The sequence below is a fragment of the Bacillus sp. FSL P2-0069 genome, assembly GCF_038593315.1.
GTDB classification, from domain to species: domain Bacteria; phylum Bacillota; class Bacilli; order Bacillales; family Bacillaceae; genus Bacillus; species Bacillus safensis.
Genome location: NZ_CP151984.1, coordinates 3,220,396 through 3,335,301, shown reverse-complemented (window position 1 = coordinate 3,335,301; position 114,906 = coordinate 3,220,396). Strand labels below are relative to the sequence as shown.

123 protein-coding genes and 1 pseudogene (2 of these 124 cut by a window edge) are annotated in these 114,906 nt (G+C 42.1%); 90 read left to right on the top strand and 34 right to left on the bottom strand.

What is annotated here, in order from left to right:
• From NSQ34_RS17120 to NSQ34_RS17050, 15 genes and pseudogenes are all read left to right on the top strand, one after another.
• Positions 1 to 322: the 3' portion of a prephenate dehydrogenase/arogenate dehydrogenase family protein gene (locus NSQ34_RS17120; protein ID WP_217008679.1), read on the top strand. Its footprint begins 557 nt before the window's first position; only the last 322 of its 879 coding nucleotides appear in the window; the start codon falls outside the window, past its left edge; the stop codon is at positions 320 to 322.
• Positions 323 to 365: 43 nt separating this feature from the next.
• A complete protein-coding gene (locus NSQ34_RS17115; RefSeq protein ID WP_048237701.1) occupies positions 366 to 1,700 on the top strand; it encodes a TRAP transporter large permease subunit in 1,335 nt (444 codons plus the stop codon).
• 13 nt (positions 1,701 to 1,713) lie between these two features.
• Positions 1,714 to 1,980, top strand: coding sequence for a hypothetical protein (locus tag NSQ34_RS17110; RefSeq protein ID WP_041115477.1), 267 nt, complete (start codon positions 1,714 to 1,716; stop codon positions 1,978 to 1,980).
• A 175-nt stretch (positions 1,981 to 2,155) separates the two neighbouring features.
• Positions 2,156 to 2,554, top strand: a complete 399-nt coding sequence (locus tag NSQ34_RS17105) for a DUF5082 family protein (RefSeq protein WP_217008756.1) — start codon at positions 2,156 to 2,158, stop codon at positions 2,552 to 2,554.
• 4 nt (positions 2,555 to 2,558) lie between these two features.
• The gene (locus NSQ34_RS17100; protein ID WP_061110210.1) at positions 2,559 to 2,837 is read left to right on the top strand and encodes a YwqI/YxiC family protein; all 279 of its coding nucleotides are present in this window, start codon (positions 2,559 to 2,561) and stop codon (positions 2,835 to 2,837) included.
• Between the two features lie 11 nt (positions 2,838 to 2,848).
• Complete coding sequence (locus NSQ34_RS17095; RefSeq protein ID WP_217008680.1) at positions 2,849 to 4,384, top strand: T7SS effector LXG polymorphic toxin; 1,536 nt, start codon at positions 2,849 to 2,851, stop codon at positions 4,382 to 4,384.
• 11 nt (positions 4,385 to 4,395) lie between these two features.
• Entirely contained in the window at positions 4,396 to 4,791 is a 396-nt protein-coding gene (locus tag NSQ34_RS17090; RefSeq protein WP_046312890.1) for a hypothetical protein, read from the top strand.
• A 346-nt stretch (positions 4,792 to 5,137) separates the two neighbouring features.
• On the top strand, positions 5,138 to 5,500 hold the full coding sequence (locus NSQ34_RS17085; protein ID WP_046313469.1) for a hypothetical protein: 363 nt from the start codon (positions 5,138 to 5,140) through the stop codon (positions 5,498 to 5,500).
• Positions 5,501 to 5,529: 29 nt separating this feature from the next.
• On the top strand, positions 5,530 to 5,802 hold the full coding sequence (locus NSQ34_RS17080) for a hypothetical protein (protein WP_024426384.1): 273 nt from the start codon (positions 5,530 to 5,532) through the stop codon (positions 5,800 to 5,802).
• 69 nt (positions 5,803 to 5,871) lie between these two features.
• Positions 5,872 to 6,135 carry a hypothetical protein gene (locus NSQ34_RS17075; RefSeq protein WP_139142191.1) on the top strand — a complete coding sequence of 88 codons (264 nt, stop codon included), beginning with the start codon at positions 5,872 to 5,874 and terminating at the stop codon, positions 6,133 to 6,135.
• 20 nt (positions 6,136 to 6,155) lie between these two features.
• A complete protein-coding gene (locus tag NSQ34_RS17070; RefSeq protein ID WP_070326134.1) occupies positions 6,156 to 6,551 on the top strand; it encodes an SMI1/KNR4 family protein in 396 nt (131 codons plus the stop codon).
• A gap of 126 nt (positions 6,552 to 6,677) precedes the next feature.
• Positions 6,678 to 7,523, top strand: a complete 846-nt coding sequence (locus NSQ34_RS17065) for a biotin/lipoate A/B protein ligase family protein (RefSeq protein WP_034281256.1) — start codon at positions 6,678 to 6,680, stop codon at positions 7,521 to 7,523.
• 37 nt (positions 7,524 to 7,560) lie between these two features.
• Positions 7,561 to 8,044: pseudogene (locus NSQ34_RS17060) on the top strand (tetratricopeptide repeat protein).
• A 119-nt stretch (positions 8,045 to 8,163) separates the two neighbouring features.
• Positions 8,164 to 10,440, top strand: a complete 2,277-nt coding sequence (locus NSQ34_RS17055) for a glycosyltransferase (protein ID WP_217008681.1) — start codon at positions 8,164 to 8,166, stop codon at positions 10,438 to 10,440.
• The gene (locus NSQ34_RS17050; protein ID WP_024426379.1) at positions 10,437 to 10,670 is read left to right on the top strand and encodes a DUF5970 family protein; all 234 of its coding nucleotides are present in this window, start codon (positions 10,437 to 10,439) and stop codon (positions 10,668 to 10,670) included. The genes NSQ34_RS17055 and NSQ34_RS17050 overlap by 4 nt, the downstream gene beginning before the upstream one ends.
• A gap of 33 nt (positions 10,671 to 10,703) precedes the next feature.
• Here the strand turns inward: NSQ34_RS17050 and NSQ34_RS17045 are convergent, their stop codons facing one another.
• Entirely contained in the window at positions 10,704 to 11,519 is an 816-nt protein-coding gene (locus tag NSQ34_RS17045; RefSeq protein WP_217008682.1) for an RsfA family transcriptional regulator, read from the bottom strand.
• Between the two features lie 242 nt (positions 11,520 to 11,761).
• On the opposite strand from NSQ34_RS17045, the gene NSQ34_RS17040 reads away from it, so the two are divergent.
• The 4 genes from NSQ34_RS17040 to NSQ34_RS17025 all read left to right on the top strand — a co-directional run bounded on the left by NSQ34_RS17040 (position 11,762) and on the right by NSQ34_RS17025 (position 15,023).
• A complete protein-coding gene (locus NSQ34_RS17040; RefSeq protein ID WP_003215259.1) occupies positions 11,762 to 11,983 on the top strand; it encodes a DUF1450 domain-containing protein in 222 nt (73 codons plus the stop codon).
• Positions 11,984 to 12,153: 170 nt separating this feature from the next.
• Entirely contained in the window at positions 12,154 to 13,455 is a 1,302-nt protein-coding gene (locus tag NSQ34_RS17035) for an HD domain-containing protein (protein WP_007497716.1), read from the top strand.
• A 30-nt stretch (positions 13,456 to 13,485) separates the two neighbouring features.
• On the top strand, positions 13,486 to 13,986 hold the full coding sequence (locus NSQ34_RS17030) for a YwgA family protein (protein WP_034281252.1): 501 nt from the start codon (positions 13,486 to 13,488) through the stop codon (positions 13,984 to 13,986).
• A 224-nt stretch (positions 13,987 to 14,210) separates the two neighbouring features.
• On the top strand, positions 14,211 to 15,023 hold the full coding sequence (locus tag NSQ34_RS17025; protein ID WP_025093861.1) for a zinc-dependent metalloprotease: 813 nt from the start codon (positions 14,211 to 14,213) through the stop codon (positions 15,021 to 15,023).
• Between the two features lie 50 nt (positions 15,024 to 15,073).
• Here NSQ34_RS17025 and NSQ34_RS17020 read toward each other — a convergent pair whose 3' ends face one another.
• Positions 15,074 to 15,259, bottom strand: a complete 186-nt coding sequence (locus NSQ34_RS17020; protein ID WP_003214939.1) for a 2-hydroxymuconate tautomerase — start codon at positions 15,257 to 15,259, stop codon at positions 15,074 to 15,076.
• 113 nt (positions 15,260 to 15,372) lie between these two features.
• Between NSQ34_RS17020 and NSQ34_RS17015 the strand changes: the two genes are divergently transcribed.
• Both NSQ34_RS17015 and NSQ34_RS17010 read left to right on the top strand, forming a co-directional pair.
• Positions 15,373 to 16,029: a site-2 protease family protein gene (locus NSQ34_RS17015; RefSeq protein WP_242025979.1), complete on the top strand. Its 657-nt coding sequence runs from the start codon at positions 15,373 to 15,375 to the stop codon at positions 16,027 to 16,029.
• A 12-nt stretch (positions 16,030 to 16,041) separates the two neighbouring features.
• On the top strand, positions 16,042 to 16,560 hold the full coding sequence (locus tag NSQ34_RS17010; RefSeq protein ID WP_024423769.1) for a YwhD family protein: 519 nt from the start codon (positions 16,042 to 16,044) through the stop codon (positions 16,558 to 16,560).
• A gap of 124 nt (positions 16,561 to 16,684) precedes the next feature.
• Here NSQ34_RS17010 and NSQ34_RS17005 read toward each other — a convergent pair whose 3' ends face one another.
• Positions 16,685 to 18,754, bottom strand: a complete 2,070-nt coding sequence (locus NSQ34_RS17005; RefSeq protein WP_176967142.1) for a transglycosylase domain-containing protein — start codon at positions 18,752 to 18,754, stop codon at positions 16,685 to 16,687.
• Positions 18,755 to 18,978: 224 nt separating this feature from the next.
• Between NSQ34_RS17005 and speE the strand changes: the two genes are divergently transcribed.
• From speE to argS, 5 genes are all read left to right on the top strand, one after another.
• Positions 18,979 to 19,809, top strand: coding sequence for a spermidine synthase (gene speE / locus NSQ34_RS17000; protein ID WP_025093862.1), 831 nt, complete (start codon positions 18,979 to 18,981; stop codon positions 19,807 to 19,809).
• Positions 19,810 to 19,878: 69 nt separating this feature from the next.
• Entirely contained in the window at positions 19,879 to 20,751 is an 873-nt protein-coding gene (speB, locus tag NSQ34_RS16995; RefSeq protein ID WP_025093863.1) for an agmatinase, read from the top strand.
• Between the two features lie 79 nt (positions 20,752 to 20,830).
• On the top strand, positions 20,831 to 21,175 hold the full coding sequence (locus NSQ34_RS16990) for a hypothetical protein (RefSeq protein ID WP_025093864.1): 345 nt from the start codon (positions 20,831 to 20,833) through the stop codon (positions 21,173 to 21,175).
• A 124-nt stretch (positions 21,176 to 21,299) separates the two neighbouring features.
• On the top strand, positions 21,300 to 21,722 hold the full coding sequence (locus NSQ34_RS16985; protein WP_003215400.1) for a DUF1934 family protein: 423 nt from the start codon (positions 21,300 to 21,302) through the stop codon (positions 21,720 to 21,722).
• Complete coding sequence (gene argS / locus NSQ34_RS16980; protein WP_034281247.1) at positions 21,719 to 23,392, top strand: arginine--tRNA ligase; 1,674 nt, start codon at positions 21,719 to 21,721, stop codon at positions 23,390 to 23,392. Before NSQ34_RS16985 ends, argS begins: the two co-directional genes overlap by 4 nt.
• Before the next feature lie 254 nt (positions 23,393 to 23,646).
• Here argS and NSQ34_RS16975 read toward each other — a convergent pair whose 3' ends face one another.
• A complete protein-coding gene (locus tag NSQ34_RS16975; RefSeq protein ID WP_061110201.1) occupies positions 23,647 to 24,618 on the bottom strand; it encodes a S66 peptidase family protein in 972 nt (323 codons plus the stop codon).
• A gap of 152 nt (positions 24,619 to 24,770) precedes the next feature.
• Between NSQ34_RS16975 and cls (NSQ34_RS16970) the strand changes: the two genes are divergently transcribed.
• From cls (NSQ34_RS16970) to NSQ34_RS16960, 3 genes are all read left to right on the top strand, one after another.
• A complete protein-coding gene (gene cls / locus NSQ34_RS16970; RefSeq protein WP_041115905.1) occupies positions 24,771 to 26,273 on the top strand; it encodes a cardiolipin synthase in 1,503 nt (500 codons plus the stop codon).
• Positions 26,274 to 26,378: 105 nt separating this feature from the next.
• The gene (locus NSQ34_RS16965; protein WP_041088614.1) at positions 26,379 to 28,094 is read left to right on the top strand and encodes an ABC transporter ATP-binding protein; all 1,716 of its coding nucleotides are present in this window, start codon (positions 26,379 to 26,381) and stop codon (positions 28,092 to 28,094) included.
• A 72-nt stretch (positions 28,095 to 28,166) separates the two neighbouring features.
• Positions 28,167 to 29,165, top strand: a complete 999-nt coding sequence (locus NSQ34_RS16960; protein WP_061110200.1) for a S66 peptidase family protein — start codon at positions 28,167 to 28,169, stop codon at positions 29,163 to 29,165.
• A 28-nt stretch (positions 29,166 to 29,193) separates the two neighbouring features.
• On the opposite strand, the gene NSQ34_RS16955 is transcribed toward NSQ34_RS16960, so the two are convergent.
• From NSQ34_RS16955 to cls (NSQ34_RS16945), 3 genes are all read right to left on the bottom strand, one after another.
• Positions 29,194 to 29,448: a hypothetical protein gene (locus NSQ34_RS16955; protein ID WP_034281244.1), complete on the bottom strand. Its 255-nt coding sequence runs from the start codon at positions 29,446 to 29,448 to the stop codon at positions 29,194 to 29,196.
• Between the two features lie 73 nt (positions 29,449 to 29,521).
• On the bottom strand, positions 29,522 to 30,484 hold the full coding sequence (gene uvsE / locus NSQ34_RS16950) for a UV DNA damage repair endonuclease UvsE (protein ID WP_176967143.1): 963 nt from the start codon (positions 30,482 to 30,484) through the stop codon (positions 29,522 to 29,524).
• A 12-nt stretch (positions 30,485 to 30,496) separates the two neighbouring features.
• The gene (gene cls / locus NSQ34_RS16945; protein ID WP_342500972.1) at positions 30,497 to 31,693 is read right to left on the bottom strand and encodes a cardiolipin synthase; all 1,197 of its coding nucleotides are present in this window, start codon (positions 31,691 to 31,693) and stop codon (positions 30,497 to 30,499) included.
• A 143-nt stretch (positions 31,694 to 31,836) separates the two neighbouring features.
• Between cls (NSQ34_RS16945) and NSQ34_RS16940 the strand changes: the two genes are divergently transcribed.
• The 8 genes from NSQ34_RS16940 (at position 31,837) to pyrG (ending at position 41,335) form a co-directional block, all read left to right on the top strand.
• Positions 31,837 to 33,948, top strand: coding sequence for a heterodisulfide reductase-related iron-sulfur binding cluster (locus tag NSQ34_RS16940; protein WP_024426357.1), 2,112 nt, complete (start codon positions 31,837 to 31,839; stop codon positions 33,946 to 33,948).
• 103 nt (positions 33,949 to 34,051) lie between these two features.
• Positions 34,052 to 35,245, top strand: a complete 1,194-nt coding sequence (locus tag NSQ34_RS16935; RefSeq protein ID WP_342500971.1) for an acetyl-CoA C-acetyltransferase — start codon at positions 34,052 to 34,054, stop codon at positions 35,243 to 35,245.
• Complete coding sequence (locus NSQ34_RS16930) at positions 35,245 to 36,108, top strand: 3-hydroxybutyryl-CoA dehydrogenase (RefSeq protein ID WP_024423755.1); 864 nt, start codon at positions 35,245 to 35,247, stop codon at positions 36,106 to 36,108. Before NSQ34_RS16935 ends, NSQ34_RS16930 begins: the two co-directional genes overlap by 1 nt.
• Positions 36,109 to 36,119: 11 nt before the next feature.
• Positions 36,120 to 37,232 carry an acyl-CoA dehydrogenase family protein gene (locus NSQ34_RS16925; RefSeq protein ID WP_342500970.1) on the top strand — a complete coding sequence of 371 codons (1,113 nt, stop codon included), beginning with the start codon at positions 36,120 to 36,122 and terminating at the stop codon, positions 37,230 to 37,232.
• Positions 37,233 to 37,248: 16 nt separating this feature from the next.
• On the top strand, positions 37,249 to 38,391 hold the full coding sequence (locus NSQ34_RS16920) for an acyl-CoA dehydrogenase (RefSeq protein WP_176967147.1): 1,143 nt from the start codon (positions 37,249 to 37,251) through the stop codon (positions 38,389 to 38,391).
• Between the two features lie 143 nt (positions 38,392 to 38,534).
• On the top strand, positions 38,535 to 38,732 hold the full coding sequence (locus NSQ34_RS16915; RefSeq protein ID WP_034281233.1) for a hypothetical protein: 198 nt from the start codon (positions 38,535 to 38,537) through the stop codon (positions 38,730 to 38,732).
• A 216-nt stretch (positions 38,733 to 38,948) separates the two neighbouring features.
• Positions 38,949 to 39,488: a DNA-directed RNA polymerase subunit delta gene (gene rpoE, locus NSQ34_RS16910; RefSeq protein WP_034281231.1), complete on the top strand. Its 540-nt coding sequence runs from the start codon at positions 38,949 to 38,951 to the stop codon at positions 39,486 to 39,488.
• A gap of 239 nt (positions 39,489 to 39,727) precedes the next feature.
• Positions 39,728 to 41,335 carry a CTP synthase (glutamine hydrolyzing) gene (gene pyrG / locus NSQ34_RS16905; protein ID WP_034281230.1) on the top strand — a complete coding sequence of 536 codons (1,608 nt, stop codon included), beginning with the start codon at positions 39,728 to 39,730 and terminating at the stop codon, positions 41,333 to 41,335.
• A gap of 40 nt (positions 41,336 to 41,375) precedes the next feature.
• On the opposite strand, the gene NSQ34_RS16900 is transcribed toward pyrG, so the two are convergent.
• The gene (locus NSQ34_RS16900) at positions 41,376 to 41,906 is read right to left on the bottom strand and encodes a DUF2529 domain-containing protein (protein ID WP_046312941.1); all 531 of its coding nucleotides are present in this window, start codon (positions 41,904 to 41,906) and stop codon (positions 41,376 to 41,378) included.
• A 180-nt stretch (positions 41,907 to 42,086) separates the two neighbouring features.
• Here NSQ34_RS16900 and NSQ34_RS16895 point away from each other — a divergent pair, with 180 nt between their 5' ends.
• From NSQ34_RS16895 to NSQ34_RS16850, 10 genes are all read left to right on the top strand, one after another.
• A complete protein-coding gene (locus NSQ34_RS16895; protein ID WP_003214681.1) occupies positions 42,087 to 42,461 on the top strand; it encodes a response regulator in 375 nt (124 codons plus the stop codon).
• 178 nt (positions 42,462 to 42,639) lie between these two features.
• Positions 42,640 to 43,497: a class II fructose-bisphosphate aldolase gene (locus tag NSQ34_RS16890; protein WP_024423748.1), complete on the top strand. Its 858-nt coding sequence runs from the start codon at positions 42,640 to 42,642 to the stop codon at positions 43,495 to 43,497.
• Between the two features lie 111 nt (positions 43,498 to 43,608).
• Positions 43,609 to 44,247, top strand: a complete 639-nt coding sequence (gene fsa / locus NSQ34_RS16885; protein WP_342500969.1) for a fructose-6-phosphate aldolase — start codon at positions 43,609 to 43,611, stop codon at positions 44,245 to 44,247.
• Between the two features lie 247 nt (positions 44,248 to 44,494).
• A complete protein-coding gene (locus tag NSQ34_RS16880) occupies positions 44,495 to 45,784 on the top strand; it encodes a UDP-N-acetylglucosamine 1-carboxyvinyltransferase (protein WP_024423746.1) in 1,290 nt (429 codons plus the stop codon).
• 32 nt (positions 45,785 to 45,816) lie between these two features.
• Positions 45,817 to 46,782, top strand: coding sequence for a class II fructose-bisphosphatase (gene glpX, locus NSQ34_RS16875; protein ID WP_012011567.1), 966 nt, complete (start codon positions 45,817 to 45,819; stop codon positions 46,780 to 46,782).
• A gap of 365 nt (positions 46,783 to 47,147) precedes the next feature.
• Positions 47,148 to 48,431 carry a transcription termination factor Rho gene (gene rho / locus NSQ34_RS16870; RefSeq protein WP_008354975.1) on the top strand — a complete coding sequence of 428 codons (1,284 nt, stop codon included), beginning with the start codon at positions 47,148 to 47,150 and terminating at the stop codon, positions 48,429 to 48,431.
• A gap of 132 nt (positions 48,432 to 48,563) precedes the next feature.
• Complete coding sequence (gene rpmE / locus NSQ34_RS16865; protein WP_003215407.1) at positions 48,564 to 48,764, top strand: 50S ribosomal protein L31; 201 nt, start codon at positions 48,564 to 48,566, stop codon at positions 48,762 to 48,764.
• 87 nt (positions 48,765 to 48,851) lie between these two features.
• Positions 48,852 to 49,454 carry a thymidine kinase gene (locus NSQ34_RS16860; RefSeq protein WP_024423745.1) on the top strand — a complete coding sequence of 201 codons (603 nt, stop codon included), beginning with the start codon at positions 48,852 to 48,854 and terminating at the stop codon, positions 49,452 to 49,454.
• A 278-nt stretch (positions 49,455 to 49,732) separates the two neighbouring features.
• A complete protein-coding gene (gene malS / locus NSQ34_RS16855) occupies positions 49,733 to 51,433 on the top strand; it encodes an oxaloacetate-decarboxylating malate dehydrogenase (protein WP_034281228.1) in 1,701 nt (566 codons plus the stop codon).
• 91 nt (positions 51,434 to 51,524) lie between these two features.
• On the top strand, positions 51,525 to 52,481 hold the full coding sequence (locus tag NSQ34_RS16850) for an AEC family transporter (protein ID WP_024423743.1): 957 nt from the start codon (positions 51,525 to 51,527) through the stop codon (positions 52,479 to 52,481).
• Between the two features lie 35 nt (positions 52,482 to 52,516).
• Here NSQ34_RS16850 and racA read toward each other — a convergent pair whose 3' ends face one another.
• On the bottom strand, positions 52,517 to 53,065 hold the full coding sequence (racA, locus tag NSQ34_RS16845) for a chromosome-anchoring protein RacA (protein ID WP_176967148.1): 549 nt from the start codon (positions 53,063 to 53,065) through the stop codon (positions 52,517 to 52,519).
• Positions 53,066 to 53,275: 210 nt separating this feature from the next.
• Between racA and prfA the strand changes: the two genes are divergently transcribed.
• The 21 genes from prfA to NSQ34_RS16740 all read left to right on the top strand — a co-directional run bounded on the left by prfA (position 53,276) and on the right by NSQ34_RS16740 (position 70,225).
• Complete coding sequence (prfA, locus tag NSQ34_RS16840; RefSeq protein WP_034281226.1) at positions 53,276 to 54,343, top strand: peptide chain release factor 1; 1,068 nt, start codon at positions 53,276 to 53,278, stop codon at positions 54,341 to 54,343.
• Complete coding sequence (prmC, locus tag NSQ34_RS16835; protein WP_176967149.1) at positions 54,333 to 55,217, top strand: peptide chain release factor N(5)-glutamine methyltransferase; 885 nt, start codon at positions 54,333 to 54,335, stop codon at positions 55,215 to 55,217. The genes prfA and prmC overlap by 11 nt, the downstream gene beginning before the upstream one ends.
• A gap of 141 nt (positions 55,218 to 55,358) precedes the next feature.
• On the top strand, positions 55,359 to 55,838 hold the full coding sequence (locus NSQ34_RS16830; RefSeq protein WP_024423739.1) for a hypothetical protein: 480 nt from the start codon (positions 55,359 to 55,361) through the stop codon (positions 55,836 to 55,838).
• 123 nt (positions 55,839 to 55,961) lie between these two features.
• A complete protein-coding gene (gene spoIIR / locus NSQ34_RS16825) occupies positions 55,962 to 56,615 on the top strand; it encodes a stage II sporulation protein R (RefSeq protein WP_240491059.1) in 654 nt (217 codons plus the stop codon).
• 63 nt (positions 56,616 to 56,678) lie between these two features.
• Entirely contained in the window at positions 56,679 to 57,122 is a 444-nt protein-coding gene (locus NSQ34_RS16820) for a general stress acyl- n-acyltransferase (protein ID WP_034281223.1), read from the top strand.
• A gap of 162 nt (positions 57,123 to 57,284) precedes the next feature.
• A complete protein-coding gene (locus NSQ34_RS16815) occupies positions 57,285 to 58,337 on the top strand; it encodes an L-threonylcarbamoyladenylate synthase (RefSeq protein WP_081279482.1) in 1,053 nt (350 codons plus the stop codon).
• Positions 58,338 to 58,397: 60 nt separating this feature from the next.
• Positions 58,398 to 58,952: a manganese efflux pump gene (locus NSQ34_RS16810; protein ID WP_065214880.1), complete on the top strand. Its 555-nt coding sequence runs from the start codon at positions 58,398 to 58,400 to the stop codon at positions 58,950 to 58,952.
• A 63-nt stretch (positions 58,953 to 59,015) separates the two neighbouring features.
• The gene (locus NSQ34_RS16805; RefSeq protein ID WP_024423734.1) at positions 59,016 to 59,474 is read left to right on the top strand and encodes a low molecular weight protein arginine phosphatase; all 459 of its coding nucleotides are present in this window, start codon (positions 59,016 to 59,018) and stop codon (positions 59,472 to 59,474) included.
• Between the two features lie 133 nt (positions 59,475 to 59,607).
• The gene (gene rpiB / locus NSQ34_RS16800; RefSeq protein ID WP_003214714.1) at positions 59,608 to 60,057 is read left to right on the top strand and encodes a ribose 5-phosphate isomerase B; all 450 of its coding nucleotides are present in this window, start codon (positions 59,608 to 59,610) and stop codon (positions 60,055 to 60,057) included.
• A gap of 12 nt (positions 60,058 to 60,069) precedes the next feature.
• A complete protein-coding gene (locus tag NSQ34_RS16795; RefSeq protein ID WP_065214879.1) occupies positions 60,070 to 60,609 on the top strand; it encodes a TIGR01440 family protein in 540 nt (179 codons plus the stop codon).
• Positions 60,610 to 60,786: 177 nt separating this feature from the next.
• Positions 60,787 to 62,034: a serine hydroxymethyltransferase gene (glyA, locus tag NSQ34_RS16790; protein ID WP_034281450.1), complete on the top strand. Its 1,248-nt coding sequence runs from the start codon at positions 60,787 to 60,789 to the stop codon at positions 62,032 to 62,034.
• A gap of 147 nt (positions 62,035 to 62,181) precedes the next feature.
• Complete coding sequence (gene upp / locus NSQ34_RS16785; RefSeq protein ID WP_003214553.1) at positions 62,182 to 62,811, top strand: uracil phosphoribosyltransferase; 630 nt, start codon at positions 62,182 to 62,184, stop codon at positions 62,809 to 62,811.
• Between the two features lie 497 nt (positions 62,812 to 63,308).
• On the top strand, positions 63,309 to 63,692 hold the full coding sequence (locus NSQ34_RS16780) for an ATP synthase subunit I (RefSeq protein WP_024423731.1): 384 nt from the start codon (positions 63,309 to 63,311) through the stop codon (positions 63,690 to 63,692).
• Positions 63,693 to 63,699: 7 nt separating this feature from the next.
• Positions 63,700 to 64,434: a F0F1 ATP synthase subunit A gene (atpB, locus tag NSQ34_RS16775; RefSeq protein WP_024423730.1), complete on the top strand. Its 735-nt coding sequence runs from the start codon at positions 63,700 to 63,702 to the stop codon at positions 64,432 to 64,434.
• Between the two features lie 48 nt (positions 64,435 to 64,482).
• Positions 64,483 to 64,695, top strand: coding sequence for a F0F1 ATP synthase subunit C (gene atpE / locus NSQ34_RS16770; RefSeq protein ID WP_003214968.1), 213 nt, complete (start codon positions 64,483 to 64,485; stop codon positions 64,693 to 64,695).
• A 120-nt stretch (positions 64,696 to 64,815) separates the two neighbouring features.
• Complete coding sequence (atpF, locus tag NSQ34_RS16765; protein WP_034281220.1) at positions 64,816 to 65,337, top strand: F0F1 ATP synthase subunit B; 522 nt, start codon at positions 64,816 to 64,818, stop codon at positions 65,335 to 65,337.
• On the top strand, positions 65,334 to 65,879 hold the full coding sequence (locus NSQ34_RS16760; RefSeq protein WP_024426340.1) for a F0F1 ATP synthase subunit delta: 546 nt from the start codon (positions 65,334 to 65,336) through the stop codon (positions 65,877 to 65,879). The genes atpF and NSQ34_RS16760 overlap by 4 nt, the downstream gene beginning before the upstream one ends.
• 16 nt (positions 65,880 to 65,895) lie before the next feature.
• Entirely contained in the window at positions 65,896 to 67,404 is a 1,509-nt protein-coding gene (atpA, locus tag NSQ34_RS16755) for a F0F1 ATP synthase subunit alpha (protein WP_024423728.1), read from the top strand.
• Positions 67,405 to 67,492: 88 nt separating this feature from the next.
• Entirely contained in the window at positions 67,493 to 68,359 is an 867-nt protein-coding gene (locus NSQ34_RS16750) for a F0F1 ATP synthase subunit gamma (protein ID WP_024423727.1), read from the top strand.
• Positions 68,360 to 68,383: 24 nt separating this feature from the next.
• Positions 68,384 to 69,805 (top strand): F0F1 ATP synthase subunit beta, encoded by a 1,422-nt coding sequence (atpD, locus tag NSQ34_RS16745; protein WP_008354929.1) that lies wholly within the window; start codon positions 68,384 to 68,386, stop codon positions 69,803 to 69,805.
• A 24-nt stretch (positions 69,806 to 69,829) separates the two neighbouring features.
• Complete coding sequence (locus NSQ34_RS16740; RefSeq protein ID WP_003214592.1) at positions 69,830 to 70,225, top strand: F0F1 ATP synthase subunit epsilon; 396 nt, start codon at positions 69,830 to 69,832, stop codon at positions 70,223 to 70,225.
• A gap of 42 nt (positions 70,226 to 70,267) precedes the next feature.
• Here NSQ34_RS16740 and NSQ34_RS16735 read toward each other — a convergent pair whose 3' ends face one another.
• On the bottom strand, positions 70,268 to 70,744 hold the full coding sequence (locus tag NSQ34_RS16735; protein WP_024426339.1) for a hypothetical protein: 477 nt from the start codon (positions 70,742 to 70,744) through the stop codon (positions 70,268 to 70,270).
• Between the two features lie 170 nt (positions 70,745 to 70,914).
• On the opposite strand from NSQ34_RS16735, the gene NSQ34_RS16730 reads away from it, so the two are divergent.
• The 6 genes from NSQ34_RS16730 to NSQ34_RS16705 all read left to right on the top strand — a co-directional run bounded on the left by NSQ34_RS16730 (position 70,915) and on the right by NSQ34_RS16705 (position 76,416).
• Positions 70,915 to 71,145, top strand: a complete 231-nt coding sequence (locus NSQ34_RS16730; protein ID WP_098677171.1) for a DUF1146 family protein — start codon at positions 70,915 to 70,917, stop codon at positions 71,143 to 71,145.
• A 129-nt stretch (positions 71,146 to 71,274) separates the two neighbouring features.
• Positions 71,275 to 72,009 carry a YwmB family TATA-box binding protein gene (locus NSQ34_RS16725; protein ID WP_024423723.1) on the top strand — a complete coding sequence of 245 codons (735 nt, stop codon included), beginning with the start codon at positions 71,275 to 71,277 and terminating at the stop codon, positions 72,007 to 72,009.
• A gap of 32 nt (positions 72,010 to 72,041) precedes the next feature.
• Positions 72,042 to 73,349: a UDP-N-acetylglucosamine 1-carboxyvinyltransferase gene (murA, locus tag NSQ34_RS16720; RefSeq protein ID WP_024423722.1), complete on the top strand. Its 1,308-nt coding sequence runs from the start codon at positions 72,042 to 72,044 to the stop codon at positions 73,347 to 73,349.
• A 259-nt stretch (positions 73,350 to 73,608) separates the two neighbouring features.
• Entirely contained in the window at positions 73,609 to 74,634 is a 1,026-nt protein-coding gene (gene spoIID / locus NSQ34_RS16715; protein WP_081124961.1) for a stage II sporulation protein D, read from the top strand.
• Positions 74,635 to 74,956: 322 nt separating this feature from the next.
• Positions 74,957 to 75,655, top strand: a complete 699-nt coding sequence (locus NSQ34_RS16710) for a VWA domain-containing protein (RefSeq protein WP_080769523.1) — start codon at positions 74,957 to 74,959, stop codon at positions 75,653 to 75,655.
• A gap of 83 nt (positions 75,656 to 75,738) precedes the next feature.
• On the top strand, positions 75,739 to 76,416 hold the full coding sequence (locus NSQ34_RS16705) for a VWA domain-containing protein (RefSeq protein ID WP_098677172.1): 678 nt from the start codon (positions 75,739 to 75,741) through the stop codon (positions 76,414 to 76,416).
• A 51-nt stretch (positions 76,417 to 76,467) separates the two neighbouring features.
• Here NSQ34_RS16705 and NSQ34_RS16700 read toward each other — a convergent pair whose 3' ends face one another.
• Complete coding sequence (locus NSQ34_RS16700) at positions 76,468 to 78,816, bottom strand: FdhF/YdeP family oxidoreductase (RefSeq protein WP_087976055.1); 2,349 nt, start codon at positions 78,814 to 78,816, stop codon at positions 76,468 to 76,470.
• Between the two features lie 82 nt (positions 78,817 to 78,898).
• The gene (locus NSQ34_RS16695; protein WP_046312982.1) at positions 78,899 to 80,164 is read right to left on the bottom strand and encodes an OFA family MFS transporter; all 1,266 of its coding nucleotides are present in this window, start codon (positions 80,162 to 80,164) and stop codon (positions 78,899 to 78,901) included.
• A 134-nt stretch (positions 80,165 to 80,298) separates the two neighbouring features.
• Between NSQ34_RS16695 and fdhD the strand changes: the two genes are divergently transcribed.
• Together fdhD and moaA are read left to right on the top strand one after the other, a co-directional pair.
• Complete coding sequence (fdhD, locus tag NSQ34_RS16690; protein ID WP_034281213.1) at positions 80,299 to 81,087, top strand: formate dehydrogenase accessory sulfurtransferase FdhD; 789 nt, start codon at positions 80,299 to 80,301, stop codon at positions 81,085 to 81,087.
• Positions 81,088 to 81,097: 10 nt separating this feature from the next.
• Positions 81,098 to 82,105, top strand: coding sequence for a GTP 3',8-cyclase MoaA (gene moaA, locus NSQ34_RS16685; RefSeq protein WP_029707486.1), 1,008 nt, complete (start codon positions 81,098 to 81,100; stop codon positions 82,103 to 82,105).
• A gap of 254 nt (positions 82,106 to 82,359) precedes the next feature.
• Here moaA and rpsN read toward each other — a convergent pair whose 3' ends face one another.
• From rpsN to NSQ34_RS16660, 5 genes are all read right to left on the bottom strand, one after another.
• Complete coding sequence (gene rpsN, locus NSQ34_RS16680; protein ID WP_025093900.1) at positions 82,360 to 82,629, bottom strand: 30S ribosomal protein S14; 270 nt, start codon at positions 82,627 to 82,629, stop codon at positions 82,360 to 82,362.
• 16 nt (positions 82,630 to 82,645) lie between these two features.
• Positions 82,646 to 83,842 carry a GTP-binding protein gene (locus NSQ34_RS16675; RefSeq protein ID WP_065214874.1) on the bottom strand — a complete coding sequence of 399 codons (1,197 nt, stop codon included), beginning with the start codon at positions 83,840 to 83,842 and terminating at the stop codon, positions 82,646 to 82,648.
• Between the two features lie 82 nt (positions 83,843 to 83,924).
• Positions 83,925 to 84,074, bottom strand: a complete 150-nt coding sequence (gene rpmG, locus NSQ34_RS16670) for a 50S ribosomal protein L33 (RefSeq protein ID WP_024423713.1) — start codon at positions 84,072 to 84,074, stop codon at positions 83,925 to 83,927.
• Positions 84,075 to 84,218: 144 nt separating this feature from the next.
• Positions 84,219 to 84,641 carry a DUF5362 family protein gene (locus tag NSQ34_RS16665; RefSeq protein WP_024426331.1) on the bottom strand — a complete coding sequence of 141 codons (423 nt, stop codon included), beginning with the start codon at positions 84,639 to 84,641 and terminating at the stop codon, positions 84,219 to 84,221.
• A gap of 164 nt (positions 84,642 to 84,805) precedes the next feature.
• Positions 84,806 to 85,315 (bottom strand): GNAT family N-acetyltransferase, encoded by a 510-nt coding sequence (locus NSQ34_RS16660; protein WP_029706351.1) that lies wholly within the window; start codon positions 85,313 to 85,315, stop codon positions 84,806 to 84,808.
• A gap of 117 nt (positions 85,316 to 85,432) precedes the next feature.
• Between NSQ34_RS16660 and NSQ34_RS16655 the strand changes: the two genes are divergently transcribed.
• Entirely contained in the window at positions 85,433 to 86,329 is an 897-nt protein-coding gene (locus NSQ34_RS16655; RefSeq protein WP_034281210.1) for a peptidoglycan DD-metalloendopeptidase family protein, read from the top strand.
• Positions 86,330 to 86,413: 84 nt separating this feature from the next.
• Here NSQ34_RS16655 and NSQ34_RS16650 read toward each other — a convergent pair whose 3' ends face one another.
• From NSQ34_RS16650 to NSQ34_RS16630, 5 genes are all read right to left on the bottom strand, one after another.
• Positions 86,414 to 86,761, bottom strand: a complete 348-nt coding sequence (locus NSQ34_RS16650; protein WP_034281209.1) for a P-II family nitrogen regulator — start codon at positions 86,759 to 86,761, stop codon at positions 86,414 to 86,416.
• 18 nt (positions 86,762 to 86,779) lie between these two features.
• Entirely contained in the window at positions 86,780 to 87,988 is a 1,209-nt protein-coding gene (locus tag NSQ34_RS16645) for an ammonium transporter (RefSeq protein WP_034281208.1), read from the bottom strand.
• 191 nt (positions 87,989 to 88,179) lie between these two features.
• The gene (locus NSQ34_RS16640; protein ID WP_041115526.1) at positions 88,180 to 88,920 is read right to left on the bottom strand and encodes an amino acid ABC transporter ATP-binding protein; all 741 of its coding nucleotides are present in this window, start codon (positions 88,918 to 88,920) and stop codon (positions 88,180 to 88,182) included.
• A gap of 10 nt (positions 88,921 to 88,930) precedes the next feature.
• On the bottom strand, positions 88,931 to 89,608 hold the full coding sequence (locus tag NSQ34_RS16635; protein WP_098677173.1) for an amino acid ABC transporter permease: 678 nt from the start codon (positions 89,606 to 89,608) through the stop codon (positions 88,931 to 88,933).
• Between the two features lie 42 nt (positions 89,609 to 89,650).
• Complete coding sequence (locus tag NSQ34_RS16630) at positions 89,651 to 90,496, bottom strand: transporter substrate-binding domain-containing protein (RefSeq protein WP_254001749.1); 846 nt, start codon at positions 90,494 to 90,496, stop codon at positions 89,651 to 89,653.
• A 198-nt stretch (positions 90,497 to 90,694) separates the two neighbouring features.
• Between NSQ34_RS16630 and NSQ34_RS16625 the strand changes: the two genes are divergently transcribed.
• Positions 90,695 to 92,083: an MFS transporter gene (locus NSQ34_RS16625; protein ID WP_176967150.1), complete on the top strand. Its 1,389-nt coding sequence runs from the start codon at positions 90,695 to 90,697 to the stop codon at positions 92,081 to 92,083.
• Between the two features lie 38 nt (positions 92,084 to 92,121).
• Here NSQ34_RS16625 and NSQ34_RS16620 read toward each other — a convergent pair whose 3' ends face one another.
• From NSQ34_RS16620 to NSQ34_RS16610, 3 genes are all read right to left on the bottom strand, one after another.
• Complete coding sequence (locus tag NSQ34_RS16620) at positions 92,122 to 92,721, bottom strand: undecaprenyl-diphosphatase (RefSeq protein ID WP_041115529.1); 600 nt, start codon at positions 92,719 to 92,721, stop codon at positions 92,122 to 92,124.
• Positions 92,722 to 92,835: 114 nt separating this feature from the next.
• Entirely contained in the window at positions 92,836 to 94,023 is a 1,188-nt protein-coding gene (locus tag NSQ34_RS16615) for an MFS transporter (RefSeq protein WP_254001466.1), read from the bottom strand.
• 15 nt (positions 94,024 to 94,038) lie between these two features.
• Positions 94,039 to 94,452: a MarR family transcriptional regulator gene (locus tag NSQ34_RS16610; RefSeq protein WP_065214869.1), complete on the bottom strand. Its 414-nt coding sequence runs from the start codon at positions 94,450 to 94,452 to the stop codon at positions 94,039 to 94,041.
• A gap of 347 nt (positions 94,453 to 94,799) precedes the next feature.
• Between NSQ34_RS16610 and spoIIID the strand changes: the two genes are divergently transcribed.
• The 4 genes from spoIIID to NSQ34_RS16590 all read left to right on the top strand — a co-directional run bounded on the left by spoIIID (position 94,800) and on the right by NSQ34_RS16590 (position 98,077).
• The gene (gene spoIIID, locus NSQ34_RS16605; RefSeq protein WP_008343327.1) at positions 94,800 to 95,078 is read left to right on the top strand and encodes a sporulation transcriptional regulator SpoIIID; all 279 of its coding nucleotides are present in this window, start codon (positions 94,800 to 94,802) and stop codon (positions 95,076 to 95,078) included.
• 184 nt (positions 95,079 to 95,262) lie between these two features.
• Positions 95,263 to 96,264: a cell shape-determining protein Mbl gene (gene mbl / locus NSQ34_RS16600; protein ID WP_007497573.1), complete on the top strand. Its 1,002-nt coding sequence runs from the start codon at positions 95,263 to 95,265 to the stop codon at positions 96,262 to 96,264.
• A 124-nt stretch (positions 96,265 to 96,388) separates the two neighbouring features.
• Entirely contained in the window at positions 96,389 to 97,228 is an 840-nt protein-coding gene (locus NSQ34_RS16595) for a flagellar hook-basal body protein (protein WP_024426320.1), read from the top strand.
• Between the two features lie 30 nt (positions 97,229 to 97,258).
• The gene (locus tag NSQ34_RS16590) at positions 97,259 to 98,077 is read left to right on the top strand and encodes a flagellar hook-basal body protein (protein ID WP_034281197.1); all 819 of its coding nucleotides are present in this window, start codon (positions 97,259 to 97,261) and stop codon (positions 98,075 to 98,077) included.
• 14 nt (positions 98,078 to 98,091) lie between these two features.
• Here the strand turns inward: NSQ34_RS16590 and NSQ34_RS16585 are convergent, their stop codons facing one another.
• The gene (locus NSQ34_RS16585; RefSeq protein WP_034281195.1) at positions 98,092 to 99,147 is read right to left on the bottom strand and encodes a tetratricopeptide repeat protein; all 1,056 of its coding nucleotides are present in this window, start codon (positions 99,145 to 99,147) and stop codon (positions 98,092 to 98,094) included.
• A 219-nt stretch (positions 99,148 to 99,366) separates the two neighbouring features.
• On the opposite strand from NSQ34_RS16585, the gene fabZ reads away from it, so the two are divergent.
• Both fabZ and mscL read left to right on the top strand, forming a co-directional pair.
• Positions 99,367 to 99,801: a 3-hydroxyacyl-ACP dehydratase FabZ gene (gene fabZ / locus NSQ34_RS16580; protein WP_012011512.1), complete on the top strand. Its 435-nt coding sequence runs from the start codon at positions 99,367 to 99,369 to the stop codon at positions 99,799 to 99,801.
• 127 nt (positions 99,802 to 99,928) lie between these two features.
• Positions 99,929 to 100,324 carry a large conductance mechanosensitive channel protein MscL gene (gene mscL, locus NSQ34_RS16575; protein WP_111926852.1) on the top strand — a complete coding sequence of 132 codons (396 nt, stop codon included), beginning with the start codon at positions 99,929 to 99,931 and terminating at the stop codon, positions 100,322 to 100,324.
• Between the two features lie 27 nt (positions 100,325 to 100,351).
• On the opposite strand, the gene NSQ34_RS16570 is transcribed toward mscL, so the two are convergent.
• The gene (locus NSQ34_RS16570; RefSeq protein WP_024423692.1) at positions 100,352 to 100,762 is read right to left on the bottom strand and encodes a YwpF-like family protein; all 411 of its coding nucleotides are present in this window, start codon (positions 100,760 to 100,762) and stop codon (positions 100,352 to 100,354) included.
• Positions 100,763 to 100,879: 117 nt separating this feature from the next.
• Between NSQ34_RS16570 and NSQ34_RS16565 the strand changes: the two genes are divergently transcribed.
• The 3 genes from NSQ34_RS16565 (at position 100,880) to NSQ34_RS16555 (ending at position 103,445) form a co-directional block, all read left to right on the top strand.
• Positions 100,880 to 101,236, top strand: coding sequence for a hypothetical protein (locus NSQ34_RS16565; protein ID WP_034281192.1), 357 nt, complete (start codon positions 100,880 to 100,882; stop codon positions 101,234 to 101,236).
• 406 nt (positions 101,237 to 101,642) lie between these two features.
• Positions 101,643 to 102,503, top strand: a complete 861-nt coding sequence (locus NSQ34_RS16560; protein WP_220092503.1) for a Cof-type HAD-IIB family hydrolase — start codon at positions 101,643 to 101,645, stop codon at positions 102,501 to 102,503.
• Positions 102,504 to 102,656: 153 nt separating this feature from the next.
• Complete coding sequence (locus NSQ34_RS16555) at positions 102,657 to 103,445, top strand: STAS domain-containing protein (RefSeq protein ID WP_034281190.1); 789 nt, start codon at positions 102,657 to 102,659, stop codon at positions 103,443 to 103,445.
• A gap of 68 nt (positions 103,446 to 103,513) precedes the next feature.
• On the opposite strand, the gene NSQ34_RS16550 is transcribed toward NSQ34_RS16555, so the two are convergent.
• Together NSQ34_RS16550 and NSQ34_RS16545 are read right to left on the bottom strand one after the other, a co-directional pair.
• On the bottom strand, positions 103,514 to 106,291 hold the full coding sequence (locus NSQ34_RS16550) for a DEAD/DEAH box helicase (protein ID WP_111926848.1): 2,778 nt from the start codon (positions 106,289 to 106,291) through the stop codon (positions 103,514 to 103,516).
• Positions 106,278 to 107,885: an SWIM zinc finger family protein gene (locus NSQ34_RS16545; protein ID WP_342500968.1), complete on the bottom strand. Its 1,608-nt coding sequence runs from the start codon at positions 107,883 to 107,885 to the stop codon at positions 106,278 to 106,280. The genes NSQ34_RS16550 and NSQ34_RS16545 overlap by 14 nt, the downstream gene beginning before the upstream one ends.
• Before the next feature lie 186 nt (positions 107,886 to 108,071).
• Here NSQ34_RS16545 and NSQ34_RS16540 point away from each other — a divergent pair, with 186 nt between their 5' ends.
• On the top strand, positions 108,072 to 108,215 hold the full coding sequence (locus NSQ34_RS16540) for a hypothetical protein (RefSeq protein ID WP_003214884.1): 144 nt from the start codon (positions 108,072 to 108,074) through the stop codon (positions 108,213 to 108,215).
• 116 nt (positions 108,216 to 108,331) lie between these two features.
• On the top strand, positions 108,332 to 109,651 hold the full coding sequence (locus NSQ34_RS16535; protein WP_342500967.1) for a UDP-glucose/GDP-mannose dehydrogenase family protein: 1,320 nt from the start codon (positions 108,332 to 108,334) through the stop codon (positions 109,649 to 109,651).
• Positions 109,652 to 109,684: 33 nt separating this feature from the next.
• Here NSQ34_RS16535 and NSQ34_RS16530 read toward each other — a convergent pair whose 3' ends face one another.
• The 5 genes from NSQ34_RS16530 to alsS all read right to left on the bottom strand — a co-directional run bounded on the left by NSQ34_RS16530 (position 109,685) and on the right by alsS (position 113,954).
• On the bottom strand, positions 109,685 to 110,221 hold the full coding sequence (locus NSQ34_RS16530; protein WP_070326273.1) for a chromate transporter: 537 nt from the start codon (positions 110,219 to 110,221) through the stop codon (positions 109,685 to 109,687).
• Entirely contained in the window at positions 110,221 to 110,802 is a 582-nt protein-coding gene (locus NSQ34_RS16525) for a chromate transporter (RefSeq protein ID WP_342495816.1), read from the bottom strand. The genes NSQ34_RS16530 and NSQ34_RS16525 overlap by 1 nt, the downstream gene beginning before the upstream one ends.
• A gap of 16 nt (positions 110,803 to 110,818) precedes the next feature.
• Positions 110,819 to 111,295: an Lrp/AsnC family transcriptional regulator gene (locus NSQ34_RS16520; protein WP_024426311.1), complete on the bottom strand. Its 477-nt coding sequence runs from the start codon at positions 111,293 to 111,295 to the stop codon at positions 110,819 to 110,821.
• A 152-nt stretch (positions 111,296 to 111,447) separates the two neighbouring features.
• The gene (gene budA / locus NSQ34_RS16515) at positions 111,448 to 112,218 is read right to left on the bottom strand and encodes an acetolactate decarboxylase (protein WP_034281185.1); all 771 of its coding nucleotides are present in this window, start codon (positions 112,216 to 112,218) and stop codon (positions 111,448 to 111,450) included.
• Positions 112,219 to 112,253: 35 nt separating this feature from the next.
• On the bottom strand, positions 112,254 to 113,954 hold the full coding sequence (gene alsS, locus NSQ34_RS16510; protein ID WP_081124939.1) for an acetolactate synthase AlsS: 1,701 nt from the start codon (positions 113,952 to 113,954) through the stop codon (positions 112,254 to 112,256).
• Positions 113,955 to 114,104: 150 nt separating this feature from the next.
• On the opposite strand from alsS, the gene alsR reads away from it, so the two are divergent.
• Positions 114,105 to 114,906: the 5' portion of an acetoin biosynthesis transcriptional regulator AlsR gene (gene alsR, locus NSQ34_RS16505; protein WP_065214863.1), read on the top strand. Its footprint extends 86 nt past the window's final position; the window shows 802 of its 888 coding nt (coding positions 1–802); the start codon lies at positions 114,105 to 114,107; its stop codon lies off the right edge, out of view.

The window sequence follows — 114,906 nt, the reverse complement described above, 5'->3', positions numbered from 1 at the left end:
GATTGAATTTTTGGAAATTTCAAAAAAATATAACGTGGAACATCAAGTGATTTCTTCACTAAGCGATACAATGGATAGCAAAAGTTTTGAAGAGACCATGAATCGTCTTGTGACAGGGAGTGCACTTCATGCGAAAAGACGAGCGATCGAGCTTCTTGGCTCTATTGACATGCTAGATGAAGCAGAGGTTGATGCCAGTATGTCTCGGGCAGCACAACAAAAGCTTGAGAGATTAGCAGACTTTCAATTCGTTGAACGGTTTAATGGGAAAAAGCCGGCCAGCTGGGAAGAAGTCATTGACGTGATGCAGCAGGGGAAATAAATTGTAAGCGTTTTATTGAACGAAGGGGAGGCGAAAAAACGATATGGGTTTTATTGCGTTGATTGTATTCATAGCTGTCATCATTATATGGAATGTCGTCGTGAAGCGGAATATGGGGGAAGCCATGCTATTAGGCTTTATTGCAACCACATTATTTGGCGGATTGGATGCATTAAGACTTTTCTGGGATGGATTAAAATTTGCATCCACATATGAGGTGCTCTATGCAGCTGTTGCATTTGTATTCATGGCCTATTTAATCGAAAAGCTGGAATTAATTCATGCACTCTTGCGAATCTTAAATTCGGTTGTAGGGAAACTTCCTGGTGGAGCGGCTTATATGAGTACGTTAGGTTCAGCAGTCTTAGGTGCTCTTTCAGGTTCAAATTCTGCAAACACAGCGGCCACTGGCTCTATCACAGCCTCTTGGATGATTAAATCAGGCTGGAGCCGAACCCATACAGCGACCATTTTAGCAGGGAATGGCGGACTTGGGGCGGCACTGCCTCCGAACTCTTCAATGTTTATCATGCTGGGGTTTGCACCAATTGCAGCCCTTGTATCTGAGGGGGATTTATATATTGCGCTTTTAATAGGAGGACTGTATCAAGTCGTATACCGATTTATTTTGGTGTATATCCTGGTGAAAAAGAATAAAATTCAGGCCATGCCGCCAGATGATATTCTTCCTTTTAGGGAAGCAGTGAAACAAGGGTGGAAGTCGATCTTTATTTTTTTCGGTGCCTTGATTCCTATCATTATCACAATTGGTCCGCTGGCAAACTACTTAAAAAGTAATCCAAACATCGGACCAGAGGCAATGGATCAAATTTCTTTAATTACGTGGATTCCGATTCTCATGATGTTGATTAGTTTAACAATTGGAAGAAAAAAGGCGTCTGCACTAGATTGGTCTCAGTTTTTCAAGTCGGCCATTCCTAAGTTTACAACGATCGGTGCCTTGATGCTGTTTGCTGTTGCTGCTAGTCAGGTGCTTGCTGAATTAGGATTGGCAGAAGATTTGACGCAAATCACATCAGTACTTACCATTCCGAAATGGCTCATGGTGCTCATTGTGGGAATTCTTGTCACGCTAGTGGCTGGGCCATTATCTTCTACAGCCACATTAACAGCTGTTGGACTTGTCTCATTTTCAGCTTTAGTCTCAGTCGGAGTGGATCCAGTTGTGGCTGTTGTTGCCATTCTTGCTTTTTCATCAACAGAAGGCGCTTCCCCGCCGGCATCAGGATCGATTTTCATTGCTTCTGGTCTTGCAGGAGCCAGACCGGAGAAAACGTTTATACCGCTGATTCTCTACTATATGCTGCCGATCGTAGGAATTGGCTGGCTCATCGGAATGGGAATACTTCCAGTATAGAAAGGAGAAACACATGAGAGCATTGATGGAATTTTTATTTAAAGTGCTGCTTGTCCTGTTCTTAACGTCAGGAGCCCTGTTGGTATTCGGTCAAATACTAGGGATTCTTTTGCAAAAGGGAGACATGATCATTGCAAGTACGAACCTATTCAAAAACCCAACATTGGTGTTAAGTGCCTTTTTCAGTCTTGTTGGTTTCTCTCTCCATTATATTCCTGAAAAGAAAGACACCTCATTTAGCGATCATCCATCTGCATCAGCAGGTGAATCGCTCAAATAAGCAATAAGAAGCTGGATTCAGTAAATGAATCCAGCTTTTTTGCGCGCGAGAAATAGGTATTAAAACCCAATACGTACGATTCATTTTTTGGTAAATTCACTTTCAATCATATGCCTCTTGTGCTAGTAAATGGTAACATAACGGAGGACTATTTAAGGAATAGAGGTGTTTAACCATATCTGGAGCAATCATCGGTTATAAAGCAGCCTTGTATTCGTTAAAGGCAGATATATCTATCAAAAAAGAACAAATCATCGAACTCCACATGTGCCGCAAAGAAATCAAAGAGGCAAAATCGGCTCTGGTAGATGCTAACAAGAAAATGACTCATCCAGATCTGACATCACATACATGGTTTGGCCATCTTGCAGATACGTTTAATGACATTCGAGACGAAATGGCTTCCGCCAGTCAGGAAATAAAAGGTGTACAGCTAACCAATCTATTAAATCGAATCAATGAGAAAATCAGTGATTTAACATCGGAGATCCATTCGTTAGAACATGAAATTCATTCGGTTGAAAGAAAAATAGAGAAAGAAAAGCAGAAACAACTGGAAGAAAAAAGAGGGTAGTCACATGATGAGAGAAATTAAAATAGATGCCAGTCAGGTCAAACAAGTATTACAGCATGCAAAGCAATCAGGCGCTCAAATGAATGCAGCCCTTCCAACCACCATCAAAGGGAGAAATCATCTCCTGACGGCAGACACATTAGAAAAGATCAATCAGCAGCTGAACGAATTAAGTACATCCTATATAGGCATTCTTCAGAAACAGCTTGTACAAACAGAACAAGCGGTGAACACCATGATTGAAACGGACAAGGCGCTTGCTTCCAGCAGTAAAAGAAAATAAAGGAGAACGCAATGAAAACCCTTGACGCCTTTGCGCTAATAAACGGAATAGATCAAACGCTGAATGCGTTAAAGCAGCAGTCACAGCAAATCAGCTCCCTAGAAAAACAAATCAATCACATCATCTCACTCGATGGCGCACTAAAGGGAGAGGCGGGACAAGCCATCCGCGCCTTTTATACAGAATGCCATATTCCCTTCCTGCAATTCTTTCAGGTCGTCATTGAGGAATATAGTGCTGCATTAAAAAACACAAAGCAGGCTCTTCACGCACTAGAATCAAACGAGCACGGCTTTATCTCACAAGCGTTTATCGAAGATGATCTTGATCAAGGCTTAAAAAAAGCTGAACGTACGATTTCTGAAATCGTATCAGAGGTAAACCACGCCATCGGCAGAGTGGGTCATATTGTTCACTTGCCAAGTGTAAACGAATCAGCGTTTCAGCAAAACTATCAAAAAGCATGGCTCGAAACCTCAAGAACCATTGGTCTGCTTCATGCATTTGACAGGGAGCAGACAAGTGCTTTACATGAAACCAAAAGCTCCCTTCAAACAATGAAGCAATACATCGATACCTTAAGTCCCATGTTCACCGGCCCAAAAATCGACATCACGAGCTATCAAAAGGGATCTATTTTCAAAGATGAAAAAGAAGAAAAAGTAAGCAGCACCATCAGTGGATTGAAGGATAAAATAGACAACCCAAAAGACAATCCAATGATGATCATGCTGAAGAAATTGAAAGAGAAACAACAGACGAATGTAGAGACGGTTGTTCGGGAAACGCCGTCTAGTAAAATTAATCAAACCACCTTGACCTTAAATGGAAAAGTATACAACATAAATGAGTACAAAAAGATCAACTTCGAACATGCCAAAACGGTTGATGTCATGCGAGACGGAATGCTGTATCAGTTACGAATATCAGAAAAAAACAAAGTAACGATTGAGAGCGTTAAACCGATGTCTGATGTAAAAACAGGCGATCCACCCCAAAATATCTTAAATACAGCGGTTGAATTTACAGGAATAAACGACGCGATTCGGGTTATTACAGGAAGAGATCCGATAACAGGTGATAAAGTCGCGGATATGGATCGTTTGGTATCAGGAGTGTACATGGTTCCAAGCACCAACATTGTTAAAGTGGGGAAATATGTTTTTAAGATTATTAAAGGGGAGAAAGTAGCTAAGAAAGTTGAGAAGAAAGTAAAGGGTATTGGAAGAGGAGAACAATTATTAGATAAAGTTAAAACATATGAGCAAGCTAGAAATAAGACAGTAGACATAGTTGGAGACCTAGGACCCAATTCACAACCATATACAGGTACGCTTAAGTCGAGTGCTGGATATGGTAAAGTCGTTGGTAGACAGTCCGCTGACGGAAAAGTAAGATGGAGATTAGATTATGACCCTAAAAAGGGACCACATATAAATATTGAAGATTTTCGTAATGGTAAAGGGGCGAATGCTCGAAAGATTGCTATTCCATTTGAGGGTAATGAAAGCACTTTTAAATCTTTATTAAAACATTTGAATAGATAAGGAGATTTTAGATGAGTTTATTAGATGAGTGTATTGAGGCACTAGGTGAGGATGTACATATTTTATATGAAGATAATAGAGAGCAAATATTAAATGATTTTGAAAATTCTTTTCCATTTACTGATTGGGGGCAAATTGAATGGAAGAAGATATCTTCTTATAAGCAAGTGGATACATTCGATGAAATACGATCCTTTTTGAATCAAAAACTGAATGAGTACAGTGATATTGTTTATGTAATTTGGGATGAAGGGACGTTACCAATTATTCAATCTACTTTAGATAAAGTATTTGAAGCTATAGATGATGTTACAGCTGTCAGTTTTGATACGTGGATTTTTTCACCATCTTCTGGATATGCGATTGAAGTTTTTCATGATGGTGAAGTAAAAATAGGGTTGAAATAGAATAGATGAACCCTCAAAGAGAATTAATTTGAGTCTCTTTGAGGGTTTTTAAATGTTTATTATTGTTAATAAAAAAGATATTCTTTCTTTTTCTACTTTATTTGATGCAATGTTAAATAATCTTTGAATGTAAGCTTGTGCTTTTTTGAAATGTTTCTGTGAAGGTCATTCTAAGTTTGATTGCTATATCTGGTTTTACTTTTCTCTTTGCTAATCAATCCGGCCCACAGACAATCATCACTATTTGACTTACTACAAGCATTTTAACTTACTCTGTGCTGAAGAACTTTCTGAAAAGTACCAAGTTTAGGGGTAAAGACAGAGAAGTAAAAAAAGGATGATCGTATTGAAAATAAAAAAAATAAACTGGATTTCACAAGAAGCTTCAGAAGCTGAAGTGATTGTAACAGATGGCGAACTGGAATTAATGTGTTTTGCTCAACCATTAAATTACCTTGAAGAAAGTGAACTATTGGAACCTATTTTTTGTTTAGATGTGTCAGACTTAGTGAAGGCAGAGTTGTCAGAGTTTAGAATTGAAAAATTAGATGATAATTTTAGTTATAGTTTCTTAGGAAAATTAATTGATAAGCGTGATGAAAAAGTGAGAGTGGGCGGATTTTTATTAGAATTGGATTACAATATACCAGGAGATATAAATGAAGGCGATTTTATAAGTTTTAATTGTCAACGATTAGATATTTATTAGTAGGAGATTGAAGTCTTAAGGAGCATTAAATGAACAAAAAACAACAACTAACGAAACAAATCCAAACCGTCATCAACATCCTAGAAAAAGAATATCCACAAGAAATCAATCAAGGTGTTCTCCAATTAATATACAAAAGATATAAAAATGCACAAAGGATCATTCAGAACAATGAAGATCTCCAAAAGATTTTGATTATTGGCGGGGTGAGAGCTTATTTGGATAGTTATAATGACTATCTAAACCCCTTTCTAGATGAATTACATAAAGCAGAGAGTTTGCTTAAAGAAATGCTGTCATAGATAGGACGGTTGTCTGTATTACTGGAATCAAGTCTTGTATCGGGCAGCAAAACAGAGAAAGGAATGCCTATGGAACATAAACAAAACAAAAAAACATCCAACTGGCTATTAAGTATCAGTATTCTGATTGTTATAGGAACAGCTTTGCTGAGAGGAGTTTCTTACTCAGATGCTGATTATCGCGGTTTCCCTATTGATTGGCTAGTTCTGCACGGACATCATACTTTTGAATTTCTATTGTGGGGTTTTATACTCGATGTGGTCATTTTCTATTTTCTTTTAAAAATGCTCCTTCGTTTGTATAAAAGGGTGATGAAAAAATCAGCAACTTAAAATAGAGGAGGCTCTTAAAAATGATCAATTTACCTGAAATCCCACATCTGCACGTGAACAAACCAGCAAGTGACATACAGATCAAAGAGGCAGAATGCCAGCTAAACATGCTGCTGCCCCATGTTTATAAGGAACTGCTGAAACAGACAAATGGATGTTCCGTTGGCGGTGAGGTGCTTCTATACGGCACTGAGGACATTGCGGAACGCAATGCAACATGGGAGGTTCGACAATATGCAAGCGGCTATGTGGCGATTGGCGACGATGGCGGCGGGCAAGTATTTCTCATGCGGCTGGCTGAAGAGGAGAAAAAGGTATGGATCGTGGATGCTGGTGTAATGGACCCTCAGCATGCAGAGCTCCTGACCGGCAACTTTCTGAAATGGGTGAGTGAGGGCTGTAACATAGAAGCGTAACCGAAAACCAAATCATCCAACTGAAACGCTCTGTGACGCCAAATGTTATGGAGCTTTTTTGCATTCTCCCCCCATTCATCCCATGGTATAATAAACACAGTTTATGAACGAGAGGATATGCAGGAGATGAAAAATGAACCTATTGAGTTACTGACACAGCCGAAATGGCGGATCATCGATCAGTCGAGTCTTGGTCTCTATGTGGACCCGAAGCAATCTTTTGCGATGGATGATACGCTTTGCGCGTCGGTGGGGAAGGGCCTCTCACCAGCGACAGCCCGTTCTTGGGTGCATCACAATACGATTGTGCTTGGGATTCAGGATACAAGACTTCCATTTCTCCAAGATGGCGTAAAGCTGCTTGAGGAAGAGGGATATCGTGTGATTGTGCGCAACTCAGGGGGTCTTGCTGTGGTGCTGGATGAAGGTGTACTGAATGTGTCTTTAATTTTTGCGGAACAAAAGAAGGGCATTGATATTGACCGCGGGTATGATGCGATGGTGGAATTGATCCGCCGGATGCTGTCGATGTATGATGTGGACATTGAAGCCTATGAAATAGTCGGCTCTTATTGTCCAGGCAGCTACGATTTAAGTATCAATGGAAAGAAATTTGCAGGCATTTCTCAGCGTAGATTACGCGGTGGGGTCGCTGTGCAAATTTATTTGTGTGCAGATGGAAGCGGGCGTGAACGTGCCGACTTGATCCGCCGTTTTTATGACGCCGCCTTAAAGGATAAACGTCAAGAAGTGAAGGCAGTATTTCCTGATATACAGCCGGATACGATGGCATCCTTATCAGAATTAATCGGTGAATCGATTGATTGTACACTTCTTATGCGTTTATTACTAGAGGAGCTTCAAAAGCTTAGTGATCAGCTGACAGCCTCGGGCCTGAACGCAGAAGAACAGCTGGAATTTGAGAAAAATATGACGCGGATGATTGAGCGGAATGAAAAGGTGTTTTCGTAAACTCACTTTTCATCTTGAAAAGAGTAGAGGTGAAGTGATGGAAACAAAGCTTGAAAAAGCCATTGAACTTCGAAAAAGTGGACATCTTCAAGAATCAAATGAAATGCTGTCTCATCTTGCAGAGGAGTATCCAAACGATGCCTCTAATCATTATCAATGTGCCTGAAGTTATGACTTGTTAGGAGAGGAAAGGCAGGCTGTCTTTGTTATGAAAGGGCCATTGAGTTAGGATTGTCTTCAGAAGAACTAGAAGACGCTTTACTAGGGTTAGGAAGTACATACAGAACTTTAGGAGAATATGAAAAGTCAAAACAGATATTCTTAAAAGGGATGGAAACTTATCCGGACAACAAAGCCATTCAAACGTTCTATGCCATACTTTGTATAATTTAAAGGAACATAGCAAAGCAATGGAAATATTACTGAACTGTTTAACTGAAACGACAAAAGATCCTGCTATTTTAAGTTATCGAAAAGTGATTGATTTTTATTCAAATCAGTTAGATACATTGTGGAAATAATATATTGATTTGGTTACTTGAATAGATTTGGAGGGGCAATGTGATGAAAAAATCCCCTCCTTTGTTATGGAATTTTATATGTGATAGTCATTTATGGCGTAAGAAAGAAGGTAAATTTGTTGTCAATATTCACCACGTATTACCCGCTGTTTATGCTTTGTGTTTTGTCTGTGTTGTATGTGATGTATCGTATTCAGCCGCTTGCCTCTACTGTTAAAAAAATCATCATTGTGCTCTGTGTGTTAACAAATGCCGCATATATTTGCTGGCGTCTCTTTTTTACACTGCCGCATGAAGGTACATTTAATATAATAATGGGCATCTTGCTTGTAGCCTGTGAATGTATTGGATTTTTACAGCTGCTTGTGTTTTATACACTTGTTTGGAAGCCTTCAAATCGAAAACAAGTCATGATCAGTGATTTGGACAGGCTGCCAACAGTTGATATTTTCATAGCTACATATAATGAACCGATTGAAGTGCTGAAACGCACGGTTGCAGGCTGTTTGAATCTGTCTTATCCAAAAGGCAGCGTCCACATTTATTTATGTGATGATGGCAAGAGGGAGTCTGTGGAGCAGCTTGCATCTGAGTTTGGCGTTCATTATCTGACAAGAACAGATAACAAGTTTGCTAAGGCGGGTAATTTAAACCATGCGATGTCTCAAACGAATGGGGAACTGATTCTCACACTTGATGCTGATATGGTCCCCCTTCCTGCCTTTTTAGAAAAGACAGTGCCTTACTTTCATGATGGAGCGACTGCGTTTGTTCAAGTTCCACAGGCGTTTTATAACGAAGACCCTTTCCAATATAATATGTTCTCGAAGGATCGAATTCCAAATGAACAGGACTTCTTCATGCAAACCCTCCAGGCTGGTAAGGATCGGTTCAATGCGGTGATGTATGTCGGGAGTAATACTGTATTTAGAAGAACGGCCTTAGAGGAAATTGGCGGATTTGCTACTGGAGTGATTACAGAAGACATGGCGACCGGAATGCTTCTCCAAGGGAAGTTCAAATCAGTGTCTGTCGGAGAAGTATTAGCCGTCGGTCTGGCACCTGAAAGCTGGCTTGATTTGTTAAAGCAGAGAGACCGGTGGTCGAGAGGGAACATTCAGTGCGCCCGTAAGTTTAATCCATTGAAGGTTCGCGGCTTAACGCTTATGCAGCGAGTTCTTTATTTAGATGGCATTGTGTATTGGTTTAACGGTTTGTTTAAAATGATTTACATTCTTACACCGATTTTGTTTTTATTGTTTGGTATTCAAAGTTTCTGGGCAGATTTCCAGTCCATTTTTATGTTTTGGCTGCCGGCGTTCTTTAGTTCGTATTTAGCGTTTAAACTGGTGTCGAATCAAAAAAGAAGTATGTTTTGGAGTCATATTTACGAAAGCTCTATGGCATTCCACTTGGCTGGTGTAGCTTTAAGTGAGCTGTTTTTGAAGAAGAGGGTTGAATTCCTCGTCACACCGAAGGGAATTCAAACGGACAAGAGACATTTCCATTTAAAAACGATGATTCCTCATTTGATCTTCTTGCTGCTCTCATTGCTTGTCCTTGTGAAAATAGGATACGATATGAAGGTAAATGGGACGATGAATGCTGATCTCACGTTGATTAATATTTTTTGGGTGCTTTATAACGGTGCAGGTCTACTCATGGCACTGATTGTGGCGTTTGATCGTCCGCGTTATCGAAAATCAGAGCGGTTTGTCATAGAAAAAGAGGGGCAGATTTGTTCTGATCATCAAGATGAGTCGATTGCTTGTTTTCTACTAGACATGAGTGATTCAGGTGCGCGTCTATCCATTCCATTGGATCAAGCTTCTTCTTTAAATCAAGGACAAATGCAATTGTTCTTTTCAGAGGATCAAAGTGTGGCGTGTGATGTGGTTTGGAGCCATCCAGAGGGAGACAAGCTGATGGTTGGTGTTGCTTTTACTGACACAGAAAAATCAGAGTACCTATCATTGATCCGTTTCTTATTCACACGAGAGCATGTATCGATAACGGATCGTGAGAAAAAATCCTATGCTGTTCGGACATTTTTCCGCTTTATAAGAGAAACGGAAAAAGTACCAAGGGCCTTGCGGCGCAAATGGATGAGAAGACCGTTGCAAGGTGTGGCAGGCACGCTGTCCTATGAGGGCCGGTTAGAAGAGAAGGTGCCGGTCAACATACATGATATTAGTTTATCTGGGTGCAAAATCGAGTCTGAAGCTTCAATTGAATTACATGAGAAAGTGCTGATCACCATTGACACAGAATCTCTCACAGATCAGCCGGCGATTGCAGTCTGGACATCACAAAAACGCGGCCGCACAATGGCCGGGCTCAAGTTTGTTCAGCCTGAAATCAAGCAGATAGAAGAAAGAGAGGGAGTGGTTTCTTGAAATCCAAAAACGGCGGTTACCTCTATTTACTATGGCTTCCTGTCATCATGGGAGCCGGCTACGGCATTTCGCTTTTAGTGCCATTTCTTCAGCCTGTCCTGACACTTGGCATTGCAGGTCTTTATATTTTTATGTTTGGTGATTTTCAGGTAAGGCAGGTCAGGTATATTTTTATGTTCGTGTTTTTGATCAATGTCCTTTTTAGTGTGATGCTATTTTTGGGCATTTAAAAAAGTGCTTCCCGAGGCGGGGAGCACTTTTTGTTATTCTGCCATTTTTTCGAGGTTGCCGTTCCGGTCCATTTTAAAGGTTGGTGCGGCACTATCGTCCTCTTCAAACAAAACTAGTTTTCTTGCACGGTTCATGATTTTGACGAGTGTTTCATAATCTTCTTGAATCGTGAGCTGATCCTTTTCAAGCTTTTTCACTTCAGCTTCTAGCTGCGAAACTTTATGAGAAAGCTCATTGTTTTCTCGTTTTAAGCGGCTGTTTTCCATACGTAAGGCAGTGGATTGCTGACCATCGCCTTCATAACGGCGTAAGAAATCAATGATATCGTCGATGGTTAATTCTTGATGCTGCCTAAATGGATTTGCTTCCGGTTTTTTCTCTGCGGTATGTGGGGCAGGAGAAGCCTGTGACAATAAATGTGATAAACTAGCTAACTCTTCATTGTAGCTTTGATCCACAAACTGAAGCTGTTCAGCAGTTTCAGCAGCTGGTGCAAATGTTTCTTCCTGTGGTTGTGCTGGCTCCAATTCCTGTGAGAATTCCTCTTGAGTAACCGTTTCTTCTACTTGCGGCTGATAAAGTAATCGTTTTTTCGCTGGCTGGCCATTGCCAAGAGCGCGCATCCGTTGTTTTCGCTGTTTTTTGGCAAGTGCCAGCGCTTTTTCATATTGATGCCTGACGACAGCATTCCATCTAAAACCGCATGCCGCTGAGGTGCGGTTCAGCTTGTCTCCAACTTCTTCAAACGCATTTAGCTGCGTGCTGCCCTCTCTGACGTGACGTAAGACGGTTTCTGCCAGGAGGAGATCATTTTCCTCTGACCAAGCATCTTGTCTTTGTTTTGACATGTGTTTAAACCCCCATATGATTTGATGGTATTAGATTAGCCAAGTTCAAGAAGGTTTATACAAGTTTGCTAAAAGGATAGTGGAAAATACTAGCTTTTATGTAAGCACGTGATTGGGGCGGCAAAGCGTCTTGCAAGTCCAGCCGCTTCGATGTACAATGTTGGGTGGTATATTATTCACGATTGGCTGTCCAACTGTTTCATATAGAATGAAGTATCATCATTGAAAGGAAGCGTAAGACCATGGCTAATGAGTTTCGCGTATGTGACGATTGTGATGCGACGAACCTAAAGACGTTATTGCCTCGACTCAAATCGGTTGACCCTGATGCAAAAATTGAGATCGGCTGTCAATCCTATTGTGGTCCAGGACGAAAAAAGGCTTTTGCGTTTGTGAACAATCGCCCATTATCCGCACCAACAGAAGATGAATTACTCGAAAAGGTTCAAAAAAAAGTCAAATAAATGTCACTGAATGTGTTCAGTCGACCTAAAAAGAGGTCCGTCCCTGTCAGGTCGGGCTTTTTACGTCCAAGCAACTTCTGAGAACACATTCACCAGCAAATTCAAGGATGTTTTCGGGAAAAGTTACCCGATATAATAGAAACACGTCTTAAAAAAAGAGGGACGAAACGATGGCGTATCCAAAAGGGAAATTATCTGAGGAAAAGGTATTTAAAGATCCTGTGCACCGTTATGTTCACGTAAGGGATGCATTAATATGGGATTTAATAGGAACAAGAGAGTTTCAGCGCCTGAGACGAATTAAACAACTAGGAACTACTTATTTGACGTTTCATGGTGCAGAACACAGCCGATTCAATCATTCACTCGGTGTATACGAGATTGTGAGACGAATTGTGGATGATGTGTTTAAAGGGCGGCCTGAATGGGATGAAGGAGAGCGCGAGCTTGTACTTAGTGCTGCCTTGCTTCATGACCTCGGACATGGTCCATTTTCTCATTCCTTTGAAAAGGTCTTCCACTTAGACCATGAATCGTTTACAAGAGATATTATTTTAGGGCAGACGGAAGTCAATGAAGTGCTCCGCCGGGTGAGTGATGATTTCCCGAAGCATGTGGCTGAAGTCATTGCCAAAACGTATCAAAACAAACAGGTGGTCAGTTTGATCTCAAGTCAAATTGATGCCGACCGAATGGACTATTTGCAGCGTGATGCTTACTATACAGGCGTCAGCTACGGCCACTTTGATATGGAACGTATTTTACGTGTGATGCGCCCGAGAGAAGATCAGATTGTGATGAAGCAGAGCGGGATGCATGCGGTTGAAGATTATATTATGAGCCGCTATCAAATGTACTGGCAAGTCTATTTCCACCCAGTGACACGCAGTGCGGAAGTCATTTTAACGAAAATCCTTCATCGGGCAAAAGAGCTGCATGAAACGGGTTATATTTTTACACATGCCCCCGTTCACTTTTATTCAATCTTTGAGGGGAATGTCACCACAGAGGACTATATTAAGCTGGATGAATCCATTGTCTTATTTTATTTTCAGGCGTGGGAAGATGAAGAAGATCACGTGCTGGCTGATTTGTGCCGCCGTTTTATGAACCGCCGATTGTTCCAATATACAGAGTTTAATCCAAATGAAGAAATGACGAAATATTTCAAGCTGACCGCCTTGTTCAAGGAGGCAGGAATTGATCCTGACTATTATTTAGTGGTCGATTCTTCCTCTGACTTGCCCTATGACTTCTACAGACCAGGGGAGGAAGAAGAGAGGCTGCCAATCCACCTTTTGACGCAAAGCGGTCATATTAAAGAACTGTCGAGACAGTCAGATATTGTTGACGCCATTTCCGGTAAACGAAGAACCGATCATAAACTTTATTTCCCGATGGACTTAATTGTAGATATGTCGGAAAAAGCTGAAGAAAAAAAGGCGATCATGAAGCTGCTTGGTTTGGGATAAGGAAGTACTGAAAAAGGAGATGTCGGGAATTTGTTGAAAGAGCATGCAAAGTTGATGAAGGTATTCTCTGAATCAGGGGAAATCGTTGGACGGAAGAAGCTGCAAAAGATGATTTACATAGCAAAAAAGCTAGATTTGCCTTTTTACGAGAAATACGATTTTCATTTTTATGGCCCCTATTCAGAGGAGTTGACGCTCAGAATTGAAGAGCTGTGCAACCTTGGATTCTTGGACGAAATGAAGGAAAAAAAGGGCGGATACTATCAATATCGCTATTCGCTGACGGACAATGGGAAAGAGTTTCTCGATCAGTGTGAAGTGGACATGCCTGACCTCAAAGCGCTGACGCAGCAGATGAACGAGCAATCATCCCGTTTCCTAGAGCTTGTCTCAACGATTTTATATTTTGATGACCTGCCAGAAGATGAGGTAAAGGAAAAGGTCTTTACCATTAAAAGCAAGCAGCGCTATACGGACGAAGAATTTGAGGCGGCCCTTGCTTATATTGATCAGTTGAAGGAATTGAACTAGTTGAACAAAAGCCCGACTTTTAGGGCTTTTTTTGTTTGGTAAGACCCAGACGAAAAGCGCTATTTTTCGATGAAATGTGTGTCGAAATATCCGAAAAATTAGTGAAAATGACGTAATTCGACTTTTTTCGTGTGCATCTAATTCCCTGTTTTTGACTGAATAGAAGGAAAATGGTGAATTTTCAGTGAATATATAACCTTGTGAAAAACAAAGGAGGGATAGGAATGAAAAAGCGTTCAGTCTTTTTGTCATTTTTATTGGTAGGTAGTTTGTTACCGGGGGTAAGTTCAGCTTCAGCACCAGTAGCGAGTGCAGGTCATGGGCATGATCATGGTCATGCGCCGTTCGAAACCCATATTAGTGAGGGGCTGCCAAAAGCAAAAGATTTTAAAGATTTGAAGACAGCACCTCCAATTGAACGAGATGTGACAACAAAGGTATTAGATGAGTCTGGTAAGCAGGTAGGCTCGAGAACCTTTAAGGCCAATACAGGAGATTCAATTTCAACAAAAGCAAGTACAGGCAGTCAGAAGGTCACTGTCTATGCGGTCGCTGATGCGCAGTATCGTGCGAAATATAGTGACTGGCAAACACGGATTGTCAGCATCATCGAGCAAGCAGATGTCACGTTTAACCGTGATCATGATGTGGACTTTGTCGTACAAGCAGTAGGATCTTGGACGTCTTCGGGATCAAATGCAGAGCAAATTCTGTCTAACCTTGCGCGAAGCTTTGATGGCAGAGGATATGACTTTGTCACTGGATTTACAGCAAATCCAAACTTTGATGCTGGCGGAATTGCTTATGTCTACAATAGTGCACCAAGCGGAAGTGCATTCGCCGTTAACCTTGATCAAGGAACAGCGAACACTGCAAAAGCGGCTACGCATGAATACGGCCATAACTTTGGCTTACCGCATGACCCTCAAGGAAGCGGCATTGTCTGCTTAATGAACTATGATTATTCTTACACAGTCGATTTCTTCGATGCGGCTCATAAAAATCAAGTGAACCGTAATAAAGCGTGGTACAGATAAGAATGCAGACAAAAGGACAAACACATTGAGTGTTTGTCCTTTTTATATGCTTACAGATCGCTCATTCGCTTTCCTGCTACGGCATAGTGTTCCTTTTTCATTTCTTCAATAATGACAGAGACTTTTTCTGCCCCTGCGCCTGTTGTTTCAACAACGGCATCAGTGACTTTCTCCACAAGAGCTCTTTTCTGCTCATCTGTTCTTCCTTCAAGCATTTGAACGGTGACAATCGGCATGGCGAAAACCTCCTTTTTCCTTTAATGCTACGCTTCCCTTTAGTTTAAGGGACTTCTTATAGTATACTGAATGAAGTAAATCATTGTATAGAAAGAAAGAGGGATTCTTGCCTTTGAACCAATTTCTTGTTTATCCATTAGAACTTATTCCATATGTTGCCATTACGCTTGTTGTTGCATTTACGATGCACGAGCTGGGGCATGCATATGTTGCGTACCGATTCGGAGACCCGACGGCTAAGAATCAAGGGAGACTGACGCTCAATCCACTGAAGCATCTCGATGTATTCGGGACGATTTTGATCTTTGTGGCCGGGTTTGGCTGGGCGAGACCTGTACCGGTGAATCGTTACCATTTTAAAAAACCGCGCTTAGCAGGGATTTGTGTCTCCATTGCTGGGCCATTAAGTAACTTGGTGCTGGCGTTTTTGGGCTTTTTTGTGTATGTGCTTCTTCAGAAATTTGGCGGGGAGTGGATCATGCGCTTTGAGCCGGGAGTCGATAATTTCTTTTTAATCTTTATTAACTTAAACGTCATCTTGTTCCTATTTAACTTATTACCGCTTCCACCGCTGGATGGGTATCGTATTATTGAGGACGTCGTCAGCCCCCGTATCCGGGCGAAAATGACGCAATTTGAACAATATGGGATCATTATTTTTCTCATATTCGTGATCACACCGCTGGGACAGTTTGTGTTTGGTCCATTGATCGGAATGCGGGATCAAATCATACACTGGTTTAATCTTATTTTGAAGCCGCTGCTTTAGGAGGTTTAAAGAATGGAAGGTAAAAAGAAGAAACCAATTGGTTTTAACATCATTAAAAAAACAGATGCAACCGACGGACATGGAGGCTTTGGGGCAGGCGCCCTCAGCCTTGATAATATCTCGCCAGTCATCATTGATGTAGAAGAAAAGGAAGCTGTCATTGATATTGGTGCTATGCATGCAAGAAGTGCCGTCGAAAAAGGAATTAAATTTTTGAAAACAAAAGAAGAAGTGCCGAACGGAAAGCCGTATTGGCTCGTATGGGTGACGATTGACCGCAGAGAAGAAGGACCTTATTATGCAGGTGTGACGGCTTGTGAAATGACCGTTGACCGTTCGATCCGCCGCGGGTATAAGTCACTTCCAGAGCATGTGAATTTAATGGATAAATCGATGAAGCGGAAAATCGTCGTTAGTCATATGGATGACGTATCCAAAAAGGTGCTGGCTGATTTCCTAAAGGGTCATAATCAAGCGCTATGGGACGCATCGACAGATGAATTAAAAGAAGGATTGGCTGTCCCTGAATAATTGTGAAATTTTTGTGAAGATTGGCGGATGTCTACCAATTCGATCCGTTTTTTGAGTAAACTGGTGTTAAAGCTAGGACATGGAGAATCCCGAGATGCAGGTCTCGGGGTTTTTCATGTCTTTTTTAACGTTTCAGCCACTTTTCCCACCATTTCTTTGGCTTTTGATCTTGAACTGGTTCCTGCTCAGAGGCCTTGTCCTCAGCACCATAGCAGACACCTGTCGGCTCCGTACCTTCTATAAAATAGGTGAATACCTTTGATTCACATCCTGGACCTGCGAGGTCGCCGGTTTTTGGATTGATATATACCCCTTTGACACCGTCAGGCGGCATGAAGGAGGAGGCTGGCTGCTTTGAGAGAGCTGATTCCATAAAGGAAGCCCATATTTTTTTCGCATAGGCCGTTTCTTCGACTGAGTCAATGGTGCGGCCTTTATCATAGCCTGTCCATACACCTGTGACGAGCTGGGGAGAGAAGCCGATCATCCAGCTGTCGGCGCCTGTAGTCCCAGACTTTCCTCCGTATGTTCGTGTAAGGTCCTTTATAATGGTGCGGCCAGTGACACTTGTATAGCCGTTTAATTGATCATTGAACATGCCTGACATCATGTCGGTGGTGACAAATGCTGCTTTTTCATCTAGGATTTGTTCTCGTTTTTGTTTCTCTTCAAAAAGCACATTGCCTTTTGCGTCGGTTACTTTCGTAATAAAGGTTGGTTTGACGCGTTTTCCGCCATTGACCAGCATGGCGTAAGCATTGGTCATTTCAATGGGTTTCACAGGAGACGTGCCCAGGGCAAGAGATGGTACTTGATCTAGTTTCTCCTTGATTCCAAATGTCTTGCCAGCACGTACAAGCTGTTCCATTCCTAAAAATAGATGGGTTTTCACAGCGTAAATATTATCAGACAGCGCTAAAGCTTGAAGCATTGTAATGCCGTCATTGGCGTAATAGCCGTGATAATTGCTTGGTGAATAAGCGGCATCGCTGCCTTGATCATCCAGTTCAAACACCGTTTCCTCACTGCGCATGACGGTTGCGGGTGTAAACCCGTTTTGCAAGGCAATGTAATAAAGAAGGGGTTTCATGGTTGAACCGGGCTGCCTTTTTGCTTGTGTCACCCGATTGAATGGACTTTTCTCATAATCTCTCCCGCCTATGAGGGCAAGTACATGCCCTGTTTGAGGATGGATGGCGGCAAAGCCGATTTGGATTTCCGATTTGGAATTCATCTCGTTTTTTAGTGTCTTTTCTGCGATTTTCTGTAATTCTGGATTGAGGGTCGTTTGGACATGAAGCCCATAGGTTTCAATCTGTTCCTCAGTTAACCCCAAACTTTGTTTCAACTCTCGAATCACATCGTCATAAAAATACGGGGCTTGCTTTGCTTGCAGCTGCTTCTTTTGCAAAGGGCGATAGGACAGCTTTTCTTTCGCAGCGTCATCGGCTGCTTTTTTCGTAATCATGCCATCCTCGTGCATTTGTCTCAAAATCATATTCTTTCTTGCGCCGGCTTTCTCCTCATTCACATAAGGGGAATAGAGAGAAGGCCCCTTTGGGATACCGGCAAGCAGGGCAGATTCAGCGAGGGTTAAGTTCTTTGCTTTTTTCCCGAAATACAGACGGGACGCTGCTTCCACACCGTACGCTCCGTGACCATAATAAATGGTGTTCAAGTATCCTTCTAAAATCTCATCTTTTGTATAGTTTTGCTCTAAACGAATCGTGTAAAAGGCTTCATTCCACTTCCGTTTCCACGTTTTATCATGATCTAAATAAAGGTTTCGTGCATATTGCTGGGTGATCGTGCTGGCACCTTGCACCTTAGCCATGGCACGAATATCGGCCACCGCAGCACCTGCCATCCGTTTCACATCAAAGCCATGATGCTCATAAAAGGTTTTATCTTCAACAGCGACAACTGCCTGTCTGATATGAGGAGACATCTCCTTTAATGGCACCCAATATCTCTTTTCTCCAAAGCTGGATTCTCCAAGCTTTGAGCCATCGGCTGCATAAATGGTCGTGGATTGGGGAACTTGAACAGAAGGGGCACCTTGCCATTTAGCTATTAATAGAATCGTCAAAAAGACGGTACCTGCAAATAGAAAAGCGAGCAAGCCGATAAAAAAACAGGCTCGAATCGTTTTCACGGTCATGCGGATTTTTTTATTACTCATGATTGTGTCCATGCAAAGCCCCCATTTTGACGGTTTTTTATCAGTATGGAACAAAGAAAACCGTTTTAAACAAGCGATTGCTGGAGCGCTTTAAAAAATGAAGAGAACTCATGCGGTTCTTTACAATTTGATATGAATCCACTATACTTTTTTCTTGGACAATCGATATAGTCAAAGCCGATAAAAGGCGCTAACAATAGATGTTTGTTTATTATTGGATGAGAGGAAGATGAACAATGAGCGAACTTTGGTATACAGAGAAGCAAACGAAGAATTTTGGTATTACATTGAAGGTGAACAAAACCCTTCACACAGAACAAACAGACTTTCAGCATTTAGAAATGGTGGAAACAGAAGAGTTTGGCAATATGCTGTTTTTAGACGGCATGGTGATGACGTCTGAGAAAGATGAGTTTGTATACCACGAAATGGTGGCACATGTTCCTCTTTTCACTCATCCAAACCCGGAAAATGTTCTTGTCGTAGGCGGAGGAGACGGCGGTGTCATTCGTGAGATCCTTAAACACCCAAGTGTGAAAAAAGCGACACTTGTTGATATTGACGGAAAGGTCATCGAATACTCGAAGAAATTCCTTCCTTCTATCGCTGGGAAACTAGACGATCCTCGTGTAGATGTGAAAGTAGGAGACGGTTTTATGCACATTGCTGAAGCTGACAACGAGTATGATGTCATCATGGTTGACTCTACTGAGCCAGTTGGACCAGCTGTGAACCTATTCTCTAAAGGATTTTACGCAGGAATCGCAAAAGCACTCAAAGAAGACGGTATTTTCGTTGCACAAACGGACAACCCTTGGTTCACACCTGAGCTGATTACAAATGTACAGCGTGATGTAAAAGAAATTTTCCCAATTACGAAGCTTTACACAGCGAATATTCCAACGTATCCAAGCGGTCTTTGGACATTCACCATCGGTTCTAAAAAATATGATCCACTTGCTGTAGAAGACAGCCGTTTCTTTGATATTGAGACGAAATATTACACAAAGGAATTGCACAAAGCGGCATTCGTTCTGCCGAAATTTGTGAGCGACTTAATCAAATAAATCAAGCGAAATGGACATGCGCAAATGACGGTTTGCGCATTTTTTGAAGCGTAAAAGGAGGAATCTTGCATGAGATTCGACGAGGCTTATTCAGGAAAAGTGTTTATTGGAAGTCATCCGACATGGGAAGATGCAAAGGTCATTTTATACGGCATGCCGATGGACTGGACAGTCAGCTACCGCCCAGGTTCACGTTTCGGTCCGAACCGCATTCGTGAAGTATCGATCGGTTTAGAGGAATACAGCCCTTATTTAGATCGTGAACTGCATGAGGTGCCATTCTTTGATGCGGGTGACATCCCACTTCCTTTTGGGAATGCACAAAAGAGCTTAGATTTAATTGAAGAGTATGTCGACAGCATTTTAGAAAAAGGAAAGTTTCCATTAGGAATGGGCGGCGAGCATCTCGTGTCTTGGCCGGTTTTCCGTGCGATGTATAAGAAATACCCTGATTTGGCCATCATCCATATGGACGCACATACGGATCTTCGTGAGGAATATGAGGGGGAGCCGCTTTCACATTCAACACCGATTCGTAAAGTTGCAGGACTGATTGGAGCTGAAAATGTATTCTCTTTCGGCATCCGTTCTGGAATGAAAGAAGAATTTGAATGGGCAAAAGAAGCGGGTATGCACATTTCTAAATTTGAAGTGCTGGAGCCATTGAAGCAAGTATTGCCAAAGCTAAAAGGGCGTCCAGTGTATGTGACGATCGACATTGATGTACTTGATCCAGCTCATGCACCTGGTACAGGAACGGTAGATGCTGGCGGTATTACATCAAAAGAGCTGCTTGCATCCATTCATGCGATTGCAGGATCTGACGTCAAAGTCGTTGGGGCAGACCTAGTCGAGGTAGCACCTGTATATGATCACTCTGACCAAACAGCGAATACAGCGAGTAAGCTTTTACGCGAAATGCTGCTTGGATTTGTGAAATAATCAGTTGATAGAGGAGCTTGTCATCTCATGGGGACAAGCTCTTTTTTTTACATTGGTCAAAAAATAAAGGAGGGAGCTCATGTTTTCGTCAATATTGATGGTGTTCCTCGCTTTATGTGTGTTAGGGGCAGGGTTTCTCACATTGAAACGAGAGCTCGCAGCTGATCCGCCTGTTTTTGCTTCAAAGAAGGAAGCAAAGGAAGAGATGCTGGGGCTGTTTCACGATCGAGGCTTTTTCTATCTGACGGCCATTGCGTTATTCATGCAGTTATTTAAAAAGGATCAAATCGCACCATTTGATTTTTTTCAGGCATTTTTGGCAAGTTCAGGCATACAGGCTCTTTTTTACTTAATGAAAAGAAAAGACTTAGGCGTAAAGGCTGGACTTGTCGTAGTGGTCAGTTGTATTTTTCTTTTTTTCTAGAGGGATGGCTGAAGATGAAAAACGAAGTTTAATCGCCGTGAAGATGAGAAATGATGGTATGATAGGCGATCGTGAATATGGTATACTATTTTAGTTAAACGGGTCTTAGCAAAGGAAGTGCAAAATGACACAAAACCAAATTTCAATTCATGTAAAGTCAGTGATGAAACCAGAGACGGAGCCGGCTGAAACGATCGAATTCCGCACGACTGGAACGTACCAAGAGAAGAATGACAAAACGTATCTCACTTACCATGAAGAACATGAAATGGGTCAAGTAAAAACCGTTGTGAAAATGAGTGAAAAAGAAATTTTTGTGATGAGATCAGGGGCTATTCAAATGAAGCAGCGCTTTCTCATTGGAGAAACAACCGTCACACATTACACGATGCCATTCGGTACACTTCAGTTAGATGTGCACACACATGGTATTGATCTCGATGTGGACAAGGGGCTGCTGCACATTACGTACGATATGCTGACAGGAGAAGATCAAAAGCATTTACATACATTATCGATTTCGTATAAGGAGGATTTACGTTCATGAATATCGCAGAACAGGTCAAAGATGCGTTAAAAGAAGAAATCATAGCGGCAGTCGTCAAAGCAGGACTTGCCGATGAAAGCCAGGTGCCAGATGTCCTTTTAGAAGTGCCGAAAGACAAAACTCACGGTGATTACTCGACCAACATGGCGATGCAGCTTGCCCGCATTGCGAAAAAAGCACCTCGTCAAATCGCAGAGGACATCGTCAATGCATTTGATAAAGGGAAAGCTTCCATTGAAAAACTGGATATCGCAGGTCCAGGGTTCATTAACTTTTATATGAACAATCAGTATTTAACAAAGCTCATTCCAGCTGTTCTTGAGGCAAAAGAAGCTTATGGCGAAACGAATACAGGCGGCGGTCAAAAGGTGCAAGTCGAATTCGTCTCAGCCAACCCAACAGGTGACCTTCACCTTGGACATGCCCGCGGAGCAGCTGTAGGAGATTCCCTTTGCAACATCCTTGATAAAGCAGGGTTCGATGTGAGCCGTGAATACTATATCAACGATGCAGGGAATCAAATCAATAACCTCGCTTTATCTGTAGAAGTACGTTATTTTGAGGCACTCGGTCTTGAAAAAGAAATGCCTGAAGACGGCTACAGAGGAGAGGACATCAAAGGCATCGGACAAAAGCTTGCGGATGAATTTGGGGACCGTTTTGTTCATGAACCGGAAGAAGAGCGTATGAAGTTCTTCCGTGAATACGGCTTGAAATACGAATTAGAGAAATTACGTGTAGACCTTGAGAATTTCCGTGTGCCATTTGATGTATGGTATTCAGAAACCTCTTTATATGAAAATGGAAAAATCGAACCAGCGCTGGAGACACTTCGCGCTAAAGGCTATGTTTTTGAAGAAGATGGCGCAACGTGGCTGCGATCAACTGATTTTGGCGATGACAAGGACCGTGTGCTGATTAAAAAGGACGGCAGCTTCACTTACCTGCTTCCAGACATCGCATATCATAAAGACAAATTGGACAGAGGCTTTGACCAGCTCATTAACATTTGGGGAGCGGACCATCACGGCTATATCCCTCGAATGAAAGCGGCGATTCAAGCACTTGGATATCCAGCTGACAAGCTTGAAGTCGAAATCATTCAGCTTGTGCATCTTTACAAAAACGGTGAAAAGATGAAGATGAGTAAGCGTACAGGAAAAGCCGTCACAATGCGTGACTTGATTGAAGAAGTCGGCTTAGATGCGACTCGTTATTTCTTTGCGATGAGAAGTGCGGCGACACATATGGACTTTGACCTAGACTTAGCGATTTCTACGTCTAACGAAAACCCTGTGTACTATGCACAATATGCGCATGCGAGAATTTGCAGCATGCTGCGTCAAGGTGAAGAAAAAGGCTATGAACCGAACCTTGAAAAAGCCGATTTCTCTCACATTCAATCGGAAAAAGAATACGATCTTCTGAAAATCATTGGCAGCTTCCCAGAAGTTGTAGCAGAAGCAGCTGAAAAGCGTATTCCGCACCGCGTGACCAACTATATTTATGACCTTGCATCAGCCCTTCACAGCTTCTACAATGCCGAGAAGGTCATTGACGCAGAAAACGAAACAAAAACAACAGCACGTCTTTCACTCATGAAAGCAACACAAATCACGCTTGCGAATGCATTAAAACTAATTGGTGTATCGGCTCCGGAAAAGATGTAATGAAATGAAAGAAAGCCCCACTCTATTGAATGAGTGGGGCTTTTTACATTATCCAAGCGTATTAATTATGTTAGAAATAGAATCGAATAATTGGCTTAGTACATCAGAAAACATATTTTTGCCTCCTCTCTTTTCTTTTACATCTACTTAACGAAGGGGATGGAGGGTTGGATCACACTTTTTCTAAAAAAATTTCAAAAAAGATGATGGCATAGAAAAAAGCACCGCCTATTCGGGTGCTTTTTGGCCTTTCGTTATGAATGAATGCGTAGCTTCACGTCTCCATTTGTACACGCTAGTTGAACGTTTCCACCAATCGGTAAGGTGAAGACTGGCTGTGTATGTCCGATATCGACATCATAAATCACAGGGATGTGTTTGAGCATTGGATGTTTATCTAAAATGAATCTTAAATGTTCCTCTGTCATCTTGGATTTTTTCTGAAAGCGTCCGATGATCAACCCTTTGATTGATTGTGCATGCTGCAGGAGGGAGGTAAGGTCTCTGGCGAACATTTCAGGGAACACCAGCTCATCATCTTCCACAAATAAGATCGCATCCTTTACATTCGGCATAAACGATGTCCCTTGCAGTAAGTTCAGTGTACAAAGGTTTCCGCCAAACAAGGTGCCTTCAGCTGTTCCTTCCTGATATATGTTCCATTTCGTCGGATGAAACTGCCTGTTCGCTTGATCGAGATACCACGCGTCATCACTCCATTTTGTCGAAGGAATCACATCAAACGGTTCGTTGCCGTTCATCAAGCAAGCTTGAAACATAGCGGTCTGCTCCTCCTGTCCCTGCTCCATTTGAAAGCTTGAGAAATGGGGGCCAGAATATGTCACAATATCACATTTCGCTGTAATGGCGTTTGCAAGTGCAGTGATATCACTATAGCCGCAAAGGACTTTAGGATGCTGTCGGATCAAATCGTAATCAATATAAGGCAAAAGCTCATTGCAGTTAAAGCCTCCGATGGCTGTCAAAATACCATCGACCTCATCATCTGTGAACGCCTCATGCAGATCAGACAAGCGGTGTTCAATAGACGATGAGGAATGAAGGTCACATTCAAAGACGTGCTGTCCAAAAGAGACAGTGAACCCTAAAGACTCCAGACGTTTTTTCGCTTGAGAAATTCCTTCTTTTGATAAAATGCTGGCACTTCGGCTTGGGGCAATGACCCGAATATGGCTGCCTTTTTTTAAAGGTGGGGGTGTATGCATAAACAAATCTTCCTTTCCATCACGTATTTCTCCATTATATCGGATCAAATAGCGTCAGTCTGTAAAGGCTAGGAGAAAGGAAGGGGTCGTGCGTTTCATACAAGCTGTACAAAGGGTATGGAAGAGAAAAAGACAGAATGAGGGCGGAGAATGTGAAAAAGAGAAGACTGGAATTTTTATTTTTATATTTTATGATATTCGGGGCATATGTGGTGTATTGGTGGACTGTGCCGGCGTGGAGCGTTCAGCTGTACGCAGCGATTTATATCGCCATTATTTTATTTAGTATCATCTCACTCATGCTGGAGAACCGTACATCACAGCACACGCTGTTATGGATATATGTGCTGATTTTTTTCCCGATCATTGGCTATATGTTCTATCTGTTCTCAGGGCAGCTCTATGTAAAGGGGCATTTATTCAAATCAAAGAGAATGTATAACCGCGAGAAATTACGCAGAATCTCTGAGCTTGAGAGTAAGCCGAATGAGTCACGTTTAACCGATAATCAGCGTGCTTTTTTTCATTACACAGAAAAAGCAACAGGCATGCATGTGAACACAAATAGTGATATGGAGATTTTAAAGAATGGGGAGGAGACGTTCCCCAGAATTTTTGAAGAGTTAAAAAAGGCAAAATCGTTCATTCATATTGAATATTACATGTTCAAATCCGATTTCCTCGGCCACCGGATGATGGAGATTTTGATTGAAAAAGTGAAAGAAGGGGTAGAGGTCCGTTTCATATATGATGCGGCAGGCAGCATCCGCTTCTCCCGAAAAGATATTAAACGCTTGAAGCAGGCAGGGGTCAAGGTCGCTCCTTTTTTACCTTTAAAATATGGATTCTTTAATCAAAAATTCAATTTTCGAAATCACCGGAAAATCGTCATTATTGATGGAGAGACAGGGTTTGTCGGCGGGTTAAATGTCGGCAAGGAATACGTAGGACGGGATGAAAAGATCGGCTTTTGGCGTGATACGCATGCCATGTTAAAGGGTGAGGCTGTTCAGACCCTTCACTCCGTTTTTATGCTGGACTGGGAGTATGTATCAGATGAAGTATTAATTGATGATCCGAGGTATCATACGCCGCATTCTGTGACAGGCGAGGATGTCATTCAGGTTGTACCAACTGGACCTGATATGAAAGAAAGTATGAGTGATTTATATGATGCCCTCATTTCTAATGCGAAACAATTTGTCTGGATTGCCACACCTTACTTTGTACCAAACGAATCGATTCGCACTGCGCTCAAAATCGCTGCCACAAGAGGGGTGGATGTGCGGGTGATGGTTCCAGAGATCAATGACGGATTTCTCACACAATACGCCACACGATCCTATTTTTCTGAGCTTCTAAAAGAGGGCATCAAGGTGTATCACTATCAGAAAGGATTCATGCATCAAAAGGTGATGATCGCAGATGGAGAACTCGCCTCTGTCGGTACCGCGAATGTCGATATGAGAAGCTTTCAGCTCAATTTTGAGGTCAATGTCTTTACAGCTGCGAAAAAGCCAATTGAGCAATTGATGGCCCACTATGAGGAAGATATGAAGGAATGTGAGCAAATGGGCCCTGTTCATTTTTATAAAAGAGGCTTAAAAGAGCGTTTGAAGGAATCATTTGCCCGGTTGTTTTCTGGCGTATTATGAGGATTTCCAGCCAAAGAAATCATTTCCTGATCTAGTATTTTGAAGAGGATTCCTCTATAATTGAAAATGATTATCAATTATAGAGGAAATGAGGTTCTTTTACATATGCTAAAACGCTTTTTCGCCTATTACAGGCCCTATCGCGGTCTGTTCTTTTTAGATTTCTTTTGCGCTGTCGCAGTTGGATTGATGGAACTTGGTTTCCCGCTGATCGTGAACTACTTCATTGATACATTATTACCGACAGGGAACTGGACGGTCATTGCCTGGACCGCACTTGCTCTGTTTATCATTTATGCACTCAGCTCGGTTATGCAGTTTATTGTGTCGTACTGGGGGCACATGCTTGGCATCAATATTGAAACAGATATGAGGAAGAAGCTGTTTGATCATTTTCAGCGTCTCTCATTTAAGTTCTTTGATAACAACAAAACGGGTAAGCTTATGTCTCGAATGACAAATGACCTCATGTACATTGGTGAGGTGGCTCATCACGGACCTGAGGATTTGTTTATTGCAATTATGACGATTCTTGGCGCCTTTGCTGTCATGCTGATGATTAACTGGCAGCTTGCTATCTTAACCTTCTTGATCATGCCTGTCATCATTTGGCTTGCCCTTCATTTTAATAAGAAGATGACACAGGCGATTACACAGCTGAACAATGACATTGGAGACTTTCATGCAAGGGTTGAAAACAATATTGGCGGCATTCGTCTTGTTCAAGCTTTTGCCAACGAACATTTCGAGAAAAAGCGTTTTGCAGAAAACAACAACCGCTTTCGGAAAGCGAAGCTTCTTTCATATAAAATCATGTCGGTGAACGGCTCAATCAGTTACATTCTTACACGTCTTGTGACACTGTTTGTCCTTCTGGCAGGGACATGGTTTGTTCTGCAGGGGCAATTAACGGCAGGTGGATTTATCGCATTTGTTCTCATTACAAATGTCTTATTCAGACCGATTGATAAAATCAACACAGTGATTGAAATGTATCCAAAAGGAATTGCGGGCTTTAAAAGCTATGTCGACTTACTTGAAACAGAGCCAGATGTAAAGGATACAGAGGGAGCTCGTGATGTATTCGGACTGAAAGGTGAAATTGAATATCGAAACGTGACATTCGGCTACGATGAGCACAGCCATGTGTTAAAGGACATCGATTTGAAGATCAAACAAGGAGAAACTGTTGCGTTTGTCGGGCCTTCAGGAGCCGGGAAATCGACGATTTGCAGTTTGCTGCCACGTTTTTATGATGTGGATGAAGGGGAGATTACAATTGATGGTGTAAGTACAAAATCGATGACCCTGTCTTCTTTAAGACAGCAGATCGGCATTGTGCAGCAGGATGTCTTTTTATTCTCAGGCACCATTCGAGAAAACATTGCGTACGGCAACCTAGAAGCCAGCGATGCAGAGATTTGGGAGGCTGTACGTCGTGCGCATTTAGAGGAACTCGTCCAGCGTTTCCCAGAAGGATTAAATACAGTCATAGGCGAGCGCGGCGTCAAACTGTCAGGCGGCCAAAAGCAGCGCCTGTCGATTGCGCGGATGTTCCTAAAAAATCCTTCGATTCTTATTTTAGATGAAGCCACATCAGCACTTGATACAGAAACAGAAAAAGCTATACAGGATGCACTGAGCGAACTGGCTGTCGGAAGGACAACACTCGTCATTGCCCACCGCCTGGCAACAATTAAACACGCCGATCGTATCATCGTCGTGACAGAGGAAGGCATCCAAGAACAAGGCCGCCACCAAGACCTTATTCAAATGGGAGGCGTGTACAGCAGACTGCATGAAGCGCAGTTTGGTCATTGAAGAGAAAGCCCTTTTGATAAAGGGCTTTTTTTGTTAGGATAGAAAAAACGTTTGTAGGAAGGATCTGATGGAATGAAGGGGCTTCGGCGATTACAAAAGGGCGATAAGATCGGTATTTTTTCACCTTCCAGTCCTGCATCAGCGACCTCGCCTCTTAGGTATGAGCGGGCGAAGAAGTGGCTTGAGCAAAAAGGATTCATTGTGGTACCAGGATCATTAACAGGGAAAGAGGATCACTACCGTTCAGGTACAATTCAAGAACGAGCAGATGAGCTGAATGAGCTGATGGCTAGAGAGGACTTGGCGTGCATCATGTCAATGATTGGCGGGACGAATTCAAATAGTTTGCTGCCTTATCTTGATTTTGACCTGCTGAAACAACATCCGAAAATCATGATTGGTTATTCAGATGCGACAGCGATTCTTTTAGCGGCCTACGAAAAAACGGGACTGCCTGTCTTCTACGGACCGGCGCTTGTTCCTTCTTTTGGCGAGTTTGAACCGTTTGTCACTTATACATATCAGTCGTTTGAGGGCATCCTGATGTCCCATCAAACCATTCCTTATCAGATTGAAAAACCGCCTTTTTGGACAGATGAACGAATCAATTGGGAAGAAAAGACGGGTGATAAAAAGCAGCGTCCAAATGATTGGCTGTGCGTCATAGAGGGACAAGCAGAAGGCAAATTGATCGGCGGGAACTTGAATGCGATGTACGGCATATGGGGAAGTGAGTTCATGCCAGCCATCCAAAACGGAGACATCCTTCTCATTGAAGATTGTATGAAAACCGCGTCGGTTGTTGAAAAGAACTTCTCTTTATTGAAAGTAAATGGCGTGTTTGAACGGGTTTCTGGGATTCTTTTAGGAAAACATGAGCTGTTTGATGATGAAGGGACGGGCAAAGAGCCTTATGAGATTTTACTTGAGGTACTCGGAGAGACAAAAAGACCACTCATCGCTGATTTTGACTGTGCTCATACGCACCCAATGCTTACGATGCCAATCGGGGCACAAGTGAAAATGGATGCATCCTCCAAACAAGTTTGGTTAACAAAAGAGTGGATATAGCAAAAGAGCAGCCCGCGGCTGCTCTTCTTTATGAAACCTTCTCTTTTTCAAATGGCTGTAGGAGGTCTTGCGCTTTTTTCCCCTCCACGACAATTAAGTAGTCAGATTCTAAATGAGTGAGCCTGAAGGTTTCAAGCTCTACGATGTTCTTAATGCTGCACATTGTCTTTTTAGAATACACATATAAACGATGCTGAGCCTGCTGGCACTTTTCATAAAGAGAAATAAGCTTATGTAAATTCAACGCTTTCGCAGCGATTCGGATTGAATAGATTTGAGACATCTTCATATCCTCCTGTTAATTACTTTCTCACAATAGCTTTGTTACCCCCATTTGCACAAAGGTAAACCTTTCTCTATGTTTTCCACTCAATGGTTCCCCCGCCCGTCCGCCGATTGCCCCTTATCGCTGACAGCTCTTCGACTAGACGGAGCAGAGCTTGATCCTTTAATTTTGCTTCAATCATGAAATCTACATCACGACCATATGGTTTTAATGCTTGAAAAAGCGGTAAGACAAAGTTCATATCTACTCCATCTGCATGACTGCGTATGGCTTTTTCTGATTTAGGTGAAGACAAATGGATTTTGGGCGGAATGCCAGTGTTTGTCCATGTGTCGAACATTCTTGGCAAGATGTCATCGAGTGCGGCATCATCATCTTTATTTGCCACATGATGATGGTAATCAAAAACAAACGGAATGTCATGCTTTTCACATACACCAAGCGTTTCCAGCGACGTATATGTTTTGTCATCGTTCTCAAGTGTCATTCTCGCCTTGATATGAGCCGGAAGCTGTTTGATATTTTCATCAAAGCGTTGAAGAGCAGATTCTTTATCGCCGTACGCCCCCCCTACATGAATGTTCATGTAGCCTTCCTTATCGAGCTTCATCGCCTCAAGCATTTGATAATGGTACGTCATATCGATGACGGCATTTTCTGTAATCGAAGGTTTTGGGCTGGTAAACAAGGTGAATTGATTGGGGTGAAAGCTGACCCGTAAGCCGTGCCGCTTTACCAGCTTGCCGATCTCAAGAAATTCTTTGTGAAAAGGTGTCATAAAGTCCCAGCGCACCTCTGGATGGGTCGCGAGCGGGACGATCGAGCTTGAAAAACGGTAAAGCGGGATATCATGAGCAATGGCGAAATAAAGCGTTCTTAATGTATTCACGAGATTGGCTTTTGTTGTTCGCAATAAAGCCTCTTTTCTTTCTTCCTTAGCGAGCTTGCTGTATCTAGCAAAGGTCAGCGACTTGGCAGGAGAAGCTTCCCACAAGGTGACGGCATTGGATACATAACCAAATCGAAAACGCATAGGTCATCTCCTTTATAAAAAATACGAGAACATGGCGGCAACCCACTCAAGCGGCCGTGTGAAAAGCGGGCGCTTTGACAATGTTTCTTCTGTCAAGATCTCAGAAACCTCCATATGCTCCCGAATCTTTTCTTCTACGTGTGCAGTAAAAGCGGGATCATCAATGGCTACATCTACTTCTTCGTTTAAAAACAAGCTGCGTTTATCAAAATTCGCGGTACTGATCATACAGCGGCTGTAATCAATCAAAATGGCTTTCGAATGATAAAACCCTTTATAAAAACGATAAACAAGACATCCAGAGGCAATGAGGTCCTTCAAATAATGAAAGCCAGCCTCTTTGACAAGTGGATGATCCGCTTTCATTGGAATGATGATTTCAACTGTGACGCCCCGCTTTCGTGCATCAAGCAGCGCCTTCAGAAGAGGGGAAGATGGAATAAAATAAGGCGTACAGATGATGATTTGTTTCTTCGCCTGCTCAATATCTTGGAGAAATAAAGCTTCTAAAGAAAAGCCAGCAGTCGCGCGTGTTGTGCATTGTAATGTTCCCGGTTCCAATGCAGGGAAAACCTCATATTGCAGCTGATGAATACCAGACGACCGGTACAAATCATTCAGAAATACATGCTGGAGATCTGCGACAACCTGTCCAGTCATCCGCAAATGATAATCCTTCCAAATGCCAAACCGGCCTTTCTTTCCAACATATTCATCGCCTATATTAAATCCGCCAATATAGCCAATTTTCCCATCAATCACCGTGATTTTACGGTGATTTCTCATGTTTAAACGGTAAATCAAAAAAGGAAAACGAGGCTTATTTAAAAAGTAAAATTGAATGCCGCTTCTTTCTAGCATGTCAATCGCCTTTTGATCAAACGGATAAGAGCCTAATCGGTCAGTCAGCAAAAAGACGGAAACGCCTTGCTCCGCTTTGGCTTTCAATGCTTGTAAGACCCTTTGACCAATCTTGTCGTTCTTTACAATAAAGAACATCATATGAATAGAAGAAGAGGCCTGCTGTATATCGGTAAGCAGCTGATCGAAAAATGGTTCGCCATCATGATAAAAGGCAGCATCGCCGCTTGTTTGGTCAAAAGACCGTTCAAATGCGTGAGTAGAAAAATATTTCCTTCCCATATAAAGGTCTAACATCACGAGCAAAACGATGGCAATGAGTACGAGTAGGATGATCAATGCGATCATGAAACTTCCTCCTTTTTTGCATATTTCAATAGTGTACCCAAACGCGTAAAAAATATTGACTGAATACTCATTCATTATTTATGATAGAGGTACAACATGGAAACGGAACAAAGTGGGTTTTGGGGAATGAAAGGGGGAGCAAGATGAATAGCCTTTTAATCATCAACTTGATCGCATTTGCGGCGGTGACCGCTTACGCAGTGTATTTGTTTGTTTATCTCATTCGAACACGAGCGGCGTATATTCGTCTTGGTAAAAAAGAAGAGTTTCAACAAGACATGAAGAAACGCTTAGAGCGTGTTTGGGTCAATGTATTTGGGCAAAAGAAGCTGTTAAAGGACAAGAAGAGCGGCATCATTCATGTGCTGTTTTTCTACGGATTTATCCTCGTACAGTTCGGAGCCCTTGATTTTATTCTGAAAGGGCTTATTCCAGACAGCGGGCTTCCTTTAGGTCCGGTGTACGGCGTCTTTACGTTTTTCCAAGAGGTGGTCACACTTCTCATTTTAGTGGCCGTTGTATGGGCTTTCCATAGAAGATACGTGGAGAAGCTTGTCCGTTTAAAACGAGGCTTCAAATCAGGTCTAGTGCTTTTATTTATTGGCGGCTTAATGCTGACAGTCTTACTTGGGAACGGCATGAACATCATCTGGCATGGACACTCTCTATCACCAACTGAGCCAATCGCTTCTGGTATTGCTTTCTTGCTGGGCGGAATTTCACCTCTTGCGGCTGCGATTGTTTTTTATGCCGCATGGTGGGTGCATCTTCTTATTTTGCTGACATTCTTAGTATATGTTCCTCAGTCAAAGCACGCCCATCTGATTGCAGGGCCTGTGAACGTATTTGTCAGCAGATTAGACCCACCAGGCAAGCTGCAAAAAATCGATTTTGAAGATGAGACACAAGAGACCTTCGGTGTGGGAAAAATTGAAGACTTCCGTCAGTCTCAGCTCATCGACCTTTACGCTTGTGTGGAATGCGGGCGCTGCACGAATATGTGCCCGGCAACAGGGACAGGGAAGATGCTGTCTCCGATGGATTTGATTTTAAGGTTAAGAGATCATTTAACCAATAAAGGGGCCGCTATTACATCAAAGACACCTTGGGTCCCGCAGCTTGCCTTCAAGCAGACAACAGGAAACCAGCTGGCACTGCAGGCGAGAGGAGCAGGTGCGGAAGAGTCGGCTGCCAGCTCGATATATCATCCTTCTCTTATTGGAGAGGTCATTACAGAAGAAGAAATCTGGGCATGTACGACGTGCCGAAACTGTGAAGACCAATGCCCTGTCATGAATGAACACGTTGATAAGATTATTGATATGCGCAGATATCTTGTCTTGACTGAAGGAAAAATGGACGCAGATGCACAGCGTGCCATGACAAGCATTGAGCGCCAAGGGAATCCGTGGGGATTAAACCGGAAAGAAAGAGAAAATTGGCGTGAACTGAGAGAAGATGTGCATGTGCCGACAGTGAAAGAGCTGAAAAAAGCAGAGCAAACTTTTGATTATTTATTCTGGGTTGGTTCAATGGGGGCTTATGACAATCGAAGCCAAAAGATTGCGCTTGCCTTTGCGAAGCTACTCAATGAAGCGGGGGTCTCCTTTGCGATCCTAGGCAATAAAGAGAAGAACTCAGGTGATACGCCAAGAAGACTCGGAAACGAATTTTTATTCCAAGAGCTTGCTGCAAAAAACATTGAAGAATTTCAGAAAAACGGCGTTACAAAGATCGTCACGATTGATCCACACGCCTACAACTTATTTAAAAATGAATATCCAGACTTCGGACTTGAGGCAGAAGTGTACCATCATACAGAATTACTGGCAGAGTTAGTGAAAGAAGGGAAAATAACACCTGTACATGAAGTAAACGAAGTGATTACCTTCCACGACTCTTGCTACCTAGGCAGATATAATGAAGTGTACGACCCGCCAAGAGACATTTTAAAAGCCATTCCTGGTGTGACGCTGAAAGAAATGGAGCGCAATCGTGAAACTGGTATGTGCTGCGGAGCAGGCGGGGGCTTAATGTGGATGGAAGAAGAGACGGGTACCCGGATTAACACTGCACGAACGGAGCAGGCGTTACAGGTACAGCCGTCCATCATCAGCTCAGGGTGTCCTTATTGCTTAACGATGCTGGGAGATGGGACGAAGGCGAAGGAAGTAGAGGAGCAGGTAGGCACATTTGATGTCGCCGAACTTCTTGAAAAATCAGTGTTTGGTGAGCCTGGAAAGCAGGTGTCGTAAACATGACAGGCCGATGAATAGGATGTTCATCGGCTTATCCATGGCGCTGTTTCATCAGCTGCCTAAATGATATGTAAGCGGTAACAAACGGGGAGGGGCATATATGAGTACGACGGTCATTGTATCTGGAGCAAGAACACCATTTGGAAAACTAGGCGGTGCTCTCAGTGGTTTGACTGCCGCAGAACTAGGCGGTATAGCGATCAAGGCTGCACTGGAAAGAGTTTCGGGTTCTCATGAAATAGATGAGGTCATCATGGGATGTGTGTTACAAGGAGGGCAAGGGCAGATTCCTTCAAGGCAAGCAGCAAGGTATGCTGATCTTCCTTGGTCTGTTCCAACACAAACCATCAATAAAGTCTGTGCATCCGGAATGCGCAGTGTGACTGCAGCAGATCAAATCATTCGAGCCGGAGATGCTGAGGTCATCGCAGCGGGCGGTATGGAATCTATGTCTCACGCTCCTTATCTGCTAAAAAAAGCGCGATTGGGCTACAAAATGGGAGATGGTGCAGTACAAGATGCGATGATTTTAGATGGGTTAACCTGTTCGTTTACGGGTGTTCATATGGGTGAGTATGGAAGTATGGCTGCAATGGAGCTCGGCATCACGCGCGAAGAGCAGGATCTGTGGGCACTCAGAAGTCATGAACGGGCCATCGAAGCGCAAAAAAACGGCTTTTTTCAACATGAAATCACCCCCGTCACCGTCAAAATAAAAACGGGAGAACGGCTGATCACAGAAGATGAGTCTCCGCGGCGTGATACGTCATATGAACGGCTGTCAAAGCTCATGCCTGTTTTTGATCAGAAGGGGACCATCACCGCTGGAAATGCACCAGGTGTCAATGATGGTGCAAGTGCGCTCCTTTTAATGAAAGACACGTATGCTGCACGGCATGACGTAAAGCCAATAGCAGTCGTTCTCGGTCATGCTCAGGTTGCTGTAGAGGCGAAGGATTTTCCGAAAACACCAGCCTTTGCTATCGAGAAGCTTTTAAAGAAAACAGGAAAGCGCCTAGAGGATATTGATTTGTTTGAAATCAATGAGGCCTTTTCAGCTGTGGCTTTGGCATGTGAAAAAATAACCGGGATCGACCGGCGGAAAATGAATATCAACGGGGGGGCTGTCGCACTCGGTCATCCGATTGGGGCAAGCGGAACACGCGTCATATTGACATTGATTCATGCATTAAGACAAAGAGGCGGAGGCCTTGGCATTGCGGCGATTTGCAGCGGAGGCGGTCAAGGAGACGCCATCATGATAAAGGTAGATGAAAAGGGAGGCGTTTATTGATGAGTATAGAAGAGACCGTTATGGTCGTTGGGGCTGGTCAAATGGGATCAGGCATTGCCCAAGTGTTTGCTCAGTCAGGCTATACAGTCCTGCTCCATGATGTATCAGAAAAGCAGATTCATCGAGCGATTTCCTCCATGACCAAACAACTGACGAAGCGGGCAGAAAAAGGAAAGCTGGCACATCAGGCAGTCCGAGATATTACGCAGCGGCTTGCCGTTTCCACAGATTTAAAAGACATGCAACAGGCTCATTTAGTCATAGAAGCCGCATCAGAACAAATGAGTGTGAAAAAACAAATCTTTGAAACACTTGATCAATTTGCAGAGGCTGAGGCCATATTTGCGACAAACACGTCTTCCTTGTCGATCACAGAATTAGCAGCTGTGACGAGCAGACCGGAGAAAGTGATTGGCATGCATTTTATGAATCCGGTTCCTGTCATGAAACTGGTTGAAGTCATTCGAGCACTGCAAACGAGTGATGACACATATCAAGTTGTTTATGAAACAGCGAAGACATTAAACAAAACCCCAATTGAAGTGGAAGACTTCCCGGGGTTTGTATCAAATCGCATATTGATGCCAATGATCAATGAAGCCATTTACACCCTGTATGAAGGCGTAGCAGATGCAGAAAGCATTGATGACGTGATGACACTTGGGATGAATCATCCAATGGGGCCGCTTCGTCTAGCTGATTTCATCGGACTGGATACATGTTTATTTATTATGAATACCCTTCACGAGGGACTTGGAGACAGCAAATATCGGCCTTGTCCTCTTTTGAAAAAATACGTGAATGCAGGCTGGCTGGGCAAAAAGACAAAGAGAGGTTTTTACACATACCACGACCACTCATAGGGGGAGTCAAGATGGATGTTTTGCTTACGGATAAACAGCGTCTCTGGAGAGAACAGACAGCAGAATTTGCACGCCAGCGTATATTCCCTGAAGTAGAAGCCATGGAACAAGGCCGGTTTCCAAAAAACCTTTTAAGTGAAATGGGACGGCAAGGCTATCTAGGAATTCCAATACCAGCTTCGTATCAAGGCTTAGGAGCAGATTTTACAACGTATATCATCGCAATCCATGAATTATCGAAAGTGAGTGCGACCATCGGTGTCATTGTTTCCGTTCATACATCTGTTGTGACGATGCCTATTTTGACTTTTGGAACGAAGGAACAAAAAGAAACTTATGTCCCGCCGCTTGCATCCGGGAAGAAGCTGGGCGCCTTTTGTCTGACTGAACCAAAGGCCGGATCAGATGCCTCCAGTATTCAGTTAAGAGCAGAGCGGATGGGCGGCGATTATGTATTAAATGGGACGAAAATCTTTATCACAAGCGGCGGAGAAGCAGAACTGTATCTTGTCTTTGCGGTGACTGATCCGGCTTCTGCGAGAAAAAATATATCGGCGTTCATTGTCGAGAAAGATACGCCGGGATTTACGATTGGAAAAGATGAGAAAAAGATGGGACTGCACGGTTCAAAAACAGTCACGCTTCATTTTGATGGCGTGCGGATTCCAAAAGATCAGCTGCTCGGTGCAGAAGGAGAGGGCTTTCAAATTGCCATGTCCAGCCTAAATGCAGGGAGAATCGGAATTGCGGCTCAAAGCCTTGGCATTGCAGAAGCCGCTTTAACCGAGGCAGTGACCTATTTAAAGAAGCATCCAGCAGGTCTTGAAACGACGATTCGGCTGGGCGACTTGGCGGCGAAGCTTGAGGCAGCCAAACTGCTCGTCTATCAAGCGGCTTCTTTCAAAGAGGCAAATCGACCGGTCACTAAGGAAGCATCAATGGCAAAGCTATTTGCGTCAAAAACGGTGGTAGAGATCAGTACAGAAGCGATCCATTTGCTAGGCATGGATGGTTATACGAATCGCTATCAAGCAGAACGTTACTTTCGTGATGCGAAAATTTGTGAAATCTATGAAGGAACAAGTGAAATTCAAAGGCTGGTCATCTGTAAACAGCTAATATGAAACGAGGTGGCTCACGATGCAGTTCCAATTAAGTGATGAACATGAAATGATTCAAAAAATGGTGAGAGACTTTGCGAAAAATGAAGTGGAGCCAACAGCAGCTGAACGAGACGAAACAGAGACATATGATCCATCTATTTTCCGCAAAATGGCGGAGCTAGGTTTAACGGGTATCCCTTGGCCGGAAGACGTGGGCGGAATTGGCAGTGACTATTTAGCCTACGTCATAGCAGTTGAGGAGCTTTCAAGAGTGTGCGCCTCTACAGGCGTCACCCTGTCCGCTCATACATCTCTTGCTTCATGGCCAATCTATACATTCGGAACAAAGGAACAAAAAGAGAACTACTTAAAGCCGCTTGCAAAAGGGCAGAAGATAGGAGCATACGCGCTCACTGAGAGCGGTTCTGGTTCAGATGCCGGCGGGATGAAGACAACGGCCGTCAAGGCAGGCAGTGAATATGTCCTGAACGGGGCGAAAATCTTTATTACAAATGGAGGCATTGCAGATTATTATATTGTGTTTGCCGTAACAGACCAAGAAGCTTCGTCTCGAAATACAACTGCGTTTATTGTAGAAAAAGAGACACTTGGTTTTTCCGTTGGCAAAAAGGAAAGCAAACTGGGCATACGTTCTTCGCCAACAACTGAAATTCGATTTGAAGATTGCCGAATTCATGAAAGGAACCGGCTCGGTCAAGAAGGAGAAGGGTTCAAAATAGCCATGATGACACTCGATGGCGGCAGAAACGGCATTGCTGCACAGGCGGTTGGGATTGCGCAAGGTGCTCTTGATGCGGCGGTTGATTATGCCAAGGAGCGTAAACAATTTGGCAAACCAATCATTCAGCAGCAAGGGATCGCCTTTAAACTGGCTGATATGGCCACAGCGATTGAAGCATCAAGGCTGCTTACTTACCAGGCGGCATGGCTCGAAACGAAAGGCCTCCCGTATGGGAAGGAATCAGCCATGTCCAAGCTCTTTGCTGGTGATACAGCGATGAAGGTGACGACAGAGGCGGTTCAAATCTTCGGCGGGTACGGCTACACAAAGGATTACCCAGTCGAACGATACATGCGTGATGCGAAAATCACTCAAATTTATGAAGGAACTCAGGAAATCCAGCGCCTGGTCATCTCAAGGAAACTGCTAGATATGTAGAAAACAAGCATAGACCGCCTGAACGTGAGGCGGTCTGTTTTCGTTCGTCATGCAGTTTTCAAACGTAAGCGTATTGTTAATGTTCATCCATATCATCATATTATGTTAAAATTAGGGAAAATATCAATATGGAGGTTATGATGATGAACTCAACATTTATGGGCATTTTGGCAATCGTCACGATGGTGATCTGGATCATGGTGTCCGCGGAGCTTTCGAAATCTCCAAAAAAGCAGGAAGAAAAAGAAAACAGCCGGAGAAAACTAATCGTACTCATGTCTGCTGGAATGTTATTCACGATTCCTGTCGTTGTCTCACTCATTCAGAACATCCCATTTTAAAACAGACGAGAAAAAACTGAACGACAAAAAGCATGCCGTACCCACTCTAGGTGCTCCCCGTGAGAAAAATCAAAAATTAACATCAATAAAGGTGGCATAAACTCCCCTAATTTGTTTATAATGAGAGGTATGGTTTGTCGTAAGAATAAGGTATAAATACTTATTATTTCACTGATAAATGGATACATACATGTAATAGAAAGGGAGTGTCTGACCTTGAGTTTGAAAGAATACTCACAGGAACAGCTCAAACAAATGTCTTTAGTTGAACTTGCTTATGAAATTTTCAGAGACAGCAAAACACCAATTACGTTTTCCGAGTTAATAGATGAAATTATCCGTTTGCAAGGAATACAAAAATCCGATCTTGATGATCGACTTGCTCAATTTTATACAGACTTAAATATAGATGGCCGCTTTATTTCGTTAGGTGATCAGAGATGGGGACTTCGCAGCTGGTATCCAGTTGATCAAATCGAAGAAGAAGTTCAGCCAGCTGTGAAAACAAAAGCGAAAAAGAAAAAATCAAAAGCAGCTGTCGTTGAAGACGACTTCGATGAGATCGAAGAGGAAGAAGAAATCGACGAGCTTGAAGAAGACCTTGACCTTGTTGAAGACGACGATGATCTCGACCTAGACGATGATGAAGAAATTGAAGAAGATCTTGAAGATTTCGACGAAGATGACGATGAAGATGATGACGGCTTAACGGAGATTGATGAAGACGATTTAGACGATGATGAGGAAGACAAATAACCCTCTCAAACCGGTCTTCAAAACAGGACAAAACCGTCTTGACTTTCGAGAGCGAACTATGTAGTATGTATTTTGGGCTCTCTAAAAAAGAGTACGTAAAGATACGTTCATTTACGCTCCCTTTCATTTATTTGAAAGGGAGCTTTCTTATTTTTCAAGAGATTTAGGGATACACTCTAAAAAGGATGAAGCTGTGCATGTCTAGACATGCAAGGGTAAAAAAGAGAGGAGCATACGAAATGACAAAGTATATTTTTGTAACAGGAGGAGTTGTTTCCTCACTTGGAAAAGGAATCACGGCTGCATCGTTAGGCCGCCTTCTGAAAAATAGAGGGATGGATGTCACCATTCAAAAATTCGATCCATACATCAACGTAGACCCAGGGACAATGAGTCCATACCAGCACGGTGAAGTTTTTGTCACAGATGATGGTGCTGAAACAGACCTTGACTTAGGTCACTACGAGCGTTTCATTGATATTAACTTAAATAAGTACAGCAACGTCACAACTGGTAAAATCTACTCTACTGTTCTGAAGAAAGAGCGCCGCGGTGACTACTTAGGTGGAACAGTACAGGTCATTCCCCACATTACAAATGAAATCAAAGACCGTGTGTACCGTGCCGGAAAAGAAACGGGTGCAGATGTGGTCATTACAGAAATCGGCGGAACAGTAGGAGATATCGAATCCCTTCCATTCCTTGAAGCCATTCGTCAAATGAAGAGTGACATCGGCCGTGAAAACGTGATGTACATTCATTGTACCCTTGTTCCTTACATCCGTGCAGCAGGTGAATTGAAAACAAAACCAACACAGCATAGTGTGAAAGAACTTCGCAGTCTTGGTATTCAGCCAAATGTCATTGTGGTCAGAACGGAAATGCCATTGGCACAAGATATGAAGGACAAAATTGCGCTATTTTGTGATATTGATACAAAAGCTGTTATCGAATGTCAGGATGCAGACACGCTATACTCCATTCCGCTTGATTTACAAAAACAAGGGCTGGACAAGCTAGTATGTGAACATATGAAACTTGACTGCCAAGATGCGGACATGACGGAGTGGACAGCGCTTGTTGATAAAGTGCAAAACCTTTCGAAACAAGTCACAATTGGTCTTGTAGGGAAGTATGTTGAGCTGCAAGATGCTTATATTTCTGTCGTTGAATCACTTCGTCATGCTGGTTATGCGTTTGATGCAGATGTTCAAATTAAATGGATCAATGCAGAAGAAGTGACAGCAGAGAATATCGCTGATTTCGTACAAGATGTGGACGGCATTATTGTTCCTGGAGGCTTCGGAGACCGCGGAGTAGAAGGGAAAATCATTGCTACACAATATGCCCGTGAAAACAAAGTGCCATTCTTCGGAATCTGCTTAGGAATGCAAGTGGCATCTATCGAATACGCGAGAAACGTATTAGGCCTTGAGGGAGCTCATTCAGCGGAAATTGACCCTGAAACAGCATTCCCAATCATTGACCTTCTTCCAGAACAGAAGGATGTAGATGATCTAGGCGGAACACTTCGTCTCGGTCTATACCCTTGTAAATTAAATGAAGACTCAAAAGCATTTGCTGCATACAATGACGAAGTGGTCTACGAACGCCACCGCCATCGCTACGAGTTTAATAACGAATACAGACAGCAAATGGAAGCAGCAGGCTTTGTCTTCTCTGGTACAAGCCCAGATGGACGTCTTGTTGAAATTATCGAGCTGAAGGATCACCCTTGGTTCCTTGCTTCTCAGTTCCACCCAGAATTCGTTTCAAGACCGACAAGACCACAGCCATTATTTAGAGATTTCGTTGGTGCTTCACTTCAAGCATCTGAATCAAAATAAAACAAAAAACTGCCGGGAATATCACTTCTCGGCAGTTTTTTTATTCATATTCCTCGACGATTTCCTTCACAGTAAACGATAGAGCGTGGTAGACGTATAAGCAGGTCATTAAAGCAGGATAACCAAACCTTGTCCCATCTTCAGCGGGCACAAGAGGTTTCTTGAGCTGGAAATCAATGTGGACATCACAATGCTCTTCAATCGTAGACGGCTCCTTTTGTGCCGGCCCTACACCAACAACGGGCGTACCTTGTTCGTGCAGTTCTTTTGCAAGAGATTGAATTTCTTGATCTTCTGGGTCTGAATAAAATAGCAGCACCCTGTCACTTGGATGAAGTAAGCTGCGCTCCTTTTGATCGAGCGGCAGCACCTTCGCACCTGGAAACGGCTCCTTGCTTTCAGATGCCTCTAGGGCGACAGCAGCCAGTTCATTCTTTCCGTGAAAATAAACGGCATGTCCACTGACAACAGCCTGTGCAAGAAGGCGTGCACCGTCCTCAATCGCTTCAGCCTGTTTTTCTCCAATACGTGAAAAAATACCTGATAACTGGGTCGTAAAAATTTTTAACAAGACTCATTTCCTCCTTCGGTCAGATCATTTTATAATAGAATATAAAGAGAATATTAGGAAAAATGCTCAGAAAATGTCGTAAAGTAAACTATTATAATTAAAGGAAATGTGAAAATCAAACAGAATTATTTAACAACAGCTCTTTTTATGGCGAAAAATGAAAGCAATGGGGTGTAACAGATGAATGAGAAAATTTTAATTGTCGATGATCAGTACGGTATTAGAATATTATTGAATGAAGTGTTTCATAAAGAAGGCTATCAAACCTTCCAAGCTGCCAATGGACTACAGGCATTAGATATTGTGAAAAACCATAGACCGAACCTTGTCCTGCTTGATATGAAAATCCCCGGAATGGATGGTATCGAAATTTTAAAACGGATGAAATTAATTGATGAAGACATCCGTGTCATCATTATGACAGCCTATGGCGAGTTAGATATGATCCAAGAATCCAAAGAACTCGGTGCATTGACGCACTTCGCTAAACCTTTTGATATTGATGAAATCCGAGATGCTGTCAAAGAATACCTGCCGCTTGAAACAAATGGCTAGATGGAAATGATTGAATCGAGTCATTCTGTTGCCGATTTGTCGAATAATTGGTATCCTAGAAAGGAAGAAGAAAGCGATCTGACTTTGAAAGTTTACATATGGCGAGAAATTCTGGTCATGCTAGGGTGGAGAGCTTTTTTTAGCAAGCAAATTAGCTACATAGGGAGGATTTTTCATCATGCCTTTAGTTTCAATGACAGAAATGTTGAAAGACGCAAAGGAAAAAGGTTACGCTGTTGGACAGTTTAACTTAAATAACTTAGAATTCACGCAAGCGATTTTACAAGCTGCTGAAGAAGAGAAATCTCCTGTTATCTTAGGAGTATCTGAAGGAGCAGGACGCTACATGGGCGGCTTCAAAACAGTTGTCGCAATGGTTAAAGCGTTAATCGAAGAATATAATGTAACAGTTCCTGTTGCGATTCATTTAGATCACGGTTCAAGCTTTGAATCTTGTGCAAAAGCGATTCATGCAGGATTTACTTCTGTCATGATCGATGCTTCTCACCACCCATTCGATGAGAATGTGGAAACAACTGCGAAAGTCGTTGAACTTGCACATTTCCATGGTGTGTCTGTAGAAGCTGAACTTGGAACTGTTGGTGGGCAAGAAGATGACGTCATCGCTGAAGGCGTTATTTATGCTGATCCAAAAGAGTGCCAAGAGCTTGTAGAACGCACTGGTATTGACTGCCTTGCACCTGCATTAGGTTCAGTACATGGTCCGTACAAAGGTGAACCAAACCTTGGTTTCGCTGAAATGGAAGAGATTGGTAAAACAACTGGTCTTCCACTTGTTCTTCACGGCGGAACAGGTATCCCAACTGCTGACATCAAGCGTGCAATTTCACTTGGTACAGCAAAAATCAATGTCAACACTGAAAACCAAATTGCTTCTGCGAAAGCAGTACGCGAAACACTTGCTGCAAAAACAGAAGAGTATGATCCACGTAAATATCTTGGACCAGCTCGTGACGCAATTAAAGCGACTGTTATCGGCAAAATGCGCGAATTTGGTTCTTCTAACCAAGCATAATTTGATGAGAACCGAAAGCCGCCTGAGTCACAGGCGGTTTTCTCCATATCTTGAGAAAGCGCAATCAAATTTACATTTCAGACAATTTATTGATAGGAGAGTGGCACAGTTATGTTATTTTTCGTAGATACAGCGAATATTGAGGACATCAAAGAGGCGCACGAGCTTGGCATTTTAGCAGGCGTCACAACAAACCCTAGTTTAGTAGCGAAAGAAAAGGACGTATCATTCCACGACCGCCTTCGCGAAATCACTGACGTGGTATCAGGTTCTGTCAGTGCAGAAGTGATTTCCCTAAAAGCAGAGGAAATGATTGAAGAAGGAAAAGAGCTTGCTGCCATCGCACCGAGTATCACAGTCAAAATTCCAATGACTACAGATGGCCTTAAAGCTGTCAAAGCATTAACAGACCTTGGAATTAAAACAAACGTCACATTGATTTTTAGTGCAAATCAGGCACTTCTTGCAGCTAGAGCTGGTGCGACGTATGTCTCTCCATTCCTTGGCCGCTTAGATGACATTGGCCAAAATGGTCTTGATCTCATCAGCGAAGTGAAAACTATTTTTGATGTTCATGGATTAGATACACAAATCATTGCTGCATCCATTCGTCATCCGCAGCATGTGACAGAAGCTGCGCTTAGAGGTGCTCATATCGGCACAATGCCGCTGAAAGTCATCAAGCAGCTGACGAAACACCCATTAACGGATGCAGGCATTGAGCAATTTTTAGCAGACTGGAATAAATAAGTGATTGTGGCAGGCGGGATTGTCTCTCGTTTGCCGCAGTTTTCCTTATAAACGCTAAGAAATGTTTTGTGCAAAGAAGAGAACATCACAGCCTCGCAAAGCTTCGATTATTTTTCTTCCGACAAATTTCGTTTAACCTGTATTCTTTCTCTTGATATTGGCTAAATTTTGGACAAGACCTTTTAAAGCGCGACATCCACAAACAGTATAACTCCAACAGTGATCTTCTTTAAGAAGGGAGACAAATATGGAAAAGTTAAACATTGCCGGCGGTGATCCCTTGCGCGGGACCGTACATATTAGTGGTGCGAAAAATAGTGCTGTGGCACTGATTCCTGCCACGATTCTCGCTGATTCTCCAGTAACCATTGAAGGCCTTCCGCATATATCAGATATCGACACATTACGGGATCTGTTAGAAGAAATTGGCGGAAAGGTCACTTTTGAAAAAGGTGAAATGGTTGTTAATCCTGTTTCCATGATTAGTATGCCGCTTCCTAATGGAAAAGTGAAGAAACTGCGTGCATCCTATTATTTAATGGGCGCCATGCTGGGCAGATTTAAGCAGGCTGTCATCGGACTGCCAGGAGGATGCCACTTAGGGCCTAGGCCGATCGATCAGCATATCAAAGGCTTTGAAGCACTTGGAGCCGAGGTGACAAACGAGCAGGGTGCAATTTATTTGCGTGCTGAAAAATTAGTCGGAGCCCGGATTTATCTTGATGTTGTCAGTGTAGGTGCGACGATCAACATCATGCTGGCAGCCGTACTGGCTGAAGGAAAAACCGTGATTGAAAATGCTGCAAAGGAACCCGAAATTATTGATGTAGCGACACTGCTTGCAAGCATGGGGGCCAAAATCAAAGGTGCGGGTACCGATGTCATTCGAATCGAAGGTGTAGAATCTCTTCATGGCTGTAAGCATTCAATCATCCCTGACCGCATCGAAGCAGGAACATTTTTAATAGCTGGTGCAGCGATGGGGGATGAAGTTGTACTTGATAATGTGATCCCAACTCATTTAGAATCAATTACGGCGAAACTTAGAGAAATGGGGTTCACCATTGAAACGAGCAACGATCAGATGCTGATCGTTGGCAGAAACGAAGGACTCAAGCCTGTCGATATCAAAACCCTTGTGTATCCGGGCTTTCCGACTGACCTTCAGCAGCCGATGACGGCGCTGTTAACAAAAGCGAAAGGCACGAGTGTGGTCACAGATACGATCTACTCAGCACGCTTTAAGCACATTGACGAATTGCGCCGAATGGGTGCAAACATGAAGGTCGAAGGAAGATCTGCTATTATTACCGGACAAACGCAGCTCCAAGGAGCAAAGGTCAAAGCAAGTGATCTGCGTGCAGGCGCTTGTCTTGTTGTCGCAGGGTTAATGGCAGACGGTGTGACCGAAATCACAGGGCTTGAACATATAGACAGAGGATATAGTTTGCTTGAGAAGAAGCTTGAAGGCTTGGGTGCAACCATCTGGCGTGAAAAGCTGAATGACCAAGAAATAGAAGAACTTCAAAATTCATAAGGCTTTGACTGTGAGAGGAGATTTGGACAAAAATGGAAAGAAGTTTATCGATGGAACTAGTACGGGTGACAGAAGCAGCAGCATTAAAATCTGCCCGTTGGATGGGAAGAGGATTAAAAGACGAAGCGGATGATGCTGCAACAAGTGCAATGCGTGATGTATTTGACACCATTCCGATGAAGGGGACAGTGGTCATTGGCGAAGGAGAAATGGACGAAGCACCAATGCTTTATATTGGGGAAAAGCTTGGGAACGGATATGGACCTCGCGTGGATGTCGCTGTTGATCCATTAGAAGGAACAAACATTGTGGCAAGCGGCGGCTGGAATGCCTTAGCTGTCATTGCAGTTGCAGATCATGGCAATCTGCTGAATGCACCTGATATGTACATGGATAAGATCGCAGTAGGTCCAGAAGCGGTAGGCTGCATCGACATTGAAGCGCCTGTCATTGATAATCTTCGCGCTGTTGCAAAAGCAAAAAACAAAGATATTGAAGATGTGGTTGCAACGATTTTAAACAGAGATCGACATGAGAAAATTATTGCTGAACTGAGAGAAGCAGGAGCAAGAATTAAACTGATCGACGATGGTGACGTTGCAGGAGCCATTAATACAGCATTTGATCACACAGGTGTTGATATTCTATTTGGTTCAGGCGGAGCGCCTGAGGGTGTCCTTTCTGCTGTTGCGTTAAAGGCACTTGGTGGCGAAATTCATGGTAAGCTTCTTCCTCAAAGTGAAGAAGAACTCAGACGCTGTGAGAAAATGGGGCTGGATGTTGGGAAAGTCCTCAGAATGGAAGATCTCGTAAAAGGAGATGACGCCATTTTTGCAGCGACAGGTGTAACGGACGGCGAATTACTTAAAGGTGTTCAATTCAAAGGCTCTGTTGGAACAACACATAGTGTTGTCATGCGTGCGAAATCAGGTACGGTTCGTTTCGTAGACGGCAGACACAGCTTAAAGAAAAAACCGAATCTTGTCATTCGTCCGTAATCTGAAAGCGGGTATTCATTACCCGCTTTTCATATAGGTGTCAAATGTATATCATTTTCTTTTAAAAGTTGAATATTCTCTGCAAATGAGGTAAAACTAAAGAGTGCTGCGAAATTTTCTGCGAATTTACTTCTTTTAAGCTTCAACAAGTTTAAATACTGCCGCATCATGACGATATACTCATTATCCTTCTCTATGTTGACAAAGCTCTATTTCACATTGTTCCTATCTTTCACGATAAAACGAGTGGGAGCGTTACCATCAGAGCGAGGTCATTCCAACAACAACGGAATTAAAAGCTAATCAAATACAATGGTCATGCATTTGTAAAGAAATACATTGACTAGAAAAGTGTGGTGTCCATATTGAAAGATGTTTCGATTTCATCTTTGGAAAATATGAAATTAAAAGAGCTGTATGAGTTAGCAAAGCGATACAAAATCTCTTATTACAGCAAACTAACAAAAAAGGAATTAATTTTTGCCATCTTAAAGGCGAACGCTGAGCAAGAGGATCTCTTATTTATGGAAGGGGTTCTTGAAATTATTCAGTCTGAGGGATTTGGTTTCTTAAGACCGATTAACTACTCCCCAAGTTCTGAAGACATTTATATTTCAGCTTCACAAATCAGACGCTTTGATTTACGAAATGGAGATAAAGTGTCTGGAAAGGTACGACCTCCAAAAGAAAATGAACGCTACTATGGCCTCCTTCATGTAGAAGCGGTAAATGGGGACGACCCAGAATCAGCAAAGGAACGTGTTCACTTTCCTGCACTCACACCGCTATTTCCTGACCGCCAAATGATTCTTGAAACACAGCCTAATCACCTGTCTACTAGAATTATGGACATGATGGCGCCAGTTGGATTTGGACAGCGTGGTTTAATCGTTGCACCGCCTAAGGCTGGAAAAACCATTTTGCTTAAAGAAATTGCCAACAGCATTTCTGAAAATCACCCAGAGGCAGAGCTGATTGTCCTTTTGATTGACGAACGCCCAGAAGAAGTAACAGATATCGAACGTTCTGTTGCAGGGGATGTTGTTAGTTCAACCTTTGACGAAGTACCGGAAAACCACATTAAAGTAGCAGAGCTTGTCTTAGAGCGTGCTATGCGTCTTGTTGAACATAAGAAAGATGTCATCATCTTAATGGACAGCATCACAAGGCTTGCTCGTGCATACAACCTTGTGATTCCGCCAAGCGGCCGAACGCTTTCAGGCGGTATTGATCCTGCGGCTTTCCATCGTCCAAAACGATTCTTTGGTGCTGCGCGTAACATTGAAGAAGGCGGAAGCTTGACGATTTTAGCCACTGCACTTGTTGATACAGGATCACGTATGGATGACGTGATTTATGAAGAGTTTAAAGGAACTGGGAACATGGAGCTTCATTTGGACCGTTCTTTGGCCGAAAGAAGAATTTTCCCTGCGATCGACATTCGCCGTTCTGGTACGAGAAAAGAAGAACTGCTTGTGCCAAAAGAGCATCTTGATCGTTTATGGGCGATGAGAAAATCGATGTCAGATACACCTGACTTCGCTGAGAAGTTCATGCGCAAAATGAGAAAAACAAAGACAAACCAAGAATTTTTCGATATTTTAACGCAAGAATGGAAACAAGCCAATATGTCTGCATCAAGAAGATAGCTTCCCTGAAAAAATACATTTGCAATCATAGACTCACACTGTTATAATTTTATCATGTGCGTTTCAGAATTTATTTCTGAGATATTAACTCTGTTTCCGAATTGGATTCAGGGCGGAAGGAGATGACAGTAGATGAAAACAGGAATTCATCCTAACTACAAAAAAGCTACAGTCAAATGCGCTTGTGGAAATGAGTTTGAAACTGGATCAGTAAAAGAAGAGGTACGCATCGAGATTTGCTCTGAGTGCCATCCTTTCTATACAGGCCGTCAAAAATTCGCTTCTGCTGATGGACGTGTTGACCGCTTTAACAAAAAATACGGTCTTAAGTAATAATAGATACAATAAACAGGCAGGAATCCGTTCTTGCCTGTTTTTTTACGTGGATTGATGGAACTTTAAAACGGGGGAGAAGACCTTATGTATGTGATGAAACAAAGCGGTTGGCTTGAAGTCATCTGCGGCAGTATGTTTTCTGGAAAGTCGGAAGAATTGATTCGGAGAGCCAAAAGGGCCACCTTTGCCAAACAAGAAGTAAAAATATTCAAACCAGCAATTGATAACCGATATAGTACAAGCTCAGTTGTGTCACATAACGGTTCATCATTAGATGGGATTGCAGTAGCCTCACCAAAAGACATAATAACGCACATATCAGAAAGAACCGATGTCATTGGCATTGATGAGGTGCAATTTTTTGATGAGACAATCATTGACATTGTCACTCAATTGGCTGACCAAGGCTACCGAGTCATTGTTGCAGGCCTGGATCAAGACTTCAGAGGAGAGCCATTTGGTGTTGTTCCGCATTTAATGGCATGTGCAGAGCTTGTAACAAAACTTCAAGCAGTTTGTTCGGTATGCGGCTCCCCAGCGAGTAGAACACAACGCTTGATCGACGGTAAACCCGCATCCTATGATGATCCTATTATTTTAGTAGGTGCGCAGGAATCATACGAAGCACGATGCAGACATCACCATGAAGTACCAAGACTTGATGTTGGTACAACACTTGACAAATAAAAAATAGCAAATGCCGCTGTGTTTCGTTTTTCGAGATTTTGGCTGAACACCCATCATTTGTACTTAAATAAATTAAATAACACTACGATTAAATTATCTAATTTTCAACGCTTGCGTTTTGTCATAAGCAGGCATAAAATGACTAACTGTAGTGTAAAGCATTTAAACGAAAAGTTCGATTTCTTGTCATAATTTTTTTGATTAAGGATTTTTCTCCTTAATCGTTCTTTGGATTAATAGTTCACTTTATTTATATTTTAGAAAGAGGGTAGTTTTTGATGAACAACGTGAAGAAAACAAAAGAAGGGTACCTCGAAACCACTTTGACAGGTAAAGATGTATTATCGATTCCAACGTTGAACAAAGGCGTTGCTTTCTCTGAAGAAGAAAGACAAGAGCTTGGACTAGAAGGCTTACTACCTCCAACGGTTCTAACTTTAGAACAGCAAGCAGAAAGAGCGTACAAGCAGTTTCTAGCTCAGCCGGATCGTCTTCGTCAAAACGTATACTTAAGTGATTTGCAAAACCGTAACGAAGTATTGTTCTACAAGCTTCTAACAGAAAAGCTTCGTGAAATGCTTCCAGTTGTGTACACACCAACTGTTGGTGAAGCGATTCAAGAATACAGCCATGAATACAGAAGACCTCATGGTGTCTATCTTTCAATCGACGATATTGACGGAATCGAGAAAGCATTTGAAAACTTGCACGCAACTGCTGGAGATATTGACCTCATCGTTGCAACTGACTCTGAGAGTATTCTTGGAATTGGTGACTGGGGTGTTGGTGGTATCAATATCGCAATCGGTAAATTAGCTGTTTACACGGCTGCAGCAGGTATTGATCCTAGCCGCGTGATTCCAGTTGTATTAGATGTTGGAACAAACAATGAAAAATTATTGAATGATCCATTATACATCGGGAACCATCACAAACGTGTACAAGGTGAAAAATACGAAGAATTCATTGATGCTTATGTGAAAGCAGCACTTAAATTCTTCCCGAAAGCATTGCTTCACTGGGAAGACCTTGGAAACAAAAATGCGCGTAACATCATGAAAAAATACAACGATAACATCTTAACGTTCAACGATGATATTCAAGGTACTGGTGCCATTACTTTAGCGGGTGTTCTTGCAGCTGTCAAGAAAACTGGTACTGAATTGAAAGATCACCGTGTTGTCATCTTCGGAGCTGGATCAGCTGGTATCGGAATTGCAGATCAAATGCGTGACACAATGGTTCTTGAAGGTCTAACAGAAGAAGAAGCAAACAATGCATTCTGGACATTAGACTACAGAGGATTGCTAACAGATCAATTTGAAGATGAAGTGCTTGATTTCCAAAAACCATACCTTCGTACTTCTGATGAAGTAGAAGGCTGGGCACGCGATGAAAAAGGACAAATCTCATTTGCTGAAACTGTTCGCAGGGTGAAGCCGACGATCCTTATCGGTACATCAGGTCAAGGCGGCGCATTCACTGAAGAAATCATTAAAGAAATGGCGGCTCATACAGAGCGTCCAGTGATCATGCCGATGTCTAACCCAACACCGCTTGCTGAAGCTGTGCCAGAGGATCTATTCAAATGGACTGACGGCCGTGCGCTTGTTGCAACAGGAAGCCCGTTCGAAAACGTTGAGTATAACGGAATTGAACATGAAATCGGACAATCAAACAATGCGTTCGTTTTCCCTGGACTTGGTCTTGGTTCAATCGTAACAGAATCAAAAATCATCACAAAAGGCATGTTCGTTGCTTCTGCGAATGCAATTGCTGAAATGGTTGATCATGAGAAACCAGGTGCTGGTCTTCTTCCAAGTATTGATAAATTGCAAGAAGTGTCAATTCATGTGGCTGTTGAAGTAGCGAAAGCAGCAATTAAAGATGGTGTCGCTAGAAGAACACCTGATAACATCGAACAAGCTGTGAAAGACGCAATGTGGATTCCTGAATATAAAAAAATTGTAAGAGCATAATAAAATGTGTAACGCGGCATTGCTTCGGGTAATTTAAGCAATGCCGCAATAAAAAAAGAAACACGTAAAGGATTTAAGGAGGAAGAGTAAGGTGGACTTTTTAAATATTTTGATCCTCCTAGCACCGATTTTTTTCGTTATCGCGCTGGGTTGGTTCGCAGGGAACTTCGGCAGCTATGACGCTAAATCTGCAAAAGGTGTAAGTACACTTGTTACAAAGTATGCTTTACCAGCGCACTTTATCGCCAGTATTCTGTCAACACCAAAAGATAAATTCTATAGTCAAATTCCATTTTTCGTTGCATTGATTTTCGGAATCGTTGGTTTTTATATCATTATCCTTTTAGTTACAAAATTTGCTTTTAAATATGATTTAACAGATTCTTCTGTTTTCTCATTAAACTCAGCACAACCGACCTTTGCATTTATGGGGATTCCGGTCTTGGGCAGTTTATTTGGGGCTCAAGAAGTCGCAATTCCGATTGCGATTACCGGAATAGTTGTAAATGCATTGCTTGATCCAATTGCTATTATTGTGTCAACTGTCGGTGAAAAAACAAAAGGAAAAGCCAAAGAAGGCGAAAGTTTCCTGAAAATGACGACAAAAGCAATTTTGCACGGTTTATCAGAGCCGCTTGCACTTGCGCCGTTAGCCAGTATCATTCTTGTTCTTTTAGGATTTAAACTTCCTGCAATCGGACATGAAATGTTAGAGGAAATTGGCAGCGTTACATCAGGGGTTGCGCTATTTGCAGTCGGTGTCACTGTTGGTATCCGAAAAATTAAATTAAGCTTGCCAGCCTTCAGTATTGCATTGCTAAAAGTAGCTGTACAACCATTACTTATGTATTTTATTGCCGTTCTTATGGGTCTTTCGGCTGATGAAATTACAAAAGCTGTATTGCTTGTTGCCTTCCCAGGTTCAGCTGTTGCAGCGATGATCGCAACACGATTTGAAAAACAAGAGGCGGAAACTGCATCCGCATTTGTGATCAGTGCCATCATGTCACTCATCACATTACCGATCATTATTGCACTTACCGTATAATATAGTAGAAAGGCTGCCTATCGAGGCAGCCTTTCTTAACGAAATGAATGAAACAGAGGGAAGAGTACACGCTTTTTTTTGATGTCAGGGTGTGCGATTTCCTTTTTTTCTTCTACTTGTGATGGTTGTTTCAAGGTTGCGGTGAGGCGGTCAAATTTAGTGGATAAATCTTCAATTTCTCTGCGGTGCTGAAGCAGCTGATACGATACACCTTCATCTGCTTTTTTAGCCAATTTCCGTTCAAGCTCTTGCAGGCGGTCTTCTGCATCATTGACGTGTAATAGCTGCTGAATAAGCTCTTTCACCTGTTTTTCTAATGCTTCAATCCGTTGTATGGAGACATCAGTTTGGGCAGCAGGTGCTGATTGACGGACGGTTTCCTTATGGATTGGCAGTTGAATGTCTTGGAGGATTACACCTTCACTCATCTGGTGTTTGACCTCTTTGAGCAGCTGTACAATGTCTTCATGAAATTCATAATGTCCAAGTTCATTCCGGGCGACAGGGATGTTGAGCTGTTTGACCCAACGCTGAATCGTCTTTGAAGAAACACCAATTTCCTTTGCAACCTCATTTGTATTCAAACCAAATGCCCTCCCTTTTTTCAATTACAAGTACCATTCTCTTTAAGGAGGACCTGTTCCTTCACGTTAGACAAAACAAGTAACCAATCGCCAAAGATCGTGTTTTCTAGCGAAAAATTGCAGTAAATCAATTGTTTTGGAAATTTTTTTGACTGTCATACCCCGCTATACTATAATTAGACTGTTACGCACAAAACAGAGGTGAAGACCATGTTAGACCGTTTAAAATCAATTGAAGAACGCTATGAAAAGCTAAATGAATATTTAAGTGACCCTGAAGTGGTGAACGACCCTACGAAGCTTCGTGAATATTCAAAGGAGCAATCCGATATTCAAGAAACTGTTGAGGTATATAGACAATATCGTGCGGCATACGACCAGCTGAATGACGCGAAAGCAATGCTGGAAGAGAAGCTGGATGCCGAGATGCGCGACATGGTCAAAGAAGAAATTTCAGAGCTCACAGAGGAAACGGAACGTTTAGAAGACGAGCTGAAAATCTTGCTGATCCCGAAAGATCCGAATGACAACAAAAACGTTATTGTGGAGGTTCGTGGTGCAGCGGGTGGAGAAGAAGCTGCTCTTTTTGCCGGAAACCTTTACCGCATGTACAGTCGTTATGCTGAAATGCAAGGCTGGAAAACGGAAGTGATGGAAGCGAGTGTCACAGGCACAGGCGGTTATAAAGAGATTATCTTTATGATCAGCGGGAAAGGCGCGTACTCCAAACTGAAATTTGAAAACGGCGCACACCGCGTGCAGCGTGTTCCGGAAACGGAATCAGGCGGACGAATTCATACATCAACAGCGACAGTTGCTGTATTGCCTGAGGCTGAAGAAGTAGAAATTGATATCCATGAAAAAGACATCCGTGTAGATACTTTCACATCTAGCGGACCTGGCGGACAAAGTGTCAATACGACCATGTCTGCAGTTCGATTAACTCACCTTCCAACAGGTGTGGTTGTATCCTGTCAGGATGAGAAGTCGCAAATCAAAAACAAAGAAAAAGCCATGAAAGTACTGCGTGCGAGAATTTATGATAAATTCCAGCGTGAAGCACAGGCTGAATATGATCAAACGCGTAAATCTGCGGTTGGAACAGGGGATCGTTCAGAGCGTATCCGTACGTACAACTTCCCGCAAAACCGTGTAACAGATCACCGTATCGGGTTGACGATTCAAAAGCTTGATCAAATTTTAGAAGGAAAACTTGACGAGGTCATTGATGCATTAATTATGGAAGACCAAGCAAGAAAGCTTCAAAATGCAAAATAAAGAGCGAACAATTTTTGAAGCCCTTAAATGGGCTTCTTCTTTGTTAACGGAAGCTGGAAGAGACCAAAATGCAGCAGAGCTTCTTTTGATGCATGTACTTGGCTGGAGCAGAAGTGAGCTTCTTGCACGTTTTCATGATGCGCTGCCTGAGGAGCAAGATCACCTGTTCAGCAAATTTGTGACGCAGCACAAGGCGGGTGTTCCTGTTCAGCATTTAACGGGAGTTGAATTCTTTTACGGACGTCCTTTCGAGGTGAACAAGCATGTTCTCATCCCTCGTCCTGAAACGGAAGAAGTTGTTTTGGCGGCGCTCCATTTAGTAGGTGACGTTTTCCCGCCCGATCAGCCGCTCAAAGCAGTTGACGTTGGCACAGGAAGCGGGGCCATTGCGATTACGCTGGCTCTTGAAAAAAAATCACTATCTGTCACAGCGACTGATATCTCGCAAGAAGCACTTGCGGTAGCAAAACGGAATCAACAAGCGCTCGGTGCAGACGTTCATTTTTTACATGGAGATTTACTTGAACCTGTTATAGCTCAAGGCATGAAAGTGGACGTATTTATTTCCAATCCACCCTACATTGCGGCGGAAGAAATGGACAGTTTGTCTGAGGTTGTGACAAAGCATGAGCCGGCGAATGCGCTGACAGACGGACGTGATGGCTTGTGGTTTTATCAGCGTCTCGTTCATGATCTTCCCAGCGTGCTGAGTGATCAGGCAGTTGTTGTCTTTGAAATTGGACATACGCAAGGTCAAGATGTCACAGCGCTTCTTGAGCAGGCATTTCCTAAAGCGGATGTCTGTATCGTCAAAGATATTAACGGAAAAGATCGAGCTGTTTGTGCACACATTCAAAACGGAAAGTCCGGCTGAAGAAAGCCGGACTATTTTATTATGTAAAGATGAAACTTATGGTAAAAGAGAAACGTATATATAGAAGAATGAACATTCTGATCATGATTTTTTACATAAATTTGTTTTGAAGGAGCGAATGGTGTGAACAAAAGGTATGCGATGGTGTTGGTCATCGTCAGTGTACTATTGATTGTGAGTGCTTGTGGTAAACCGAGCTTTAAAAAAGAGGCAGCAGCATTTGGAGAAAGCTATAAAAAAGCACAATACACAGTGAATCGAACGGATGACCTATCTGACATGAAAGAGAAGCTGAAGGTTTATTTAACCGAACATGAATATCAAGAATATACACAAGACAGCATGTTCCCGAGCATATTAGAAGCGGCTAAGGATCAAGATTGTCAAATTAAGCTGAAGAAAATTATGTTTACGCCTTCAGATGAAAGCGATGACAGAATTGAATTTAACTATGAAATGGTGATCCAATTTATCGATCAAAAAGGAAAAGTCAAAAAAGAAATCGAGAAAAAAGGAGCCATGACTGTCATCAAAACAGAATCTGGTTTAAAAATCAGCCGAGATTGGGATGGGAGACTATACCCTTCTGACTACCAATCCTCACTCAAAAGTCGTTCTTAATGAGAACGGCTTTTTTGTTTTTGACTCATAATCTATTAAAAAAATCATGTTGACTGTTTATGAGATGGGTTTCCTGGACACAATGTTTGTAGCGAAGAGAAAAAGTGGGGGGAACACACAATGTTGAAAAGTAAAACGATGATTTGTCTTTATATGTTTCTATTATTATGCGGTGCTTTTGCAAATCTTGGCAGAGAGGAGACAGCGGCTGCTTCTGCAAATCAGCCTGTTGTCATACCAGATGAAGCGATTCGATTACGCATTTTAGCAAATAGTGATCGTTCAGCGGATCAGGATGTGAAAAGAAGTATTCGTGACGAGGTCAATGCGAGTATGACAGAGTGGGTGAAAGACCTCACATCCATTGAAGAAGCAAGACGTGTCATTCGATCAAAGCTGCCAGAAATCAATCGTATTGCTAAAGCGAAATTGAAGGAACAGCACATAGATCAATCCGTATCGGTCAGTTTTCAAAAAGCTTCATTTCCAACAAAGCTCTATGGAAGTTTCGTCTACCCTGCTGGGAAATATGAAGCCATTTTAATTACGCTTGGAGAAGGAGACGGAGCCAACTGGTGGTGTGTGTTATTTCCGCCGCTCTGCTTTATCGATTTTTCAAACGGAGAAGCCATCGCCTCACCAGAAGGGGATGATGATAAACAAGTGACAGCGCAGCAAACGAAAGAGTCTGTTAATGAAGTGGTGAAAGAAGAGGAAGAAGAGACAGGTGAAGTGAAGTTCTTTTTGTTTGAATGGGTCTCTAGTCTTTTCTCTTAAAAAAGGTATAAATCGGTTTTTGCCTCATAGAGTTGAAGTAAGAGAACAAAAAGAGGTGAAAGCATGTATTATCAATTAAGAATAGCCACAGAACAAGATGTCCCGGCAATCAATGCTTTTCTTGAAAAGGGACAAGCAAAAGGCGGAGTAACGCTTGCGGAGCGAACGGCATTTGTAGTGATGGAAGATGCGGATGGTCAGCTGGCAGGCTGCTTAGGTCTTGAACAGCTCAATGAACAAGAGGGATTGCTGCGGTCTCTTGTCATATCAGATAAGCTCGGTCAGGGACACATTGTCTCTTTGTTCCAAAGTGTTCAAACGCTCGGTGAAAAAATGGGTGTGGATACTTTTTATGTCGTCGCAAACCATTCCTCTTCCCATGATTTTTTGGCATTAATGGGCTTTACGCCTTTAGAGGAAATTCCAGAAAGCATATGGAGCTCAGCACATGCAAAAGAGACATTGGGGAAAGAACAGGCTGTGGTCCTGCAAAAAAAAGGCAGTTAATCACAAAATGATGGACTTATACACATACTTATCCACTACTAAACAAGCGTTATCCACAAATTGTGGACAACGCTTGTTTTATTGATCATCATCTTTTATACTTTCAAAAGGATAATTGAGATATATCAACAGTTTTATCTTTTTTTAAAAGGAGTTTGTATGATGTTAAATACAAAAAGGTGGTCTGTGGATTTAGAAAAGGATTTATCCACATACTATCCACAAATTAAACAGGCGGCCGATCTGCTGCAGCAAAATGAAGTGGTTGCGTTCCCGACAGAGACCGTTTACGGACTCGGGGCAAATGCGAAAGAGACAGAAGCCGTTATGAAAATTTATGAAGCAAAAGGGCGTCCGAGTGATAATCCGTTGATTGTTCACATTGCGGAGGTTCAGCAGCTTCACGAATTTGCACAAATAGAAAGCGAAAAAGCGAAGGCGCTGATGGATGCCTTTTGGCCGGGCGCCTTAACCATCGTTCTTCCGTGTAAGCCGGGCACTTTATCAAAGCAGGTTACAGCAGGTTTATCCACAGTAGGTGTGAGAATGCCTGACCATCCCATTGCGCTTGAGCTGATTCGAGCAGCTGGTCTGCCAATTGCTGCACCAAGTGCCAATCGTTCGGGAAAACCTTCACCAACACAAGCTGACCATGTAGCGAGTGATCTCGAAGGGAGAATCGCTGGGATTGTGGATGGCGGTTCAACTGGAATTGGCGTTGAGTCAACGGTTGTATCCTGTGCCGGTGAGACCCCAGTGATTTTAAGACCAGGCGGAATTACAAAAGAAGCATTAGAAGAGGTCGTGGGGACGGTGAGTGTGGACCCAGGGCTGACAAAAAAGGACGAAGCGCCTGTATCGCCGGGAATGAAATACACACATTATGCACCTGAAGCCCAGATGTATATCTTTCATGGAAGTGATGAAGACATGCAGCGTCACATTCAGAAATACAAAGCTGAAGGTCTAAAAGTCGGAGTGCTGACAACAGAAGAAAAGAAATCGCTGTTTGCGGCAGATGTTGTGTACAGCTGTGGATATAGAGAAAAACCTGAAACGGTTGCTGCAAACCTCTATCGTGTACTGAGACAATTTGATGAAACAGATGTAGACTTGATTATTTCAGAAGCCTTTTCAGAGCAGGGAGTTGGTTCTGCCATTATGAACCGTCTGCAAAAAGCCGCAGGAGGGCGTACACTCCCTTCGTTCCAATAGTTCTAACCTTTCTTGGACAAACATAGGTTAAAGGAGAATGTGTGTCCAAGGGGGATTTACATGAACGAACTAGCTGGCGAATTGCTGACACTCAGCATCATGGCTTTTGCACTTGGGATGGATGCTTTTTCGGTTGGACTTGGTATGGGGATGATTCAGCTGAGGTTCCCCCAGATCATTTATATTGGACTTGTCATTGGGATATTTCATATGTTTATGCCGCTTTTTGGCATGCTGACAGGTCAGCTCTTATCCGGATGGCTCGGTCTACTTGCCACCTATATCGGCGGGGCGCTGCTTTTGGTGCTGGGACTGCAAATGATTGTTGCTTCTATCCGCAAAGAGGATAAGCCCTTTATCGCACCTGTTGGGGCTGGTCTCGTTCTTTTTGCTACAAGTGTAAGCCTAGACAGCTTCTCCGTTGGTTTAAGTCTTGGGATTTACGGTTCCCAGGTGTGGATGACTATATTATTGTTTGGTTTTTTTAGTATGCTCCTCACATGGCTCGGATTATTACTCGGTAAACAGGTTCGGTCATGGGTTGGTTCATATAGCGGCGCGCTTGGCGGAATCATTTTACTAGCCTTTGGTATCAAATTATTATTTCCGCTCTAGCTAATCTCCTTACATAACATGTAGAATGAAATGCTATATAATAGAAGAAAAGGAGGGCGAAAGATGAAAATCTTATTTGTTTGTACGGGAAATACATGCAGAAGTCCAATGGCTCAAGCCCTTTTTGCTTCAATTGCAGATGAAAAAGGTTTAGAGGTCACTGTAAAATCAGCGGGCATTTTTGCCTCCGATGAAGGGAAGGCTTCTCCTCAAGCGATCGAAGCATTATTTGAGAAAAGCATTCCACTAAATCACTCATCATCAAAATTGACAGAGGATCTTCTGCGCGAAGCTCATTACGTCTTCACGATGACGATGCAGCATAAACAGTTGATTGCAGAGCAATATGCGCATGCAAAAGGCAAGGTCTTCACTTTAAAGGAATTTGCGACAGGAACAGAAGGCGATGTATCCGATCCGTTTGGAGGAAGTCTTTCTGTTTATCAGGAAACACGAGATGAACTAGAAGCCTTACTGTATCAGCTTGCTGAGAAGCTGAAAAAAGATCATCATAATAGATAACCTGTAAAACCGTTGCCTCAACGGTTTTTCTGCTATTGTTTGCAAATCACTAGGCAGAGGTTAAAATATAACTGTAAATAAAGAATGAATGTAAGACATAACAGATCAACTCACCCTTAGGAGGAATTGCCCGATGAAAGTAGCCATTGCATCCGATCACGGCGGAACGAATATTCGTGAAGAAATCAAACAACTGATGGATGAATTGAAGATTGAATACATTGATATGGGTTGTGAATGCGGATCAGGTTCTGTAGACTACCCAGATTATGCTTTCCCTGTAGCCAATATGGTGGCAAACGGAGAAGTCGACCGCGGCATTTTAATTTGTGGGACAGGCATCGGCATGAGCATCTCAGCAAATAAAGTAAAAGGAATTCGCTGTGCATTGGCTCATGATACATTTAGTGCGAAAGCAACGAGAGAACATAATGATACGAACGTTCTTGCGATGGGAGAGCGAGTGATTGGGCCAGGATTAGCACGTGAGATTGCGCACATTTGGCTGACGACAGAGTTTACAGCAGGACGCCATGCTGTGCGGATTGGCAAAATTGCTGATTACGAAGAAAAGCACCTATAAGGAGCGCTTAACATGAACATTGGTCAAGATTGGCTTGAAATGTTAAAAGAGTTTCATCAAACAGTTGAATTGCGTGCCGGGCAAATCTTAGTCATTGGCTGCAGTACGTCAGAAGTGGCTGGTGAGCATATTGGTACTGCAGGAAGTGAGCAAATTGCTGCCTCTATCTATCAAGAATTGGATCAGTTAAGACGAGAGACCGGCATTGAGCTCGCCTTTCAATGCTGTGAACATCTAAATCGTGCCCTTGTTGTTGAAGAAGAAGCGGCTTTCCGTTTTAACCTGGAGATCGTAGCTGCAGTACCTGTCCGCAAGGCGGGTGGTTCGATGGCGGCGCATGCGTATCAGCAAATGGAACATCCTGTATTAGCCGAATGCATTGAGGCACATGCTGGAATTGATATCGGCGATACGTTAATTGGGATGCACTTAAAGAGAGTCGCTGTACCTGTCCGCCTCAGTCGTCATCGATTAGGACATGCACATGTGACTTTTGCGAAAACGCGTCCGAAGCTGATTGGCGGAGAACGAGCCGTTTATACAAGATCATAGCTTCGATATATTTCTAATATAATGTTGAATGATGAAGACGCTTTACCACTTGAATATTCGGGTTTTCATAAAAAAGAAGTCGATTTTTCAAAAAAAACTTTTACATTTTACTCAAAAACCGTGTACAATGAGATGGTGAAAACATCGAATGGAAATAGATTGGAGAGGATTTCGCTGATGAAACATTTACCTGAGCAAGACGCACAAGTATTCAAAGCAATTCAACTAGAGCGGAAACGCCAGCAGGACAAAATCGAATTAATTGCATCAGAAAACTTCGTAAGCGAAGCAGTCATGGAAGCACAGGGCTCTGTATTAACAAACAAATACGCTGAGGGCTATCCTGGTAAACGCTACTATGGCGGCTGTGAACATGTAGACGTTGTGGAAGATATCGCACGTGACCGCGCAAAAGAAATTTTTGGCGCTGAGTATGTGAACGTACAGCCTCACTCAGGTGCTCAAGCGAACATGGCCGTATACTTTACAATTCTTGAGCATGGCGATACAGTACTGGGCATGAACTTATCACATGGCGGGCATTTAACACACGGAAGCCCTGTAAACTTTAGTGGTGTACAGTACAACTTTGTAGAATATGGTGTAGATAAAGAAACTCAGCATATCGACTATCAAGATGTACTTGAAAAAGCACGTGAACATAAGCCGAAACTTATCGTTGCGGGTGCAAGTGCATACCCACGTCAAATTGATTTCAAAAAGTTCCGTGAGATTGCTGATGAAGTCGGTGCTTACTTTATGGTCGACATGGCTCACATTGCTGGTCTTGTTGCAGCAGGTCTTCATCCAAATCCAGTTCCTTACGCAGATTTTGTGACAACGACAACTCACAAAACATTACGCGGACCTCGCGGCGGAATGATTCTATGCCGTGAAGAGTTTGGTAAAAAGATCGACAAATCGATTTTCCCTGGTATTCAAGGTGGACCACTGATGCATGTCATCTCTGCAAAAGCTGTTTCTTTCGGTGAAGTATTGAACGGAGATTTCAAAACATATGCACAAAACGTCATTGATAATGCAAAACAACTAGCTGAAACTCTTTTATCTGAAGATATTCAGCTTGTATCTGGCGGAACAGATAACCATCTTGTTCTCATCGACTTGCGTTCTCTTGGCATCACAGGAAAAATTGCAGAAAACGTTCTTGATGAAATCGGTATTACAGTGAACAAAAATGCAATTCCTTATGATCCAGAGAAACCATTTGTCACAAGTGGTGTACGTGTAGGTACAGCAGCAGTAACAAGCCGCGGTTTTGATCAAGAAGCGATGAAAGAAGTCGGTTCCATTATTGCACTTGCGCTAAAGCATCATGAAGATGAAGCGAAATTAGAAGAGGCGAAAAAGCGTGTATCTGATCTTACGGCCCGTTTCCCTCTATATAACGAATTAGATTATTAAAAAACAGACCCATTTGCCTATATTTGGCATGTGGGTTTTTTTTGTAGGATTTGCGAATCATATTGAAAGATGATGTCTTTTTATGTAGAATTGTAGGAAGTGTGCAAAGTTCACCGGAAGATGACAGAAAAGGAGTTGTAGCAAGCAATGGCAAAGGTTTATGTATTTGATCACCCGCTTATTCAGCACAAACTTACATATATTCGTGACGTTCATACAGGAACTAAAGAATTTAGAGAGCTAGTGGATGAAGTCGCAACATTAATGGCATTTGAAATCACAAGAGATTTACCGCTTGAAGAGGTAGATGTAGAAACACCTGTACAAGTAGCGAAATCAAACGTGATCTCAGGGAAGAAACTCGGTGTTGTGCCAATTTTAAGAGCAGGTCTTGGAATGGTAGACGGGATTTTGAAACTCATTCCAGCTGCTAAAGTGGGACATGTTGGTTTATACCGTGATCCGAAAACATTAAAGCCTGTTGAATATTATGTGAAGCTTCCATCTGATGTGGAAGAACGTGAATTTATCGTAGTAGACCCAATGCTTGCAACTGGCGGCTCAGCAGTCGAAGCGTTAAACAGCTTGAAAAAACGCGGTGCGAAAAACATTCGCTTTATGTGTCTGATTGCTGCCCCTGAAGGTGTAGAGGAAATGCAAAAGCATCATCCAGATGTTGATATCTACATTGCAGCATTAGATGAGAAACTAAACGAAAAAGGTTACATCATCCCAGGTCTTGGTGATGCTGGTGACCGTATGTACGGAACGAAATAAGAAAGTCTTAATAAAAGCCCACATGCAAACGTGCATGTGGGCTTTTTGAAATATATGACAAACGGTTGATACCGTTCTTAGAAAAATCAATGTATACTGAACATTGGCTGTTTTTTTCAATGATTGTCACATCTCTCCTAAAGTTTGATGAAATTGTGAACATTTTGTGTGCTCTATCACTATAGAAAAGTTTTTTAACTTTCAACCGATTGACACATCATAGACGCTATTGTATGCTAAACGAGGGTATTATGGTAAGGTTTTCATAGCCTATAGCACTCTACTAATCCTCATTGTGAACCCTTTAATAATCAGGGTTTGTATCAACGAATGAAGCAGCATCCCATAGATCTAAAGATTTCAAGTCTGATTGTGCAATTAGACCGATGGGTGATTGATTTTTTTCGAATAGGACGGCTTATCATAAGCGTCTTCTACGCAGTTTTCATCACCATTTATCACCTTTTTTACAATACTTTTCATCGGGAGTCAGATGAATGAACGATCCAAACGCGATTTTCCGCAGACAGAGTAAATACATGTTCTATCTATTGGCAATTTTTGTGTTTGGCTATGCCATGCCTGGTTTTAAACCACTGTTTCTTGGTTTCATTATCGGCACAATTTTTGCTTTCTTTAATTTATTCCTACTTATACGGAGAATGCACGCTTTTGATCGAGCGGTTAAAAAAGGAAAATCCATTCGTTCAATGGGAAGTACAGCCAGGTGGGCCAACGCGATTCTCGCAGTAGCGATTGCTTGGCGTTACCCTAATGAAGTTCATCTGGCAGGTGTTGTTATAGGATTAATGACAATATATCCTGTCATTATGATAGATTCCTTCATTCAACTTAAACGTTCTACTATGGAAGAGAGGTGAATACTCTTTGGGTCACAGTTCAAAAACTACAGAATTTTTAGGGTTAACGTTCAACTTATCCAATGTTCTCATGATTACGATTGCTAGTATCATCGTTCTTCTCATAGCGGTGCTGACTACTCGTGTTCTGTCTATTCGTCCGACTAAGGCGCAGAACTTCATGGAATGGATCGTTGATTTTGTTCGAAATATCATAGGTAGTTCGATGGACATGAAAACAGGAGCCCCATTTCTAGCGCTTGGCGTTACATTACTCATGTACATATTTGTTTCAAACATGCTTGGACTGCCGTTCTCGATTACGGTCGATCACAACTTGTGGTGGAAATCACCAACTGCTGATCCTGCAATCACAATGACACTAGCAATTATGGTCATGGGACTTACACACTTCTACGGTGTCAAGGCAAAAGGAGTCAAGGAATATACGAAAGACTTCTTCAAGCCAATCCCATATTTAGTGCCGCTGAAAATCATTGAAGAATTTGCAAACACGCTAACACTTGGTTTGCGTCTTTACGGAAATATTTTCGCTGGAGAGATTCTTCTTGGGTTACTTGCAGGACTTGCGACCAATTTCTACACGCAAAATATTGCGCTTGGTATCGTTGGTACATTAGGTGCCATCGTGCCGATGATTGTATGGCAGGCATTCAGTTTGTTTGTCGGAACAATCCAGGCATTTATCTTCACCATGCTGACAATGGTGTACATTTCCCATAAAGTCAGCGACGAACACTAAAAAATTGAGAGTCCAAAAAGGACGTTATTTTAAAGGAGGAGCTTTTTAATGAATTTAATAGCAGCAGCAATTGCAATCGGTTTAGGAGCACTAGGAGCAGGTATTGGTAACGGTCTAATCGTATCTAAAACAGTTGAAGGAATCGCTCGTCAGCCAGAAGCTGGTAGAGAACTAAGAACACTTATGTTCATCGGGGTCGCTTTAGTTGAGGCACTTCCAATTATCGCTGTCGTTATCGCATTCTTGGCATTCTTTGGTTAATATGTGAGAAGCGTTCTAATATGAATTTTAATGGCGAAGATCAGATTAGTTCGAAACTTCGCCATTCCTTTATGTTTTGTTTCTTAACATATTATTTAAAGAAGGGAGTTGCCGTACTAAATGTCTCAGTTACCAGTGGTTTTAGGAGCAGGGGGCTTAAGCTTCAACGCCGGTGATATGTTATTCCAGCTTATCGCTATGCTCATCTTGCTTGCACTTTTAAAGAAATTTGCGCTTAAGCCTTTATTAGGGATTATGAAACAGCGTGAAGATTATATAGGAAATGAAATTTCAAGTGCTGAAGAAAAGCACGTTCAAGCTGAAAAGCTTCTTGAAGAACAACGTGTCTTATTGAAAGAAGCACGCGAAGAATCACATACACTCATCGAAAATGCGAAAAAGATTGGTGAGAAACAAAAAGAAGAGATCATTCAAGCAGCACGTCAAGAATCAGAGCGCTTGAAAGAGTCTGCTAGAACTGAAATCGTGAAAGAAAAAGAACAAGCTGTGGCTGCACTGCGTGAGCAGGTTGCATCACTATCTGTGCTGATTGCATCTAAAGTGATTGAAAAAGAACTTGATGAGCAGGCACAAGAGAAATTGATTCAAGAGTACCTTAAAGAGGCAGGCGAAAGCCGATGAGCGTAACTATTGTCTCTAAGCGTTACGCTTCTGCTCTTTTTGACATCGTTCTTGCTTCTTCGGCAGTAGACGAAACTGAAAAAGAGCTGAATGAGATCAAAAAAGTTCTAAAGGCTGATCAAGAACTCAATGACTTCCTTGTTCATCCAAAGATTACGGCAGACAAAAAGAAACAGTTGATTGCAGAAGCTTTCAAAGGTGTTTCTACTTATGTATTGCACACAATGTATTTACTGATTGACCGCGGACGCACGAATATTTTCTCTGAAATGACGTCGGAGTTTGTGAAACTTGCAAACCGCACGAAACAAATAGACGATGCGGTCGTGTATTCAGTGAAACCGCTGAGCGGTGCTGAAATTCAATCTTTATCTGAAGTATTTGCCAAAAAAGCCGGAGTCACATCACTACGTGTTGAAAATGTGATTGACAAGGATCTAATAGGCGGAGTGAAAATCCGTATCGGAAACCGCATTTATGACGGCAGTGTCAGCGGAAAGCTTTCCCGCATTGAACGTCAGCTTGCAGGCGAAAATCGTTAGAAGGGGTGAAACCTTAGTGAGTATCAAAGCTGAAGAGATTAGCGCGCTGATAAAGCAGCAAATCCAAAACTATCAATCAGAAATTGAAGTAAAAGATGTCGGTACAGTCATTCAAGTAGGGGACGGTATCGCGCGTGTACATGGCCTTGACAACATTATGGCAGGAGAGCTGGTTGAGTTCTCTAACGGTGTAATGGGTATGGCTCAAAACCTTGAGGAGTCTAACGTAGGTATCGTTATTTTAGGACCTTACAAAGATATCCGCGAAGGTGACGACGTAAAACGTACAGGTCGTATCATGGAGGTTCCAGTAGGTGAAGAGTTAATCGGACGTATTGTGAACCCGCTTGGTCAGCCTGTTGATGGACTAGGTCCAATCTTAACAAGCAAAACACGTCCAATCGAAAGTGAAGCACCTGGCGTTATGGATCGTAAATCTGTACATGAGCCGCTTCAAACAGGAATTAAAGCAATTGATGCCTTGATTCCAATCGGCCGCGGACAGCGTGAATTGATCATTGGTGACCGTCAAACAGGTAAAACATCTGTTGCAATCGATACGATTCTAAACCAAAAAGATCAAGACATGATCTGTATTTATGTAGCTATCGGACAAAAAGAATCTACGGTTCGTGGTGTTGTTGAAACACTTCGTAAGCATGGTGCGCTTGACTACACAATCGTTGTCACAGCTTCTGCATCACAGCCGGCTCCACTTCTTTACCTTGCTCCTTATGCAGGTGTAACGATGGGTGAGGAATTCATGTATAACGGCAAGCACGTACTTGTTGTCTATGATGACCTTTCTAAACAAGCGGCAGCTTACCGTGAGCTTTCATTATTGCTTCGTCGTCCTCCAGGTCGTGAGGCATTCCCTGGTGATGTTTTCTATCTTCACTCTCGTTTATTAGAACGTGCAGCGAAGCTTAGTGACGAAAAGGGTGGCGGTTCTATCACAGCATTGCCTTTCGTAGAAACGCAGGCTGGCGATATCTCTGCATATATCCCAACAAACGTTATTTCCATCACAGATGGACAAATTTTCTTACAATCTGACCTCTTCTTCTCAGGCGTACGTCCAGCGGTAAACGCAGGATTGTCTGTATCCCGTGTAGGTGGTTCTGCACAAATCAAAGCGATGAAAAAGGTAGCAGGTACACTTCGTCTGGATCTTGCTTCTTATCGTGAGCTTGAAGCATTCGCTCAGTTTGGATCTGATCTAGACCAAGCCACTCAAGCGAAATTAAACCGTGGTGCAAGAACAGTTGAAGTCTTAAAACAAGACTTGAACAAACCGCTTAAAGTTGAAAAACAAGTAGCGATTCTTTACGCACTAACAAGAGGATATTTAGACGATGTAGCCATTGCTGATGTTAAACGTTTTGAAGCTGAGTTATTCTTGTACATTGAAGAAAACCATAAAGGCTTGTTTGACACGATCTCTCAAACAGGAAATATGCCTGCTGATGAAGAGTGGAAGACAGCAATCGAAGGCTTTAAACGTACGTTTGCACCAAGCAACTAATTAGTAATCTTTCCGAGAGAAAAAGATTCTCTTTTTCTCTCTTTTCACGTAAATGAACACGGATTCCTGAAAAAAGGTGGTGAAATCTTTGGCCTCATTACGCGATATAAAGTCAAGGATCACGTCAACGAAAAAATCGAGTCAGATCACAAAAGCGATGCAAATGGTATCAGCTGCGAAACTGAATCGTGCTGAAAACAATGCGAAGTCTTTTGTTCCTTACATGGAGAAAATCCAGGAAGTGGTTGCTGCAATCGCAACTGGAACAAGTGCTAAGCACCCAATGCTTCTTTCAAGACCTGTCAAGAAAACAGGGTATCTCGTCATTACATCTGATCGAGGGCTTGCAGGACCTTTTAACAGCTCGATTTTGCGTGCCGCTTACCAAACCATTCAATCTCGTCATCAATCCGCTGATGAATATGCGGTGATTGTCATTGGTAAAATCGGACGCGACTTCTTCAAAAAGCGTGGTATTCCAGTTATTTCTGAAGTAACAGGGCTTGGAGACGAAGTAGCGTTTGCTGATATTAAAGAATTAGCAAGCAGTACAGTTCAAATGTTCTCTGATGAAGCGTTTGACGAACTTTATATGTTCTACAACCACTTTGTCAGTGCGATTTCACAAGAAGTAACAGAGAAGAAATTATTGCCGCTAACGGACCTTTCGGCCGCAGCGACACCAAATAAACGTTCCGCATCTTATGAGTTTGAGCCTTCTGAAGAAGAAATTCTTGAAGTTCTCCTTCCTCAATATGCAGAGAGTTTGATTTTCGGTGCGCTTCTTGACAGCAAAGCAAGTGAACATGCTGCAAGAATGACAGCAATGAAGAGTGCAACAGACAACGCAAAAGAATTGATCGACAGCCTGACACTCTCTTACAACCGTGCTCGTCAAGCAGCGATTACACAAGAGATTACAGAAATTGTCGGCGGAGCAGCTGCCTTAGAATAGAAATAATTGTCAGGAGGGAATGCAATGAAAACAGGACGCATCAGTCAGATCATGGGACCAGTCGTAGACGTTCGTTTTGAAGACGGTCACTTGCCTGAGATTTATAATGCGATCAAAGTTTCGCATAAAGCGGAAAGCGAAAGTGAAGTTGATATCGACTTAACTTTAGAAGTAGCACTACATTTAGGTGACGATACAGTGAGAACCATCGCAATGGCATCAACAGACGGTGTGAAGCGCGGTATGGAAGCTGTAGACCTTGGAAAACCAATTTCAGTACCAGTTGGTAACGTAACACTTGGACGTGTATTCAACGTACTGGGAGATAACATTGACTTAGATGAGCCACTTGGTGTGGAAGCTCAAAGAGATCCAATCCACAGACAAGCGCCTTCTTTTGATCAACTTTCTACAGAAGTTGAAATTCTTGAAACAGGTATCAAAGTTGTTGACCTGCTTGCTCCTTACATCAAAGGTGGAAAGATCGGTCTATTCGGTGGAGCTGGTGTAGGTAAAACCGTTCTGATTCAAGAATTGATCAACAACATCGCACAAGAACACGGCGGTATTTCTGTATTCGCTGGTGTTGGAGAGCGTACACGTGAAGGAAACGACCTTTACTACGAAATGAAAGATTCTGGCGTTATCGAAAAAACAGCCATGGTCTTCGGTCAAATGAACGAGCCGCCAGGTGCACGTATGCGTGTTGCCCTAACTGGTTTGACAATGGCAGAGCATTTCCGTGATGAACAAGGTCAAGACGTATTGTTCTTCATCGATAATATCTATCGCTTTACACAAGCAGGTTCTGAAGTATCAGCCCTTCTTGGACGTATGCCTTCAGCGGTAGGTTATCAGCCGACACTTGCAACAGAAATGGGTCAGCTGCAAGAGCGTATCACGTCTACAAACGTAGGATCGGTTACATCGATTCAAGCGATCTATGTACCTGCGGATGACTATACAGATCCAGCTCCTGCAACGACGTTCGCTCACCTTGATGCAACGACAAACCTTGAGCGTAAGCTGACTGAAATGGGTATTTATCCAGCGGTTGATCCTCTTGCTTCAACATCTCGTGCACTTGCACCTGAGATCGTTGGCGAAGAGCATTATGCGATTGCGCGTGAAGTGCAGCAAACATTACAGCGTTATAAAGAGCTGCAGGATATTATTGCCATTTTAGGTATGGATGAATTATCTGAGGACGATAAGCTTGTGGTTCACAGAGCACGTCGTGTTCAATTCTTCCTATCTCAAAACTTCCACGTAGCAGAGCAGTTCACTGGCCAAAAGGGTTCTTATGTGCCATTGAAAGAAACTGTTAAAGGCTTCAAGGAAATCTTATCTGGTAAATACGATCACCTTCCAGAAGATGCATTCCGCTTAGTTGGACGCATTGAAGAAGTGGTTGAAAAAGCCAAAGAGATGGGTGTAGAGGCCTAATCTGGTCCTTAGGAGGGTAAAAGCATGAAGACCGTTCAAGTCAATATCGTTACTCCCGACGGCCCAGTGTATCAAGCGGATGTGGAAATGGTCAGTGTAAGAGCAGAAAGCGGTGAGCTTGGTATTTTAGCTGGCCACGTTCCAATGGTTGCTCCGCTAAAAATCGGTGCAGTTCGCTTAAAACATAGTGGATCAACTGAATTGGTTGCAGTAAGTGGCGGATTTGTTGAAGTCCGCCCTGAACAAGTAACAATTCTGGCTCAGGCCGCTGAAACATCAGACAAAGTTGATGTCGATCGTGCTAAATCAGCGAAACAGCGTGCTGAAGAGCATTTGAACCACCCGAATGAAAGTGATGTACGCCGGGCGGAACTCGCATTAAAACGGGCGTTAAACCGTTTAAATGTAGCAGGGAAATAAAACAGAAAATCCTTCTTATCACTGTGATAAGAAGGATTTTTTTTAGGATGACATGAGAGATTGATACATCGACACATAAGGATGAGATGCTTGCTTTTCTAGATATAAGTGCTCGCAAAATTGCGTACTACAATGCCATGTTTTATTATTTCTGCGTAAGCCAAGCGTATATTTGTGCGGAGAATCCATATAAGGCCGCACCACCCAGTCAGCATCTGAATGATGACGGATGACAACCTCTCCTATATACACACTCATCATCGCTTCTAATGCATCTATCGGCATTTTCCACTCAGCGAACAGCTGCTTGGTCAATGCATCAAAGTATAGTGATTCTAACTGATACAAGCTTTCCTCAGAGTAATCCAAAGAAATGTTATGAAAATGACACAATTGTGCTAATTCTTCTAGCTGTGTCTGTCTATAATCAAAGTAGAAAGCAATGGCCTCCCATTCATGATCAAATGAGGGAACCAATTCTCCGTACAAATCAACAAAGTCAGGAAAAGAATCTTTCAATGTGTTCAGCTCCTTCCACACGCAGTATATCATCTCCTTGGCATCAGGATAAGAGGGGATTCACACTAAATGTAGCTCTTTTTTCCAAATGATTCATCTTTCCGATTTTCGAGGATATAATGAAAGGGAGTTTTCCTTTACAGAAATAAATAAAAGGAGGATTCAACTGTATGGAAGACGTAGGACAACAAGCAATCGTGGGCATTGTGATCCACCTATTTTTTATCGCGGTTACATGGTGGGCACTGCTTGCTGTAAATATTGATCCACTCATTAAAAAAGGGAAAATCGTTCAAGCAAAGCTGCTGATGATGCTCATTACCATTGCTATCGCATCTGCAGTCAGCAATTTCTTCCTTGATTACTTAAATTTCTCGAGACAAATTCCTTATATGTTCTAACATAAAAGGTTTGGTCACAGCCTTCTGCGGGAACGTAAAAAGAAGGGTCAAAAGGCTCGCCTTTTGTTGACTTTTCCACGTATGCATTGACCTCCTTGCGGCAACACTTGTAGCAAGGGGGAATGACAAGTGAGAAAGTATTTGAAAGGTTGGCCATTATTTGCGTTTATTCTTTTTTTTGTTCTGATGATTCAAGGTGTTCGTGCGGAAGAATCTTCCCCGCTCGCTCAAATAGCAGAAGGTCTAAAAAACCAGCAAATTGAAGTCGATGGATGGACCCTTCATGCCAAGACAAATGTAGATATTTCATCCGAACAATTTTCAAAAAAAGTGAAACGTTTGAAAGACGAACTACGACAGTATGAGTGGACCGAAAAAAAAGAACAACATGTCACCAAAGTCACAGGAATTTACAAAGATGAAAAAAATGATACAGAATCGAAAATTTTACTCGTGAAGACCGACACAAAATCCAATCAAAAGTCGTATTTATTATATGAGCAAAAAGGTGCTCGCCCACTGAATACCTGGGAGCATACATATGATCAGTTCGTACGTCATGCAAAAAGCATATTACAAGAGAAAATTGTAATTTTTACTTGTCTCGATGGTCATGTAAATGGTATGATGGATGTTGTTTTGCAAAAAAAAGCTGAAATGTTAGCAAATGAATTTCAAGCAAAACCAGTTGAGTATCTCGTTGAGTCTAATTTTGTGTCGCTTTCCGCTTACACAGATAAGTGGGAACAGTTCATTATGACTTCAAATGATAAAATGAATGTTCAAATTGCCATCAGAAGTTCGGAAATGAACGAAAATCATACGATTACGGTTGGCACACCAATCGTAACGACTGAATATTAATATAGAGAATTTGGGACGCGGAGGGGAAGACCTTGGAAAAAATCATCGTCCGCGGCGGTCAAAAGTTAAACGGCACAGTTAAAGTAGAAGGCGCAAAAAATGCCGTTTTACCAGTTATCGCTGCATCTTTGTTAGCAAGTACAGAAAAAAGCGTAATTTGTGATGTACCTACGCTCTCCGATGTATATACAATCAATGAAGTGTTACGTCATTTAGGAGCAGAAGTACATTTTGAAAATAACGAAGTATCAGTTGATGCATCTCATGCACTAGAAACTGAGGCTCCGTTTGAGTATGTCCGTAAAATGCGAGCATCCGTGCTTGTCATGGGACCACTTTTAGCAAGAACAGGTCATGCAAGAGTTGCATTACCTGGAGGCTGTGCGATTGGTTCAAGACCAATTGATCAGCATTTAAAAGGCTTTGAAGCAATGGGAGCTAAAATTCAAGTAGGTAATGGTTTCATCGAGGCTGAAGTAAAAGGCCGTTTAAAAGGTGCAAAAATCTATTTGGATTTCCCAAGTGTAGGGGCAACTGAAAACATCATCATGGCAGCAGCATTAGCTGAAGGAACAACGATTTTAGAAAACGTAGCAAAAGAACCTGAAATTGTTGATTTAGCAAACTACATCAATGCCATGGGCGGTAAGGTTCGCGGTGCTGGTACTGGTACAATCAAAATCGAAGGTGTGGAAACACTTCACGGTGCAAAACACAACATCATCCCTGACAGAATTGAAGCAGGTACTTTCATGGTGGCAGCAGCCATTACAGAAGGAAATGTTCTTGTAAAAGGCGCAGTGCCAGAGCACATGACATCACTTGTGGCAAAAATGGAAGAAATGGGTATTCAGATCATTGAAGAAGAAGAAGGTTTAAGAGTCATTGGACCATCTGAGCTCAAGCCAATCGATCTAAAAACAATGCCGCATCCTGGGTTCCCAACGGATATGCAATCTCAGATGATGGCGCTATTGCTTCGTGCGAACGGAACAAGCATGATCACAGAAACGGTGTTTGAAAACCGCTTTATGCATGCTGAAGAATTCCGCCGCATGAATGGCGATATTAAAATTGAGGGTCGCTCTGTCATTATCAATGGGCCGGTTCAACTTCAAGGTGCTGAAGTGGCAGCGACTGATTTAAGAGCAGGAGCAGCACTTGTACTTGCTGGATTAGTGGCAGAAGGTCATACACGTGTCACTGAGTTGAAGCATATTGACCGTGGTTATGTGAACTTCCACCAAAAGCTTGCAGCAATCGGTGCAGATATTGAAAGAGTAAACGATGAATCAGCAGATGTGACACAAGAACAAGTTGTATCAGATCTGAACGCTTAATCATGAAAGAAATCAGTGTGTCCATTGGGGCATGCTGATTTTTTTTTTAGAATCATAGAATGCCTCATTTCACGAAGCTTATCATTAGTGTATCCAACCATCTTAAATTTTATTCATACAGACGAACAGTAAAATCCATTCTAAGAACAGGCCCATACCTTCATAAAAGACTTGTCCACTAAATGAAAGAAGCTGTCATATTAGCTTGTCCCTGCCCATAGGATAAAAGAGATTCAATGACAAATGGGGGCAGCCAAATATGAAACCAATGATATGGACAATCGCAGGAATATGCATCATCATTTTAATGATTCCAACATTACTTGTGTTGCCGACGTTCCAAGGGAAGCAGGCGGCCAGCCAGCACGTAGCAGCAGAACCATCAGTTAAAAAAGAAGTGAAGGGTTCAGTCAAATTGAAGCAATCACCCGTCGCTATCCCCGTCTATCGCTCAGCTCATCAGCAGGTAGAAAACATCCCCTTAGAAGAGTATGTGATCGGTGTCGTAGCATCTGAAATGCCAGCTGATTTTGAAATGGAAGCACTCAAGGCACAGGCGCTCGCAGCAAGAACGTATATCGTCAGACAAATGATCAGTGATAAGACTGTCAAATCACCTAAGGGCTCTCTTGTAGATGATACCCAAATGTTCCAAGTTTACAAAAACAAACAGGAACTCAAGAAAATTTGGGGGAAAGCGTACAATTGGAAATTAAAAAAGGTCACGGAAGCTGTCGCCAGCACACAAGGAAAAGTGCTGACTTATGACGAGAAACCAATTGATGCTTCATTCTTTTCAACAAGTAACGGAAAAACGGAAAATGCCGAAGCCTATTGGAAAAACGAAATCCCTTATTTGAAAAGTGTCTCAAGTAAATGGGACGAAAAATCGCCAAAATTTCAAAATAAGAAAACCATCTCGGTCAGTGAATTTCAGCAAAAATTAGGTGTGACGCTCACTCAGCAGGCTCAGGTCGGACAGATTGTAGAACGGACACCAGGAAATCAGGTAGCGAAAGCCGTGATCAACGGAAAAACAATGTCAGGCCGAGACATTCGAGAATCACTAGGCCTTCATTCAGCGGACTTCACATGGGAACGCCAAGGCCAGCAGATTGTCATTACAACAAAAGGATATGGTCATGGTGTAGGCATGAGTCAATATGGTGCGCATTATATGGCGCAGGCAGGCAAAAAAGTAGATGCCATCGTGAAGCATTATTATAAAGGAATTCAAATCGAATCAGCCGATCGTTTTCTCAACACGTATATGGCTAAAAAATAAAGCAAAGGTGCCTCAGAAATGAGGCATTTTTTTGTGTGTTCAAAGAGATTTGAACAGAATGTGTCAAATCGCGACTTAAGACGCAGATCAGGAAATCTTAAACATTTATGTCCTGACAAGAACTGATGGCCGATACAAAGTCCCTCGAAAGACAGAGAAAACGAGAGAATAATGGGTGTGTTAGGTGAAAATATCTAGACATCTGACAGAATTTTAGTGATTTTGATGAAAGAGAAAAAGGGACCGAGTCCTATACCATTCCAAGACAGAATAATTTACGATTAAGATGTTTCAATCAAATACATAAGGAGGAAGAAAAAGTATGTTGAAAAAAGTAATCACACTCGTAACCTTAACTGTATTGACATTATCTATGTCAATCTCTTCACCAGTATTTGCAGAAGCATCTACAGTCAAAAAACATAATAAAGATGTAAGAGTCACAATCTTGCTTGATGCAAGTGGAAGCATGGCAAGAAAAGTAGAGGGGGAGCGCAAATTTGATCTCGCTAAACAAGAGGTATTTAAATTTGCTCAGTCACTTCCAAAAGACGCTAAAATTCGTATGAGCTTGTTTGGTTCTGAAGGAAACAACAAAAATTCAGGTAAAGCTCAATCATGTGAAGTCATTAGAGGCGTTTACGGCGTACAGCCTTATGAAAAGGACAGCTTCGAAAACTCTTTAAACGGACTTGGGCCAACTGGCTGGACACCGATTGCACGTGCACTTGAAAATGCAAAGCAAGCGGATGAGCAGCTTACTGCAGGAACAAAGCATATTGTGTACTTAATCACTGATGGTGAGGAAACTTGTGGCGGAGATCCAGTAAAAGTAGCAAAAGAATTGCATAACTCAAAAGGATCAACTGTTGTAAATGTGATCGGATTAGACTTTAACGATGGCTATGAAGGTCAATTGAAGCAAGTAGCCAAAGCTGGTAAAGGCCATTACTACCAAGCAAGTACTGGTAAAGAAATGGGTTCTATCTTTTCAGCAGAATCATTAAAACTACACGAATAACTTGCTGAACAAAAGGGAAACGATTGATTCATGCTTTCGTTTCTCTTTTTCTGTACAAAAGTAAAAAAGGGAGGTTTTTATTGATGAAAAAAAACATCGTATTAACCATTTTGGCTAGTCTTGTCCTGCTTCTTTCTTCACCAGCTCATGCTGTAACAAAACAGGAGCCGCCTGCGCATGTGGTGATATTACTCGATTTAAGCGGGAGCATGGCACAATCAGTTGAAGGTGAAAGGAAAATTGAAATCGCCAAACGGTCTATTCAAAGCTTTGCAAGCATTTTATCAGAAGATACACAAGTTCTGCTTCGTGTGTTTGGTCATGAAGGAACCAATAAAAATGCAGGGAAAGCTGTTTCTTGTTCAAGTTCTGAAGCTGTTTACGGATTTGGATCATATGAGCCATCAACCTTTCAGCAAGCACTGAATGTGTATAAGCCAACTGGCTGGACACCACTTGCAAAAGCATTAACGGATACGAAACAAGATTTTGAAGATCACCAAGCTGAAGGGAAAAATATTGTCTATGTTGTCAGTGATGGTGAAGAAACTTGTGGTGGAAGCCCTTCACAAGCAGCAAAGGAATTACATGAAGACGGAATAGATACAATCGTCAATATCATTGGCTTCGATGTGAATGAAAAGGAAGCAAAAAGTCTTAAATCTGTTGCAAAAGCGGGTGGAGGACAATATCAACCGGCTGCAAATGCCGAAGAATTGAACCATATTCTTCAACAGGAAGCGAGCGCTTTTGGTCGGTAGAGAGTGAATGGCAGCTGGGGAAAACAACCCCAGCTGTTTTTAAGTTGACGATTAATTCAAAGTCGTTTCTAATTCATCAATTCGTTTCTCCACATAATGCTGATCCTTTCTTGCATGGAAGGTTTCGGCTTTTTCTAATATGGCAGCCGTATTATACTCGGGAATCTGTGAGTAGCTCTCATACACACCTTTAGGAATTAAAACGTTCCCTTCCGGCCAATAAACTGCGATATTGCCGCGTCTCAACTCTCCGAATTGAGCCACTCCTTGATAGGATCCATATTGATTAAAGAGAACAACTGGATCACCTTCTTGGACGTAAAGCTCTTTTGCATCTTCTTCATTCATTAGGATAGAATGACGTTTTCCACCATTAAAGGCATCCTTTTCACTGTAGATCATGGAGTTGAATTGCTTTCCTCTTCTTGTCGTGATATTGAAATGTCCTTCGGTTTTTCGATATTGAGGCAGCTGGGCAGGAAGAAGATGTCCCTTGCCGTCTGGTGTTGGACACACGCCATCTTCACAAAGCCATGCGCCTCCCCATTGAAAAACGTCTCCCTTGTGACGTAAATGCTGGATGCCATCATAGTTTCGGTTGGCGACCGCAATCTCACGACGAATGTCTTCAGCTGTTTCAAAATGTATCAGCTCGGCATCTTCCGGCCGGACTCTTTTCGCAAGATCAACATAAATGTCCCATTCTGCTCTGGCTTCCTCAATACGAGGTCCTTCAATTTCTGGACTGAAATATACCATGCGTTCCGTACTGGTTGATGTGCCGCCGCCTGGTTGTTCATACCTTGTCATAGCAGGCAGCACAATCACCGCCTCTTCAGCGTCTACCAGCGTAGAGGTATTCAAAATGATATCTTGGTGAACACGGAGTTCAAGTTCAGATAATGCTTTTTCGATCGCTTCCGGATTTGGCATCGTTTCTAAAAAGTTTCCGCCACTCGTAAACAGCATTTTGAGTTTTTGTGGATGGTCTTTTGGGAGAGCCATCTTTTCAAAGGATTGCCCAATGGTGTCACCATGCCATTTAGGAATGTCAAACCCCCATATACGTTCGATTCTTTCAATATTCTCTTCATCAAAATCACTACCTGGCAAAACGAATGGATCAGCGCCCATTTCACCAGAACCTTGGACGCCACTATGCCCCCGGATTGGCATGACACCACAATGTTTCCTGCCGATAAATCCGCGCAGCATCGCAAGGTTGGCAACCTGTGATATATTATCAGTTGCAAAGCGGTGCTGAGTAAGGCCCATACTCCAAATAAAAACGCCTGAATTAGCATTGGCAAGCAGTGTCGCAAATTCCTTCATTCTTTCTTTTGATAAACCTGATGATGCTTCTAGGTCCTCCCACTTCAATTGTGCGACATGCTGCTTTAAATCCTGTATGCCTGTTGTATGTTTTTGAATAAATTCGTGATCAAGAGCCGAATGGGGAGCATGCTGCTCCATGTCAAACCAATGCTTGATGACGCCGTTCATGAACGCAATATCTCCGCCTATATTGACTTGGTAAAAATCATCTGCAATTTTTGTACCGAATAAAGCACTCTCTGGAATAGAAGGAACCCAATACTTTTCCATAGCAGGCTCTTTATACGGATTGATGACGATAATTTTTGTTCCCTTCTTTTTAGCAGCGTACATATATTTAGTGGAAACAGGCTGATTGTTTGCTGCGACAGATCCCCAAAAAATTAATACATCCGTTCCAATCCAATCACTGTAATTACAGCTGGAAGCACCGATGCCAAGGGACCGTTTAAGAGCGGTTTTACTTGGTGAATGGCAAATGCGAGAAGCATTATCAATATGATTCGTCCCTATAAATCGAGCAGCCTTTGCAGCCGTATAATAAACTTCATTTGTAATTCCTCTGGCGGTTAAATAGAAAGCAAGCTGCCGTTTATCAATTGATTGGATTTTAGCTGCGATTTGATCTAGTGCATCATCCCAAGAAATACGTGTAAAGGCATTGTCACCTTTTTTTCGGATCAATGGATAAGGAATCCGCCCAAGCTTGCGAAGAGAAGTGCTGTCCATTTGCTTTAGCTGATGAATATCTTCAAACCATTTTGGATCAATAGCTGGCATTGTGTTAAGACGAAGCACATTTAGTCTTGTGGTGCATATATGAGGTCCTGCGAGCGTTTGATCATACAGTCCTGAGACGCCAAGGGCACAGCCGTCACAAACACCCTGCGTTAAAATACGATACGCGTAGGGAAGGTTATCTTTGTTCTCCCAAGCCACTTTCATCGTATCTCGAATGTGTTTCGGTTTCACTTTGCCAAGCCCCATTGGTACAAAAGACGCCCATAGCTTTGGTGAGGGTTTTTTATTGAGTTTAACAGGCCCCTTATGTTTTGTTTTCCCCATGAGATCATCACCCTCCTAATACTTTGTAAAGCGTTTTCATATCTAAAAATTACCTTTAGATTGTGATTCTGTCAAATTCAAATTAAGATCGGGCTGAGACAGAGGAAGCAGCAGATAGGTTTTTTTCTCTTAGCTGCTGAATATCCTTTCGAATCAGAAGTGATATGATAAAAGCAATGAAAAATAAGCCAGAGAACACCATAAGGCTTTGTGTGTAATTACCTGTTATATCTCGGATGAAGGATGAAAATAGTGGTCCTGCTAATCCCGCAGCGGCCCAAGCAGTCAAAATATAACCATGTATGGCACCAAGCTGCTTTGTACCAAACAAATCCCCAATATAGGCTGGAATTGAAGCAAATCCTCCTCCATAGCACGTATAAATGATCGCCATGACGATTGAAAAGATGAACGGTTCTTTTAAATAGGGGAGTAAAGGAAAAGCAATGAGCTGGATACTGAAAAAAATCGTATACGTATTCGGTCTTCCTATATAATCTGAAAACGATGCCCAGCCAATGCGTCCTAAACCATTAAAAGCACCTAAAATGCCCACAAGAGTAGCTGCAGCACCTGCAGTGAACCCAACACTTTCTTGAGCAAGAGGTGACGCTACTGAAATAATAGCGATTCCGCATGTGATATTAATAAAAAGCATAAGCCACAAATAATAAAAACGTCTTGTTTTGATCGCTTCATTTGCTGTAAGCTGTGATAAATCTTGAGGGATTTTTCTTTTCTTTGTTTTGAATACATCAAATTGTTTGACGTCATCAGGTGTTGGTGGTGATAAATAAAGAGATGAGATCACCATGATGATAAAATAGGAGATTCCAAGAATATAAAAAGTATTTGCGATATTCACTTTTTCAATGAGATATTGAATAATTGGGCTGCAAATAAGAGAAGCAAACCCAAACCCCATAATGGCTAAGCCGGTTGCAAGACCTCTTCGATCCGGAAACCATTTGACTAGAGTTGATACAGGTGCAATATAGCCTACCCCTAAACCTATTCCAGCGAGTACACCATAAAATAAATAGAGGAGAGGCAGTGATGACATGTGGACAGCGAATCCTGACCCAGTCATTCCGATGCCGAAGAAAATAGCTGAGAAGAGCCCCGATGCCCTTGGACCATACCTTTCAACGAAATGTCCCATAAAAGCAGCAGATAAACCTAAAAATAAAATAGCAATACTGAAGGTGAGACTTATTTCTGTTAATGACCACTGAAAGGCTTCATGTAAAGGATTCGTAAAAACACTCCAAGCATAAACAGACCCAATAGATAAATGAATTCCTACAGCACTTGCTGCGATGAGCCAGCGATTTTTCGATTTGTTCATTTTGTTCCCCCCATATAAAGCAGTCAAGAAGTTTGATAAGATAGAAATATGTTACATTTTTATGACTTTTTAAAATAATATCACAATTTGATTGGATCATATAACTAAATTTGCATTGAAAGGAAGATCATACAATGAATCCTTCTGTTAAAAAGAAACGAGTTATACACCAATACAATGAAGGCCAGTTTACCTGCAAAACTGATGAAATTGTAGAAGAATATCCTTTAACTGTGATGGTAAATGGAGAAGAATTTGTGACCCTTGTTTGTTCACCAGAGCACTTGAAAGAATTGGTTATCGGCTTTTTGGCTTCAGAAGGGGTCATTCGATTTGAAAAAGAGATTAAAAGGTTTACAATAGATGAAAGTATGGGTTTTGCCTATGTTGATTTAGTTCACTCAAGTGGATTTGATTCATCAGATTTTACAAAACGAGTGATTGGTTCATGCTGCGGGAAAGGAAGACACTTTTATTTCCTTCAAGATGTGAAGACGGCAAAAACAGCCATTGATCGAATCAGTATTTCTGCTGAAACCTGTATGCATCTCATGAAGTGTTTGCAAGAAGAAAGCCAATTATTTCAACATACTGGCGGAGTGCATAATGCTGGACTGTGTGACACAGAGAAGCTATTCATCACTAGAACTGATATAGGAAGACATAATGCTTTAGATAAAATTTATGGATACTGTTTACTTCAGCGAATTCCACTTAGAGATAAAATCCTTGTTTTTAGCGGCCGGATATCGTCAGAAGTTCTATTGAAGGCAGCAAAACTAGGAGTGTCTATCGTCATTTCAAAATCAGCACCTACTGAGCTGGCGCTTAAAATGGCAGAAGAATTAAATATTACGACAGTTGGATTCGTCAGAGGAAAATCCTTTAACATTTACACGCATCCTCATCGTATTACAGAATAGGAGGCAAAGTATGGTCAGTATTTTAGATAAAAGACATCGACCATTGCGCGATTTAAGAATATCAGTAACTGATCGCTGTAACTTTAGATGTACGTACTGTATGCCTGCTGAAATTTTTGGACCGGATTATCCTTTCTTGAAAAAAGAAGAACTGCTTAGTTTCGAAGAAATTGAACGACTTGCTACCCTTTTTGTAAAGAACTTAGGTGTGGTAAAAATACGCATCACGGGCGGAGAACCGTTAATGCGGAAGGATCTGCCTGTCTTAATAGAAAAGCTCGCAAACATTCCAGGGATTGAAGACATTGCGATGACAACCAACGGAACACTTTTACCTTTATATGCTGATCAGTTGAAGAGAGCTGGTCTCAATAGAGTCACCATTAGTTTAGATTCATTAAATCCCGACCGTTTTAAGCAAATGAACGGAAGGCATATTTCTATCCAAAAAGTGTTTGATGGTATTGAGGCTGCAAAAAAGGCTGGACTTGCTATCAAGATTAATATGGTTGTTCAAAAAGGTGTGAATGATCAGGATGTCTTACCAATGGCAGCTTACTTCAAAAAAGAAGGACACGTTCTCAGATTTATTGAATTTATGGATGTCGGTAATACGAATAAATGGAATCTAGAACATGTCATGACAAAGAAAGAAATAATTGAATTAATTGATTCAACATATCCTATCAAACCAGAACCTCCTCAATATACAGGTGAAGTAGCCAAACGATTTTTTTACAAAGATGGTTCAGGAGAGATAGGTATTATTTCTTCCGTTTCAGATGCTTTTTGTGGAACATGTAACAGAGCAAGGTTGTCTGCAAGGGGGGAATTGTTTACATGTCTGTTTGCTTCATCGGGTTTTGATCTGAAACAGATGATTCGTACGACAAAAGATAATGAAGAATTAACGAACAGGTTAAAGGAATTATGGTCGAATAGACATGACCAATATTCAGCCGAGAGAGAGCAGAAAAAAGATCAGAAAAAGGTTGAGATGTCATACATCGGTGGTTAATGACAACAAAGTATCATGATCATGTATTTTTGAAAAGAAGAAAAAATGTCATAATCGTTGCTGAAAATCCTTTTTTGAAAACAGGCCATTTTATCTTATGAACTCAGTCATTATAAAAAACCAGCAGAATCTCTGCTGGTTTTTAAATTGCTATTTTGCACTTCAAAAAGATTGAGATAAGATTGGAAAATAGATTTTCTCTCATTGTGTGCGGCTTTACTTTTACGAGTGCTGTGATAAGATCAAATCATTCTTTACCAGCTCGACTTTTTCACTCCAGGGATATGACCCTTATAGGCAAGCTCACGAAAAGCAATTCTAGACATTTTGAATTTTCGTAAATAACCTCTGGGACGGCCCGTTAATTCACAGCGGTTTTTTAAGCGGGTAGGGGAAGAGTCTCTAGGTAATTTTCGTAAAGCTTCATAGTCACCTTTTTCTTTTAACTCTTTTCTTAATTCTGCATATTTCAATACAAGCTGCTGTCGTTTTTTTTCTTTAGCAATCTTAGATTTCTTTGCCAATTAAAACCCTCCTGGCCTAATTTTGTATTTTCCATTGAAAGGGGTCCTCAAATGTAGTCCAATCTTGATCAAATTCCTCAGGTGTAAGCAAGCATTGATCAAGAGTACGAATGATTTCTGCTTTAGGTAAATCTACACCGATAAACACAAGTTTTGTATGGCGATCACCAAACTCTGCGTCCCACTCATCTAGAAGCTCTGGTTCCTGATTTAATATCCGTGCTTTTTCTTGTTCAGGCAAAGCAGCAATCCAGTATGCAATTGGTTCAATCGCAACAGATTTCCCAGCTTGTGAAATTAAAATGGTTAAATCATGATGTGTGGCAAGCCAAGTAAAACCTTTCGCACGAACGATCTGCTCAGGCATTTGATCTAACCAAGCATTCAGTCTGCCAGTATGAAAAGGGAGTCTTCTTTCGTAAACAAAAGATGAAATTTGGTATTCCTCTGTTTCCGGTGTATGCTGAACATGTCCTGCGTTGATTTCTTTGATCCACCCAGCAGAAGCACTTGATTTTTCAAAGTCGAATAAACCAGTATTCAAAATGTCATCTGGCTGTACTATACCTTTTGAGGTTCTGATGATAGATGCTTCTGGTTGTAGTTTGTTCAGCACATGCTCAAGTCGATCTAATTCAGAGGGAGATACTAGATCACATTTATTGATAATAAGCACGTCACAAAATTCAATTTGATCAATGAGTAAATCGGAAATTTCTCGCTCGTCGTCATCGGAAACCGCTTCTTTACGATCTAATAAACTCTCTCCTGACTGGAAATCAGTCCAGAAACGATTTGCATCTACTACTGTGACCATCGTATCTAGACGGCAAAAGCGGGTCAAATCTATACCCATTTCTTCATCAATATAAGAAAACGTTTGAGCGACGGGAATTGGTTCACTAATTCCGGTTGATTCAATGACAATATAATCAATATTACCCGCCTTACAAAGGCGTTCTACTTCGATTAACAAGTCTTCTCTCAAAGTGCAGCAAATACAGCCGTTAGATAATTCAACGAGTTTCTCATCTGATCGAGAAAGCTCGCCGCCTTGTTTGACTAGTTCTGCATCAATATTAATTTCGCTCATGTCATTGACGATTACAGCCACTTTTAATCCTTTGCGATTTTGAAGAACATGATTTAATATCGTTGTTTTTCCTGCTCCTAAAAAGCCGCTTAATACTGTAACAGGTATACGCTTATTCATTTGTTTTTGTCCTTTTGAAAACGATCATTTTGTTTTCCGCCTCACTTAAAAAGTAATGATTACGATTTATAATATAAAAAATTTATTTTGTTTCTCTATGAAGGGTATATTTCTTTAATCGAGGAGAATATTTTTTTAACTCCAATCGGTCAGGATTCGTTCTTTTATTTTTTGTTGTGATGTAGTTTCTGTCACCTGTTTCAGTACAGGCCAACGTAATATTCACGCGCATAAGTAATAGGATCCTTCTTTAATTCGTAATAGTTACGATTTGTATTTTAAAATGATCAAGACTGAATGTCAAGCAGAGGAGAATGATCCAAGTCAAATGATAAAAACAAAAGGGGTATCGAATGACTATTGATACCCCTCTCCATTAATAAAAGTCACCGAGTTCTTGTTCGTAATCACCTTCATACTGCTGGACATCATAAGGAATTTCTTGAAGGAAGGCTAACCCGCCTAGTATAAGTATCAAAACGATAGCAATGAATGAAAGAATAACTGCGGCAATACTTGAAATGGCAAACAGTGTTTGCATTTTCATCATCTTAGCGTACTGTTCTAATAATTCTTCGTAAGAAGTATCTGGAGCCTGAATCAAGTGTTCAGCCGCTTTTACAGATTTTTGTACATGGATCCCCATCATAATGAGGAAGACGCCAAGGGCTGCAGGAAGAACAAGCCAAAAACCAATAAGAATAGCCAGACCGCCTGAAATATAGAGAAAGATACTACCAACCTTTCCCCACTTTACGATTGAATGAAGAGATTGAATGATTTTCTCAGTTTGTTGCAATGGTGTTCACTCCTTTATGTATTCACTCTTTATCATACTTGAGTAAGTAGTGCTTTAGGAAGAGTGAATGTTGATTGATTCAATTGTTTCTCTCTTCACTTCACTTTTTTTACAGCTGTTACATGCGTCATAAAAAGCGTCTCTTTTTCAGGGAGACGCTCGTTTTATAATTCTTTTCCTAGGATATCTAAATCGTATCTGCTGCCGTCCATTTCTGCGATGCGTGGCAGGTGGCCCCATGTCTCAAAGCCGTGCTTTTTAAATAGTCGAATGCTGGCTTCGTTGTGCCCGAAAATAAAGGCAAGTAACGTTCGAATGCCTAATGAGGGTGCTAAATCAATGGCTTCTTGCAAGAAAAGTGATCCTAAGCCTTTTCCTCGATAGTCTTGGTTTAAATAGATACTCATTTCAACGGTCCCGTTGTATGCAGGCCTTCCGTAAAACGTTTCAAAGCTCAGCCAGCCGTAGATATTTCCATCCTCATCTGTTTTCACATAGAGAGGTCTTTTCTCGGAATGATTCAAAAACCATTGCCGGCGGTCCTCGACAGAAACTGGTTCTGTATCAGCGGTCACTTCTCTTGAAGCAATGGTTGAATTGTAGATATCAACGATGGCTTTGAGGTCATCTTCTGTTGCTATGCGGTTGAAAGTTTTCACAATTAAGTCCCCCATCTTTTTTTTCATTTATCATACATATTATTGATGCGATTGCGCAAAATAAAAAGAAAAATGATTTCGTGTGTATATATTTTTTGAAAAGTGTTCAGAATGTTGCTGAGGTGATGAAAAATGAGAGAGGAAGAAAAGAAACGTACTTCCAAAATCACAAAAGTTCAGCAATTTTTCCGTAAGCGCTGGGTATTCCCTGCTATTTACTTGGTCAGCGCAGCGGTCGTGTTAACAGCCGTTCTTTGGTATCAAGCTGTATCAAAAGATGTGAAAGACCAACTATCTGATGGAAATCAAACAGGGCAAGAACAGCGCGATGATGCCGTTGAAGTTGGAAAGCCAATTGAAAATGTCGCAATGCCGGTCCAGAATTCTGATAATGTTTCTGTCGTGAAAAAGTTCTATGAAGCAGATGCTGACCAAAAAGAAAAAGAAGCAGCACTTGTAAACTATAATAACACCTATACCTTGAGCAAAGGTATTGATCTTGCAGATAAAGATGGCAAAGTGTTTGATGTCACAGCTGCTCTTAGTGGAACAGTGGTTCAAGCGAAAAAAGATCCAGTCCTCGGTCACGTTGTTGAAATTGAACATGAAGATGGATTATCGACTGTTTATCAATCGTTGTCACAAGTGAGTGTCAAAGAAGGCGATGAAGTCAAGCAGAATGATGTCATTGGTGCTTCTGGTAAAAATCTATATGGTGCTGAAAGCGGCAACCATGTACATTTTGAAATTCGTATGGAAGGTTTAGCGCTTAATCCGCTTAGCTTCATTGACAAGCCTGTTTCTACAATTGAAAAAGCAGCGCAAGAAGTGACGGAACAAGCAAAAGAACCTGCTCAGCCAAAGACTGAGGAAAAAACGAAGGAACCTGCTGCTGAAGATAAAGCCAAAGAGCCAGCTGGAGAAAAATCTGAAGAAAAGTCTGATGAGAAGGGGAAATCCTCTGATCAAGAAAAGTCTTCTGATTCCTCTAAAGACAGCAGTCAGTCAGAAGAAACAAAACAATCTTAATGTTTTACAAGGTCCTCTGTGTATATAAATATGCAGAGGTTTTTTCTGCTTAAAAAGATCCTCCGCCACTCGGCGGAGGATACACTATAGGGCGGCAGGTCCTTCTTCACCTGTCCGAATGTTGATTGTATTCGCTATTTCATATATAAAAATTTTCCCATCCCCTGGTTCGCCTGTCCGAAGTACCTTTTGAGCTGTTTCAACGACCTGTTCGACAGGTACTTTGCTTAGGACGATTTCGATCTTTAATCGTTCGTACACGTTGCTTTCTTTTTTGACGCCGCGGTATAGCTCTGTATGTCCCTTTTGTAAGCCGCAGCCGTGTACATTTGAAAAGGTAATCGAGGTGACACCAATCTTTCCAAGCTCCACCTTTAATGTTTCAAAATTAGCTGGACGTGTGACAATCTCCACTTTATACATTTTGCTCATAGAGACACCCCTTTTTCTTTAATCTTGATAAGCTTTTTCACCGTGCATGGTTAAATCAAGACCCACTGATTCTTCTTCTTCGGTTGCACGAATTTTGAAGAAGACATTGACCACTTTGATGATCACGTATGTCACAACGGCAACAAAAGCGTACGTGGCAACAATCGCGACCACTTGCTTCCAAAGTAAGCTGGGATCTCCGTAAAATAAGCCATTGGCTCCGCCGTCATTGACAGAAGTTGTGGCGAAAAGTCCTGTTGCAATTCCTCCCCAAGTACCGCCAATTCCGTGAAGGCCGAATGCGTCCAGTGCGTCATCATAGCCAAATTTGGCTTTGAGTGAAAAGACCCCCCAGAAACAGACGATCCCGCCAATGATTCCTATTATAATAGAAGCAAACGGTGTAACAAAGCCTGCGGCAGGTGTAATGGCGACAAGACCTGCGATGGCTCCAGAGATCGCGCCGAGCATGGTCGGTTTTTTGTTGATCATCCACTCTACTAACAGCCAGCCGATGATTCCTGCAGCAGCAGCTGTATTGGTGTTAATAAAGGCATACATGGCCACGCTGTCTAATGTAAGAGCACTACCCACGTTAAAACCAAACCATCCAAACCAGATGACAGCTCCACCAAGAAGGGTGTAGATTAAGTTATGCGGAGAAGAGCTTGCTGCTTCTTTACGCTTCCCGAGCACAATTGCCACGACAAGACCTGCAACACCGGATGAGATGTGAACCACGTTTCCGCCTGCGAAGTCTAGCGCACCCATCTCGCCAATCCAACCGCCGCCCCATACCCAGTGTGCGACTGGAGCGTATACAAATGTGACCCAAAGGAGTGTAAATACAACGACTGCTGAGTAGCGAATCCGTTCAGCAAAGGCCCCTGAGATGATGGCTGTTGTTAAGACGGCAAAGGTCATTTGAAACATCATGAACAATGAATGTGGAATGGTCTCACTATAGGAACCAGGCTCAAAGCCTACGCCTTTCAGGCCCACCCAGTCTAATCCTCCAATCCATGCATTGCCTGGTGCAAAAGCTAAGGAATAACCGAATACGATCCATACGATTGAAACGATTGCTAGTGACGTTAAGCTGTGCATGGTTGTGCTTAACACGTTTTTACTTCTCACGAGTCCTCCGTAGAATAAAGCTAAACCCGGTGTCATTAACCACACGAGTAGTGCGCAGAAGAACATAAATACTGTATCACCCATTTGCATGCTGCATTCCCCCGAATCATTCAGAATTATTGTTTTCTTAATTCTTCATTATAGAGAGAAAAGTCATATATAACATATACGTGTAAGTTTATCTGACATGGTTTTTGGTTAAGTTCAATATAAATGGATGAAAAGTTCGTAAAAAATGAGCAAAAACGTAAGTTAAGCACTAAAAATGAAGGGCGTTTGACCTATAAAATGGAGCTGAGAAACAGTTTTGTACGTTCCTCCCTAGGAGAATCAAACAAGTCCGAAGGGACGCCTTCTTCGACGATGCGGCCTTCGTGCATGTAGACGACACGATCGGCAACTTCTTTCGCAAAGCCCATTTCGTGTGTGACAATGACCATGGTCATGCCTTCTTTTGCGAGGCTTTTCATCGTTTGCAGCACCTCGCCTACAAGTTCTGGGTCAAGGGCAGACGTAGGTTCGTCAAATAACATGACATCAGGCTTCATGGCGAGAGATCTGGCTATGGCTACACGCTGTTTTTGGCCGCCTGATAGTTTAGAAGGATATACGTTGGCTTTATCCGCAAGTCCGACTTTTTCTAGCAAGGTGCTGGCTTCAGCGATGGCTTGCGCTTTCTTTGTTTTTTTCACCATAACAGGCGCTTCGATGATATTTTCAAGCACAGTTTTGTGCGGGAAAAGATTAAAATGCTGAAACACCATTCCTATTTTTTGTCTCATTTCGTTTAATTGATCGCGTTTTGGATCAACAGGACTGCCATCAATGATAATATCTCCATCATTTTTTATTTCTAAAAAGTTCATACAGCGGAGCAAGGTGCTTTTTCCAGAACCGCTTGCACCAATTAAGACGACCACATCATTTTCATATACGGTGAGATCGATATCTTTTAAAACATGAAGCTCTCCAAAGTATTTATTGAGTTTTTCAACACGTATGATTTCCTTTGATTCTGTCATGCTTCTCCTCCTATTGGTCACTAACTGATAGTTTCTTCTCAAAGGTTTGGACAGCGAATGTTAACAGCAGGACAAGAACTAAGTAATAGACGGCTACAACAAGTAAATACGTCATATTATCAAAACTGTTGGAGCCTTGCGTGGTGGCGACGTTAAATAGTTCATTGACACTGATAAAGGCGGCGAGTGATGAATCTTTTAAGCCGATAATGAACTGGTTGCCAAGAGGGGGAAGAGCACGCCGCATCGCTTGAGGGAGAATGATACGCCTCATTGTTAAAAAACGACCCATACCAAGAGAGCGTCCTGCCTCTTTTTGCCCCTGATCGATGGATTGGATAGCGCCTCTAAATATTTCGGCTATATAGGCGCCATTATGAAAGGCGAGCGCAATGGAAGCAGCCCAGAAGTCGGGTATATTCAATTCTGTGAGGCCGAAATATAGGATGAAAATCTGAACAATAAGTGGTGTTCCGCGTACAAGAAAGATATAAGCATTGGCGATATAACCGAAAACGGCTATGCGGGATATTTTCAATAAAGCAAAGAAAAGCCCGATGAACATACCGATGAAGATGCTGATCACCGTCAGCTGTAAGGTGATCAGCATTCCTTCTAAGAAAATACCTCTTGAATCAATGAGTGTCTGAAAAAAGTGTGATAGGGTAGGCAAAACAATCATCTCCATTTGAAGAAAGTGCGCCTATAAAAAGGGCGCACAATCGTGGTTTTAATCTTGTTTGACCGTGATGTCTTCATCAAAGTACTTTTCGCTAATTTGTTTTAATGTTCCGTCTTTTTTTAGTGCGTCAATCGCATCGTTGATCTCTTTTATGAGCTGTTCATTTTCTTTTGAAACAGCAATTGCCTGCTCACTTTGTCCGAGTCTTTCCTGCGCTGTGATTTTTAATTTTTTCTTCATCGCTTCTGCACCTGTGGCGAAATCTGTCACGACTGCATCGTGTTTTCCGTTGGCCAGTGCTTCTAAGGCGACGACATCACTATCATAATATTTTGGTTCTTGCCCGCTATGTTCCTTGGCAATATCAGCGTAGGACGACCCTTTGGATACAGCAATTTCTTTGTCTTTTAAGTCATCCGCATGTTGAATGTCTGATCCGGGTCTTGTGAAAATTTGCGGACCAGAATAGTAATAGGGTTTAGAAAAAAGGACGTGTTTTTTTCGTTCCTCATTGATGGTATGACTTGCAACTGCCGCATCAAATTTACCTGCTTTCACGCCTTCGACGATGCCTGCGAATTTATATTTTTTCTGTATAGGTTCGAGACCTAGTTTGTCACTAATCGCATTGCCTACGTCGATATCAAAGCCGGACATCTGATTTCCATCCATGTAACTAAACGGATGAAATTCACCTGATGCTGCAAAAATAAATTTTCCATCCTCCAAAATTGGCGACCCTTTCGCTGTAGAATTACGTTTATCTCCGTTCCCATTTGTTTCATTTGAACCACACGAAGACAGAAGTAATACTGCAACCGAGAAAAGGGCTGGGACCCAAAACCGTCTTTTTTTAATAATAAGCTTCTCCTCCTTTTCAGCCGTTCTCCATATAAGGAGAAAGTAGGCTTTTCAATATGTGTAGCATCTTACCATTTGTTCCTCATATTCTCAATTTTATATGTGTTATTCCAACAATCGTCCTTTTTAGAATGTATGTCTTGCTTTTCTAAGAGAGAACTTGAATTGATTAGGGTAAAAAAGGGAAATGAATCTCATAATAACGAAAGGATTGCAAAAGGAGGTCAGTGTATGAACAAGTGGAGAGACAACCGAAAAGTTTTTTTAACCGCTATTGCCTTTGGAACGATGTTGAATCCACTGAATTCATCAATGATTTCTTTGGCCTTGCATCAAATTCAGCATGAATTCGGTTTGTCGTTTACGACCGTATCTTGGCTTATTTCTTCTTTTTATTTAGCCAGTGCAGTGACGCAGCCGGTGAGCGGCCGGATTGGGGATCATGTCATGAGCCGGAGAACCTTATTTTTATTCGGTCTGGTTCTTGTCGCAGTCTCAGCCATCTGCGCGCCGTTTGCTCCGACGTTTGCGGTGCTGATTGTGATCCGTCTGTTACAGGCAATTGGAAGCAGTGCCATTTATCCTTCTGGTGTCGGACTCATTCGGGATCATATTCAAGAAAGACAGGCTTCGGCTTTAGCGGTATTATCTATTTTTGCTTCAGCGATGACGGCGCTTGGACCGACGCTTGGCGGATTTCTAATGACCATTGGCGGCTGGCCGGCTATCTTTTTAGTGAATCTGCCTTTTATTTTGATCAGTTTCTTTCTTGGCCTATTTTTGTTTCCGAAGGAGCAGAAGAAGAAAAAGCTCCGCATAGGCGAAACTGTGCGAACACTCGATTTGCCAGGGATGCTTCTTTTTACCGTCTGCATTGTTCTCCTGCTTTCATTTTTATTATCACTGGGTGATGGCATTCAATATGTTCAAGGTATTCTTTGTCTCCTGAGTGCAGGCGCTTTTATCTGGTGGGAGTATCAGGTGGATGAACCGTTTATTCAAATACGGATGTTCAGGGAGGAGCAGCGGCTGTCACTTGTGTATGTGCAATTTATCATTTTAAATATCTTTTTCTATTGTCTCTTTTTTGGTTTGCCGAGTTATTTTCAGGATGAGTTAGGCTGGCGTGTGGAGATGACGGGTCTTTTTATGCTGTGTATGTCAGGGGTGAGTATTATTGTGTCACCGCTGACTGGAAAGTGGGTGGATCGCGGGGATGAACGCCATCCAGTTTTAGCGAGTGCTGTATTGATGCTGGCTGGAGCGTCTGCCATGACTTTCTTTTTTATTCCTGCGCCATTATGGGGGAAAGGATTGGTTCTAGCTCTGCTTGGGCTCAGTTATGGGATTGGGAATGTTGCGCTCCAAGCTGCGATGCTCAAGGCAAGTCCTCAGCACATGATTGGCACGTCCTCTGGACTTTTTCAAACATGCCGCTACCTTGGTTCTATTCTGTCGTCTGCTGTGCTTGGTATGCTGTTTGGGGATGAAATTGCTGGTGCTCACTTTGCGCAATTAGGCTGGACATTGATCATCATTTCTCTTATTGGCATTGGTGTCAGTCTTTATTTTTCGCGTATGGTTAGAGGGGGAAAGCCAATAAAAAAAGCGGCGCGATAAGTGGAAGAAGAATCTTCATCACGTTATCGCAAGTCCGCTTAAGAGTTGGACAGGTCTGAGCCCTGATCCTTTGTCTTCCTTCTGAAAATTTTCCCTACAATTGTCTCGTAAAATGTCACGATACGATCAATAGGAGAGTCAAAGAACTTCCATAATTTATTCATGATAAAGACAACCACAATCGATACGACCAAGCTGCCTAAAACATCAAATGGATAATGATGACCGACCCAGATGCGGGAGAATCCTGTAAGTAATCCAAAGACGAGCAAGATGTTGCCAAGCCTTTTATTACGGGATCGAATGGCTAATGAAAGAGCCAATGCACCTGTTGTATGGTCACTTGGGAAGGAAGCATCTGCTGAGTGCGGGATGAGTGTGTCGACTTTATGCGCCACAAACGGCCGCTCTTCATAATGAAACAATGTAATGGCAAAGTTGACGATAAGTGCTGCAATGCCTGTTACACCGGAAAAGAAGACATGCTTCTTAAATTTGTGATTCCCTAAAAACCAGCAAATCAATAAGACAAGGGCGTACACAAGAATGGCCTTTTTCGTAATAAAGATCATGGCCTGATCTAAAAACTCAGAATGGTGAGCCATCCCGTGTATGACTTTAAACAATTCGTAATTCAAAACATCACCTATACTTTCGCTTAATGCTAACTATTTTTCAACAAAGCCTGTATGCTCTATTTGGAATATCCTATATTTTAGCATGTTTCCGGCGAAGTTTAAAATAGTACCCTTTTACTCTGAAAGGGAGACCTTTTGTGCTTTTGCTTCCTGAGGTTTTCGTTCGCTCCAATAAAAAACGCCCATACTCAGTAAGACCACAATACCCGCAATGAGGTACACATTTGAAAAGTCTGTGAAACTGACAAGGAGTCCAAAGACAAATGAGCCGGCAGCAATACCTGTATCATACAGGGTGAAGAAAGTAGCCGTCGCATATCCCGTACGATGAGCTGGTGAGTGCTGAATCGCAAGTGTTTGTAAACATGGCACGAGCGAACCGTAGCCAAGTCCAATCACAGCGCCTGATAGAAGAAGCATTGTAGCTGAATGTGTCGCTGTCAGCATCCATAAACCAATGGCAAAAAGGGCAATCGAAGGATAGATCACAACGTGAGCTCCAACCCGGTCAAAAAGTCTGCCTGTAAATGGACGTGATCCAAGCATTGCAGCCGCAAATACAATAAAGAAATAACTGCTTGCACCCATCAAATGAAGTGAATTGGCATAAACTGAAATAAATGAAATAATCGGCGAATAACAGAAGGAAATAATAATGCCGACGGCCGCTGTTTTTAATGCGCCTTTTTCAAACAGGTGAGAAAACGTGAATCGGAAGATAATGCTTCCGCCGTTTTCAGGCTCTGGCTGTCTAATCAGCATCGTAAAAGCGGCTCCGATGGTCACGATAATGGAAAAGAGAAGAAATAATGAATGAAATCCTATTTTTCCTACTTGATTCAGTGCGATAAACGGACCGATGACAACAGCGAGGTTCATAGACATCACAAAGTATCCGAGTCCTTCCCCGCGTTTATGTTTCGGGATCATATCAGCCGCAATGGCACTGGCAACTGTCGTCAAAATACTAAAAAAGATCCCTTGTACGAAACGCAGCATAAGAAGCGTTTGGAATTGATCAATCGGGATGTATAAATAAGTGAGTAAGGCAAAGGCCGTAGAAGAGAAAATCGCCATCCGTTTTTTGCCGAATTTCTCAATAATGGCGCCAGAAAACGGTCTTGTCACAATAGCAGATAATAAGAAGACCGTCACAAGGAGACCGCCCTGTGATTCTGTTCCATTTAGTTCATCCATTGTGTAAATGGGCAGTAATGTCAAAAGGGCATAAAAAGAGGTGAACGTAAATAAATTCACCAGGACAATCATGATAAAGTCTTTTGTCCATATGCGTTCGTTCATGATGTATGTCACTTCCTATTCAGTTGATAATTTGTGTAAAAGTGTATGGAGGAGTTTTTTTTCTTCGTAGGTAAAATCTGAAAGACATTCTTCTTCAAATTGTTCCATCGTGCGTTTGATTTCTTCAAATCGGGCTTTTGCATCATCTGTCATCACGATCAGATTCTCACGTTTGTCTTTGCCTTGTACACGTTTCACCCAGCCATTTGCTTCTAAACGGGTGACGGTTCTGGTGATGGTCGGTGCTTCGACGTTCAAATATGTCCAGATGTCTTTTTGGGTTTTCGGGCCGAATGTATCCAAACAAAAAAGCACAGTCCACTGGGACATGTACAAGTCATAAGCAGCAAGCGCTTCGTTCGCCTTTTTAGACAGCAGCCGTGCGCCTTGATGTATTTGATGTAAACACTCTCTATTTAACGTATCCATATGCTCACCTTTTTTAAATATTTAGCTAGGTAAATAAATTCACCTTTTCTATTTTACGTGCTGAACTCTTTCTTGTAAAGTGAAAATTTTCGCGCCCCGAAATGATTTTTTGTTTTGCCTTTTCTGATAAATCCCTTGTCCCATCTTCATTTTTAGCATATTCCCTATTCAATGCTAATACACTGTTACAAACCTGACAAAGAGAGTGTTTGAGGTGAGGGATCGTGTTTGGCATTTACTACCTAATGGATGAGAAATTACGACGAACAAGCGCCGCTGAAAATGGATAATCTTCATACGGATCTCATTTCACACTTCTCACATCCATTTTAGGGAGGTCGAGTGGTGTGCACGATTACATCAAAGAGCGAACAATCAAGATAGGAAAGTATATCGTGGAGACAAAGAAAACCGTTCGTGTTATTGCGAAAGAATTTGGAGTCTCTAAAAGTACTGTACACAAGGATCTAACAGAAAGACTGCCAGAAATTAATCCAGATCTGGCTAATGAAGTAAAGGAGATACTGGATTATCATAAATCAATCCGCCACTTGCGAGGAGGAGAAGCCACCAAGTTAAAGTATAAAAAAGAAGAAATTTTAGAAGGCGAACCTGTGAAACAGTAAGCTTAGTTCTTTGTTCATAAACATGATATATATATCTTCCTCATATCGGTAGTTTCTAACCACAAATTTTGTAAAGACTTTTGTAAAGAAATATCTTTTTTTCTGCAAATTATGATAGAATATATAATTAGGGCAGAATGTGGTATTTGCTATGGAAACAGATTTTCAAGGAGGATATATATAGATGTTTGCTAGGGATATTGGAATTGATCTTGGTACTGCCAATGTACTGATTCATGTCAAAGGAAAAGGAATTGTGTTAAATGAACCATCTGTGGTAGCTCTTGACAAAAACAGCGGAAAAGTTTTGGCTGTTGGAGAAGAGGCTAGACGTATGGTTGGACGTACGCCTGGGAATATTGTTGCGATTCGTCCATTAAAAGACGGCGTAATCGCTGATTTTGAAGTAACTGAAGCGATGCTCAAGCATTTTATTAACAAATTAAATGTGAAAGGGCTGTTCTCTAAGCCGCGTATGCTCATCTGCTGCCCGACAAATATTACATCTGTTGAGCAGAAGGCGATCAAAGAAGCTGCTGAAAAAAGCGGTGGTAAGCATGTATTTCTTGAAGAAGAGCCAAAAGTAGCAGCGATTGGTGCTGGTATGGATATTTTTCAGCCAAGTGGAAACATGGTCGTAGATATTGGAGGCGGAACGACAGATATCGCTGTCATCTCAATGGGTGACATTGTAACCGCCTCTTCTATTAAAATGGCTGGAGACAAATTTGATCTGGAAATTCTAAACTACATTAAAAAAGAGTACAAGCTGTTGATCGGTGAGCGCACGGCTGAGGATATCAAGATCCAAGTTGCAACGGTATTCCCAGACGCACGTCACGAAGAGATTTCGATTCGTGGACGAGACATGGTGACAGGATTACCAAGAACGATTACCGTCACAAGCAAAGAAGTAGAAGAAGCATTGCGTGAATCTGTATCTGCGATTGTTCAGGCTGCGAAACAAGTTCTTGAAAGAACACCGCCTGAATTATCAGCTGATATTATCGATCGCGGCGTCATCATTACAGGTGGCGGAGCTCTTCTAAACGGGCTTGATCAATTGCTTGCAGAAGAGCTGAAAGTACCAGTTTTCGTTGCTGAAAATCCAATGGACTGTGTAGCAGTTGGTACTGGCGTGATGCTTGATAATATGGACAAGCTGCCAAAGCGTAAACTCAGCTAATGATTTCCCTCATTCTTTTTAGAAAGAATGGGGGATTTTTATTAAAGAACCCTGCTAATCAGCCGATATATTTCATAGAAGATTGTGTTTAGGTCATGTGAAAGAATTTGAATGAGGTGAGCACGTGTTAAAAGGACTATACACCGCAACATCTGCCATGATCGCTCAAGAGCGGCGGACAGAAATGCTTTCAAATAATATCGCAAATGCGAATACCCCAGGCTATAAAGCGGATGAAGGGGCAATGCGTGCATTTCCAGAAATGCTGCTGAGCCGAATGGAATCAGGACGTTTCCAAACATCCTCAGGCAAAGGCTTTAGCGTTCCACTGCAATCGCCGATTGGTGGAATCAATACTGGGACATATATGCAGGAATTAATCCCTCAATTTACACAGGGAACTTTAAAAACAACAGATCAAACAACAGATGTAGCACTAGTTGAAAATAATGTGCCGATCAATCCGGAGACCAATCAGAAATCAGCGCTATTTTATGCGGTCAACACACCAGAAGGCGTTCGTTATACGAAAAGCAGCTCCATTACATTGAACGCACAAAAACAATTGACGATTAATGGCCGCGCTCTTCTTTCCGTGACGGGCCAGCCGATTACGGTTCAGAGTGAGAATTTCAAAGTGAATGCAGATGGTACTGTGTCTGAAAATGGGCAAAATCTTGGTCAAATCGATGTACGTGTTGCGATGGATACAAGAAACCTAGCGCGTGAAGGAAATGATTTATACCGTACAGCTGATAACCAGCCCCTGCCAAGTGCAGTCAATAACGGTCAAATGTCCTATACGTTAAGCCAAGGCGTATCGGAGCTTTCGAACGTGGATGTGACGAAATCATATACAGATATGACAACGGCTTACCGAGCATTTGAAACAAATCAAAAAGTGGTTCAGGCGTATGATAAAAGCTTAGAAAAAGCAGTGAATGAAATTGGCAGAGTGTACTAATCAAGAAATGAAAAAGAAAGGAGGATTCTCATGCTTAGAACGATGATAAACGCAGCTGTATCGATGAATGAAGTGCAAAAGCAGCTTGACATCATCAGCAACAACATCGCGAACAGTGAAACAACAGGGTACCGCGCGAAAAACACCCGTTTCTCAGAGCTGATCAGACAGCAGTTTAATCAGGTAGATGAAAAAAATGAGCAGGTGGCAAACAGTCGTCTGACACCTGCTGGGTTAAGGCTTGGCACGGGGACAATGGTTAATGCCTCCATTAACTCGCTGCAAGGCTCTATTAAAGAAACAGGACGTGATCTTGATGTTGCCTTCGGAGCGCCGTCGCAGTATTTGCAGGTCAACGCCGGCGGTAATATCCGTTATACAAGAGATGGTTCACTTTACTTGCAGCCGGGCAATAATCGTAATCAAGTGCAGCTTGTCACGAGCGAAGGCTATCCGATTCTTGATGAAAACGGAAATGCAATCGTCTTAAATGCAAATTTCCGTGATATTTCAATCGATAAAAATGGGCGGCTTACGGCGATTTCAAGAGACAATCAACCCAATCAGCAAGTGAATCTGGGCGTTGTACAAGTCAATAATTCGTCAGCACTTGTCTCTGAAGGAGATAATTTGTTCTCAGTCGATGGAACCTATCAAGGTGCATTAACAGCACTAAATGGAGCAAACCGAGAGGCGATTCAGCTTCAGCAAGGTGCACTGGAAACATCAAATGTGGACATGTCGAAAGAATTAACAGACCTCATGACAACACAGCGTTCCTATCAGATGAATTCAAGAACAATTACGATGGGCGATCAAATGCTGGGATTAATTAATACAATTCGATAATCAGCAGGCTGGTATCAGCCTCTCATGATAAAAAAGGCGGCTCGCTCAAAGTCGCCCTTTTTTTTATAAAAATCTGAGACATCAGCAAGAAGATCCTCAAGATCAATCCAGGCTTCTTTTCGTTCAAGACATGTGACGAGCGTGGCGATCTGCTCATCTGCCTTTGGCGTTTGGCTGTAGAGAAGAGATAAGATTTGAAACTTCATTCTTAATATATCAAACTGGGAAGCAACAGCTTCTTTCAGACCTTTTTGAATATACTTCATCCCTTCATCGGTTAAATTTTCTTTAAAACAGGAACGCACAGTTTCGTATAGGCACGATACATAGGAGTGTGCTGACTTTCGGTATGCTGGAAGACGAAGCGCTTTTTTGAAGTATTCCAGCGCTTCCTTATGACGGTTTTGTCTTGACTGAATAAAGCCAGCATCATAATAAACGATACCGAGCAGCTCTTGATCATCAATCTTTTTCACGTAATCAATAATTTCAATGAAAATATCTTCCGCTTCCTTATATTTTTTTTGGTCGCTATAGTTGAGAGCGAGCACAATTTTACACCGATAGATGCTATGGATATCACCGTGCTTTGCAAAAATATCCATGGCTTTTTGAACATGACGAATCGATAACAACGAGTAACGGTTGTTATAATAAACACCGCTTGTACGGAAATGGAACTCTGCTTCCTCCAGCTCATCGTTAAGTAATGGCAGTCGTTCCTCAGCCTTTTCGAGATAATGAATCGCATCATTTTGATCACTTTTTAAAGATTCATATAATCCGAGAAAGAAATAAAAATAATATTGCAGTTCTTCGTTCATTTCATCTTTGTGGGGCAGCAGTTCATGTTTGAGTTTTTCTAAGTCCTCTGTCTGATTCATCCAGAGCTGGTGACGGAAAAGCATCAACTGATAATGGAAATAGAGTTCTTGTTTTTTTGATAATTTCCGTTTATATTTTAGCAGTGTTTTTTTGATTTCTTCAGCCTTCGAAAAATGTCGATGCTTTAGCATTGTATACCAGGAATGGAGAAGTTTTTTTACGGATTTATCGCTCATAAAATTCATTTTTACCCTCTTATTCAATCAATGATGTAATATATATTACCATATTTGTGAAAAAACATTGAGTGTAGTGTGGATTATATTTGATGACAATTGGTAATGATAGATTCTATTTTTTACCATATGTATAAGGCGAATATTGAAAAATGCCAGCATTCATAATATACTTCTATAGGAATCAAATGAAGATCAGCGATATAGAAAAGAAGGAGAGATCAAGATATGCTTGATGCTCAGCAAATTCAAGACATTATTCCACACCGTTATCCATTCTTATTGGTCGACCGTATTTTAGAGGTTGAGGGAGAAAAAAGAGCGGTTGGAATTAAAAATGTTACAGTGAATGAAGAATTTTTTAATGGCCATTTCCCTGGTTACCCAGTCATGCCTGGTGTGCTTATAGTAGAAGCACTCGCACAGGTTTTTGGTGTGATTATGTTAGGCAAGGAAGAAAACAAAGGAAAAATCGGTTTGTTTGCAGGGATTGACGGATGCCGCTTCAAAAGACAGGTCAAGCCTGGAGACCAGCTTCGTTTAGAGGTTGAAGTGACGCGCCTCCGCGGGCCGGTTGCAAAAGGAAAAGCAGTAGCGACGGTAGATGGCGAGGTTGCATGTGAAGCAGAACTGACATTTTCTATTGGTCCTAAAGTATCATGATTTTTCTGGCGGTTCATCAAGCATGAATCGCTTTTTTATTTAGAAACGTTCAGTTAGAACGGATAAGGACTTGCAATTTTGACAAAAAAACGTCATATTAGACAAAAAAAGATGAAGGTGATAAAGGATGCTGAAAGAATTTAGAGAGTTTGCCGTCAAGGGCAATGTCATTGACTTGGCTGTAGGTGTCATCATTGGGGGAGCATTTGGCAAAATTGTCACTTCTCTTGTGAATGATTTAATCATGCCGCTTGTCGGTATTATTATTGGAGGGCATGATTTTAGCGGTTTATCCATTAAAATCGGAGCCGCTCAAATTTTATATGGGAACTTTATTCAAACAGTGGTTGATTTCTTAATTATCTCGTTTTCCATTTTTATCTTTATTCGTTATTTGAATAAGTTAAAACGTAAAAAGGTTGAGGAAAAAGAGGTTGTGGAAACGCCGGATCAAACGGAAGTTTTGCTAACTGAAATTAGAGATTTATTGAAAAATCAAAGCCAGTCTAAAGATGTGCAATAGAAAAAGAGCGGCTGATCCCGCTCTTTTTTATGTGTTTTGTTTAAAAGCATCCAGTAGTTTTTCTCCTGACAGCCCCTCTTTGACGAGGTCTTTTAATACTTCTTCAGTTTCTGTTCTGTAACGATTTGTAATCATTTTACCATCGAGTAACACAGAAATGTTTTCTTCTAAGGCAACGATGTTTTTGACTTGGACAGATAGATGAACAGGGCGGTTGTTTTCTTTAGTGATCGTTACAAGAATCTTCACTTCTGTGTGCTGCTGAAAGAGTACCTCAAACACCTGTCTATGTTTCTTTGGAATGAGTGCCTCGATCATCCAGTGATTTTCACCGTCTTCTTTATTAATGATTAAACCGTCACGAAGGGGAATGCTGGACATTTTATCTTGCTGTGGATCAAGTTCAATTTTTAAATCAATCAGCCTAAAGGTTTTCATATTTATCACCTCACAAGCGTTCATTATTCGTAAGTATTATTATAGCATACAACATCTGTATAAATGAAACCGCTGCCTGCTTAGAACTAGCTGCACATGAGTGAAAGGAGATGTTTTATGGAGTCCTATCAATTGAGAAACATTCATATTGGCGACGACAAGGCAAAGAGTGATATACGTGTTTATTCGTGGGGAGATATTCTTTCATTTTGTGATGTGTATATGGAAGAAGGAGAGTCACTCACGTTTCAATATGTCACCGAGGATCAAATGGACTGTTTTGAGTTTCAGTTGTCGGTTCATGATGGCCGGCTTTGTTTTTATTGGTTTGCGTGGGATGGATCTGATTATATTCACATGCCTTCTAGTAATTGGATTCATTCAGATATTTTTTATCAATTTATGAAAAATAAGTATTTTATCAAACAAAACAAGATGATGTTTTATACGCAAGCGGTAAAAAACAGAAATTAATGAGGATATAGAGAATTTGAAGGCCTATTTTGCTATTTTCCTGTTTTGTCACATACGGCCTTTCTCCGTAGACTAGGGGTAGCTGAAAGGAAAGGAGGCAAGTCCCGAATCAAAAGGTAATGTCTATCATCTGACAGCCCCCCTCTAGCTAAAGCTGATAGATGCTGCCTTGTTCATATGAACACTGCGTAATATAGAACCAATGCTTCTTTGTATAGGTCATGTGTCCCCTTGTGAATCCCCTTTGTGTGTATCCGGTCATATTTGCGTGGCCGGATACCCTTTTATTCACTGTTTAACCGATCAGCTCTTGCAAATAGTGGATACTCATTTCATAATGATGATGGATTTTGTTAACGGTATGTCGGTTGAAAATAAAGACAAAAAGGAGAGAACGATGACAAACATTCAATTAATCGCAACGGATTTAGATGGAACTTTATTGAACAGTGAACACAAAGTGAGTAAGGAAAACGAGCAGGCATTAAAGGAAGCAGCTGCGAATGGAATTGAGGTTGTCGTGTCAACAGGGAGAGCGTATTTTGATGTGAGGTCTATTTTTGACCAGCTTGGTATGAATACATGGGTGATTAGTGCCAATGGAGCTGTGATTCATGATCCAACTGGACAAGTGTACCATTCAGCTGCTTTACAAGAAGAAAAGGCTAAACACATATTGTCATGGCTTGAAGAACGTGATTATTATTATGAAGTCTTTACAAACGAAGCCATTTTCACACCAAATCGTGGCAGAGAGCTTCTTGCGATTGAAATGGACCGTTTAAAAAGTGCAAATCCAGAAACGGATCAAAATGTCTTAAAACAAGCGGCAGAAGTTCAATACAGCCAGTCGGGTTTTTCTTATATTGATACATATAAAGAATTGTTTCGTGAGGATCGAAAGCTTTCATTTTACAATATCTTAGGTTTTTCTTTCTTTCAGGACAGATTGAAAGCTGGATGGGAGATGTTTGGTGATGATTCAGATGTAACATTGGTCAGTTCGGCTGATCATAACTTTGAAATTGGTTCAAAGGACGCGTCTAAAGGGCAGGCATTAACAAGGCTGGCAGAAAGACTAGGTATTCCTTTAAGTAGGGCAGCGGCTGTAGGGGACAGCTTAAATGATGAATCGATGCTTCGAGCTGCTGGTGTTGGGGTTGCAATGGGGAATGCGAGACAGGATATAAAAGAAATCGCTGATCACGTGACGTTATCAAATGATGAACATGGTGTCGCGCATATGATCCGTCACCTTTTGAAATAGATGAATCAGATGTCGTGGTATAAATCACATAGGATGAAGCGCATTCTACAAAAGAGGAATTCAGAACCACTTCTATTTACACATGATGTGGAACATCATATAATTTAATTATGAATATAACCCGCTTGTAAGGAAAATAAGGAGAGTAAACGAATGGCGCTGGAATCTTATAAGTCCGAAAATCTGCATTTAATCAAGGAAGCCTTGGACTATACTCAGGTTGGCCTGACGGTGACGGACCCGTCTTTACCTGATAATCCTTTAATATATGTGAACAAGGGCTTTTTAGATATGACAGGCTATCAAGAAACCGAAGTATTGGGGAGGAATTGTCGTTTCCTTCAGGGAGATGAAACTGAGCAAATCGCTCTCAAACAAATTAGAACAGCCATTGAGAACAAAGAGGCTGTCACGGTTCAGCTGAAAAATTATAAAAAATCTGGACAAATGTTTTGGAACGAGTTAAGTGTCGCTCCTCTTTGGATTGACGAAAAGGAAGGAAAACGTCTTTATTTCGTTGGTCTGCAAAAGGATGTCACGAAAGAGAAGGAACAGCAGGAGCTTCTTGAGCAATCAATTGATGAAGTGCTGAATATTTCGGTCCCAATCGTTCCTGTGAAAGATGGTATCTCTGTGTTACCGATCATTGGTACGTTAACAGCGCCTAGATTTGATAAGATCATTTCAACGGTCTCCACCTATATCTCTCAATCCAAGGATGATTATTTTATTGTCGATCTGTCCGGATTATTAGCAGTGGATTCATTTGTGGCAGATGCGATCTTTAAGCTGAATGATTTGATTTTAATGACGGGTACTGAACTCATTGTGACAGGAATTAAACCGAATCTTGCAATGAAGATGGGAGAAATGAGAGAGGACTTCCGTGAATTAAATACGTATATGAATGTGAAATCTGCATTGAAAAAACTGAACATTTAGCGTACGTTATATGAAATGAAAAAGAGGACTTTTCTCAAGATTAATGAAAAGTCCTCTTTTTGCTGTGATTAAGATGATTGAGCGGCGGCACTTAAGGTAAATAAGTCTTCTAGTTCGTTTGTCGATAGCTCTGTAATCCAGCTCTCGCTTTGGATAATTTGATCATTTAATGTTTGTTTTGTTTCGAGCATTTGATCGATTTTTTCCTCGATTGTGCCCGTTGTGATCATCTTATGGACGTGAACAAAACGTTTTTGTCCAATCCGATAAGCTCGGTCTGTCGCTTGGTTTTCCACAGCAGGATTCCACCATCTATCGTAGTGAATGACATGGTTTGCGGCGGTTAGGTTGAGTCCTGTTCCTCCTGCCTTTAAAGAGAGAATTAAGATATTGAATTCTTTCTTCTGAAAGCGGTCCACCATTTTGTCCCGCTCCTGTTTTGAGAGACTGCCATTTAAAAATTGGACTGGTTCTCCAAACATCTTTTCTGCCAGCTGCTTGATCATGTTGCCCATTTCAATATACTGCGTAAAGATGAGGCAGCTTTCTCCTTGCTCATGTATCGCTTTTAACAGCTCTGCGAGTTTATCCATTTTTAACGAACGTTTCAGCAGTTTCACATCTGTTCCACGCTCTTTTAAATAGAGCGCAGGGTGATCACAAATCTGTTTGAGTCTGCCAAGCATACTTAAAATAATGGCTTTTCGCTGCATCCCTGTTAATGATGCCATATGTTCAAAGGTATCTTTCACGAGCTGTTCATATAAAGACGCCTGCTCAGCGGAGAGCGGAATGAATTCTTTTTCTTCGAGTTTCTCAGGCAGGTTCAGGGCAACCTCTTCATCTTGTTTTGTTCGTCTTAATAAAAATGGTTTGATCAGCTGCTGGAGCTGTTCAATCCTTTTTTCTTCACGGTCTTTTTCAATCGGAAGGACGAACTTTTTATGGAAGCTGGTCAGGCTGCCGAGATATCCTTTGTTGACGAAGTCGAATATGGACCAAAGCTCTGTCAAACGGTTTTCCATTGGTGTCCCGCTGAGGGCAATGTGATGCTGTCCTTTGAGCTGCCTAATCGCTCTCGATTGTTTCGTATGGGCGTTCTTGATGTTTTGGGCTTCGTCTAAGCAAATGGTATTCCACTTTGCTGCCGTTAACTCATCACGATCAGAATGTGAGAGTCCATAGGACGTCAGAACAATATCTGTTGACTCGTATGCTTTTGTGAAGTCCTCTCCCTGTGGACGCGATGGCCCATAATGGAGGGCAACCTTCAAATGTGGTGCGAATGTTTCAAGCTCTCGCTGCCAGTTTCCTAAAACAGAGGTCGGCGCAATGATGAGAGATGGAGCGGCATTTTGCTCCTGCTCCTTCAAATACGTGAAATACGCGATCATTTGAATCGTTTTTCCAAGTCCCATATCATCTGCTAAACAAGCTCCAAATCCATGAGATCTTAAAAATAAAAGCCAATTCACGCCATGCTGCTGATACGGACGCAGTGTGCCTTTGAAGGACTCACTCATTTCGTATGAAGGCAGCTCGTGCGTATCATTTAATTGGTGGACAAGCCCTCTTAATTGCGATGAAAGTTCAAATTGAATATGGGCAAATGCTGAACTGTCTAGAAGCTCTGGAATCGATTCAGAGGAAGCTTCTTGATCTGCCAGTTCGCGTGACAAAATATCAGACATGTGAAGTCCTTCATTTTCGGCACGCTCCATCCACTTTTTCATTTGCTGAATGAAGGTCGGGTCTATTTTGATCCATTGTCCTCGAATGTTGACAAGGCGTCGTTTGCTTTGGACAAGCTCGTTGAACTCATCTTCTGTCAGTTCAATCCCGTTTGTAGCGAAGCGCCAATTAAAGTCCATTAATGCGTCCATTCCGACATGCGATTCGCCTCGCGGTGTAGAAGAAATCCTTGCTTTTAACATCATCGTGCTGTCTTTGACAATTTGCCACCATGATGGGAGCAGAATCTCAATGCCCATATTGACAAGTGTTTCACTTGCTTCAGATAGGAAGAGCCACGCTTCTTCTTCTGACATGAGTGTGGTGCCAGATGTGAAAGAAAGCCAAGGGACGATTTGACTGAATCGTTCCAGCTCTCTTGAAATTTTATCTTGATATGGATGCCAAGACCTTTTCAATGAACGAATGCCTTCAAAAAAGTGAAGGTCACTGTTTTTCTTGTCCCGCAAAAACAATTCGATTTTCCAATCATCTCCGTCAAAATCCGGCTCGTTTAAGCGCAAGCCGACAGTGAACGGCGTCTCGTCATCAATCCAGCCAATCGTCTCCAAGAAATCCTGCTCATCTAGAAAATGTCCTTGGAAGGATGAGAGCGCAGGCGATTGTGCGGTCATGCGGTTCCATTTGTGCTGCAAGGCATCATCATATTGAATGTAATCCTGTACAGCAAAGGAGAACCAATCAGCCGTATAGCCATCTAATAGGCCTTCTTTATCTTTAAACCGAAGTTCGCCTTTTGTCCAAGCCTCATAATCGGGAACGAAATCTTCGTCCTCAATGAATTCGTAAATGGTGGAGGCAGTCTTCATCAGTGGTTCCGTTTCATCCGTTAATGTCACATGACTAAACGTATTAAATGAATTTTTTCCCAGCAATTCAACGGTCATCCAAGGGCTTAACAGGAAGGCAGGTGTGCCGATAAAGCTGACATCTTCTAAGAATGTTCCGTAGAAAGAAGATTCGTGCCATTGGAAAAGCTGCCTCTTCATTTCATTAAGCGGAACAGGGTGTCCGTCCTCTGCTTGCGCTGAAATGGTGAAAGAGAAATCTTCAGTTTGTTCTGCATGAATGACAATTTGTTTATGGCGTGTCATCAATCAATTTTCCTTTCTTCATTTCCTCTTGGAACGCACGCAGCCGTTTTGTTGAATCTTGCAGCTGCTTTACATACCTTTCCCAGATCGCGGTTTTTTTCGTTTTATGATAAAGCGTGCGCAGTTTCTTCAGCATTTTTACAGACTCTCGATAAGCACTTCGATTCTTTTGATCGAGGAGCAGTGAGATTTCACGGTGGTACGATGGAATGAGGGCTTCCGGCTCCTCTTTTGCAATCTGTTTGATCAAATCCTTCTCCAGTTCACTAATGGAGAAACCAACAAGGCTGTGAATCTCAATCCATTCCGCATAACGCTGCTGTGCATACAAGAGCTGACTGTATTCTGTAAACGCATAGGGCATACAGATTTGTAGGTAGCGTTCATATAAATGATGATCCTTCGTCTGCTTAAAGTATGCATCTAAATAAAAGAAGAAATCACTGACGGCTCCCCGCAGTTCTCTATAGGAAAGGTCGAGCTGGCAATATTCCTCTAATATATAGGTGATTTCATGATACCAGAGCTTGAGGCGCTTCCAGTCCTTTCGGTTTGTAAGATCCTTCAGCCAATTAAGCACATTTGGCAGCATATCCGCATTGAGCAGCTGTAATTGCTGAAAGAGGCTTTCGTCTTCTTTCAGTAAATAATCCATGTGCATCAGGCCGATGGTACGTTCAACCGTTTGTTCTTTCTTCTGGGCGTTCTTGAGTAATTCTGTTTCTTTTTTGACCCATTTCCCTCTATTTAATATGGTGCCCCAAATCTCCATAAAGACCGCTACTCGTTCATGCTGGAAAGGTCCATTGATTTGAAGAAGTGTGCGAACGGCAGTTGGTGTGTTTTCAAGAAACGGATCGAGGGAAAAGGAAAGGGCGTATGTCTTCAAATGATCCACTGAATCGAAAATGGTGTTCATGAGCTGTTCTACATATGGATTCATGGAATAAAAGTCCTTTTCGGCATCAAGCCGGCCGAGGTCGATGAGTTCATGAAGCCTCAGCCATACATCGATCGACGTATGAATCGCATACAAGCTCTTGAATTCAGGTGAAGCAGGTGCGTGTTTTTTTAGGATCGATAAATAGCCGTAATACAAATGCTGCGGTGTTTGCTGATGCTTCGGTGTCCGTTTCAGCCAGAGGTTAAATTCCTCTTGGAAAAAAGTCAGCCAGCTTTGGAGTGATTGTTCGTCTGGGCGCTTCAGTTGGAAGTGCTGGCGAATCAGTTCTTTGCTGCGCTGTAATTCATCTTTTTCTGACCAATTTTCTGTAAATCCGGTCACACTCTCTACTTGAGCGTATAGCGAAAAGAAGACAGCAAGAATGTGTTTGCAAAGTCCATCTGCTGGACATGAGCAGCTGCTTCTCACAGGAAACAGCACATGAAGGTGGACCTTTGCTGCCACGACGTCATGTACATAAGCTGACCATTCAGTATCAGACTCTTGCTTGAGCCGATATACGCTGTCCTGTCTATAAGTAATCAATGCTTTTTTGATGAGTTGTTTGTTCTCATCTGTTGCAGGAAGAAGTTCTTTGATCTGTTCGGCAGTTTGTTTGATTTCTTCTTCGTTGATGTTGTGCTGAAGCATTTGATCCGCTCCTAACCAAGTAAAAGATTCCAATTCTTTTATTATAGCTCAATGGGGATTCATAAAAAAGTTTTTCATGAAAATGGTCATAAATTTCAAAAGCTGTCGAATGATGTAATAGAGTATTGCATAAACCAACCTTACAGCATATAATAATGAAATTAGTGGAATCGAAAGGATACAGACATGGATAATAAGGGTTTAAATCAAGAAGAGTTTTTAAAGATTTTGATGTACGCTCATGATATTGGTGAAAATTCAAATGATGTCACAACAAAAGAAATGCTTGAAAATCTGATTGCTCATATTCGAAATGGTCTTGTTTCATAAAAGTGACCCCCTGCTAGTGATGGCAGGGGGTTTTTGTATGCTTTTAAGAATGGAATGAACGCCCCCAGCATACGATATCATTACAAGCATAAGGAGTATGGGGAGCTGATGGTGTCATGAATATTGCGATTGCAAGCTGTGGGTATGTGGGGCTTGTGACAGGTGTGTGTTTAGCGGAGGCAGGACATGATGTCACGTGTATTGATATTGACCGCCGAAAGGTCATGCAGCTGAAACAAGGAAATCCCCCAATGTATGAGCCAGGGTTAAAAGAGCTATTGAAACGCAATCTTGAGCAGGGACGAATTCATTTTCACATAAATGGAGCGGAAGTCTACCCGCGGGCAGATGTGTTAATGATTGCAGTCGGCACCCCGCAGCAGGCAGATGGCCAAGCTGATTTACAGTATGTGTTTCAGGCTGCAAAAGAGATGGGGATAAAAGCAAAGTCAGGGGCGATCCTTGTGGTGAAAAGTACGGTGCCTGTTGGAACGGGTGATCAAATCGATCAGTTGATCCATCAAGAATTAGGACGGAAGGAGCCGCTAGCGATTGCATCTAACCCAGAATTTTTACGGGAAGGCTCTGCCATTTCAGATACATTGAGGGCGGACCGGCTTGTGATTGGAGCTGAAACAAAAGTCGTATTAGATCAGCTGGAGGAGATGTATGCTGATTTCCACCTTCCAATGGTCAAAACAGACCGTAAAAGTGCTGAAATGATCAAGTATGCATCAAATGCATTTCTTGCGACAAAAATCAGCTTTATGAATGAGATTGCCTCCATTTGTGAAAAAACAGGGGCTGATGTTGAATGGGTGGCGCAGGGAATGGGGCTTGATCAGCGGATCGGTTCGTCCTTTCTCAGAGCGGGCATTGGCTACGGTGGTTCTTGTTTTCCAAAGGATACAAATGCACTTGTCCAAATTGCAGGGCATGTGTCCCATGATTTTGAGCTGCTAAAGGCTGTCATCAAAGTAAATAATGAGCAGCGGGCAGGTTTTATCCGAAATATTCAGGATCGGCTGGGGGCAGCTCTTGAAGGGAAGCGAATTGCGCTTCTTGGTCTGTCCTTTAAACCGAATACAGACGATATGAGGGAGGCACCATCTATTCCGATCGCTCATGAGCTCCATCAATTAGGTGCGGAGCTTGTGGCATATGATCCTGTTGCTGCCAGGCATGCAGCTCGCGAGCTGCCGGATCAAGTATTATTTGCTCAAACGATTGAAGAAGCGATCAAGGATGCTGATGCGGTCTGTCTATTAACAGAGTGGGCGGATATTCAGTCGTTTCCACTTGCTTCCTATAAGAAATGGATGAAGCGGCCGCTTATTTTCGATGGACGAAACTGTCATACACTTGAAGCGGCAGAACAAGCTGGGGTCGAGTATCATTCGATTGGGCGCAGATCAGTTTCTCCAATTTATATGTAAAAGAAAACCGATAACAGTGAATGTTATCGGTTTTTATGAATGCGGCAGAATGAATCCGCCATATAAGAAAGCAGCCACAATCAGAAAGGCAGGGTGCAGCTTGAATTTGGTCATGAAGAAAAAGGAGACCGCGGCAATGGCGAGCGATTGCGTCCAGCCGATGGCTTTCACTGCATCTCCGCCGATTTCCCATGTTAATAAAAGCATCATCATCGCAATGACGGGCTGAACGGATAAGGTCATGCCTTTTACGACGGGAGATTGACGAAAACGGTCAATCAGCTTGAGCAATAAAATCAGCCCAACAGCAGACGGCAGTACAGTGGCAAGCAGTGCCACGATAAAGCCTGGCCAGCCCATGACGTCATAACCGACATATGCTGCAATCTTCGTAGCGATTGGCCCCGGCAGTGCATTGGCTAAAGCCAGCATATTGGAGAATCCTTCGTTCGTCATCCAATGAAAATGATTGACGATTTCTTCATAATTGAGCGGGATTGATGCAGGCCCACCGCCATATCCTAATAGATTGGATAAAAAGAATGCCCAGAATAAAAAGAGAATCAGGATCATGAAGACACTCCTTTCTCTTTATTTGGCCGATTCCAATGATTTTTCAGTTTAAAATGAAAAGCGCCATAAAATAAAAAGATCATCACAATGATTCCTGGATGAATGGACAGTACTTGCAGTCCAATAAAGGCAAGAAGGAATAGAGCGATCCCGAAGATCATGCCGAATCCTTTCAGCGTTTTTTGTCCAAATTCATATGCCATGAGGCCTAACAGAACCGCTATGACAGGGGTCACAGCGCCAATCATATTTTGAATGATTTGTGAGGAGCTTAAGACGCTGACAAGTGTGACAAGGGCTACCATGGCGAGACAAGTAGGTAAAATATGAGTAGCTGTGGCAACAATTGCGCCAGATACACCCTTTAATCGATAGCCGAGGTATGCTGACATTTTTGTTGCGATCGGGCCTGGTAAGGCATTGGCGATGGCAAGTGTTTCTCCGAATTCGTCATCGTTGATCCATTGATATTTCACCACCGCTTCATGGCGAATAAGCGGTATGACGGAAGGGCCTCCGCCAAAACCGAGAATCCCGGTTCGCACCATAGCGATAATGAGTTCGATATATGATTGCAAGTGGTTCAACTCCTGTCTACAATTTCATGCCCATGCGGCTTTTGTATCGTTTAATGAGCATTTGGCAGTCCACACTGACGACGCCTTCTAAGGGGTATAGCTTTTTTGTCAGGAAAGTCTCCATTTCCTGTTCATGTTGAAAAATGCCATGCATATGCAGCTTGCTTGGTCCTGTCATGTGATAAAGACTTGTGACAGCCGTTTCCTTTTCAAGCTGAAGGGCAACCGCTTCTAAAAATTTTGGCTCTACCTCTACATTAAAGAAGACAGAGACATGAATGCCAACCTTCGCGGGGTTAATTACAGCGGTGAATCGTTCAATGACCCCTGCTTCAATGAGCTGCTGAATGCGGGCTTGTACGGCTACACGTGACAGACCGACCTGTTTGCCGAGATCTGTATAAGACATGCGCCCGTCCTCGTGTAATAGGGATAGAATTTGTTTATCTCTTTCGTCTAATGTTAGGTTTGGAATGCTATAGTCTTTTGACACCGTATAACCACCTTTCTTCTGTTGATATTCTATCATATTTTATTACGAATAGACTGGATAATTTCTATTTTGCTATCGAAACGATAACATCACGTGCAAGAAATCATCTTTGTGCATAAAAAAACACCCCGGAATCAACGGGGTGTCTTCATTTATTGATCTGGGCTGCTTTCTGCACTGGCAATTTGCTGTGCAAGATCAGCTCGATCAATGTCTGCTTGGAAGAATTCCTGCGTATTTGGCAGGTGTAAATTCATATGGCGTTTTTGAGAAATGCGGATGGTGACTTGATCAACGGTGTAATCAAATACGTGTCCGCCAACACTTCGATCTTCATCAATAAAATGAAGATGATATCCACTCACCGCAATGCCGTGTGCGTACTGCGGTGTACGGAAGCCTGCGATCGTACCTTGAATATCCTCAAAGTCGAAAATAGGCTGAGACTTGACTGCTTCTACCATCGGAACGTAAGGTTTTTCCTGTTTTTCAACCGTACGTGTTTGAACCTTTTTGAATGATCCATCAATGCGGACCGCATAAAAGATATTCTTACTTGGTAAAATGCGGTCGATTTCATCTTCAAGTTCTTTGGACGTCATAGGTGCATCAATTCGATGAACGATATCTGTTTCAAAGAATGCTAGAGAGCAGAATGGTGAATAATCTTGATTGGTGACCGGTGTCGCTGTTCCATCCGAGCGCAGCCGGTAGAATGCGCCGTCAAAGCCGATCAGTTCTCCATCTAATTGATTGAATGTACCGATGCCAAAATCACCGTGTTCAGGAATATGTGCGAGGGAGAAATCTCCATCATATACGGCTTCCAGCAGGGAGGTCATTGTCGATACTTGATAGACCTCTTGCTGTTTGTCATGCTGTCTTGTGTCATTCTGTTGATTCATTGGGTGCATCATACCCATAACCGCTCACTCCTTTAATGTAATGTATCGAAGTCTTATCTGACGTTCATTGCATGTTTTTTGCGAAAGACTTCTGGCCATTTTTGACTGGCGAGGTCAGGGTTGTCTTGATAGTCAATCGGAATATCAATAATCACGGGTCCTTCTATGTTTATACCCTTTTGAAGGACGGTTGAAAGCTCCTCAGGTGAGTTGACCCTTAGTCCAGTTGCTCCAAAGCTTTCCGCATATTTCACTAAATCGATCTGCCCGAATTCAACGCAGGATGTGCGGTCATATTTCATTTCCTGCTGGAACGCGACCATGTCGTATGTGCTGTCGTTCCAAACAAGGTGAACGAGGTTTGTTTTCTTCCGGACTGCTGTTTCTAACTCCATTGCGGAGAAGAGAAAACCGCCATCACCTGAGACCGAGATAATCTTTTCATCTGGATTCATTATAGAAGCTGCAATTGCCCATGGTAATGCGACGCCTAATGTTTGCATGCCGTTACTCACCAGGAATGAGTTCGGTTCATAGACGCGGAAGTGACGGGACATCCAAATCGCGTGAGATCCGATATCACACGTGACCTTCGTGTCATCAGGAATCAGACGTCTCAATGTATGAATGACATCCAGTGGGTGAGATCGATGACTTTCTCTTTCTGGTGTCTTTTCGATGTCGCTTAATAGCTCCTGTAATTCAGTGACTAATTCTATGTTCTCTTTGCTTAAAGAAAGGGGAACACTGTCATGCGCTAGATGTTTGACGGTTTCAGAAATATTGCCTATAAGCTCAAGCGCTGGCTCATAAAAATGGTCAATATCTGCCTGCATATCATCAACATGGATGATCTGACGCTGCTGCGGCTGAAGATTCCAATGCTTCGGATCATATTCAATTGGATCAAAGCCAATGGTCAAAAGGACATCTGCATGTTCAATGAGAAGATCACCCGGCTGATTACGGAATAAGCCGATTCTGCCTACATATTGAGACTCGAGCTCTCTTGAGAGAACGCCGGCTCCTTGGTACGTTTCAACAAATGGGATACCAAGTGTTTTTAATAATGCTCTTGTGGCATTTGCAGCAGCTGGACGACTAGCTTTCATTCCCACAATCGCAATAGGTAAGTGTGCATTTTGAATTTTGGCGATAGCCGAACTGATGAGAGCATCTGGTGCAGGACCTAATTCTGGAGAAGGGTGAGCAGACACTGGTGTTTGTGTGGTGTGTTCTGTCACGACATCTTGTGGAAAGCTGATAAATGCTGCTCCAGCCTGCCCTTTTTGTGCCGCGCGAAAAGCATTTGTTAATGCTTCTGGTATATTGTTTACGTCTTGTACTTCAACGCTATATTTTGTGACTGGTTTGAATAATGCCGCATTGTCGAGTGATTGATGTGTTCGTTTCAGACGATCTGCACGAATGACGTTTCCAGCGATTGCGACAACAGGATCACCTTCTGTATTGGCTGTTAATAGACCTGTTGCTAAATTAGATGCACCAGGACCTGATGTGACGAGACAAACACCTGGTTTGCCAGTTAAACGTCCGACAGCAGCTGCCATAAAGGCTGCATTTTGTTCGTGTCTGCATAGGACAAGCTCTGGACCTCTGTCTTTTAATACATCAAATACAGCGTCAATTTTTGCACCTGGAATCGCAAAAACATGGGTCACACCTTGAGCAATCAGCGTATCAACAATCAACTCTGCTCCTCGTCTTGTTAGGGGTTGTGCTTGAGATTTCATTTACCCCGCACTCCTTTCGGCAAGTAAAATTTTTTATGAAAATATATTTTCATGATATGATTTACTATACATTTCATAAAATAAATTTTCCAATATATGTTTAACGTGGTTTTGATATGTTTCACGAATAAGTGTGTGAGGAGTGAAAGGATGGAACTGAGACATTTGCAGTATTTTGTCACAGTAGCGGAGGAGCTGCATTTTGGCAGAGCAGCCGCGCGGTTGAATATGACACAGCCTCCACTTAGTCAGCAAATTAAGCAGTTTGAGGAAGAATTGGGTTTTCCTTTATTTCACCGGTCGAAGCGGGTGGTGGAGCTAACAGCAGCTGGAAAGGTCTTTTTACATGAGGTTCGGGGAGTGCTGCAGCAGCTTGATAAAGCCGTTGATCATGCCCGTCATACAGCAAGAGGAGAGCTGGGGAAAATCATCATAGGTTTTGTTGGAACTGCGACATATGATATTCTGCCGCCCGTTGTACGTGAATTTAGGGAGCTGTATCCCTCTGTCAGTATTGAGCTGCAGCAGCTTTCCGTTCCGCAGCAGCTAGAGGCACTTTTAAATGGTGAGATTGATATCGGTTTTTTACACCCTACATCGCCGCATGAAGAATTAGTCAGTCGTTTGATGAAGCAGAGTGAATGTATTTTTGCGATTCCAAAAAATCATCGATTGGCTAAAAAAGAGACGGTCGCGATTGAAGATATCCGTCATGAACCGATTATTTCTTTATCACAGGAATCATGGCCGTCTCTTTATCAGCACTTTGTCCTGCTATGTGAAAAGTACGGATTTTCTCCAAATATCGTGCAGGAAGCAGCGGAATATCAAATGATCATTGGCCTTGTCACAGCAGGGATCGGTATTGCAGTGATTCCACAATCAGCCCGGCGTTTATTTAATCTGGATGTTGTATATCGCTCCATTGAGGATGAACAGCTTCTGGCGGAAT

Excerpts from the sequence above, each read along its gene's own strand:
- NSQ34_RS17115 (WP_048237701.1), top strand. The coding sequence starts at position 366 with ATGGGTTTTATTGCGTTGATTGTATTCATAGCTGTCATCATTATATGG.
- NSQ34_RS17110 (WP_041115477.1), top strand. The coding sequence starts at position 1,714 with ATGAGAGCATTGATGGAATTTTTATTTAAAGTGCTGCTTGTCCTGTTC.
- NSQ34_RS17100 (WP_061110210.1), top strand. The coding sequence starts at position 2,559 with ATGATGAGAGAAATTAAAATAGATGCCAGTCAGGTCAAACAAGTATTA.
- NSQ34_RS17095 (WP_217008680.1), top strand. The coding sequence starts at position 2,849 with ATGAAAACCCTTGACGCCTTTGCGCTAATAAACGGAATAGATCAAACG.
- NSQ34_RS17090 (WP_046312890.1), top strand. The coding sequence starts at position 4,396 with ATGAGTTTATTAGATGAGTGTATTGAGGCACTAGGTGAGGATGTACAT.
- NSQ34_RS17080 (WP_024426384.1), top strand. The coding sequence starts at position 5,530 with ATGAACAAAAAACAACAACTAACGAAACAAATCCAAACCGTCATCAAC.
- NSQ34_RS17075 (WP_139142191.1), top strand. The coding sequence starts at position 5,872 with ATGGAACATAAACAAAACAAAAAAACATCCAACTGGCTATTAAGTATC.
- NSQ34_RS17070 (WP_070326134.1), top strand. The coding sequence starts at position 6,156 with ATGATCAATTTACCTGAAATCCCACATCTGCACGTGAACAAACCAGCA.
- NSQ34_RS17065 (WP_034281256.1), top strand. The coding sequence starts at position 6,678 with ATGAAAAATGAACCTATTGAGTTACTGACACAGCCGAAATGGCGGATC.
- NSQ34_RS17045 (WP_217008682.1), bottom strand. The coding sequence starts at position 11,519 with ATGTCAAAACAAAGACAAGATGCTTGGTCAGAGGAAAATGATCTCCTC.
- NSQ34_RS17040 (WP_003215259.1), top strand. The coding sequence starts at position 11,762 with ATGGCTAATGAGTTTCGCGTATGTGACGATTGTGATGCGACGAACCTA.
- NSQ34_RS17035 (WP_007497716.1), top strand. The coding sequence starts at position 12,154 with ATGGCGTATCCAAAAGGGAAATTATCTGAGGAAAAGGTATTTAAAGAT.
- NSQ34_RS17025 (WP_025093861.1), top strand. The coding sequence starts at position 14,211 with ATGAAAAAGCGTTCAGTCTTTTTGTCATTTTTATTGGTAGGTAGTTTG.
- NSQ34_RS17020 (WP_003214939.1), bottom strand. The coding sequence starts at position 15,259 with ATGCCGATTGTCACCGTTCAAATGCTTGAAGGAAGAACAGATGAGCAG.
- NSQ34_RS17010 (WP_024423769.1), top strand. The coding sequence starts at position 16,042 with ATGGAAGGTAAAAAGAAGAAACCAATTGGTTTTAACATCATTAAAAAA.
- NSQ34_RS17005 (WP_176967142.1), bottom strand. The coding sequence starts at position 18,754 with ATGGACACAATCATGAGTAATAAAAAAATCCGCATGACCGTGAAAACG.
- speE (WP_025093862.1), top strand. The coding sequence starts at position 18,979 with ATGAGCGAACTTTGGTATACAGAGAAGCAAACGAAGAATTTTGGTATT.
- speB (WP_025093863.1), top strand. The coding sequence starts at position 19,879 with ATGAGATTCGACGAGGCTTATTCAGGAAAAGTGTTTATTGGAAGTCAT.
- NSQ34_RS16990 (WP_025093864.1), top strand. The coding sequence starts at position 20,831 with ATGTTTTCGTCAATATTGATGGTGTTCCTCGCTTTATGTGTGTTAGGG.
- NSQ34_RS16985 (WP_003215400.1), top strand. The coding sequence starts at position 21,300 with ATGACACAAAACCAAATTTCAATTCATGTAAAGTCAGTGATGAAACCA.
- argS (WP_034281247.1), top strand. The coding sequence starts at position 21,719 with ATGAATATCGCAGAACAGGTCAAAGATGCGTTAAAAGAAGAAATCATA.
- NSQ34_RS16975 (WP_061110201.1), bottom strand. The coding sequence starts at position 24,618 with ATGCATACACCCCCACCTTTAAAAAAAGGCAGCCATATTCGGGTCATT.
- NSQ34_RS16965 (WP_041088614.1), top strand. The coding sequence starts at position 26,379 with ATGCTAAAACGCTTTTTCGCCTATTACAGGCCCTATCGCGGTCTGTTC.
- NSQ34_RS16960 (WP_061110200.1), top strand. The coding sequence starts at position 28,167 with ATGAAGGGGCTTCGGCGATTACAAAAGGGCGATAAGATCGGTATTTTT.
- NSQ34_RS16955 (WP_034281244.1), bottom strand. The coding sequence starts at position 29,448 with ATGTCTCAAATCTATTCAATCCGAATCGCTGCGAAAGCGTTGAATTTA.
- uvsE (WP_176967143.1), bottom strand. The coding sequence starts at position 30,484 with ATGCGTTTTCGATTTGGTTATGTATCCAATGCCGTCACCTTGTGGGAA.
- cls (WP_342500972.1), bottom strand. The coding sequence starts at position 31,693 with ATGATCGCATTGATCATCCTACTCGTACTCATTGCCATCGTTTTGCTC.
- NSQ34_RS16940 (WP_024426357.1), top strand. The coding sequence starts at position 31,837 with ATGAATAGCCTTTTAATCATCAACTTGATCGCATTTGCGGCGGTGACC.
- NSQ34_RS16935 (WP_342500971.1), top strand. The coding sequence starts at position 34,052 with ATGAGTACGACGGTCATTGTATCTGGAGCAAGAACACCATTTGGAAAA.
- NSQ34_RS16930 (WP_024423755.1), top strand. The coding sequence starts at position 35,245 with ATGAGTATAGAAGAGACCGTTATGGTCGTTGGGGCTGGTCAAATGGGA.
- NSQ34_RS16925 (WP_342500970.1), top strand. The coding sequence starts at position 36,120 with ATGGATGTTTTGCTTACGGATAAACAGCGTCTCTGGAGAGAACAGACA.
- NSQ34_RS16920 (WP_176967147.1), top strand. The coding sequence starts at position 37,249 with ATGCAGTTCCAATTAAGTGATGAACATGAAATGATTCAAAAAATGGTG.
- NSQ34_RS16915 (WP_034281233.1), top strand. The coding sequence starts at position 38,535 with ATGAACTCAACATTTATGGGCATTTTGGCAATCGTCACGATGGTGATC.
- pyrG (WP_034281230.1), top strand. The coding sequence starts at position 39,728 with ATGACAAAGTATATTTTTGTAACAGGAGGAGTTGTTTCCTCACTTGGA.
- NSQ34_RS16895 (WP_003214681.1), top strand. The coding sequence starts at position 42,087 with ATGAATGAGAAAATTTTAATTGTCGATGATCAGTACGGTATTAGAATA.
- NSQ34_RS16890 (WP_024423748.1), top strand. The coding sequence starts at position 42,640 with ATGCCTTTAGTTTCAATGACAGAAATGTTGAAAGACGCAAAGGAAAAA.
- fsa (WP_342500969.1), top strand. The coding sequence starts at position 43,609 with ATGTTATTTTTCGTAGATACAGCGAATATTGAGGACATCAAAGAGGCG.
- NSQ34_RS16880 (WP_024423746.1), top strand. The coding sequence starts at position 44,495 with ATGGAAAAGTTAAACATTGCCGGCGGTGATCCCTTGCGCGGGACCGTA.
- glpX (WP_012011567.1), top strand. The coding sequence starts at position 45,817 with ATGGAAAGAAGTTTATCGATGGAACTAGTACGGGTGACAGAAGCAGCA.
- rpmE (WP_003215407.1), top strand. The coding sequence starts at position 48,564 with ATGAAAACAGGAATTCATCCTAACTACAAAAAAGCTACAGTCAAATGC.
- NSQ34_RS16860 (WP_024423745.1), top strand. The coding sequence starts at position 48,852 with ATGTATGTGATGAAACAAAGCGGTTGGCTTGAAGTCATCTGCGGCAGT.
- malS (WP_034281228.1), top strand. The coding sequence starts at position 49,733 with ATGAACAACGTGAAGAAAACAAAAGAAGGGTACCTCGAAACCACTTTG.
- prfA (WP_034281226.1), top strand. The coding sequence starts at position 53,276 with ATGTTAGACCGTTTAAAATCAATTGAAGAACGCTATGAAAAGCTAAAT.
- prmC (WP_176967149.1), top strand. The coding sequence starts at position 54,333 with ATGCAAAATAAAGAGCGAACAATTTTTGAAGCCCTTAAATGGGCTTCT.
- NSQ34_RS16830 (WP_024423739.1), top strand. The coding sequence starts at position 55,359 with ATGGTGTTGGTCATCGTCAGTGTACTATTGATTGTGAGTGCTTGTGGT.
- NSQ34_RS16820 (WP_034281223.1), top strand. The coding sequence starts at position 56,679 with ATGTATTATCAATTAAGAATAGCCACAGAACAAGATGTCCCGGCAATC.
- NSQ34_RS16815 (WP_081279482.1), top strand. The coding sequence starts at position 57,285 with ATGTTAAATACAAAAAGGTGGTCTGTGGATTTAGAAAAGGATTTATCC.
- NSQ34_RS16810 (WP_065214880.1), top strand. The coding sequence starts at position 58,398 with ATGAACGAACTAGCTGGCGAATTGCTGACACTCAGCATCATGGCTTTT.
- NSQ34_RS16805 (WP_024423734.1), top strand. The coding sequence starts at position 59,016 with ATGAAAATCTTATTTGTTTGTACGGGAAATACATGCAGAAGTCCAATG.
- rpiB (WP_003214714.1), top strand. The coding sequence starts at position 59,608 with ATGAAAGTAGCCATTGCATCCGATCACGGCGGAACGAATATTCGTGAA.
- NSQ34_RS16795 (WP_065214879.1), top strand. The coding sequence starts at position 60,070 with ATGAACATTGGTCAAGATTGGCTTGAAATGTTAAAAGAGTTTCATCAA.
- glyA (WP_034281450.1), top strand. The coding sequence starts at position 60,787 with ATGAAACATTTACCTGAGCAAGACGCACAAGTATTCAAAGCAATTCAA.
- upp (WP_003214553.1), top strand. The coding sequence starts at position 62,182 with ATGGCAAAGGTTTATGTATTTGATCACCCGCTTATTCAGCACAAACTT.
- NSQ34_RS16780 (WP_024423731.1), top strand. The coding sequence starts at position 63,309 with ATGAACGATCCAAACGCGATTTTCCGCAGACAGAGTAAATACATGTTC.
- atpE (WP_003214968.1), top strand. The coding sequence starts at position 64,483 with ATGAATTTAATAGCAGCAGCAATTGCAATCGGTTTAGGAGCACTAGGA.
- atpF (WP_034281220.1), top strand. The coding sequence starts at position 64,816 with ATGTCTCAGTTACCAGTGGTTTTAGGAGCAGGGGGCTTAAGCTTCAAC.
- NSQ34_RS16760 (WP_024426340.1), top strand. The coding sequence starts at position 65,334 with ATGAGCGTAACTATTGTCTCTAAGCGTTACGCTTCTGCTCTTTTTGAC.
- atpD (WP_008354929.1), top strand. The coding sequence starts at position 68,384 with ATGAAAACAGGACGCATCAGTCAGATCATGGGACCAGTCGTAGACGTT.
- NSQ34_RS16740 (WP_003214592.1), top strand. The coding sequence starts at position 69,830 with ATGAAGACCGTTCAAGTCAATATCGTTACTCCCGACGGCCCAGTGTAT.
- NSQ34_RS16730 (WP_098677171.1), top strand. The coding sequence starts at position 70,915 with ATGGAAGACGTAGGACAACAAGCAATCGTGGGCATTGTGATCCACCTA.
- spoIID (WP_081124961.1), top strand. The coding sequence starts at position 73,609 with ATGAAACCAATGATATGGACAATCGCAGGAATATGCATCATCATTTTA.
- NSQ34_RS16710 (WP_080769523.1), top strand. The coding sequence starts at position 74,957 with ATGTTGAAAAAAGTAATCACACTCGTAACCTTAACTGTATTGACATTA.
- NSQ34_RS16705 (WP_098677172.1), top strand. The coding sequence starts at position 75,739 with ATGAAAAAAAACATCGTATTAACCATTTTGGCTAGTCTTGTCCTGCTT.
- NSQ34_RS16700 (WP_087976055.1), bottom strand. The coding sequence starts at position 78,816 with ATGGGGAAAACAAAACATAAGGGGCCTGTTAAACTCAATAAAAAACCC.
- NSQ34_RS16695 (WP_046312982.1), bottom strand. The coding sequence starts at position 80,164 with ATGAACAAATCGAAAAATCGCTGGCTCATCGCAGCAAGTGCTGTAGGA.
- fdhD (WP_034281213.1), top strand. The coding sequence starts at position 80,299 with ATGAATCCTTCTGTTAAAAAGAAACGAGTTATACACCAATACAATGAA.
- moaA (WP_029707486.1), top strand. The coding sequence starts at position 81,098 with ATGGTCAGTATTTTAGATAAAAGACATCGACCATTGCGCGATTTAAGA.
- NSQ34_RS16675 (WP_065214874.1), bottom strand. The coding sequence starts at position 83,842 with ATGAATAAGCGTATACCTGTTACAGTATTAAGCGGCTTTTTAGGAGCA.
- rpmG (WP_024423713.1), bottom strand. The coding sequence starts at position 84,074 with ATGCGCGTGAATATTACGTTGGCCTGTACTGAAACAGGTGACAGAAAC.
- NSQ34_RS16660 (WP_029706351.1), bottom strand. The coding sequence starts at position 85,315 with ATGGGGGACTTAATTGTGAAAACTTTCAACCGCATAGCAACAGAAGAT.
- NSQ34_RS16655 (WP_034281210.1), top strand. The coding sequence starts at position 85,433 with ATGAGAGAGGAAGAAAAGAAACGTACTTCCAAAATCACAAAAGTTCAG.
- NSQ34_RS16650 (WP_034281209.1), bottom strand. The coding sequence starts at position 86,761 with ATGAGCAAAATGTATAAAGTGGAGATTGTCACACGTCCAGCTAATTTT.
- NSQ34_RS16645 (WP_034281208.1), bottom strand. The coding sequence starts at position 87,988 with ATGCAAATGGGTGATACAGTATTTATGTTCTTCTGCGCACTACTCGTG.
- NSQ34_RS16640 (WP_041115526.1), bottom strand. The coding sequence starts at position 88,920 with ATGACAGAATCAAAGGAAATCATACGTGTTGAAAAACTCAATAAATAC.
- NSQ34_RS16635 (WP_098677173.1), bottom strand. The coding sequence starts at position 89,608 with ATGGAGATGATTGTTTTGCCTACCCTATCACACTTTTTTCAGACACTC.
- NSQ34_RS16625 (WP_176967150.1), top strand. The coding sequence starts at position 90,695 with ATGAACAAGTGGAGAGACAACCGAAAAGTTTTTTTAACCGCTATTGCC.
- NSQ34_RS16615 (WP_254001466.1), bottom strand. The coding sequence starts at position 94,023 with ATGAACGAACGCATATGGACAAAAGACTTTATCATGATTGTCCTGGTG.
- NSQ34_RS16610 (WP_065214869.1), bottom strand. The coding sequence starts at position 94,452 with ATGGATACGTTAAATAGAGAGTGTTTACATCAAATACATCAAGGCGCA.
- mbl (WP_007497573.1), top strand. The coding sequence starts at position 95,263 with ATGTTTGCTAGGGATATTGGAATTGATCTTGGTACTGCCAATGTACTG.
- NSQ34_RS16590 (WP_034281197.1), top strand. The coding sequence starts at position 97,259 with ATGCTTAGAACGATGATAAACGCAGCTGTATCGATGAATGAAGTGCAA.
- NSQ34_RS16585 (WP_034281195.1), bottom strand. The coding sequence starts at position 99,147 with ATGAATTTTATGAGCGATAAATCCGTAAAAAAACTTCTCCATTCCTGG.
- fabZ (WP_012011512.1), top strand. The coding sequence starts at position 99,367 with ATGCTTGATGCTCAGCAAATTCAAGACATTATTCCACACCGTTATCCA.
- mscL (WP_111926852.1), top strand. The coding sequence starts at position 99,929 with ATGCTGAAAGAATTTAGAGAGTTTGCCGTCAAGGGCAATGTCATTGAC.
- NSQ34_RS16570 (WP_024423692.1), bottom strand. The coding sequence starts at position 100,762 with ATGAAAACCTTTAGGCTGATTGATTTAAAAATTGAACTTGATCCACAG.
- NSQ34_RS16565 (WP_034281192.1), top strand. The coding sequence starts at position 100,880 with ATGGAGTCCTATCAATTGAGAAACATTCATATTGGCGACGACAAGGCA.
- NSQ34_RS16555 (WP_034281190.1), top strand. The coding sequence starts at position 102,657 with ATGGCGCTGGAATCTTATAAGTCCGAAAATCTGCATTTAATCAAGGAA.
- NSQ34_RS16550 (WP_111926848.1), bottom strand. The coding sequence starts at position 106,291 with ATGACACGCCATAAACAAATTGTCATTCATGCAGAACAAACTGAAGAT.
- NSQ34_RS16545 (WP_342500968.1), bottom strand. The coding sequence starts at position 107,885 with ATGCTTCAGCACAACATCAACGAAGAAGAAATCAAACAAACTGCCGAA.
- NSQ34_RS16540 (WP_003214884.1), top strand. The coding sequence starts at position 108,072 with ATGGATAATAAGGGTTTAAATCAAGAAGAGTTTTTAAAGATTTTGATG.
- NSQ34_RS16535 (WP_342500967.1), top strand. The coding sequence starts at position 108,332 with ATGAATATTGCGATTGCAAGCTGTGGGTATGTGGGGCTTGTGACAGGT.
- budA (WP_034281185.1), bottom strand. The coding sequence starts at position 112,218 with ATGGGTATGATGCACCCAATGAATCAACAGAATGACACAAGACAGCAT.
- alsS (WP_081124939.1), bottom strand. The coding sequence starts at position 113,954 with ATGAAATCTCAAGCACAACCCCTAACAAGACGAGGAGCAGAGTTGATT.